The organism is Streptomyces hundungensis, assembly GCF_003627815.1.
Taxonomy (GTDB): domain Bacteria; phylum Actinomycetota; class Actinomycetes; order Streptomycetales; family Streptomycetaceae; genus Streptomyces; species Streptomyces hundungensis_A.
The window spans coordinates 170,325-283,351 of sequence record NZ_CP032698.1 but is presented as its reverse complement, the minus strand read 5'-3'; the positions used below and the strand labels follow the sequence as shown (position 1 = coordinate 283,351).

At 69.6% G+C, this 113,027-nt stretch carries 100 protein-coding genes and 14 pseudogenes (2 of these 114 cut by a window edge); 54 read left to right on the top strand and 60 right to left on the bottom strand.

The genetic code is table 11. The features are described 5' to 3' along the window. Both DWB77_RS01405 and DWB77_RS01400 read left to right on the top strand, forming a co-directional pair. A protein-coding gene (locus DWB77_RS01405; RefSeq protein ID WP_216826810.1) for a hypothetical protein crosses the window boundary here: on the top strand, nt 1-493 show its 3' portion. 347 nt of this gene lie to the left of the window's left edge; 493 of the gene's 840 nt are visible here — the last part of the coding sequence; its start codon lies off the left edge, out of view; the stop codon is at nt 491-493. 36 nt (nt 494-529) lie between these two features. Further along, entirely contained in the window at nt 530-1,120 is a 591-nt protein-coding gene (locus DWB77_RS01400) for an alpha/beta hydrolase (RefSeq protein ID WP_120719514.1), read from the top strand. A 168-nt stretch (nt 1,121-1,288) separates the two neighbouring features. Here DWB77_RS01400 and DWB77_RS01395 read toward each other — a convergent pair whose 3' ends face one another. Together DWB77_RS01395 and DWB77_RS01390 are read right to left on the bottom strand one after the other, a co-directional pair. After that, the gene (locus tag DWB77_RS01395) at nt 1,289-2,119 is read right to left on the bottom strand and encodes an alpha/beta fold hydrolase (RefSeq protein WP_120719513.1); all 831 of its coding nucleotides are present in this window, start codon (nt 2,117-2,119) and stop codon (nt 1,289-1,291) included. A gap of 417 nt (nt 2,120-2,536) precedes the next feature. Beyond that, nucleotides 2,537-3,136 carry a TetR/AcrR family transcriptional regulator gene (locus DWB77_RS01390; RefSeq protein WP_120719512.1) on the bottom strand — a complete coding sequence of 200 codons (600 nt, stop codon included), beginning with the start codon at nt 3,134-3,136 and terminating at the stop codon, nt 2,537-2,539. Between the two features lie 97 nt (nt 3,137-3,233). Here DWB77_RS01390 and DWB77_RS01385 point away from each other — a divergent pair, with 97 nt between their 5' ends. Beyond that, entirely contained in the window at nt 3,234-4,724 is a 1,491-nt protein-coding gene (locus DWB77_RS01385; RefSeq protein ID WP_120719511.1) for a carboxylesterase/lipase family protein, read from the top strand. A 417-nt stretch (nt 4,725-5,141) separates the two neighbouring features. Here the strand turns inward: DWB77_RS01385 and DWB77_RS01380 are convergent, their stop codons facing one another. From DWB77_RS01380 to DWB77_RS01360, 5 genes are all read right to left on the bottom strand, one after another. Continuing rightward, the gene (locus tag DWB77_RS01380; RefSeq protein ID WP_120719510.1) at nt 5,142-5,303 is read right to left on the bottom strand and encodes a hydrophobic protein; all 162 of its coding nucleotides are present in this window, start codon (nt 5,301-5,303) and stop codon (nt 5,142-5,144) included. Nucleotides 5,304-5,546: 243 nt separating this feature from the next. Further along, nucleotides 5,547-5,906: a hypothetical protein gene (locus tag DWB77_RS01375; RefSeq protein WP_120719509.1), complete on the bottom strand. Its 360-nt coding sequence runs from the start codon at nt 5,904-5,906 to the stop codon at nt 5,547-5,549. 371 nt (nt 5,907-6,277) lie between these two features. Further along, the gene (locus tag DWB77_RS01370) at nt 6,278-7,387 is read right to left on the bottom strand and encodes a YncE family protein (RefSeq protein WP_162952326.1); all 1,110 of its coding nucleotides are present in this window, start codon (nt 7,385-7,387) and stop codon (nt 6,278-6,280) included. A gap of 235 nt (nt 7,388-7,622) precedes the next feature. Next, nucleotides 7,623-8,510 (bottom strand): NAD-dependent protein deacetylase, encoded by an 888-nt coding sequence (locus tag DWB77_RS01365; RefSeq protein WP_120719507.1) that lies wholly within the window; start codon nt 8,508-8,510, stop codon nt 7,623-7,625. A gap of 234 nt (nt 8,511-8,744) precedes the next feature. Next, nucleotides 8,745-9,959, bottom strand: coding sequence for a thiopeptide-type bacteriocin biosynthesis protein (locus DWB77_RS01360; protein ID WP_120719506.1), 1,215 nt, complete (start codon nt 9,957-9,959; stop codon nt 8,745-8,747). Between the two features lie 41 nt (nt 9,960-10,000). On the opposite strand from DWB77_RS01360, the gene DWB77_RS01355 reads away from it, so the two are divergent. Continuing rightward, nucleotides 10,001-11,392, top strand: a complete 1,392-nt coding sequence (locus DWB77_RS01355) for a hypothetical protein (protein ID WP_120719505.1) — start codon at nt 10,001-10,003, stop codon at nt 11,390-11,392. Then, on the top strand, nt 11,383-12,324 hold the full coding sequence (locus tag DWB77_RS01350) for a helix-turn-helix transcriptional regulator (RefSeq protein ID WP_162952323.1): 942 nt from the start codon (nt 11,383-11,385) through the stop codon (nt 12,322-12,324). Before DWB77_RS01355 ends, DWB77_RS01350 begins: the two co-directional genes overlap by 10 nt. A 174-nt stretch (nt 12,325-12,498) precedes the next feature. Here DWB77_RS01350 and DWB77_RS01345 read toward each other — a convergent pair whose 3' ends face one another. Beyond that, nucleotides 12,499-14,082, bottom strand: coding sequence for a hypothetical protein (locus tag DWB77_RS01345; RefSeq protein ID WP_120719503.1), 1,584 nt, complete (start codon nt 14,080-14,082; stop codon nt 12,499-12,501). A 916-nt stretch (nt 14,083-14,998) separates the two neighbouring features. Here DWB77_RS01345 and DWB77_RS01335 point away from each other — a divergent pair. After that, entirely contained in the window at nt 14,999-15,592 is a 594-nt protein-coding gene (locus tag DWB77_RS01335) for a DUF4291 domain-containing protein (RefSeq protein WP_120719502.1), read from the top strand. Between the two features lie 306 nt (nt 15,593-15,898). Here the strand turns inward: DWB77_RS01335 and DWB77_RS01330 are convergent, their stop codons facing one another. Both DWB77_RS01330 and DWB77_RS01325 read right to left on the bottom strand, forming a co-directional pair. After that, the gene (locus tag DWB77_RS01330; protein ID WP_120719501.1) at nt 15,899-16,843 is read right to left on the bottom strand and encodes an aminoglycoside phosphotransferase family protein; all 945 of its coding nucleotides are present in this window, start codon (nt 16,841-16,843) and stop codon (nt 15,899-15,901) included. A 428-nt stretch (nt 16,844-17,271) separates the two neighbouring features. Continuing rightward, on the bottom strand, nt 17,272-17,628 hold the full coding sequence (locus tag DWB77_RS01325) for a MerR family transcriptional regulator (RefSeq protein WP_120719500.1): 357 nt from the start codon (nt 17,626-17,628) through the stop codon (nt 17,272-17,274). A 90-nt stretch (nt 17,629-17,718) separates the two neighbouring features. On the opposite strand from DWB77_RS01325, the gene DWB77_RS01320 reads away from it, so the two are divergent. Further along, entirely contained in the window at nt 17,719-18,186 is a 468-nt protein-coding gene (locus tag DWB77_RS01320) for a hypothetical protein (RefSeq protein WP_174248502.1), read from the top strand. Between the two features lie 177 nt (nt 18,187-18,363). On the opposite strand, the gene DWB77_RS01310 is transcribed toward DWB77_RS01320, so the two are convergent. Together DWB77_RS01310 and DWB77_RS01305 are read right to left on the bottom strand one after the other, a co-directional pair. Continuing rightward, nucleotides 18,364-18,795, bottom strand: coding sequence for a VOC family protein (locus DWB77_RS01310; RefSeq protein ID WP_120719499.1), 432 nt, complete (start codon nt 18,793-18,795; stop codon nt 18,364-18,366). Between the two features lie 585 nt (nt 18,796-19,380). Further along, nucleotides 19,381-19,881, bottom strand: coding sequence for a hypothetical protein (locus DWB77_RS01305; protein ID WP_246033340.1), 501 nt, complete (start codon nt 19,879-19,881; stop codon nt 19,381-19,383). Here DWB77_RS01305 and DWB77_RS38600 point away from each other — a divergent pair. Next, nucleotides 19,874-20,149: a hypothetical protein gene (locus DWB77_RS38600; RefSeq protein WP_246033339.1), complete on the top strand. Its 276-nt coding sequence runs from the start codon at nt 19,874-19,876 to the stop codon at nt 20,147-20,149. The genes DWB77_RS01305 and DWB77_RS38600 overlap by 8 nt on opposite strands. A 403-nt stretch (nt 20,150-20,552) precedes the next feature. Here DWB77_RS38600 and DWB77_RS01300 read toward each other — a convergent pair whose 3' ends face one another. Further along, nucleotides 20,553-20,987 carry a hypothetical protein gene (locus DWB77_RS01300; protein ID WP_120719497.1) on the bottom strand — a complete coding sequence of 145 codons (435 nt, stop codon included), beginning with the start codon at nt 20,985-20,987 and terminating at the stop codon, nt 20,553-20,555. 61 nt (nt 20,988-21,048) lie between these two features. After that, nucleotides 21,049-21,951, bottom strand: a complete 903-nt coding sequence (locus DWB77_RS01295; protein WP_162952322.1) for a hypothetical protein — start codon at nt 21,949-21,951, stop codon at nt 21,049-21,051. A gap of 1,621 nt (nt 21,952-23,572) precedes the next feature. Between DWB77_RS01295 and DWB77_RS01285 the strand changes: the two genes are divergently transcribed. The 5 genes from DWB77_RS01285 to DWB77_RS01265 all read left to right on the top strand — a co-directional run bounded on the left by DWB77_RS01285 (nt 23,573) and on the right by DWB77_RS01265 (nt 31,084). Beyond that, on the top strand, nt 23,573-24,358 hold the full coding sequence (locus tag DWB77_RS01285) for a hypothetical protein (RefSeq protein ID WP_162952321.1): 786 nt from the start codon (nt 23,573-23,575) through the stop codon (nt 24,356-24,358). Between the two features lie 539 nt (nt 24,359-24,897). Continuing rightward, nucleotides 24,898-26,868 carry an FAD/NAD(P)-binding protein gene (locus DWB77_RS01280; protein WP_120727229.1) on the top strand — a complete coding sequence of 657 codons (1,971 nt, stop codon included), beginning with the start codon at nt 24,898-24,900 and terminating at the stop codon, nt 26,866-26,868. Next, the gene (gene pcaB, locus DWB77_RS01275; protein ID WP_120719493.1) at nt 26,865-28,265 is read left to right on the top strand and encodes a 3-carboxy-cis,cis-muconate cycloisomerase; all 1,401 of its coding nucleotides are present in this window, start codon (nt 26,865-26,867) and stop codon (nt 28,263-28,265) included. Before DWB77_RS01280 ends, pcaB begins: the two co-directional genes overlap by 4 nt. Before the next feature lie 1,081 nt (nt 28,266-29,346). Next, entirely contained in the window at nt 29,347-30,336 is a 990-nt protein-coding gene (locus tag DWB77_RS01270; protein ID WP_120719492.1) for a hypothetical protein, read from the top strand. A gap of 226 nt (nt 30,337-30,562) precedes the next feature. Then, nucleotides 30,563-31,084, top strand: coding sequence for an STAS domain-containing protein (locus tag DWB77_RS01265; protein ID WP_120719491.1), 522 nt, complete (start codon nt 30,563-30,565; stop codon nt 31,082-31,084). Nucleotides 31,085-31,490: 406 nt separating this feature from the next. Here the strand turns inward: DWB77_RS01265 and DWB77_RS01260 are convergent, their stop codons facing one another. Together DWB77_RS01260 and DWB77_RS01255 are read right to left on the bottom strand one after the other, a co-directional pair. Next, entirely contained in the window at nt 31,491-32,696 is a 1,206-nt protein-coding gene (locus DWB77_RS01260; RefSeq protein ID WP_120719490.1) for a cytochrome P450 family protein, read from the bottom strand. 221 nt (nt 32,697-32,917) lie between these two features. After that, a complete protein-coding gene (locus tag DWB77_RS01255; RefSeq protein ID WP_120719489.1) occupies nt 32,918-33,784 on the bottom strand; it encodes an alpha/beta fold hydrolase in 867 nt (288 codons plus the stop codon). 108 nt (nt 33,785-33,892) lie between these two features. On the opposite strand from DWB77_RS01255, the gene DWB77_RS01250 reads away from it, so the two are divergent. Next, nucleotides 33,893-34,372 (top strand): CGNR zinc finger domain-containing protein, encoded by a 480-nt coding sequence (locus tag DWB77_RS01250; RefSeq protein ID WP_120719488.1) that lies wholly within the window; start codon nt 33,893-33,895, stop codon nt 34,370-34,372. Nucleotides 34,373-34,936: 564 nt separating this feature from the next. Next, nucleotides 34,937-36,258, top strand: a pseudogene (locus DWB77_RS01245) (TrkA C-terminal domain-containing protein); the annotation flags it as partial. On the opposite strand, the gene DWB77_RS38595 reads toward DWB77_RS01245, so the two are convergent. Both DWB77_RS38595 and DWB77_RS01240 read right to left on the bottom strand, forming a co-directional pair. Then, nucleotides 36,258-37,328 carry a hypothetical protein gene (locus DWB77_RS38595; RefSeq protein WP_246033338.1) on the bottom strand — a complete coding sequence of 357 codons (1,071 nt, stop codon included), beginning with the start codon at nt 37,326-37,328 and terminating at the stop codon, nt 36,258-36,260. The pseudogene DWB77_RS01245 and the gene DWB77_RS38595 sit on opposite strands and share 1 nt — an antisense overlap. Before the next feature lie 257 nt (nt 37,329-37,585). Next, nucleotides 37,586-37,849, bottom strand: a complete 264-nt coding sequence (locus DWB77_RS01240; RefSeq protein ID WP_162952320.1) for a hypothetical protein — start codon at nt 37,847-37,849, stop codon at nt 37,586-37,588. Nucleotides 37,850-38,183: 334 nt separating this feature from the next. On the opposite strand from DWB77_RS01240, the gene DWB77_RS01235 reads away from it, so the two are divergent. The 3 genes and pseudogenes from DWB77_RS01235 to DWB77_RS01230 all read left to right on the top strand — a co-directional run bounded on the left by DWB77_RS01235 (nt 38,184) and on the right by DWB77_RS01230 (nt 41,403). Next, a complete protein-coding gene (locus tag DWB77_RS01235; protein ID WP_120719486.1) occupies nt 38,184-38,624 on the top strand; it encodes a hypothetical protein in 441 nt (146 codons plus the stop codon). Between the two features lie 179 nt (nt 38,625-38,803). Further along, nucleotides 38,804-38,997, top strand: a pseudogene (locus tag DWB77_RS38590) (DNA primase); the annotation flags it as partial. A 450-nt stretch (nt 38,998-39,447) separates the two neighbouring features. Next, a complete protein-coding gene (locus tag DWB77_RS01230; RefSeq protein ID WP_120719485.1) occupies nt 39,448-41,403 on the top strand; it encodes an APC family permease in 1,956 nt (651 codons plus the stop codon). A 220-nt stretch (nt 41,404-41,623) separates the two neighbouring features. Here DWB77_RS01230 and DWB77_RS37450 read toward each other — a convergent pair whose 3' ends face one another. The 3 genes and pseudogenes from DWB77_RS37450 to DWB77_RS01220 all read right to left on the bottom strand — a co-directional run bounded on the left by DWB77_RS37450 (nt 41,624) and on the right by DWB77_RS01220 (nt 42,937). Continuing rightward, the gene (locus tag DWB77_RS37450; protein WP_162952319.1) at nt 41,624-41,773 is read right to left on the bottom strand and encodes a hypothetical protein; all 150 of its coding nucleotides are present in this window, start codon (nt 41,771-41,773) and stop codon (nt 41,624-41,626) included. Between the two features lie 5 nt (nt 41,774-41,778). Further along, nucleotides 41,779-42,319: pseudogene (locus DWB77_RS38585) on the bottom strand (carbonic anhydrase). A gap of 42 nt (nt 42,320-42,361) precedes the next feature. Further along, nucleotides 42,362-42,937, bottom strand: a complete 576-nt coding sequence (locus DWB77_RS01220) for an anti-sigma factor (protein WP_246033337.1) — start codon at nt 42,935-42,937, stop codon at nt 42,362-42,364. Between the two features lie 227 nt (nt 42,938-43,164). On the opposite strand from DWB77_RS01220, the pseudogene DWB77_RS01215 reads away from it, so the two are divergent. The 4 genes and pseudogenes from DWB77_RS01215 to DWB77_RS01205 all read left to right on the top strand — a co-directional run. Further along, nucleotides 43,165-43,947 (top strand): annotated as a pseudogene (locus tag DWB77_RS01215) (molybdopterin-binding oxidoreductase); the annotation flags it as partial. Between the two features lie 371 nt (nt 43,948-44,318). Then, entirely contained in the window at nt 44,319-44,990 is a 672-nt protein-coding gene (locus tag DWB77_RS38580) for an MFS transporter (RefSeq protein ID WP_246033336.1), read from the top strand. Nucleotides 44,991-44,996: 6 nt separating this feature from the next. Further along, nucleotides 44,997-45,323 (top strand): hypothetical protein, encoded by a 327-nt coding sequence (locus DWB77_RS38575; protein WP_246033335.1) that lies wholly within the window; start codon nt 44,997-44,999, stop codon nt 45,321-45,323. Between the two features lie 91 nt (nt 45,324-45,414). Further along, nucleotides 45,415-45,993 (top strand): annotated as a pseudogene (locus DWB77_RS01205) (hydrolase); the annotation flags it as partial. A gap of 285 nt (nt 45,994-46,278) precedes the next feature. Here the strand turns inward: DWB77_RS01205 and DWB77_RS01200 are convergent. Together DWB77_RS01200 and DWB77_RS01195 are read right to left on the bottom strand one after the other, a co-directional pair. After that, nucleotides 46,279-46,677 (bottom strand): nuclear transport factor 2 family protein, encoded by a 399-nt coding sequence (locus DWB77_RS01200; RefSeq protein ID WP_120719482.1) that lies wholly within the window; start codon nt 46,675-46,677, stop codon nt 46,279-46,281. Nucleotides 46,678-46,698: 21 nt separating this feature from the next. Then, nucleotides 46,699-47,712 (bottom strand): NADPH:quinone reductase, encoded by a 1,014-nt coding sequence (locus DWB77_RS01195; protein ID WP_120719481.1) that lies wholly within the window; start codon nt 47,710-47,712, stop codon nt 46,699-46,701. A gap of 242 nt (nt 47,713-47,954) precedes the next feature. On the opposite strand from DWB77_RS01195, the gene DWB77_RS39415 reads away from it, so the two are divergent. Then, nucleotides 47,955-48,275: a DUF6228 family protein gene (locus DWB77_RS39415; RefSeq protein ID WP_342777900.1), complete on the top strand. Its 321-nt coding sequence runs from the start codon at nt 47,955-47,957 to the stop codon at nt 48,273-48,275. Next, entirely contained in the window at nt 48,236-48,418 is a 183-nt protein-coding gene (locus DWB77_RS38570; protein ID WP_246033799.1) for a DUF6228 family protein, read from the top strand. The genes DWB77_RS39415 and DWB77_RS38570 overlap by 40 nt, the downstream gene beginning before the upstream one ends. A 476-nt stretch (nt 48,419-48,894) precedes the next feature. Here DWB77_RS38570 and DWB77_RS01185 read toward each other — a convergent pair whose 3' ends face one another. After that, complete coding sequence (locus DWB77_RS01185) at nt 48,895-50,109, bottom strand: IS110 family transposase (protein WP_120719316.1); 1,215 nt, start codon at nt 50,107-50,109, stop codon at nt 48,895-48,897. Nucleotides 50,110-50,386: 277 nt separating this feature from the next. Here DWB77_RS01185 and DWB77_RS01180 point away from each other — a divergent pair, with 277 nt between their 5' ends. From DWB77_RS01180 to DWB77_RS01160, 5 genes are all read left to right on the top strand, one after another. Further along, nucleotides 50,387-50,584, top strand: coding sequence for a hypothetical protein (locus DWB77_RS01180; protein ID WP_120719480.1), 198 nt, complete (start codon nt 50,387-50,389; stop codon nt 50,582-50,584). Between the two features lie 34 nt (nt 50,585-50,618). Then, the gene (locus tag DWB77_RS01175) at nt 50,619-50,957 is read left to right on the top strand and encodes a PadR family transcriptional regulator (protein ID WP_120719479.1); all 339 of its coding nucleotides are present in this window, start codon (nt 50,619-50,621) and stop codon (nt 50,955-50,957) included. Next, the gene (locus DWB77_RS01170) at nt 50,954-51,856 is read left to right on the top strand and encodes a hypothetical protein (RefSeq protein WP_120719478.1); all 903 of its coding nucleotides are present in this window, start codon (nt 50,954-50,956) and stop codon (nt 51,854-51,856) included. Before DWB77_RS01175 ends, DWB77_RS01170 begins: the two co-directional genes overlap by 4 nt. 113 nt (nt 51,857-51,969) lie before the next feature. Then, entirely contained in the window at nt 51,970-53,220 is a 1,251-nt protein-coding gene (locus DWB77_RS01165) for an acyltransferase family protein (protein ID WP_246033334.1), read from the top strand. 60 nt (nt 53,221-53,280) lie between these two features. Next, a protein-coding gene (locus DWB77_RS01160; protein ID WP_428985093.1) for an IS5 family transposase occupies nt 53,281-54,212 on the top strand; the annotation gives its coding sequence in 2 pieces (ribosomal slippage) (nt 53,281-53,658 and nt 53,661-54,212; 930 coding nt in all). Nucleotides 54,213-54,227: 15 nt separating this feature from the next. Here the strand turns inward: DWB77_RS01160 and DWB77_RS01155 are convergent. Beyond that, the gene (locus DWB77_RS01155) at nt 54,228-54,590 is read right to left on the bottom strand and encodes a hypothetical protein (protein ID WP_246033332.1); all 363 of its coding nucleotides are present in this window, start codon (nt 54,588-54,590) and stop codon (nt 54,228-54,230) included. Nucleotides 54,591-54,804: 214 nt separating this feature from the next. Next, the gene (locus tag DWB77_RS01150; protein ID WP_120719477.1) at nt 54,805-55,296 is read right to left on the bottom strand and encodes a MarR family winged helix-turn-helix transcriptional regulator; all 492 of its coding nucleotides are present in this window, start codon (nt 55,294-55,296) and stop codon (nt 54,805-54,807) included. A 62-nt stretch (nt 55,297-55,358) separates the two neighbouring features. Here DWB77_RS01150 and DWB77_RS01145 point away from each other — a divergent pair, with 62 nt between their 5' ends. The 4 genes from DWB77_RS01145 to DWB77_RS01130 all read left to right on the top strand — a co-directional run bounded on the left by DWB77_RS01145 (nt 55,359) and on the right by DWB77_RS01130 (nt 60,096). Next, nucleotides 55,359-56,597: a multidrug effflux MFS transporter gene (locus tag DWB77_RS01145; RefSeq protein WP_342778028.1), complete on the top strand. Its 1,239-nt coding sequence runs from the start codon at nt 55,359-55,361 to the stop codon at nt 56,595-56,597. Between the two features lie 81 nt (nt 56,598-56,678). After that, the gene (locus DWB77_RS01140) at nt 56,679-57,665 is read left to right on the top strand and encodes a hypothetical protein (protein WP_120719475.1); all 987 of its coding nucleotides are present in this window, start codon (nt 56,679-56,681) and stop codon (nt 57,663-57,665) included. Between the two features lie 116 nt (nt 57,666-57,781). Beyond that, on the top strand, nt 57,782-58,912 hold the full coding sequence (locus DWB77_RS01135; RefSeq protein ID WP_120719474.1) for an alcohol dehydrogenase catalytic domain-containing protein: 1,131 nt from the start codon (nt 57,782-57,784) through the stop codon (nt 58,910-58,912). A 350-nt stretch (nt 58,913-59,262) separates the two neighbouring features. Then, nucleotides 59,263-60,096, top strand: coding sequence for an alpha/beta fold hydrolase (locus tag DWB77_RS01130; RefSeq protein WP_120719473.1), 834 nt, complete (start codon nt 59,263-59,265; stop codon nt 60,094-60,096). Between the two features lie 271 nt (nt 60,097-60,367). Here DWB77_RS01130 and DWB77_RS01125 read toward each other — a convergent pair whose 3' ends face one another. From DWB77_RS01125 to DWB77_RS37445, 5 genes are all read right to left on the bottom strand, one after another. Continuing rightward, nucleotides 60,368-60,817 carry a DUF6010 family protein gene (locus tag DWB77_RS01125; protein WP_120719472.1) on the bottom strand — a complete coding sequence of 150 codons (450 nt, stop codon included), beginning with the start codon at nt 60,815-60,817 and terminating at the stop codon, nt 60,368-60,370. Next, a complete protein-coding gene (locus tag DWB77_RS01120; protein WP_342777899.1) occupies nt 60,814-61,110 on the bottom strand; it encodes a DUF3817 domain-containing protein in 297 nt (98 codons plus the stop codon). The genes DWB77_RS01125 and DWB77_RS01120 overlap by 4 nt, the downstream gene beginning before the upstream one ends. Nucleotides 61,111-61,112: 2 nt before the next feature. Then, on the bottom strand, nt 61,113-61,577 hold the full coding sequence (locus DWB77_RS01115; protein WP_120719470.1) for a DUF2269 family protein: 465 nt from the start codon (nt 61,575-61,577) through the stop codon (nt 61,113-61,115). Beyond that, complete coding sequence (locus DWB77_RS01110) at nt 61,574-61,936, bottom strand: hypothetical protein (protein ID WP_120719469.1); 363 nt, start codon at nt 61,934-61,936, stop codon at nt 61,574-61,576. The genes DWB77_RS01115 and DWB77_RS01110 overlap by 4 nt, the downstream gene beginning before the upstream one ends. Before the next feature lie 307 nt (nt 61,937-62,243). Beyond that, nucleotides 62,244-62,384: a hypothetical protein gene (locus DWB77_RS37445; RefSeq protein ID WP_162952317.1), complete on the bottom strand. Its 141-nt coding sequence runs from the start codon at nt 62,382-62,384 to the stop codon at nt 62,244-62,246. A 229-nt stretch (nt 62,385-62,613) separates the two neighbouring features. On the opposite strand from DWB77_RS37445, the gene DWB77_RS01105 reads away from it, so the two are divergent. The 3 genes and pseudogenes from DWB77_RS01105 to DWB77_RS01095 all read left to right on the top strand — a co-directional run. Beyond that, complete coding sequence (locus tag DWB77_RS01105; protein ID WP_120719468.1) at nt 62,614-63,552, top strand: GlxA family transcriptional regulator; 939 nt, start codon at nt 62,614-62,616, stop codon at nt 63,550-63,552. Between the two features lie 216 nt (nt 63,553-63,768). After that, a complete protein-coding gene (locus DWB77_RS01100) occupies nt 63,769-63,954 on the top strand; it encodes a hypothetical protein (protein ID WP_120719467.1) in 186 nt (61 codons plus the stop codon). 131 nt (nt 63,955-64,085) lie between these two features. Continuing rightward, nucleotides 64,086-64,178: pseudogene (locus DWB77_RS01095) on the top strand (transposase family protein); the annotation flags it as partial. A 20-nt stretch (nt 64,179-64,198) separates the two neighbouring features. Here DWB77_RS01095 and DWB77_RS01090 read toward each other — a convergent pair. Beyond that, entirely contained in the window at nt 64,199-65,533 is a 1,335-nt protein-coding gene (locus tag DWB77_RS01090) for an alpha/beta hydrolase (protein WP_120719466.1), read from the bottom strand. Between the two features lie 68 nt (nt 65,534-65,601). Between DWB77_RS01090 and DWB77_RS01085 the strand changes: the two genes are divergently transcribed. Both DWB77_RS01085 and DWB77_RS38560 read left to right on the top strand, forming a co-directional pair. Then, a complete protein-coding gene (locus DWB77_RS01085) occupies nt 65,602-66,219 on the top strand; it encodes a TetR/AcrR family transcriptional regulator (protein WP_120719465.1) in 618 nt (205 codons plus the stop codon). 153 nt (nt 66,220-66,372) lie between these two features. Next, nucleotides 66,373-66,648, top strand: coding sequence for a hypothetical protein (locus DWB77_RS38560; protein ID WP_428985092.1), 276 nt, complete (start codon nt 66,373-66,375; stop codon nt 66,646-66,648). Between the two features lie 252 nt (nt 66,649-66,900). Here the strand turns inward: DWB77_RS38560 and DWB77_RS01070 are convergent, their stop codons facing one another. After that, nucleotides 66,901-67,278 (bottom strand): MmcQ/YjbR family DNA-binding protein, encoded by a 378-nt coding sequence (locus DWB77_RS01070; protein WP_120719464.1) that lies wholly within the window; start codon nt 67,276-67,278, stop codon nt 66,901-66,903. A 513-nt stretch (nt 67,279-67,791) separates the two neighbouring features. Here DWB77_RS01070 and DWB77_RS01065 point away from each other — a divergent pair. Together DWB77_RS01065 and DWB77_RS01060 are read left to right on the top strand one after the other, a co-directional pair. Then, entirely contained in the window at nt 67,792-68,226 is a 435-nt protein-coding gene (locus DWB77_RS01065; protein ID WP_216826809.1) for a ribonuclease domain-containing protein, read from the top strand. A 162-nt stretch (nt 68,227-68,388) separates the two neighbouring features. Beyond that, nucleotides 68,389-69,444 (top strand): annotated as a pseudogene (locus DWB77_RS01060) (cation:proton antiporter); the annotation flags it as partial. A gap of 93 nt (nt 69,445-69,537) precedes the next feature. Here the strand turns inward: DWB77_RS01060 and DWB77_RS01055 are convergent. After that, complete coding sequence (locus DWB77_RS01055) at nt 69,538-71,148, bottom strand: alpha/beta hydrolase (protein WP_120719461.1); 1,611 nt, start codon at nt 71,146-71,148, stop codon at nt 69,538-69,540. A gap of 441 nt (nt 71,149-71,589) precedes the next feature. Further along, entirely contained in the window at nt 71,590-72,327 is a 738-nt protein-coding gene (locus DWB77_RS01045) for a hypothetical protein (RefSeq protein WP_120719459.1), read from the bottom strand. A gap of 888 nt (nt 72,328-73,215) precedes the next feature. Between DWB77_RS01045 and DWB77_RS01030 the strand changes: the two genes are divergently transcribed. Then, nucleotides 73,216-74,367 (top strand): S1 family peptidase, encoded by a 1,152-nt coding sequence (locus tag DWB77_RS01030; protein WP_120719457.1) that lies wholly within the window; start codon nt 73,216-73,218, stop codon nt 74,365-74,367. A 163-nt stretch (nt 74,368-74,530) separates the two neighbouring features. After that, entirely contained in the window at nt 74,531-75,550 is a 1,020-nt protein-coding gene (locus DWB77_RS01025; RefSeq protein WP_120719456.1) for a helix-turn-helix domain-containing protein, read from the top strand. Nucleotides 75,551-75,559: 9 nt separating this feature from the next. On the opposite strand, the gene DWB77_RS01020 is transcribed toward DWB77_RS01025, so the two are convergent. Continuing rightward, entirely contained in the window at nt 75,560-76,258 is a 699-nt protein-coding gene (locus tag DWB77_RS01020; RefSeq protein WP_120719455.1) for an alpha/beta fold hydrolase, read from the bottom strand. Nucleotides 76,259-76,531: 273 nt separating this feature from the next. Further along, nucleotides 76,532-77,134: a CGNR zinc finger domain-containing protein gene (locus DWB77_RS01015; RefSeq protein ID WP_428985091.1), complete on the bottom strand. Its 603-nt coding sequence runs from the start codon at nt 77,132-77,134 to the stop codon at nt 76,532-76,534. A gap of 82 nt (nt 77,135-77,216) precedes the next feature. Between DWB77_RS01015 and DWB77_RS01010 the strand changes: the two genes are divergently transcribed. Further along, entirely contained in the window at nt 77,217-78,011 is a 795-nt protein-coding gene (locus DWB77_RS01010) for an MBL fold metallo-hydrolase (RefSeq protein WP_120719453.1), read from the top strand. A 112-nt stretch (nt 78,012-78,123) separates the two neighbouring features. Here the strand turns inward: DWB77_RS01010 and DWB77_RS01005 are convergent, their stop codons facing one another. Next, nucleotides 78,124-78,579, bottom strand: coding sequence for an Lrp/AsnC family transcriptional regulator (locus DWB77_RS01005; RefSeq protein ID WP_120719452.1), 456 nt, complete (start codon nt 78,577-78,579; stop codon nt 78,124-78,126). A gap of 106 nt (nt 78,580-78,685) precedes the next feature. On the opposite strand from DWB77_RS01005, the gene DWB77_RS01000 reads away from it, so the two are divergent. Beyond that, nucleotides 78,686-79,252, top strand: a complete 567-nt coding sequence (locus DWB77_RS01000; RefSeq protein WP_246033330.1) for an RBBP9/YdeN family alpha/beta hydrolase — start codon at nt 78,686-78,688, stop codon at nt 79,250-79,252. A gap of 184 nt (nt 79,253-79,436) precedes the next feature. Here the strand turns inward: DWB77_RS01000 and DWB77_RS00995 are convergent, their stop codons facing one another. The 10 genes from DWB77_RS00995 to DWB77_RS00945 all read right to left on the bottom strand — a co-directional run bounded on the left by DWB77_RS00995 (nt 79,437) and on the right by DWB77_RS00945 (nt 95,613). Continuing rightward, nucleotides 79,437-79,859 carry a MarR family winged helix-turn-helix transcriptional regulator gene (locus tag DWB77_RS00995; protein ID WP_120719450.1) on the bottom strand — a complete coding sequence of 141 codons (423 nt, stop codon included), beginning with the start codon at nt 79,857-79,859 and terminating at the stop codon, nt 79,437-79,439. Between the two features lie 5 nt (nt 79,860-79,864). Further along, nucleotides 79,865-80,284 (bottom strand): SRPBCC family protein, encoded by a 420-nt coding sequence (locus DWB77_RS00990; protein WP_120719449.1) that lies wholly within the window; start codon nt 80,282-80,284, stop codon nt 79,865-79,867. A 1,280-nt stretch (nt 80,285-81,564) separates the two neighbouring features. Next, entirely contained in the window at nt 81,565-81,852 is a 288-nt protein-coding gene (locus DWB77_RS37440; RefSeq protein ID WP_162952316.1) for a hypothetical protein, read from the bottom strand. Between the two features lie 239 nt (nt 81,853-82,091). After that, nucleotides 82,092-82,445: a DUF6114 domain-containing protein gene (locus DWB77_RS00975; protein WP_281279968.1), complete on the bottom strand. Its 354-nt coding sequence runs from the start codon at nt 82,443-82,445 to the stop codon at nt 82,092-82,094. Then, on the bottom strand, nt 82,436-83,134 hold the full coding sequence (locus DWB77_RS00970) for a DUF6230 family protein (protein ID WP_162952315.1): 699 nt from the start codon (nt 83,132-83,134) through the stop codon (nt 82,436-82,438). The genes DWB77_RS00975 and DWB77_RS00970 overlap by 10 nt, the downstream gene beginning before the upstream one ends. Before the next feature lie 72 nt (nt 83,135-83,206). Next, nucleotides 83,207-84,538 (bottom strand): aldehyde dehydrogenase family protein, encoded by a 1,332-nt coding sequence (locus DWB77_RS00965; protein ID WP_120719445.1) that lies wholly within the window; start codon nt 84,536-84,538, stop codon nt 83,207-83,209. Between the two features lie 36 nt (nt 84,539-84,574). After that, nucleotides 84,575-85,474: a hypothetical protein gene (locus DWB77_RS00960; RefSeq protein ID WP_120719444.1), complete on the bottom strand. Its 900-nt coding sequence runs from the start codon at nt 85,472-85,474 to the stop codon at nt 84,575-84,577. Beyond that, on the bottom strand, nt 85,462-87,087 hold the full coding sequence (locus DWB77_RS00955; protein ID WP_120719443.1) for a PfaD family polyunsaturated fatty acid/polyketide biosynthesis protein: 1,626 nt from the start codon (nt 87,085-87,087) through the stop codon (nt 85,462-85,464). Before DWB77_RS00955 ends, DWB77_RS00960 begins: the two co-directional genes overlap by 13 nt. Further along, the gene (locus DWB77_RS00950; RefSeq protein WP_120719442.1) at nt 87,084-89,438 is read right to left on the bottom strand and encodes a 3-hydroxyacyl-ACP dehydratase; all 2,355 of its coding nucleotides are present in this window, start codon (nt 89,436-89,438) and stop codon (nt 87,084-87,086) included. The genes DWB77_RS00955 and DWB77_RS00950 overlap by 4 nt, the downstream gene beginning before the upstream one ends. A 55-nt stretch (nt 89,439-89,493) precedes the next feature. Further along, on the bottom strand, nt 89,494-95,613 hold the full coding sequence (locus DWB77_RS00945) for a type I polyketide synthase (RefSeq protein ID WP_120719441.1): 6,120 nt from the start codon (nt 95,611-95,613) through the stop codon (nt 89,494-89,496). Between the two features lie 645 nt (nt 95,614-96,258). Here DWB77_RS00945 and DWB77_RS00940 point away from each other — a divergent pair. The 3 genes and pseudogenes from DWB77_RS00940 (at nt 96,259) to DWB77_RS00930 (ending at nt 99,976) form a co-directional block, all read left to right on the top strand. Next, a complete protein-coding gene (locus DWB77_RS00940; protein ID WP_246033328.1) occupies nt 96,259-98,763 on the top strand; it encodes a DnaB-like helicase C-terminal domain-containing protein in 2,505 nt (834 codons plus the stop codon). Beyond that, nucleotides 98,763-99,335, top strand: coding sequence for a hypothetical protein (locus tag DWB77_RS00935; RefSeq protein ID WP_120719440.1), 573 nt, complete (start codon nt 98,763-98,765; stop codon nt 99,333-99,335). Before DWB77_RS00940 ends, DWB77_RS00935 begins: the two co-directional genes overlap by 1 nt. A gap of 135 nt (nt 99,336-99,470) precedes the next feature. Beyond that, a pseudogene (locus DWB77_RS00930) lies at nt 99,471-99,976 on the top strand (HD domain-containing protein). Between the two features lie 118 nt (nt 99,977-100,094). Here the strand turns inward: DWB77_RS00930 and DWB77_RS00925 are convergent. From DWB77_RS00925 to DWB77_RS00905, 5 genes and pseudogenes are all read right to left on the bottom strand, one after another. Then, nucleotides 100,095-101,189 (bottom strand): annotated as a pseudogene (locus tag DWB77_RS00925) (protein kinase domain-containing protein); the annotation flags it as partial. Nucleotides 101,190-101,344: 155 nt separating this feature from the next. After that, nucleotides 101,345-101,623, bottom strand: a complete 279-nt coding sequence (locus DWB77_RS00920) for a hypothetical protein (RefSeq protein WP_246033327.1) — start codon at nt 101,621-101,623, stop codon at nt 101,345-101,347. Between the two features lie 267 nt (nt 101,624-101,890). After that, nucleotides 101,891-102,309, bottom strand: a pseudogene (locus tag DWB77_RS00915) (NUDIX domain-containing protein). A 52-nt stretch (nt 102,310-102,361) separates the two neighbouring features. Continuing rightward, nucleotides 102,362-102,882, bottom strand: a pseudogene (locus DWB77_RS38555) (XRE family transcriptional regulator); the annotation flags it as partial. Nucleotides 102,883-103,199: 317 nt separating this feature from the next. Further along, nucleotides 103,200-103,709 (bottom strand): ArsI/CadI family heavy metal resistance metalloenzyme, encoded by a 510-nt coding sequence (locus DWB77_RS00905; RefSeq protein WP_120719437.1) that lies wholly within the window; start codon nt 103,707-103,709, stop codon nt 103,200-103,202. A gap of 90 nt (nt 103,710-103,799) precedes the next feature. Here DWB77_RS00905 and DWB77_RS00900 point away from each other — a divergent pair, with 90 nt between their 5' ends. From DWB77_RS00900 to DWB77_RS00885, 4 genes are read left to right on the top strand one after another with little or no spacing between them, the layout of a single operon-like run. After that, nucleotides 103,800-104,192: an ArsR/SmtB family transcription factor gene (locus tag DWB77_RS00900; RefSeq protein WP_120719436.1), complete on the top strand. Its 393-nt coding sequence runs from the start codon at nt 103,800-103,802 to the stop codon at nt 104,190-104,192. After that, complete coding sequence (locus tag DWB77_RS00895) at nt 104,189-104,971, top strand: aquaporin (RefSeq protein WP_120719435.1); 783 nt, start codon at nt 104,189-104,191, stop codon at nt 104,969-104,971. The genes DWB77_RS00900 and DWB77_RS00895 overlap by 4 nt, the downstream gene beginning before the upstream one ends. 4 nt (nt 104,972-104,975) lie before the next feature. Beyond that, nucleotides 104,976-105,395, top strand: a complete 420-nt coding sequence (locus DWB77_RS00890; RefSeq protein ID WP_216826808.1) for an arsenate reductase ArsC — start codon at nt 104,976-104,978, stop codon at nt 105,393-105,395. Then, a complete protein-coding gene (locus DWB77_RS00885) occupies nt 105,392-105,892 on the top strand; it encodes a GNAT family N-acetyltransferase (RefSeq protein WP_120719434.1) in 501 nt (166 codons plus the stop codon). The genes DWB77_RS00890 and DWB77_RS00885 overlap by 4 nt, the downstream gene beginning before the upstream one ends. Before the next feature lie 801 nt (nt 105,893-106,693). Here the strand turns inward: DWB77_RS00885 and DWB77_RS37435 are convergent. Beyond that, nucleotides 106,694-106,993, bottom strand: a complete 300-nt coding sequence (locus DWB77_RS37435) for a hypothetical protein (protein ID WP_162952314.1) — start codon at nt 106,991-106,993, stop codon at nt 106,694-106,696. A 337-nt stretch (nt 106,994-107,330) separates the two neighbouring features. On the opposite strand from DWB77_RS37435, the gene DWB77_RS00870 reads away from it, so the two are divergent. The 3 genes from DWB77_RS00870 (at nt 107,331) to DWB77_RS00860 (ending at nt 110,042) form a co-directional block, all read left to right on the top strand. Beyond that, on the top strand, nt 107,331-108,479 hold the full coding sequence (locus DWB77_RS00870) for an MFS transporter (RefSeq protein ID WP_246033326.1): 1,149 nt from the start codon (nt 107,331-107,333) through the stop codon (nt 108,477-108,479). Nucleotides 108,480-108,618: 139 nt separating this feature from the next. After that, nucleotides 108,619-109,185: an NAD-dependent epimerase gene (locus tag DWB77_RS00865; RefSeq protein ID WP_120719432.1), complete on the top strand. Its 567-nt coding sequence runs from the start codon at nt 108,619-108,621 to the stop codon at nt 109,183-109,185. 101 nt (nt 109,186-109,286) lie between these two features. Beyond that, entirely contained in the window at nt 109,287-110,042 is a 756-nt protein-coding gene (locus tag DWB77_RS00860) for an alpha/beta fold hydrolase (RefSeq protein ID WP_162952313.1), read from the top strand. A 105-nt stretch (nt 110,043-110,147) separates the two neighbouring features. Here DWB77_RS00860 and DWB77_RS38345 read toward each other — a convergent pair whose 3' ends face one another. The 6 genes and pseudogenes from DWB77_RS38345 to DWB77_RS00835 form a co-directional block, all read right to left on the bottom strand. Continuing rightward, nucleotides 110,148-110,483, bottom strand: coding sequence for a hypothetical protein (locus DWB77_RS38345; RefSeq protein WP_216826937.1), 336 nt, complete (start codon nt 110,481-110,483; stop codon nt 110,148-110,150). Beyond that, nucleotides 110,390-110,746, bottom strand: a complete 357-nt coding sequence (locus DWB77_RS39530; protein WP_428985182.1) for a LysR substrate-binding domain-containing protein — start codon at nt 110,744-110,746, stop codon at nt 110,390-110,392. The genes DWB77_RS38345 and DWB77_RS39530 overlap by 94 nt, the downstream gene beginning before the upstream one ends. Before the next feature lie 43 nt (nt 110,747-110,789). Further along, nucleotides 110,790-111,134: pseudogene (locus DWB77_RS38545) on the bottom strand (nucleotidyl transferase AbiEii/AbiGii toxin family protein); the annotation flags it as partial. Then, nucleotides 111,131-111,498: pseudogene (locus tag DWB77_RS00845) on the bottom strand (hypothetical protein). The pseudogenes DWB77_RS38545 and DWB77_RS00845, both read right to left, overlap by 4 nt. Nucleotides 111,499-111,664: 166 nt before the next feature. Beyond that, nucleotides 111,665-111,835: pseudogene (locus tag DWB77_RS38335) on the bottom strand (transposase); the annotation flags it as partial. An 858-nt stretch (nt 111,836-112,693) separates the two neighbouring features. Next, nucleotides 112,694-113,027, bottom strand: the end of a protein-coding gene (locus DWB77_RS00835) for an RICIN domain-containing protein (protein WP_162952312.1). It continues 1,415 nt past the right edge of the window; only the last 334 of its 1,749 coding nucleotides appear in the window; its start codon lies beyond the right edge, outside the window; its stop codon occupies nt 112,694-112,696.

Sequence of the window (113,027 nt, the reverse complement as noted above, 5' to 3'; positions counted from 1 at the left end):
CACTGGCTCAGCAGTAGTCTCTTCGTACGACAAGAAGCCGGGCATCAGGATCGGGGGCAAGCCGACCTTCAACGGTGGTAAGCGGGCCTACCGTCAGCCCCGCTTCAGCGCGGACGGCAAGAGGATCTACGCGCTGGGCAACGATGACAAGGTGTACTCCGCCGACCCCGCCTCTCCGGACCAGCTCACCGAGGAAGCGACCATGGACCCGGGCGCCTTCTTCGGCGGCCGAAGCGACCTGCTCTGGGACCTCGGCGCCGACGGCAAAGTCATCAAGCGGCCCTCGGCACTGATCCCCCGGCGAGGCGCCCAGGTGACCAGCCCCGACGGAAGCAAGACCCTGCTCTCCAACGGTGCTGGCTGGTTCGTGAAGACGAACGGGGCGCCGGGTGAACCCAAGCTCGCCTTCGAATCGTTCACCGACGACATGAATCAACCCGTCGGCAACGGCCCCGACCCCGGCAAGACCCTCGACCTGATCGGCTGGTACTGACGCGCCCCCATTTCATGTGGCTAGTAGTCTGCCGCCATGTCCGATCCCGTCCCGTTCGCCGTTCCCAGCCGCTTCGACGGAGACCGCGACCGTGTCGCGGTCGTGGTTCCAGGAGTTGGTTACTCGCCTGCCAGGCCGCTGTTGCACTTCGCTCGTAGCGTCCTGCTCCAGCACGGCTGGACGGTCCAGGAGTTGTGGTGGCAGATCCCCGACGGGTTCTCACAGTGCACCGTGAACGACCGGGTCGAATGGGTGGAGCGGGAGGTCACCGAGGCCGTCGATGCCGAAGGGGGCGCCTGTCGGCTGCTGATCGGCAAGTCCCTGGGCTCCCTCGCCTGCGGAATCGCAGCTGACAGGAACATTCCGGCGGCCTGGCTCACCCCGGTTCTGACCAGCGACCATGTCGCCGCAGCTCTTCAGCGGGCGACGGAGCCGACCCTTCTCATCGGTGGAAGCGCCGACAAGCTGTGGGATTCACGACTCACCGCGTCCCTGCGGCACGAGGTCCTGGAAGTGCCTTCGGCCGACCATGGTTTGGAACTCGCGGACGATGCCGCAGGATCCGTTGACGTTTTGCGGCAAGTCGTCTCTCGGTTGGACCACTTCATTGGCTCGCTCGGCCACTGAGGGCACTGAACAAGAAAGTCCCGATCTCCAGCCCCGGGCAGGCGAGCCGGGTTTGGCGGTCGGCTCCCTTGGGCCGCATGAGCACACGCTTCTGCTCACACGGCAGAGGTCACGTATTTCGGCTCATCATCCCCGCGCCACACGCGAGACGCGGGGCAGGCCACAAGATCAGGCGTGCGCGGTCCCGCTCCACAACTTACCGAGCGCGGTGTTGACGCGTTGCGGTTGCTGGACGTGCGGATAGTAGCCGGGCACGGTGAGGTGCTCGGCCCCGATGGCCTCGGCGATGTGCCTGGCGCAGGCGATCAGCGGCTCCCCGGCGTACTTCCGGTACTGCTCAGGCGCACCTTCCCAGTCACCGGAGATCATCAGCTTCGGAAAGCGGGCATCGGACAACGGGGTGAGCGGGATGTCCGCGTCCCAGCACGGGAGTTCGGTCATTGTGGAGGCCGCGGCACGCAGTCGCCACGCAGTGGCCTCAGGCGTGGCCATGCCAACGGACTCGGTGGCCGCCCGCAGGAACTCCTTCGCTGTGAGGCCGGCGGGTAGCGCCGCGGTTGCCGTGCGGGCCCGTGCCAGCGCCTGGGCGACGACGGGGTGGCGCTCGGCGGGCCGCAGCGCGCCGGGCTGGATGAGGGTGAGCGAGCGGATGAGGTCGGGGCGTTGCACGGCGGCGGCCAGCGCGCCGACGCCACCGTAGGCGTGCCCGACCAGATGCGCGCCGCTTCCCAGAAGCCCGATGATGTCCTCTGCGTCCACTGCCCAGTCGCTGCGTTCGACATCGGGGCTGCGCCCGTACCCTCGGCGGTCCATCAGCAGCAGCCGGTACCGGTCAGCCAACGGGCGCTGTGCCGCGAATCCGTAGCGATCGTCATCGCCCCAGGTGAGGATTCCGTGGACGAAGACGGCAGGTGGCCCTTCGACGTTGTCCTCACCCCAGACGGTGACGTGGACGGGATCGGCCCGCGCCGTGTGCCGTGCGCTGGACGAGTCAGTCATGCGTTGCCTCTTTCACTTGCGTTTCCCTCCCAGGCAGCCCAGTGAGCCGGGCAGACGCTTTACTCGTTGCGGGTTCCGGTGATCGGTGATCGGCGGCCGGCGGCCCCAGATGGTGCCGGAAGCCGCCGTCGGGTCGGCGTGCACCGCAGGTGGCGGAGGCGAGCTCCGGGCGGGCTATTCGTTCGGTTCGTACCGTGGCGCGTCAATCGCCCCCGGGCGCCCGTCGGCAGCCCCGGTTGGGTGGCCTTGTCCAACACGGTGCGCCCGTACGCGGCCACCGCGGTGACCTCCGCACATCGGCAGCGTCCGGGTCGGCGCTGTCTCGATCGGCGGCAATACGCTCGAGCGACGCGACCACCGTGCAGATCCCCCCAGGGCGCGGCATCCTGCCCCCACTTGCTCTTGTCTCCGGGACAGTCACGTACTCATGAACAGCCGGTCCAGATGCGCGTCGATCGCGTTGAGCGCGTCCTGGGGCCGGATTACGTCGAGTTCGATCAGGGGGGTGAAGCCGGTGAGGGCGAGGAGCAGGTTGGTCTCGGTGGCCGGGTCGCGGCCGGAGTCGATGTGTCCGTCGGCGATCGCCTGGCGGACCAACTGCTCGACGTGGGCCCGCCCCATGACGAGGCCGCGGTGTGCCTGCTCGTGCACGGCCTCGTCGTGCAGCGCCTCCAGGACGTAGGCGGCGCTCATCCGGCTGGTCGCCCGGGCGTCGGCATGCAGGGGGAGCATTTCCGCGAGCGTGAGTCGCAGTAGGTCTCGGGGGTGCGGACGGTCGCCGAGCTTTTCGAGCCCCTGGCGTATGCGCGTCGAGGTCTGCTCGGATGCGAAGTCCATGGCGAAGGAGAGCATGGCCGTCCGGGAGGCGAAATAGTGCTGCAACTGCCCGAGTGACATGCCCGCCTCCTGAGCCACCACGCGCATCGTCAGCTGGGTGACGCCGCGCTGCTCCACCACGCGCCACAGTGCGCGGGCGATCGCTTCGCGGCGTTCGCGGTGATCCACCTGTTTCGGCATTCGCAGGCCTCTCCCTCGTACTGCGGACCCACCCCAATACGATTGACATAATACACATGACTTGTAATCGTGGGTTCACCCTAGGGGAGGAATCGCGATGTCCGAACAGCCAAAGGTGCGGACCGCGGAAGGGGTGGTGCAGGGGCGACGGCGGAAGGGGCACGCGGTGTTCCGCGGCATCCCCTACGCCCAGCCCCCAGTCGGAGCGCTCCGCTTCGCCGCGCCCGCGCCGCCGCACCGATGGGAGGGGACGAGGCAGGCCGTCGAGTTCGGCCCGATGGTGCCGCTGTCCCTGCCGATCGACGTGCCCCGCCAGGGCACCGACTGGCTGACGCTCAACGTCGGCACTCCGGATCCCGGCGCAGCGGGACTGCCGGTGCTGGTGTGGATCCCCGTGGGCGGCTACCTCTCGGCGGCCTCGAGCGACCCGATGCTCGACCCGGCAGCGCTGGCCGCGGCGGGAGTCGTCGTGGTGACCATCAACTGCCGCGTGGGCGCGGAGGGATTCGCGTTCCTCGACGACGTGCCGCCCAACCGTGGATTCCTCGACCAGATCGCGGCGCTGGAGTGGGTGCAGCGCAACATAGCCTCCTTCGGAGGCGACCCATGCCAGGTCACCGTGGCGGGAGTGTCCGCCGGGGCTGGCTCGGTCGCCGCCCTGCTGACGATGAAGTCCGCACGCGGACTGTTCCGGCGGGCCATCGCCCACTCGGTGCCGGGGCTGCACAGCACCCCCGCGCTGGCACGGCAGGTCACCGCCGCGTTCGCGGACCGGCTCGGCGCGGCGGCCCCCACCGCCGAGGCCCTGCGCGACATCGACCCATGGCATCTGGCCGCCGAGCTCACCTCCTTCAACGCCGGGCTCCACGCGTACAGGGAGAGCTGGGGACGCCTCGCGCAGACCGGCACCGCGCTGTGCCCCGTCATCGACGGCGAGGTCCTCCCGGAAACGCCCTGGCCCGCGCTGACCGGCAGGCGCGCGAGCGGGACCGAACTGCTCGTCGGCCACACCCGGGACGAATTCCGGTACTTCAGCGTCATGAGCGGACGGTACGGGACCTTCACCGAGGAGGACGCCCACGCCGCCCTGGAACTGCACGCCCCGCAGCCGGACGGCGCGCGGGCCTACCGTGCCGCGTTTCCGCAGGCAGGCCCGGAGGAGTTGGTGGAGACGGTGTACTCCGACGCCCTCTTCCGCATGCCGTCACAGAAGCTGGCCGAGGCGAACGCCGTAGCCGGCGGCACCTCCTACCTGTTCGAGCTGCGCTGGGTCGCCCCGGCCCTCGGCGGCATTCTGGGCGCCTGCCACAGCCTCGACGTGCCCCTGGCGTTCGGCACGCTGGACAGTCCCGCCAGCGCCCAGCTCATCGGCGAGGAGCCCACCCCCGAGGCCGTCGCGCTCTCCCGTGAACTCCAGGACGCGTGGGTCCGCTTCGTCACAACCGGCGACGCGGGCTGGCCCGCCCACCGGCCCGGCGGGCACCTCACCCGCGTCCTGGATACCGAGTCGCAGACTCTGCCCTACCCCGAACAGGCATCCCGTCAGATCTGGGAAGGCCACTTCCCCGCGCCCTTCGATCTCTCGTAACGGCCAGGCTCGACCTCTACCGTTGCGGCGCCGCCACTCACCTGCCATCGGTGCAGCGAGAATTGGCGTACGGCCGGGCAGAACCCCGACCCCTTTGAGGACATGGCCCGGATCGAAGACGGCTGCCAAGAAGGCCACCGCGAAAGCGCCCGCGAAGAAATCGGCGGCCCCGCAAGTCACACAGCGCGTGAGCCGTGGAGAACCGGCTCATCCGGCCGGGTGGGCCGTGGCGCGGTCTCCTGGAGGCGCGGTTCCCGTTGCGCGGACACCGCGCCACGGCCACGTGAAGCCCGTACCCACGATCCGGAAGGTGATGAGCCGCACTCCCGACGCCGCTGCACATGCCAAACAGGTGGGTGCCCCGCGCTCCTTGCGCGGGGCACCCACCTTGGTTACTGATGCTGCGGCTGTGCCGGTTTACCAGCGATACCAGCGACCGCTTCCTCCCTTGGGGCGGGCGACGAACCCGATCAGCCAGACGACGAGCACGATGACCGCGACCCACCACAGGGCCTTCAACGCGAATCCCGCGCCGAAGAGGATCAGAGCCAGCAGAAGAACGAGAAGCAGGGGAACCATAGTTATCAACCTCCGAGCCATCGAGTGCCCCCATCGATCCGCCCGACACAGCGTCGACCTGCTTGTTTATAAAATTCTTAGCCGGGAAATCTCTTCGTTCCTGTCGGTGCCGCGCATAGCGCCGTCCTGGTCATGAAGGAGACAGCGAAGGCTCGCGCCTCCTGCGGCGAGGCCTGGCGACGCTCGAGCCTCTTCGTCGGCCACTCCTGCCGAAGGGACCGGCCAGTTCGTGGGGCGTGCCCGTTAAGCGTGCGGTGGCGCGGGCGGTTTGGCCGACGAGAGTCCCCCCGTGAGGCTGGACAGCACGTTCTGGAGGGTGCTCACCAGGTTCGTCACGACTGACAGCAGCCCACCGGTGCCTCCGTCAGCGGCGGGCGCGGACGGCGTGATCTGTGGTGCCGTCGGCGTCTCCGTCTTCGCCTGGGCGACCGGGTCCGCCACCGGACCTGTCGGGATCGCCGCCACAGGCGGCACCGTGGGCGGGGCCGGCGCCGTGATCGGCTGCGGGGTGTCGGCCCCGAGACGCGGGGTGGCGGCGGCCGAAGCGACCGGGGTGAGGGCAAGCGCTGCGGTCAGGGCGGCAGCGGTCCATGTGGCACGCATCTAGAGACTGTTCTCCGTTCGAGAGGGCGGTGATCAGGGGGACAGGCATGACGCCCTCAACCACACCGTGCGCCACGAACGCCACCTCGGCCATCGCTCCTACGCCGAATGCGCGGACCCGGCCGGTTCCACCGCCCCGTCCGGGCGTAAGGCTGTTCCGGGGGATGCCGGTGACAGGTGCTCGCCCCGACAGCGCCCATGGGGTCGGCACATACGGGAATGGGTGACGCGCACGGACTACCCGCGCCTGCTGGCATCAACGGCCGGTTGCGAGCACGAACCAAACCACGGGCCGAACCACGGCCCGAACCACGGGCCGAACCACGGACCAAACCACGGACCTCGACCCGAAGCGCGGTCGGGCGGCGCCGTCAGAAATGGACGATCTGGAGGAACGCCCCAGGATTCTCGGCATAGTTGACACCCGTGACGTACATCGTTTCGCCGTCTATCGTTTCGACGTCGGGGCCCAGGGTCAGCCCCGTCCCGTGCTCCATGGCCAGACCGGTGACTGTCTCGCGGGTGACGCGGGTGTTGGTCGCCGTCTTGTAGGACAGCACCTTCGCTTCGCTGCGTTGGTCGTCCTCGAGCACGTAGAACCTGCTGCCGTCAGGGCTGACGGCCGGGCTCAGCACCGGTTGGTAGTTCGACTGGAAGTCGATGGTGGTGAGCACCTGGTCGCTGTCGAGGTCGACCAGGACCGCGTGGCCGTCCGGCTTGCTCAGCGCGTACACGCGGCGGCCGTCGGGAGTGAGTGCGAGTTCGTCGACGAAGCCGGTCGCCGAGAGGGTGCGTACCAGCGTCGGGACGCCCGTCGAGGCGTCCAGGTGGATCAGCCCGGCGTCGCCGCTGACGTAGACGTCCTTGCCGTTGGGCCGGACGACGACGGCGCGCGGGCTCTCACCGGGCAGCGGCACCGTCGCGGTGAACGCCCGCCGCGCCGTGGAGAACACCAGCATCCGGGACGGTCCCGTGCTCTGGGCCCCGTTGTCCGGACCGGTCTGGTTCATATAGATGGAGGCCCCGTCCGGGCTGATGGCCATGCGCGTCAGGGATCCGGGGTTCGACCCCGCGGGCCGTGGCTGATCAGGAATGGGGAAGCTGGAACGCAGTGTGTTGGTGGCCGTGTCGAACACCTTCAGGGCCCCGATGGTGAGCAGGTAGATCTGTTTGCCCCCGGCGTTGAACAGCAGCGGCCCGGCCCAGCGGTCACTGCTCGTGGGGACATGGGCCGTGACGTTTCCGGTCCGGGTGTTGACCACGTCCAGCGATGTACCGACGTCGTCGATGGACGGGACGTACGCCCTGGTGCCGTCCGTGCTGATGAGCGGCGCCACCGCGTACTGGGACGACGGCAGACGTGTGACGCCCTCGGTGCCGGGGTGCGGGCGGCCCTCTGCCACGCCCGCGCCTGTGCCCACCAGGAGGCCGACGCACAACAGCATCAGCGCCCAACGGGCTCTGTCTGCAAGGGACTTCACGGCTACCCCCTCCGACGTCGCCGTCACACCGTCGCGATGGCGGGGCCAGGTTACGTCGGGAGTCCGTGGTTGGCCGGGCTGCGGCGGCGGCCAAGGCGGCAACCGGTCAATTGCGGGGGAGGGGGGCGGGGGGTCGGCAGGTGGCCGGCTCCCGCCGCCCTGTCGCCTCACTGCCCCGCCGCCCCGTCGATCGGCACACGGATGGGGCACCCCTCCGCGCGCCTGCTCGGCGGACTCACTTGTCGACCGTGACACCCAGCCGGTCCGCCACGGCGGTGAGGGTCGCGCCCAGGGGGAGGGCGACGCGCGTGACGGCGTACTGGTCGCCCCGGGTCGGATCCCGGTTGACGATCAGCACCGGCCGGTCGGCCTGGGCCGCCTGGCGGACGAATCGGAGACCGGACATCACCGTCAGGGAAGAGCCGAGGACCAGCAGCGCCGACGCCTCGCGGACCATCGCGCGGCAGCGTTCGACACGCTGCGGCGGCACGCTTTCACCGAAGAACACCACGTCCGGTTTGAGGATGCCGTCGCACACGGTGCAGGACAGCACCCGGAAGTCGCGGACCTGCTCGTCGGTGAGATCGGCGTCACCGTCCGGGTTGATGGCGGCTGCCGTCGGCTCGAAGCCCGCGTTGGCCTCCTCCAGCCTCCTTGCCAACGTGCGGCGCGGGCTGATCGCGCCGCAGGAAAGGCAGACGACCCGTTCGAGGCTGCCATGGAGCTCCACGACATCCTCGCTGCCCGCGGCCTGGTGCAGGCCGTCGACGTTCTGTGTGATCACTCCCGCGAGTAGACCGTGCCGGTCGAAGGCGGCCACGGCCCGGTGCCCACTGTTGGGGCGGGCCCCGCCGAAGGTGCGCCAGCCGAGGTGGCTGCGGGCCCAGTACCGGCGCCGGGCCTGAGCGCTCGCGGTGAAGTCCTGGTACGTCATAGGGGTGTGCCGGCTCAGGCTTCCGCCCTCGCCCCGGTAGTCCGGGATGCCCGACTCCGTCGAGAGCCCCGCCCCGCTGAGCACGAGTACGCCCCCGCTGCTCAGCGCGTCGGTGACCGGTCCCACGTCCGTGGTGCCGGGCGGGACCTCTCCGGTGGGGGTCCAGCTGAGAGTGGGACGCATGCGCATGCCTTCCAGGGTACGGAACGGGTCGGCGGGGACCGAGGCACCTGTGGCTCCACCGGAGTCGGCTGGTGGTCCTCGGCCGCCCTCGTGAGCGGCCCGGCGCGGGACCGGCGTCGTCTGTCCGGCGACCGCCCCGCATGAGCGGCCCGGCGCGGTGACCGGGTGCGCCTGTCCGCCCCCGAGCGCCCAGCGCGAAGATCCGGGGGCCGTCTGTTCCTCCGGAGCCCCACCCCCATGTCAGGGCTGCTGGGCCCGTCTGTCGAGGCGGGCCTGTACGGCATTGCGGACCAGGGCCAGAACCGTGTCCTCCGCCGCGGGCGGGATGCACACCGCCCGGTTGTAGTGCAGGTGCAGGACGGACGGCAGGGGAGTGGCCCGCCCCTCCTCGGCGCTGAGACCCCGGCCGAGACCCCGCAGTACGCGCCCGTACTCGACGAGGACTTCGGCGCGGACCGTCGAGGCCGCGGCCAGCCGGCCTGGACCGACGAGACGCACCAGCGTCGGGGCGGGGGCAGGGGCCGGGCCAGGGGCACCGGGCGCGAGCAAGTCGGTTGTCTCGTCCAGGAGTTGGTCCAGGATCCGCTGCCGCTTGCGGGAGGACGCGGTGTGCGGAACGCGCGGATACCGCGCCAGGAGCCAGGGGGCCCAGGGCTCGGGGCCGGCCATCGCGCGCAGGGCGTCCAGTTGGTTGACCGCGCCCAGGACGACCGGATCGCCGTGGAGCGAGCCGTCGCGCAGCGCCGAGAGCTGGGCCGACACCAGCTCGCTGTCGGCCTGGAACACCCGCTCGGCGAGTTCGAGTGCCTGCGGGCCGCCGTAGCGGGCCGTCTCCGGCCGGTACTCGTCCACGACCATGCGCCGCAGGAGCCCGGCCGCTCGCAGCCGGGCGGCCCAGGCGTGCAGACGCGGCGGCGCCTCGCGTGCCGGCGGCTCGGCACGGCCGTGGAACCGTAGTCGCAGATGAGGGTCCGGGTCGCCGTACCGAAGGAAGAACCAGCGGTCGACGCTGCCGCCCAGCCGCGCGAGCAGATCGGGCAGGTGGGCCGCGATCACCTCGTCGTGCCGTTCGTATGCCACGTACAGCTTGGCGTAGAGCCAGGGGCCGCCCACGAGGTGCGGCGGTTCGGCGGGCTGTGGCCGTCCCGGGCGGGACGTGGCGACCGGTGGCCGGGTGAGCAGAGGGAAGATCACCTCGCTGGTGTACGCGCCGGCCGGGCCGGTCAGCCAGCCGTCCCCCGGTTCGGGGCCCTGCGGGCCGGGCAGAAAGGGTGCTTCCTCCAGTGTGAGCGGCAGCCCCCGCGCCGCCTCCCGGCGGATCAGCTCCACGTGGGCCGGCCGGCTCGCATCGATCTCCACCCGCTGGTCGCCGGTACCGAGGAGCACGCGGCGCGGCAAGCCGGACCGCTCGGCCCAGGACGCGAACTCCGTTGCCCAGGAACGCGGTTCGGCCATGGCGGTTGGGCACAGGCGGTCATCGAGGCGCCAGCGGGCTCGTGGACGACGGGCAGTGGCTGGACACGGCGTCGGCAGCCGCGCTGGCCTTCGCCAGCCGCCGACTCGAATCGGTGCGGGTGTCCATGGTGCTCTCCGTCCCCGACGGCGAGGACGTGCCCGCCTGCGTCGCGGGCGCCCGGGAGCTGCGGCTGGGGCGGTTGCCCACGGCGACCGCGAGGTGCCTCCTCGATGAGTACGCACCCGGAGCAACCCCTTCGGTGCGCAAGCGCCTGCTGGCCGAGGCCCAGGGCAACCCCATGGCCCTGGCCGAACTCCCGTCCGCGCTCAGCGACGATCAGCTGACCGGGATCCAGGCACTGCCCGACCAACTGCCGCTCAGCGAAGGCGTACGGCAGATCTTCTGCGGCCGGGTCGCCGCATACGGATTCCCCCTGCTTCTCGCGGCGGCGGAACGCGACGGAGACCTCCCCACCCTCCTCAGCGCCGCCGGCGACGAGGACGGGGCCATGGACCAACTGACCGGCGCCGCCCGGGCAGGACTCATCACCCTGCACGGCCAACAGGTGCGCTTTCGCCACCCGTTGACACGTTCCGCCACCTACCAGAACGCCGCGCCGAGCCGTCGCCGTGCCGCCCATCGGGCCCTCGCCGACGCCCTGGACCCGGGCGACGACCGCCGCGTCTGGCACCTGGCCGCCTACGCCACCCGTCCCGACGACTCCCTCGCCCGCCTCCTGGCGAACCTCGCCGACCGCACCCGGCACACCGGCAGCGTGACGACCGCGGTCCGCGCGCTGCGCAGGGCCGCGACCCTCTCCTCCACTCCGGCCGGCACGGCCAGGTGGCTGGTGGAGGCCGCGGAATGCGCGTGGGCCGCGGCCGAACCGACCCAGGCCCGGGCGCTGCTCAAGGATGCCGAATCCCTGGTCCACGCACCGGAGTTACGGGCCCGGGTGGCCCGGGTGCGCGGAGCCATGCTGCACGCGGGCAGCGCGCTCAACCCCGCCTGCGACACCCTCATGGACAGCGCCCGGCTCGCGCGGTCCAAGGCGCCCCAACTGGCCGCGGAATCGCTGCTGTTGGCGGCACGAGCCGCCTGGGGCGCCAACGAACCGGCGAAGCTCACGGAGATAGCCGACCTGCTCGCCGACCTCGCATTGAAGGAAACCCCCGAAAGGTCCCAACTCGTCTACCAGTTACGCCGGATGGCAGGTGCTCCCGTGCCCACGAACGGGCCCGAGCAGCCGGGAGCGAAGAGCTGCCCCTCTGGCGACGAGAGGCCGACGAGCTCCTGCCTCGGACCACTCGTGTGGCCTCCCCTGTTCGTGCCGTACCTCCTGGGAGACGGCGAGGCCGGCCTCGAAGGGCAGCGGCGTACCTTCGAGTCCCTGCGCGCGGCGGGCGCCGTGGGAGCCATGCGGTGGGGCTGACCTCGTTCGTGGCCGCGCAGTTGGTCACCGGGCGGTGGGCCGACGCGGTCGCACTCGGCCAGCAAGGCCTCACCCTGGCCACCGATACCGGCCAGCTCACCGCCCGGTGCCACCTCCAGGCGCTGCTGGCGTACGTGGCCGCGGCTCAGGGTGACTCCGCCCGCTGCCGGGAGCTGGCGGAAGCGGCCCTGGCGGAGTCGGTCCCGCGCCGGGCCGCCTCCGCGGCGGCCCTGGCACGCTGGGCCCAGGGTGTGGACGCCCTCGGTGGCCGCCGACCGCGGCAGGCCGTCGGCCCGCTCAGTGAGGTCATCACCCGGGGCGGCACCGCCGAACACTTCATGCTGAGCGGGCTGGTGCTGCCCGACCTGGTCGAAGCGCTGGTCCGCGTGGGACAGACCGAGCGGGCGGCGGCGCCACTCGGGCAGTTCGAGGAACAGGCCGACCCGCTCAACGCCCCCTCGCTGCGCGCCGCATGGCACCGATGTCGGGCTCTGCTCGCCACGGCGCACGACGCCGACCGCCACTTCGCCGACGCCCTGGCCGCCCCCTGCACCTCCGGCTTCGAAACCGGCCGCGCACACCTGCTGTACGGACAGTGGCTGCGCCGCCACCGCCACGTCACCGCCGCCCGCCGCCACCTCCACCAAGCGGTGGAGCACTTTCTGACTGTGGGGGCGGAGCCGTGGACGGAACAGGCGAACATGGAGTTGCGCGCGGCCGGCGTACCCGACACCGAGCCGCCCGCGAACGGCCGAGGACTGACTCCGCGAGAACTCCAGATCGCCCGCTATGCGGCACAGGGCCTGACCAACAAGGACATCGGCTCACGCCTGTTCCTCAGTCCCCGCACGGTGGGCTATCACCTGTACAAGATCTACCCGAAGCTCAACATCACCTCGCGGCGCCAGATTGCGCATCTCGTACTGGCTTGAGGGGCCGCCGGCTCTCACACCTGGCACTGGCGTCGCGTACTGGCATGTCGCACTGGATTTCAATGGATTTCACTGGATTGAAGGGCCGGCACGCGCGACGGTTCACGGCCCTGTGACGGTCGGCGGCTCGCTCGTGACGATCGGGCGGGCCGTGACACGGTCCCATGGTTGTGGTCAGCCTGACGCGAGTTGTTCCGCTATCTCCTTGATCCAGCCGGTTGTCTTGGCCGGGTCGTTGAGGGTGTCTGCCCAGGTTTCCGGGTCGAGTTTGTGGTGGGCGGGGCCTGATTTGAGGGCGTTGAGGAGGGCTCGTGCGGAGTCCCTCATCTCGGCGGTTGTGCTGCCGGCGCCTGTGATGTCGGGGCCCGCTGCCAGGGCGTAGATCTCGCGCGCCATGGCCTGGCGCTCCCCCTTCGACACCTTCTGCCAGAACTTCAGGGCATGCTTCAGCGATTCGCTGCGGGATGAGGCCTCGGCCGGGGTCTCGTTCTCCGGCGCCCAGTGTTCGGGGTGGCGAGCCTCTTCGTAGCGTTTGGTGGCGGCGCGGAGCGCCTTGTAGAGGGTGACGCCGAGGACGAGGCCGGCCCCGGCCCCGGCGAGGCCCCATCCGACCGGGTTGCTCGCCAGCCCGGCTGTGCCCGCCGCGACCGCGGTGACGACGCCAGCGGCGGCCTTGGTGGATTCGCCCAGGGCGCCGCCGATGGTCTCCTTGCCGATCTTGGTGAGCTGCTTCTTCTTCGCGTACTCCTGCACCGAGTTCAGCTTTTCCACGTCTTTTTCTGCGCGCTGGAGGCTCTCGGCGGCGGCGCGGGCTTCGCCCGTTGCCTCCCAGGCGGCGTCGATGGCTTCGGATACGAGCTCCAGCCGTTCTTCGCCCTCGTGGTCCCAGTAGGCATCCAGCGCGACGTAGGCCTCGGCCGCGGCCCACTCGGCCTGCTCCCGTGACTGGTTCAACCGGGCCAGTGACTGCGCGTGGACAAGATGAGGATCTCCGAGCTCCTTCACCTTCCTGTACTTGCTGGCCGCTCCGCCGACGCGGAAGGCGGCCCGTATTCCCTTGATCGCGCCGACGGAGGCGCTGGCGATACCGCTCGCCTCGGACGCCACCGCGGCATCCGCCGCCTTGTGGAGCTTGGTCACCTCCTTGGCGATGCCGGCGCTGTAGCTTGCCGAACCGGCGGCTCCGATGACCGTGTCGGCCCCCTTGGTCTTGGCTTTCTTCTGCGCCGTGTGGTGGCCGGCCCCGGTCCTGTGCTTCTTGGCGTCCTTCATGTTCTTGTACGCGTCCATGCCATTGACCAGGGTGCCGGTGGCCTCCGTGAGGAGGTTCTCCGACGCGGCGGAGGTCCCCGAGGCGGCGACGGAGTGCTTGAGACCCTCGTTGGCCGCGGCGGCGGCCTGCTGGGTGAAGCCCGCGTTGGTAGGGGTCTGGACACCCTTGATGAAGGTGTCGATGGGATCGAGACTCTTTTTGAACCTGTCCAGAAGCCCGGCGATCTCGTCGCGATAGCTCTTCTTCGCGCCGGCGGACACGCCTCCGGCCTTCGGCACCTCCCCCTTCCCCTTCTCCTTCCCTTTGTCCATGCCCCGGGCGCGCTGCACCGCGGCAGTCGCGGCCCGATTGCCGGCACTGGACTGCATCCGCAGGAAGGCGTGCTCCAGCGAGTTTCCGGACAGACTCCCTTCCCCGCGCTGCCGGGCCGACGTAAGGGCAGCCGCAGCCTGTGGAGCCGGGGTGCGGTGAACTGGGGTACTCATGGACGTTGCCTCTCCTGGCTGCGGAACCGGGGGAGGTGAAGATAGCCGGGCGCGGCCAACAGACGGGGTGCATCGGGGAAACTCTTCGACGACGCCTCACGGTTCGGGCGCCCCCGCCACATGAAACCTCGCACCATCCCCCAGCCCGGCCCCGGTCGGCGGGGCACCCCCTGCGCCCCTTGCCCGGGCGGACGGCGCCAAGCCCTTGGCCAGGCGGGCTGGTTGGGTGTGGCAGGCATCCTCCTTGTGGGTTTGCCGGACCCTCACTGCGGACCGAGCCCGACCGGCGAGCCACGGTGATCCGGTCACGGCGCCGCGCGTGCCGTACCCAGATGCGCCGCAGCCGGACGCTGCTTCAGCTTCAGCTGCCGGTGCTGTCCTGCGCCAGCGGCAGTGCCGCACAGGCGGGGACTGCCGATGGGCGCGGTGGTGGGCTTGGCCGTTCGGACGATGGCCAAGTGCATTTCGTCGGCGACGGCATGGGTCGCGGTGAGTTCGATGTCGGTGAGGCCGGCCGAAGCAAGGCTTCGCGGTATTCGGCGAAGGAGGGGGCGCCGACGATGCAGCCCACGTAGTTCCAGCGTTCGTCCCGCTGCGGCGGGATGAGGGTGTCGCCGGCGGCAACGTCCGAGATGCCGATCCGTCCGCCCGGCGCCAGGACGCGAAACATCTCGGCGAAGACGGGGGCCTGTCGGAGGACAGGTTGATGACGCACTTGGCCGTCCGACCCATCCCCAGGAGATCCAGAAACGAGCCCAGGCATTCATCGCGGAACTCTTGCCCGCGCAGCACGGAGCCCCTGTCACTACTGGACGACCCGCGGTACGAGCAGCGCAGTAGCGGGCAGGCCCAGCCGGCCACATCCGGCCTGATAATTCGCTGGCGCGATGCACAGCCAACCTCGACCCTGGTCACCGTGTCAGAACCCAAGCATCAGATCCGCGCCCTCTACACGGCTTCCACGGTGACCGTCTATCAGGCCTACGCTGCGGAAATCGGCCGACCAGCCGCAGAAGTCGGTCGCTTTCCGGCGGCCTGGAAGAGGGACCGCATGACGTGGATCAAACCGTCGTTCCTCTGGATGATGTACCGCTGTGGATGGGCAACCAAGGAAGGCCAAGAGATCGTCCTCGCGATCGAGATCACCCGAGAGGGCTTCGAATGGGCCCTGAAAAACGCCTGCCTGTCCCACTACGAACGCGGGCTGCACCCCGACTGTGCGGCTTGGAAGCGCCAGTTGAAGCGAGCCCCGGCCCGAGTGCAGTGGGATCCCGAACGCGATCTACACCTACAGCCGCTTCCGCACCGCTCTCTTCAACTCGGCCTCGCCGGCGAGGCCGCGGAGCGCTACGCGGAGGAGTGGATCGTCTCGATCAACGACGTCACCGCACTCGCGCATGCGACCCATGCTCATGTGAGGGACGGGGCGCTGGATGCCGCCCGGCAGCTCCTTCCCGCCGAACGCCCCTACCCGTCGGCCGACACGCTTCTGACCCACCTGAGTCGCTGAGCCGATCCCGCCCCTGGGATCACAAACTTCCTGCTTAGCGAGCCCAGAACCACGGTCAGTTGTGACGCATAGTTCACGATCCTCAGAACCTGAGCCAGAACCCTTCAAGTGGCAGCGTTTGTGCGCCGGTTCGGGCGGCGGTTCAGATGCTGCCGGCCTCAGGTGTTCGTGAGAAATGAGGGCGTTGTGGTCTTCGACGCGTCGCTTGTCTCCGGACTGCCCACATGGTTGTCCGGGTTCGGGAGGAGGCAGGCGCTGATCGCGTTCCTGCACTGGCCGAACTGGCCGGCCCCGTGACTGGAGGGGTCAGGAGCCCAGTAGTGCGTGGGCGATGGCTTTCTGCTCGGGCTCCAGTGTGACCGCGCCGTCCTCGATGTCCCAGAGGCAGTTCTGCAGGACGCGGCCGAGTGTCCATCCGGTGGCTCGGTCCCGGTCCAGACCGACCACTTCTGTCATGAGGTGGAAGCGATGGCGTATCGCCCGGGGCACGTCTGCGGTGCCAGTCATGTCGTCCCACCGGTTTCGCAGAGCGGGCAGCAGCTCGAAACCGGGGTCGCCCGCAAGCGGTTTGGGGTCGATGGCGAGCCAGGGGGCCCGTCCCGGGAACTGCAAGGACGGCAGAGGTGCGAGAACGTTGTCGTAGTGCAGATCCCAGTGCAGAAGCCGGTCGCCCGGCTCGTCAAGTAGTTCCCTCATCGCATCCGCGCAGGTAGCCAGGAGTCGTCGCTCTGAGGGGTCTGTCAGAGAGCGGGAGTATGTGGGGACGCGGTCGAGGATGTCCCGGGCGATGTCGGCCAAGAGCCGCAGGCCCGTGGGGGCTCGAACGGCGGCCAGTCGCTTCAGCAGCTCGGAAAGGTGCCGCAGTGCCGCAGTGCCGTCGGGCACCGTCGCGAGCGACCGGGCGGCATCGAGGCGTTCCAGAAGCATGGCCCCGGAGTCGGGGGCGGTGTTCAGTAGTCCGACCGCGTGGCGGGCGCCCCAGGCGCGCAGGGCGAGCGGCTCGCCTTGCGTTTCCTCGTCAACGGTCTGGAGCTTGAGTACAGCGGGCGACCTGTCTGCCTGGAGCACCGGCAGTACGAGTGCGACGGACCCGTGCGCTGCCGGCCCATCCAGCCGCAGACTCCAGCGGTCCAAGAACTCCTCGGCCAGACTCGGCAGGGCAGCGGTCCATGCCTGCCACGCATCACTCTTCTGCGAGGTGGCCAGGGCGGCCGGAACTTCGACCTGGGGCTGAGACCGGCTGAAGGCCATGACCCTCCTGAATCGATGGTGTTGGAACACCAGCGTGCCTGACGGTCGTCGCCATCCCGGCAACCAGGCCCCCGGGGAGTTGGCGCTCCTGTGCCCAGCCTGTCTTTTTTTGGTGGGCGGTGCCGGCCAGATGCACGTGGCTTGGCAGGACGGTCCCGGCCCCTGAGGGCCCTGTGCGAGGGGGAAAGGCTTCTTCCCCGTAGTAAGCCCGGTGGCCCTGGGCAAGCAGACGTCGCTCAGCGCTCAGTAATGCAGGGCGCGCGGCTGGACAGCCAAGCGAAGCTCCCGGCCGGCATTGGTGATCTTATTTGTGACCCGGGCCATGAGGAGCTTCGTCCCGTTGCGCAGCTGGCCAACTCGCCCACGGCGCAGGCAGGTTGAAGAAGGCTTTGAGAGAGATCGAGGCTGCTTGGCGACGCGTAGCTGGTTCAGCCGGCCGCCCGCAGCGGGCATCCGGTGCCAACACGGGCGTCGAGCTCGGCCCGCAGGGCGACAAGCTGCGCCATACGTGCATCGATAACCTTGATCTTCTCTTCGAACAGCGCGGACAGCGCCTCGGCGGTGTCGGGCGCGTTCCGCAGTTCCTGGCCGGTCTGTGCGATCTCGGCCAGCGAGAAGCCGAGCGTCTGTGCGGTGCGGACGTACTGGAGCCAGGGCACTGCCTCCGGCGGGAAGTCGCGGTAGCCGTTGGCCAGACGGCGCCCCGTGACGAGACCGATCTTCTCGTAGAAACGGATGGTGTCCCTGGTCAGTCCCGCTTGCGCGGCTAGCTCCCCGATACGCACGGCTCTCCCTGTACTGCGGACTTGACCTTGGACAGTACTCCACTGTTTACCGTCGTGGCGTCCGTGCAGGAGACCAGCAGGAGCGTTGCCATGTTCCGTCTTTTCGCCCCTTCCCACCCCGCATATCTCCGTGCCGTACGCACGAGTGCTTGGTACGACCTCGTGGTCACAGCCGGTTTCGCCACGCCGTGGACCTATGCCTTGGTGCACGACGCGCTGTCGAAGTTCGGTGACGCGCTCGGGCTGGGCGCCCTGCCCGTCCTCGACCCGATAGAGATCCTCTACGCGAATCTGATGGGTTCAGTGGTGGTCGTCTGGGCGCTGCTCCGGATCATCAACCCGCTGCCAGTGCACGGTCTGTTCGACGGCACCGCGCGCACGCTTTTCTCCGCGTGGCAGGGGTATGCGCTGGCACATGGTGCCCCGCGCTGGCTGTGGCTGTTCTTCGTTGCCGAGGTGGCGTTCGGCGTCGTCCAGCTCGTGCCGTGGTGGCGGGCTCGACGCACCGACCTCATGGGCCTCTCTGCCGTACAACCGCACGGCGACGCGGGCCGGTGATCCCCAGATGAGTCTCTTGGTCGAGAACGACTGCCGCCTTATGGGCGACGGTGTGCGCCAAGCGATGCACGGCGTTGCCCGCCCACACAACTTCGCTCTCACGGGATGACTCCCGCCGCATGCGCGACCTGAATGGTTCCCGAGAGGGCTCGCCCTCTCGGAGTCTCGGAGGAGGAATCAGGCGAGGCAGAACTCGTTGCCCTCGATGTCCTGCATCGTGATGCACGACTCGTTGACGCCATCGGCGCGCTGCGTGAGTACGTGTTTCGCGCCGAGTGCCATCAGCCGTGCGCATTCTGCCTCAAGCGTGGCCAGGCGCTCGTCACCCACGAGCCCGACGCCGGCCCGCACATCGAGATGCACCCGGTTCTTGGCGACCTTGCCCTCGGGCACCCGCTGGAAGAGCAGGCGCGGAGCCACATCCGTGGGATCAGTGCACGCGAAGTAGATCGCATCCTCGGGCGGTAGCGAGCGGAAGCACTCCTCCCACGTTGCGAAGCCCTCCGGGACCTCCGGCATGACGTACCCCAACACCTCACACCAGAAGGCGGCGAGGCGCACAGGGTCGGCGCAGTCGAAGGTCACTTGGAACTGTTTGATCGTTGACATTGGCGCACAATAACAGGGGCCTTGCTCATCTCCGCAGGTCAGGGAGCCCGCAGGTGGTTAGGAGGAGGGGCTGCTACCCGTTGTCGTGCCGTGCGGTCGCAGGGCTGAACCGGGGCCAGCGTCTCCCCAAAGGGGAACCCGGCCAGCCACCCCCGTGCTGTCGCAGACCAGTTACGGGATCATGTTCGGAGCCAGGTGATGAGAGCGGCGAGGATGACGTTGCCGAGGTGGGTGTAGGGGCGTTTCGCGTGCCGGGTGGCCTCGGCACGGAAGCCTTTGAGGCGGTTGATTTGTCGGCCAGGACACTGGCGGAGCGAGTGCGGGACCGGCCAACTCCGGTACGCGGTACGGAAATCCGCTCCAGCACCCGGTCGCGTTGGGGCCCGTCGCCGTAATGCCCGGGCGTCAGGACGAGGGCGTGAGGACGAGGGCGTGAGGCCGGCATCGCCCGTCCGCGGCGAGGCGGATTTTCGTGGTGGACCCGCCGCGGGAGCGTCCCAGGAACTTGCGGATCCGACTCCTTCCTCAGCCGGTCCACCAACTCCTGGCGTGCCAGGGTGGCGATGGCGCCGACGACGACCGGACTCAGGCGTCTGCGTCGAGCAGGTGCTCGTCGACCGTGTTGAACGACCAGGTTCCGGCGGTGCGGGTGAGGACCCAGATCAAATCGAAGCGCTCGGGCCAGGTCGCCGGGGCTCCGCTCTGTGGTGCGAGGGCTTCTACGATCGCGGGGATGCGGGAGTGCTCCCAGCAGATCAGCACGGGGCCGGGCGAGGCTGAGACTGCCGCCGCCAGGTCGGCTTCCTTCGACTCGGCGTAGTCGAGGTCGACGGCCAGACCGAGCCGCTTGGCCAGCGGGGTGACCGTCTGTCGCATCCGATGACCGCCGGCGTCCTGCCCCCGGTCGCTTGCGGCGTACACCTTGATGGGCCGCACGAGGCCGGGGGCCGGGCGGGGGTCGAACAGACGCGGCAGCGCGTTGGCGCGTGCCCAGCCCCGCTCGGTCAGGGAGTGACGGTCCCGTCTGCCGGTGTCGTCCTTGCCGGTCTCGTTGCCGACGGGCTTCTCGGCGTGGCGGATGATCATCACGACCAGGTCAACGGTGCTGCCACCCCCACCGGTTGTCGCGCGCCGGGAGGAGCTCGCCGCCTGTGCCGACGGGGACTTCGACGCACTGCCGCCGCCCTTCGAGCCACAGCCCGCCAGCAGCAGCGAGATCACCCCCAGCCCCGCGATCGCTCCGCGGCGGCTGAGCGAACAAGGCTGTTCCGCGTACCTGTCCACGACGTCTCATGCCTCCCGCTCGGTGCTCACCCTCGTCTCGATGTGCGCCGGGGAGCACACCGAAGCGTAGGTGAGGGCCGCACGGCTGTCTGTACGGCCCTCGTGGCGGTGTCGGGTCAGCGGACCGGCAGCGCCCGCGTGTGCTCCCGGTGCACGGCCTGGAGGGAGCGCGGGTCGAGGCCGAGCAGGTTCAGGATGGGCGGCGCGATCTGCTTGGTCTCGACCTTCGCGGAGAGACGTACACCGCGGGGTGTCGGCGGTGGCGGTGGCAGAGAGTGCGAAGGTCGCGCTGAGGGCGGTGGCGAGGCGAACTGTACGGCGAGTCAGGAGAGTTCTCCCGGGCCGACAGACCCGGGCGTGGACGAAGCAGAGGCCATGCTCGAGGTGAGCCGTCGCCGCCCGCGCCGCCTTCAGTTGCCGGGTGAAGAAGGGGACCGGTGCCGGCACGGCTCCCGGGTGCCGGCACCGGTGGTTCAGGGCAGGTTGACGAACTTGTGGGACGCGATGTTGTGCCACATCTGCTCGCCCGAGCAGGACCCGCCCGAGCCGAACCGCCAGTCGTGGAGGTCCGGGAGCCCCGCCCCGTTGTAGATCCCGCGTCCGGCACCGCCGTAATTGCTGTTGCAGTACACCCAGACGTCGTCATTGAGGCCGGGGTAGCCCAGGTTCCACACCGATTCCGAGGTGTTTTTGCATGCCCCCCAGGCCGCCGCGTCGCTGGGCCAGGCGCCGCACTCGTTCTGGTACCAGGTACGGAAGTAGGTGTGGAATCGGCCATCCGGCGGGTTGGCGGCCGTTGCCGTCGTCGATGCCGGTGCGGTTTCGGTGGCGTTCGCCATGACCGGTGTGGCCATCACGGCCAGGACCGTCAGGGCCGCGCCGGCGCATGCGGTTCGCAGAGAAGTCACGTTGCTCCTTCATGGTGTGGGAGTGCGAGTGGGGTGATCTCGGACGCCGCAGGTTGCGGCGTCACCGATGTGCGTCCGCTGCGACGACCGAGCGGGCGCGGGGCAGTGCCGAGAGACGGAGGCGGAGCCATGTGCTGACCTCACCCCAGTACTGCTTCCTCAGCTCCGCGTCGTACTTCTGGTCCAGCCGGGCGGCTGCCGCCGCGAGGCCGGAACTCTGTGCGCAGTCGGCCTCGGCGACGGCCATGGCGACCTCGCGTGCCTGCGGCAGCGGATGGTCGGAAGGCGGCAGCGCGGCGCGGGCCGCGGCGGGATCCTTGAATGCGTACCCTGCGGTCCGCATGCATGCGGACCACCGATGTGTGCCGCTCAGGAACTCGCTGTCGGCGATGACCTTCGCGCCCCGCAGCGCCGGCAGCGAGTCCATGGTGACCCGCGCCTGGAACCAGGCCGGCAAGTCGCGGTAGAGGGACCGTTGGGCTTGCGACTCGCATCCCTGGGCACTGTGGGTGATTGCCATTCCGTCCGGCGTGCGCGCCGTCAGACCGTCCGGCCGGGGGCCGTTGGCCGCGACGATGGCCGGCCCTCGGCGCTCCTGGGGCAGGCTCTGGAAATAGCGTTCATTGGCGTCGTTGGTGCGGAGCTTCTCGCTCGCGCGGTCCAGGTCACTGCCGTAACCGTGCCGATGTGCCCAGGAGGTGTCGTCCACGACGTACGGGAACTGGCGCGCTTCGCGCACTGGTTGGCGAGGAACCGGCACATAGACGAAGCCCTTGTCCTTCATGCAGTCGCGCAGCAGCAGTTGTTCCGCCGAGTGCAGCAGGTCCTGCTCACCCTCCGTCGCCTCCCGCAATGGCTCGGCGGAGGAGGCGCGCGACGGCTGGACTTGACGTCGGTCACGGGCCTCGTTGTCACCTGCTCCGGCAGCTGCGATGGTGCCGCCCGTCGCGAGCAGAGCGGCCACACCCAATAACGCGAAGCCATTTCGCGTGCACCGACGACGGTCCGTGCCGGTCGCGCCCGTCGCACCGCCTTGAGGTATCGGCTCGGCCGGCCGAGCCGAGCCGTCGTCTTCCCCGGACTCGGACAACTCCTCCACCATCAACCTCCTTTCCTGTTCTGTGACGATCTCGGAAGATTCTTCCGTTGCTCCGGCGAGCGCGTTCCGCCGGACGCAATCCCAGATTCGGGACGGGGGGATTGTCCGTCCACCATTCGGGCCGAAGACGCAGCTCGGGCGCGGACAATGGGGGTTTGTCCGGCGGACGTGGAGCAGTGCGTCGGCGATGTCCGCAGAATCAAGCCACCCGGCGGGGCCACGTTGTCCCGGCAAGTGCTGGAGAGGTCGGTCCGGGTCTGATCTCCTGGGCATCGCACTGGACGAGGCGGGTGAGGGGACGGTGCCCGCGTGGAGACAGAGGAGTTCTCGAATGGGCAGGGCGGGACGTCTGCAAGGGGAGCCACGAGGTGAAACTCCCCAAGCGAATGCGTTGGCGGTTTTCCTGCGAACCATGACGGAAGGTCGTACGGTCCGAGAGCTGGCGCGGGCGTACGGGGCCGGGAAGACCAGTTGGAGCGAATACCGATCAGGGACAAAAATCATTCCCCTGGCTCTCTTGGAAAACGTGATAGCGCGCCGGGTGCGGGATGAAAGAAGTCGCACCGAACTGTGGCACCGAGCACGGCAGTTACACGCGGCGGCGTGTGCGGCGGAAGAGGGCAGAATCCTTGCGTCGGCCGACCGGGCACGCATGAGCGGGACCCAGGAACTGCTCCGCGAAGCGCAGCACGCCAACGCAGAACTCGCCCGCTCGGAGGAGGCTGTCCGTACCTTGCTCGGCCTGACGGTGAAATTGCAGCAGGAACTGGACGCGGTTATCCAGCAGCGGGACCGTGCGGCCGGCCGCACGCAATGGGAGGCGGCGGGGGAGCGGCCGGCCGTCCCCAGGGCTGCACGCGCTGATCACTCGTCCGCGCAGCCGCGGCCGACGGCCACGGTCCCCGCGCACGACGGGGCCCCTGCCGGGGGTGGCCCGACGGGGAAGGCGCTGGTCCTCTGGCAGCCACCGTCGAACATTCCGCGCCCTCGCGACGAGACGGTGGGCAGCACCGGCTCCGAGGTGGCTGTCCGGCAGCCGTGGTATCCGATCCCTCAATGCGTTGCGGTGCGGGAACTGTGCTCGACACGGCCCGGGCCACCGGGCGTCGGGGGAGTGGGCAGCGCCAGGCGCGCCCTGGTGCGGGGCGCTGCTTCCGGCCGCGGGGGACACGGGCCACGTGGACCACAGCGGCTGGTACACGTGCTGTTGCTGTCCGTCCTCATCCTGGTCTGCGGTGTGACGGCCACAGCGGTGGAACCCGGACAAGAGCCGCCCCCTCGTCCAACGGCCACGTCACCGACGGCCGTGCCGGGAACGATCGCGCGAGAATACGTGCCGGACGCCTCCGGCGGACCCCTGCCCTCGGCATCCACACCTCCTGCGCAGTCCCCCAGCCCCGTTGCCGGTGCGGCACCCCGCGTACTACAGGCCCCCGCCGTCCCCGGCCCCGAGGTCTCAGCCGCTGAGCCTCCTCGACGCGTGGAGGTGGCTGCCCCCGAAGGCAGCGGCGTCTACGCCATCGCCGCGGACGGTAAGGCGGTCATCCAGTGGAGCGGGACGGGTGCGCAGTGGTCAGCCATCGGCGGGCCCGCCAAGGACCTCTACGCCGGCCCGGCCGGAGTGTTCGCCACCGATCCGGAGACGGGCGAACTGCGGGGCTACGGCGGCGTGCCCGGCGAGTGGCAGACCGTCAGTGGCCGGGCCGCCGGCTTCGCCATCAGCGGTGCGAACCTGTACCGACTGGCGGAAGACCACAGCGGCGTCCACTGGTGGGACAAGCAGCGCGGCACTTGGAGAAACATCGGCGGGCCCGCAGGACGCCTCTACGGCGGCGGGGCGGGACTGTTCGCCACCGACCCTGTGGACGGCCGGATCTTCGCCTACAGCGGCAACGGCTCGACCTGGTCGTACGCCGGAGCCGCCGGATCCGAATTCGCCGTGACGAACCAGCATTTGTACGGACTCAACCCCGAACGCAGCGCCGTCTTCAGGTGGACGGGTGAAGCCGGAAAATGGAATCAGGTCGGTGGCCCGGCCACCACCATCTACGCGAGTTCGGCGGAGCTGTTCGCCACCAATGGCTCCGACAGCGGCATGTGGCGCTACCGCGACGGCACTTGGGCCCGGATCGGCGACGCCGGAGCGGGCTTTGGGGGGCGGGCCGAACGTGTCTACCGCCTCGACCGCGACCAGAGGGCGATCTGGGAGTGGGACGGCGCCGCCTGGAAACGAATCGGCGGCCCGGCCCGCTCACTCGTGGTCGCAAGCTGACCTGGTCGGCCGCTCCGCCGGGGCGGCGAGGGCGCCGGGTCCGTCGTCGGCGGGGCGCGGCTGCTGTTCAGCGGTAGGGCGACGGTACGTGAACTCGCCTTTGAGCAGGGGTAGTTGCCCAGCGAGCCGGACTCTGGGCGGCTGGGTTCGGGTCCGCCGCGCCAGGCGGGTGCTGCCGTCGGTGGCACCCTCGCGTGCGAGAGGTCCCCGTGCCGCCGGTATCTCGGGGGCCGGTGGGCCGAGTTGGCGCAGGCCGGCGCCTGACCGGTCCCGCACTCCGCGGGGGTGTCGGTGTCGGCTCCCACGGCATGACGATGATCACCTTCGGCGTCGAAGACTTGGCAAGGGGCGTGTCACGAAGGACTGTTTGCGATGCTCGTCCTCATGAATATGCCGACCGCCGCTGCGCGGCACTATCACGGGGTCCACGCCCAGGGGACGGGGCGCACCTCTCCGCGCGCCGATCAGTCCCACCCCACAGGGGAGAAGCCCGATGGGTCCGTTGCCGGGCCCGTCGGCGACGGAAGGGGATGATCATCATGCCCCCTCGCCCCTTTGAGATATGCATCGTCGGTGCCGGACCTCGAGGCCTGTCGGTGCTGGAGAGACTCTGCGCCAACGAGCGTGCCGCGCCCGCGCATTCGGCCGTCACCGTACGCCTGGTGGACCCGTACCCGGCCGGTGCCGGCTCGGTCTGGCGCACCGATCAGTCGCCCGACCTGCTGATGAACACCGTGGCCTCGCAGATCACGCTCTACACGGACCTCAGCTGCCGGATCGAGGGCCCGATAGAGCCGGGACCGACGCTCTACGAGTGGGCCCGGACCGTCGCGGAGGCGGACCGAAGTGGTGAACACGACCAGCCGGTCCTCGACGCGGTGAGCGGGCTCGGCCCCGACTCGTACCCCACGCGGGCGCTGTACGGGGAGTACTTGAAGGCCGCGTACCGGCGAGTGGTCGCCCGTGCTCCCGAACACGTCACCGTCGAGATCCATCGCTCCCGCGCGGTCGCCCTCTTCGACAGCCGGGAAAGTGCGGCAGGATCGCAGAGCATCAGGCTGGAGGACGGCAGTCGCATCGACGGCCTGGATGTGGTCGTCCTGGCGCAGGGTCATGTGCCGGCGCGCCCGACGCCCCGCCAGGAGCTCACCGGGCTCCTGGCTCGGGGTCACCGCCTGGCGTACTTCACCCCGGCGAACCCGGCCGACCTGGACCTCAGCTCGATCGAGCCCGGTGAGAACGTCCTGCTGCGCGGGCTCGGCCTCAACTTTTTCGATTTGATGGCCCTGTTGACGGCGGGCCGGGGCGGCAGCTTCGTACGGCCGGGGGGCAGGCTGGTCTACCGGCCCAGCGGCCGGGAGCCACGGTTATACGCGAGTTCGCGACGCGGAATTCCCCATCACGCTCGCGGGGGGAACGAGAAGGGTGCCTTCGGCCGTTACATGCCACGGCTCCTGACGGCCGAGCACATCGACAAAATGCGCCAAAGTGCCGACGGGCCACGGCAGTTCGGCTTCCTCGCCGATCTGTGGCCGCTGATCGCGCGGGAGGTGGAGAGCGTCTACTACGGGACTCTTCTCAGCTCCCGGGGGCGCGATGCGGAGCGGGAGGAGTTCGTCGCCTGCTATCTGGCCGATGCGTCCGAACTGCTGCCCGGCCTGCTCGACAGATACGGGATCGGCGCCGCCGACCGGTGGAACTGGCAGCGTCTCGCCCACCCCTACCGGGGAGTTGAGTTCGCCGACCGCGACGCCTTCCGGCGCTGGCTGCTCGACCACCTGGCGGAAGACGTCCGACAGGCCCGGGCGGGAAACCTCAGCAGTCCGCTCAAGGCCGCGCTTGACGTGCTGCGTGACCTGCGCAACGAAATCAGGCTCGCCGTCGACCACGGCGGCCTGGACGGGAACTCCCACCAGGTGGAACTGGACGCCTGGTACACCCCGCTCAACGCCTTCCTCTCGATCGGCCCGCCCATCTCGCGCATCGAGGAGATGGTGGCACTCATCGAAGCCGGAGTGCTCGAACTCACCGGGCCGGGCACCAGCGTTCGGATCGACGCCGAGCAGTCGGCCTTCGTGGCCACATCCTCGCTCGTACCCGGCGCGCCCGTGTCGGCCCGGGTGCTGATCGAGGCCCGGCTGCCCGAGCCCGACCTGCGCCGCACGGCCGACCCCCTGCTGCTGCACCTGCTCACCACGGGCCAGGCGACACCCCACCGCATCGCGTCCGGTGCGGGCCTGAGCCACGAGACCGGCGGCCTGGCCGTGACCGAGCGCCCCTACCGCCTGCTCGACGCCCAACGGGCCGCCCACCCGCGCCGGTTCGCTTACGGTGTCCCGACCGAGGGGGTGCACTGGGTGACCGCGGCCGGGACCCGGCCCGGGGTGGACTCGATGACATTGGCCGACGCCGACTCCATCGCCCGAGCCGTACTTGCCATCACTCCCGGACATCAGCTCCGGGATCCCGAGCCGTCGGCGACGGCCCGTCTTGCAGAGGTGATCGTATGAACACGCACGTTGACTCCGGACTGCTCTCGCCGGTCCGGGCCGGAACGCCGGTGGAGTCGGCGGTGGAGGACGGCGCCTGGCTCCAGGCCATGCTCGACGCCGAGGCGGCCCTGGCCCGGGCCCAGGCCCGCATCGGTACGCTCCCCGGGCCGGCGGCCGAGGCGATCACCCGCTCCGCCAGGGTCGAGCGCTTCGACGTCCGGGAGATCGCCCTGGCCTCGCGGGAGACGGCCAACCCGGTGGTGGGCCTGGTCGCGGCGCTCACCCGGGCGGTCGCGGCCGAAGAGCCGACAGCGGCCGAGTACGTACACCGCGGCTCGACGAGCCAGGACATCTTCGACACCGGCGCGATGCTGGTCGCCCAGCGGGCACTGCGCATCATCCGGGACGACCTGGACCGGACCGCCGCGGCCCTCGCCGAGCTGGCCGTCCGGCACCGGGGCACCGTGATGGCCGGGCGCACACTCGCGCTCCAGGCCGTGCCCACCACCTTCGGCCTCAAGGCGGCGGGCTGGAGGCAGCTGGTTCTGGACGCGGAACAGAGGATCACGCAGGTCCTGGACGGCGGCCTGCCCGTGTCGCTGGGGGGCGCGGCCGGGACCCTGGCCGGGTACGTCGAGTACGCACGGCTGGACGGTGCGGAATCCACCGATCCCGGGCAGTACCTGGACCGCCTGGTCGCGGCCTTCGCGTCGGAGACGGGCCTGGCGGGGCCCGTACTGCCCTGGCACACTCTGCGTACGCCCATGGCGGACCTGGCGGCGGCTCTGGCGTTCACGGCGGGGGCGCTGGGGAAGATCGCGATCGATGTGCAGTCGCTGACCAGGACCGAGGTCGCCGAAGTGGCCGAGCCGTTCGTGGCCGGACGCGGCAGTTCCTCCGCGATGCCGCACAAGCGCAACCCCGTACTGGCCACCCTGATCCGCAGCGCCGCACTCCAAGTGCCCGCGCTGGCCTCGGCGTTGACTCAGTGCATGCTGTCCGAGGACGAGCGCTCGGGCGGGGCCTGGCATGCGGAGTGGCAGCTGCTGCGCGAGTGCCTGCGGCTCACGGGTGGCGCCGCCCACACAGCGGTCGAGCTCGCCGAAGGGCTCGAGGTCCGGCCGGAGCAGATGCTCGCCAACCTCGGACTGACGGGGAGTCAGATCGTGTCGGAGCGCATCGTGGCCGTACTCGCCCCCAAGCTCGGCAAGGTGGTGGCCAAGCGGATCCTCGGCGAAGCCTCGGCGCTCGCCCAGCGAACCGGCCGCCCGCTGGCCGAGGTCCTGACCGGGACCCCCGAACTGACCGGCCTGGTAGGAGACGAGGAGCTCACCGCCCTCTGCGACCCGACGGCGTACACGGGCCTGGCGGGCGTGCTCGTCGACCGGGCGGTCAGCCGCTGTCCTGAGGACTGATGTGACCGTCACCGTTAGCTGGTCGCTGTCGCTGTCAGAGGCAGTTGGCGGCTTGGCCGCAGTTGTCCTTTTGCGGGGTTGACGTGCTCGTAGCCTTCCGGCTCCGAGCCGCAGTGGCGAGGGGGAGTCTGTGGGGGTGAGCCCCGGCCGGTGTCCTAGGGAGGGCACCGGCCGGGCCTCGTGCGCGGCAGAGCGCGGTTCGCTGGTGGACAAGGCTTCACCCGCTGGTGCGAACTGCTCAGGCTCCGGCGTCCTGCTGAAGCGGGCGGAGCGTGGGCCGCCCCAACATGGCGCCGTGCCGCAACCCGGGCAGCCGCTCCATGTCCGCGAGGCAGCCGGCTTGGCTTTCCTGTGCGGAGTGGGAGCAGCAGGGGAGCCGAGCGCGGAAGGGGACGTGGCGTGGTGCTGCTGCCGCCGGTGGAGCCAATGCTCGCGCGGGCCATCGACGTGGTTCGCGGGGCCACGCGTGCTGCGTGATCCGGCGTATGAGGAGAAGTGCGACGGCCACTGGGCGACTTCTTTCGCGCTGGCGGGGCGCGGCGGGCGTGTGCTGCCGGAGACGCGACGCCGCCCGCGACGCCGTCGGACGGACGCTCTCGAAGGCCTCACTGGAGCGCTGGCAAGGTGCAGTGCTCCAAAACGTGCGCCGCTTCGGCCAGTTGGAAGGGTGCGACGCCCGGACCGTGTAGGTGGCCGACTGTGGAGCGGACGCCGAGACAGGTGGCGAGCAGGACGACCGCCCTGGTCCGCATGGGCTCCTGTGCGGCGCAGGCGCACCTGCGCGTGCCACTGAAGGAGCTGATCGGCGGCGGAGACCGCGTACTCCCGTCGTTCAGCGGCGGTAGCTGTTCGCGAGAACACAGGACCGCCGCTGGCGGTTCCGTCCGACCAGGACGGTGTACACGACTGCCTGCCGGCGACTGCTGTGCGCAGGCGGGAGATGCCTCGGGGGACACCCATCAACGAACGTTATGAGTTCATAAGGAGGTATGGGCTGTTGTGGGAGAGATACCCCGGTCAGGGTGATCTTGTCCAATGATCAACACGTGGAACAGAGAACACAGTGCATCTGAGAAGAAGAGTGCTGGTCGTCGCGGCCGGTGCCATTGCGCCCGTCGCGCTGCTGGCCGCTCCCGCGGAGGCGGCCGACGGTACGTCGGCAGGGCTCGAGATGTCTGCCCGATCGCCAGCCGAATCCGGCAAGGTGCCCGGAGCGGACGGGGGCAGGAAGCAGGACGACAGAGCGGACGAGGACCAAGGCGTGACCGTCTCCTTGCGGGGGATTCCGGACGAGTTCGTCGCGGGTGGCCCGTGGCGGGAAGTGACGGTTGTCGTTGACGCCGAGCCGTCGGACACCGCTCGCGACGTGACGTTCATGCTCGTCGACGGTGGCTTGGAGCTGACGTCCGACCATGTCGATGTGCAAGTACGCGGGGCGAGCGGGTGGCGGGACGTGGACCCGACGATGCCGTCCAGCACTGCGCACTACGAACTGGAGGTGCCCAGCGGCACGCCGCAACTGACCATTCGGGTACGGTCCCACGACGATGCTCCGCTCCTGACCTTTGACCTGGGAGCCTCCGACGCCATCAGCCTTGACTCGCCCTGGTACGAATCGCGCATCGTCCGTCCCGTCGATCCCGTCGATCCCGTCGATCCCGGTGGTTCCGGTGGTTCCGGTGGCGGTGACCCCACGGATCCCGGTGGCGAGGGTCCCGGTGACCCTGGCGGTGAGAAGCCGACGGATCCAGGCGGTGGGGAGCCCACGGATCCTGGCGGTGGGGTCCCCACGGATCCAGGCGCTGGGGCTGGAACAGAGGGGCCGGGGGAGTCGATCGGGGGCGGCGCCGACGGGCCCGCTGCGGGGGATCATGAGCCGACGTCCGTCGCCGTCCCATCGGCAGCCGAGCAGGGAGCTGCCGCCGGCTCCCTCGGGAGGGCACCTGATGCACCCTCAGACGAGCTGGCGGAGACCGGACTCGGCAGCACGACGCGCTGGCAGCTCGGCCTCGGCGCGACTGCCGTAGTTCTGGGTGCCGGCCTGTGCCGGTACCGCAGACGCACGGGCTGACCCTGTGCCGGCGGCGGCCTGTCCATCCGCCGGCAGACCTCCCCGACGGGCCCCCGGACCCTCGCCGTGACCGGTTCGTGGCGGTAGCGCCCGCCACGAGCCGGTCACGGCCGGCACGGCGCGACACGTCGAAAGCCGAAACATTGGCCCGCCGCTTTCGGGTCCACCCCAACGGCCCGCGCCGAGTCGCTGACCGCCGACCACGCCATCACCAACGGAACTCAACATGCCTACACCGCCCCTCGGCCTGCATCTGGCCACTGTCAGTACCCCGGACATGGTCCGCATAGAGATCACCGGAAACCTCGACTACCAGACGGCGGACCTGCTTCTTGAGGAAGTCATCGCACAGCTCACTGCGCGCCCGGGCCTGTGCGACCTGCACCTGCATTGTGGGCAGCTCAGGTTCGTCGACTCCATGGGCCTGTCCGCCTTTCTGTTGATCCACCGTCGCGTGTCGGCGTCCGGGATCCTTCTGCACCTGGACGAACGTCCGCCGAGCCTCAACAGGCTCCTCAACATCACCGGCACCTTCGAACACCTCAGCACGCCCGCGTCCCCCGCCGTCCGGAACATCATGAAAACTGGCGCGATGGACGAACGCGCTGCCACGCATCCGCCGTCCGCCGAAGAAGCCTGCGCCGCTGAGGTGGCCTGTCGACGCTCCCCGCAGAACGGAAGTACCGCACTGCCGAACTCGCAGATACCGGAGGCGAGACCCACCCGCTCCCAGGACACCGCGCGGTAGCGCATACCCCCTCCTGAACCCAACGCACCGCACCGCGGAGCTTGTCTGGGCCCGGGCCCTCGGCACCACGGCACGGCGTGGCTGCTCTGCCTGGTCTCGCTCACGGCGTGGGCCCAGGGCACTCGCAGTCGGCTGTCAGATCCACACACGCTGGAAACAACCCATTCGCTGGACCCGTCGGCGCGACCGCCTGCCCGACACCTGTCGAGCCATCGCCTGCCTCGTGTCCGACCGTGTGATCGGCCTCTGATGTCGATTCGTGGTGTGTAGTCCAGGTACGGGCGTCGTCTTGTGGCTGGTGGCCGTCGGCCTTGATCGCGTAGCCGTACGCCGACAGTAAGTAGGCTGGGCGTTCCCCGAGTTCGTAGGCACTCTCCGCCGGCCGGTGGAATTGGCGGGTGGCGTGTTACCAGCGCACCGGCAGCTCTCGCAGGCTCCGCATGAGACTGGGGCGCCACTGTGGTGTGGTGTCGCCGTCGAAGGCCAGGTGGGGGAAGCGGTTCAGGAGGATTCGCAGGGCCAGGGTCGCTTCCAGTCGTGCGAGCGGTGCGCCCAGGCAGTGGTGCAGGCCGTGCCCGAAGGCGAGGTGGGCACGGGTCTGGGTCGGGTCGCGGCGGATGTCGAACCGGTCGGGGTTGGTGAAGCGCGCGGGGTCGCGGTTCGCGGCGGCGATGGAGAGCACGACACGAGCGCCCGCCGGTATGTGGGCGCCGCCGAGTGTGATCGGTTCGGCGGTGTAGCGGTAGGTGCCCGCTGGTGCGGGCGGTTCGAAGCGGAGCGTCTCCTCCACGGCGCCCTTGAGCAGCTCGGGGTCGCTGCGGAGGGCGGCGAGTTGCGCGGGGTGGCGGAGCAGCAGGTGGACGGCGTTGGCGATGAGGTTGACGGTGGTCTCGTGTCCTGCGACGAGCAGGAGGAAGGCCATTCCGAGCAGTTCCTCCGGGGTGAGCCGGTCGCCGCCGTCGCCGTCCTGGGTGCGGACGAGGGCGTGCAGTAGATCGCTGTCCGCGGCGTCCCGAACCCGCCGTTTCTGCTCCGCCAGCCCTGCGAGGTATGCGGCCATTTCCTGGCTGGCGCGGGCGGATTGCTCCGCGTCGTCGAGGGCGACGACCTTCGTGGACCAGGCCCGGAAGGCATCGCGGTCCGGGTCCGGTACGCCGAGCAGCTCGCAGATGATGGTGAGGGGCAACGGGTAGGCGTATGCGGCCACGAGGTCGGTACGACCGTCGTCGGCCACGGCGTCCAGAAGCGCACTGGCCGCCTCTTCGACGCGGGGCCGCAGTGCCTGGATGCGGCGGGCGGTGAACTCCCGGGCCACGAGCGTCCGCAGCCGGGTGTGATCGGGCGGGTCGACCTGGAGCATGTTGCGGCCCACGGAGTAGAGCCCGTCGTCCTCGAAGTCGGCAGAGTGCCGTACGTCGTTGCGCAGCCTGGGGTCGGCGAACGCGGCACGCACTTCCTCGTGCCCGATCACCAGCCATGACTCGTCCCCGGTGGGGAAGCGCGCGTGGTGCACGGGGCCGCGCGAGCGCAGTGAGTCGAAGGCGGAGTAGGGGTCGGCGGTGAAGTCGTCGGTGAGGTCGGCGAGTTGGACGGTTTCGCGCTGCGTGTGCATCGGCGGCTCCCGAGTGAAGTGGGGGCTATTCCCCGCTTGGTCTTCAGTCGGGACCGTAGCACGAAGTGGGGAGCGTTCCTCGTTTTGTTTCGAGCGCAGGCCCGCGAGTGTGTCCGAACGGGAACGGTGAGGCGCGGCGCCGATTCCGCGACCACTGCCCGCACCGAACCCGCCGAGGCCGAACCTGGAGCCTGCCCCCCCGGGATCACGCCGGACCGTCCTTATCCCAGCACCCTTCCGAGGAAGCCGCGCAGGTAACCCGCGACGACGTCCAGATGACTCTCCAGCAGGAAGTGGCCGCCATTGATCAGGTGTACCTCCGCGTCCTTGGCGTCGCGCGCGAAGGCCCGCGCGCCGGCCGGGCCGAAGATTTCGTCGTTGCGGCCCCAGACGGCGAGCACGGGGACCTCGCTGGTACGCAGGAATTCGTGCAGCAGCGGGTAGAGCGGGCGATTGTTCCGGTAGTCGCGGAACAGTGCCAACTGGACCTCGGCATTGCCCTCGCGGGAGACGAGAGCGAAGTCGTGCTCCCAGGTGTCCGGGCTGACCCGGCTCGGATCGGGCACGCCGTGCGTGTACTGCCAGCGGATGGCGTCGAGGCTCAGCGCGGCGCGGACGGCGGGTTCGGTGTCGGGACCGGGGTTCGCCCCGTAGGCCCAGACGTCGGTCCAGAACGACTCGACGAAGCCGTCCTCGTAACCGTTGCCGTTCTGGGTGACGAGGGCGGAGATCCGCTCGGGGTGCCGGAGCGCGAGGCGCCACCCGATGGGGGCACCGTAGTCCTGGACGTAGAGGGCGTAGCGGTCCAGGCCCAGTTGGTCGAGCAGCCCGGAGGCGAGTTCGGCGAGGGCGTCGAAGGTGTAGGCGAACTCTCCCGCGAGGGGGGCGTCGGAGTGGCCGAAGCCGAGGTGGTCCGGGGCGATGACGTGATAGTCGTCGGCCAGCAGCGGGATGAGTTCGCGGAACATGAACGAGCTGGTCGGGTAGCCGTGCAGCAGGACGATCGCCGGGGCGTCCGCGGGGCCTGCTTCCCGGTAGAAGATCTCATGGCCGTCGACCGTGGCGGTCCGGTGGTGTACCGAGCTCATTTCTAACCCCTCTGGACTATCTATGCGGTTAGTTCCTCGTCATGCAAGCACGGCGTAAGCTAACCTGTCAATTGACTTGATCCGGTTAGATGGGAGTGGCACCCGACAATGGACACGCTGCTGGACCTGCTCAACAGCAGGCCGCTTGTCGCCGGGGAGGAACAGGACGCGCTCGGCGACCCGGCCGGAGGCAGACGCTGGGCGCGGGAGCACGGCGGCGAAGGCAGCCTCGCGGAACTGGCACTGCTGCGCGACGCGCGGGACCTCCTGGGGGACGTCGTGCGCGGAGAACGTTCGCCCGCCGTTTTGAGCCCGCTGCTCGAAGGGGTCCACCAGGTCCCGGAGATCACTTCGGATGGTCTTCGGTGGATGGTGAAGACTCCCCCGCACGCCCGGTTGGCCGTCGAGGTGGTGCTCGCCTGGGCCGCCATCGAGGAGCACATGCCCGGCCGGCTCCGCCCCTGCGCCAACGACAAGTGCCAGTTGTTCCTGCTCGACCGCAGCCGTGCCAACCGTGCCCGCTGGTGCTCGATGGCTGTCTGCGGCAACCGCGAAAAAGCACGCCGCCACTACGAGCGCACCCGCTGACGCGTCCTCAACTCGCGCACACGGCCAGCGTCCTGACAACCACCTTTGCCCGAGCAAGAGCAAGAGCAAGAGCCAGGGTGAGGGGTCCGAATTCTCTGTGGTCAGGACCGGCCGACCTCGGCGCCCGGATGCTGAGCGGCGCGTTGTTGTCCCGCTCAGCCGGGCGAGGACCGCCCTGGCAGCGGTGACCGCGCATCGGCACGTTGGCCCGCTGGCGCCGCTTGAGAATCGTGACCGAACCGGGGGCCGGCCGCTCACCGATCGCACCCCTCGTACAAGACTGCACAGCCGTCACGTCGACCGGCCAGAGCGGCCCGAGGTGTGCGGGACCCGTCGCCGGATGCCCGCGGCGCGGGTCTGGGCCGAGACAGTGCAGCGGCGGCTGTCCGCCAGCTGGTAGCCGGTAGCCGGTAGCGACGAACGGTCCTGTGGGGCCCCCGCCCGGATGCCGCCGCTCCCGACCGCCGTTAATTTCGCCGTTATGCGCCGAATGATCTTAGAAACCCTCTATGCCCAGAAGGAATCAGCCGATCCGCGCCTCCGTCTGCTCGCCTCCCGGCTCGGCTGAGCCGCGATGGCATCCTCAGGGACCATCCGGAGCTGGCGCTCTTTCTCTGCCTCGCGCTCGGCTACCTCGTCGGCAAGCTGCGGGTTGGGCCCATCACGCTCGGCGGGATCTGCGGCACCCTGATCGTCTCGCTCCTCATGGGCGCCTGGGCGAAGGTCCAGGTCTCCGGTGACGTCAAGACCGTCTTCTTGGCCTTATTCATCTTCTCGCTCGGCTACCTTGCGGGGCCGCAGTTCTTCGCCAACCTCAACCGTGGCAGTCTGCGCTTCTTTACGCTCTGTCTGATCGAGCTGGTCTGTGTTCTCGGCATCGCCTTCGGCCTCGCGAAGGCCTTCGGGCTCGACGTCGGCACCGCCTCCGGCATCCTGGCCGGCGCCGCCACCGAGTCGGCGGTCGTGGGCACCGCCACCGAGGCCATCGGCAAGCTGGGCGGCCTCAGTGCGGCCCAGATCACCGAGTACCAGGGCCATGTGGCCACCGCGTACACCGTCTGTTATCTCTTCGGCCTCATCACCATCGTCATCTACACGAGTCAGATCATGCCGATGCTGCTGCGCATCAACCTGCGGGACGCGTCCCGGCAGTTGTGGACGAAGATGCGTGGCGGGGGCGGTGAGCGCGGCCTGGAGGCCGACGAGCGCGAAGCGCTGCCGGGCCTGGTGGGCCGCACCTATCTGGTGACGACGGCCGACGGCCGCACCATCGGGGACCTGGAGTCCTCGCTCGGCGGCCGGATCACCATCGAGGCGCTGCGGCGCGGCAGCCGTACCCCCACCCCGGACGCGGGGACCGTGCTGACCCTGTCCCATCTCGTGCTCGTGGTCGGCCGGCGGGCCAACACCATCGAGGCGGGCCGTGAGATCGGCCCCGAGTCGCCCGGTATCCCCGGCCTCGACTCGCCGCTCGCCACCACCCAGGTCGCGATGACCGAGAAGTCCGCCGACGGCAAGAGCCTCGATAAGCTCCAGCACGAGCACCCGGAGTTCATCCGGCAGGGCGTGTACGTCACCGACGTCCTGCGTAACGACCAGCATCTGCCGGCGACCCCGGACACCGTGGTGCGGCGGGGTGACGTGCTCACCCTCGCCGGGCCCGCTCCGGGCTCGACAAGCTCGTGGCGAAGATCGGCGCGGTGGTCAAGAACGACTCCACCGACTTCATCTATCTGGGTCTCGGCATCGTCTGCGGTTCCCTGCTCGGGCAGCTCGTGGTGCGCGCTGGTGACATCCCGCTCTCCCTCGGCACGGGCGGCGGCTGGTTGTTGGTATGCGCGGGTTCGGGTGCTGGGGAGCGGCTGATACGAGGTAGCAGCTTCGGTCAGCAGGAGGCCGAGCACGTGGCTGATGGTGGTGGTGGGAAGGCCACGCGGAGGATTCCGGCGAGAAGGCGCAGCACGGCGAGGAGTACGGCGACCAACCAGAGGATCACGCCGATGGGGCCCGCCCGGAAGGAGAGGGTGCCGAGGCTGATGAGCATGGTTGTGATGAGCAGGGCGGGAAGGGTCATGGCTGCCAGGCCGTAGGGCACGCTCCACCATCGGTGAAGTTCCCGCTTGATCGCGGGTCGCCGGTAGAGGTGGTGGCTGAGCCAGTTGCGTGCGTCGGCCATGGCGCGGGGGCGCAGGTGTGATTCGTCGACGAATGCCAACAGCAGGAGATAGCCATCGAGTTTGATGAAGGGGAGGAGGTTGAAGACGAACGTGAACACGTTGGCTGCGACCAGGCGCCAGCAGAATTCCTGGTGACCGCCGAAGTCGGCGGCGGCTGCGAGGGCGGCAACAGATGCCGCGGCGGCATTGACGGTGATGCCGGCGAGGGCAACCGTGGCGCGTTGTCGGCGCCCCAGGCGCCACGTGGCGCTGACGTCGCAGAAGAAGGCGGGGCAGACGCAGTAGAGGAGCATCACGCCCATCGCGCGGGGGCGCCCCCCGTGATAGGCGAGGGCGGTCGCGTGTCCCAGTTCGTGGAAGGCGTTCACGATCAGCATGGCCAGGGCGATGTGCCACCACATGTCCCAGGACGGTCTGAGCAGAGCCGCGCCGACGGCATGAAGGTGGGTCATGACGGCTATGGCTCCGGCGCTCAGAAGCAGCGCATAGCCGACCACTGCCGGCCACCGGCGAAGAAGCGCTGCAACGTGGCGGAGCGCGCCCGTCAGACGCTCGGGCCGGTACAGGACGAGCTGCGCGGTGGCCGGCTTGCGGAATCGGAAGGACCGAACCGCCGGTGCAGGTGTGAGATCGCTTTCCAGGAGGCCGAGTTGGGTGAAACGGAGCAACAAGGTGGTTGCCTGCTCCTCACCCAAGCAGATGGTCCAGCGTGCCAGTACCGCGTCGCGCGACTGGGTGCCGTCCAGTTCGCGCAGCAGGTCAGCGGCATCCTGCCCCATCCTCAGATACGCACCCTCAGGAAGGCTCACCACTACTCTGCCGGAGTCCGGTTGGGGGGTGATGTCAATACCCTGGCGCAGTGCCGGCCAGTCGGATGGTGCGGGCGTGAGTGGAGTCGTCATGGACGCCTTCGGCGAGGGGGGTTCCGGCAGGTGGGGCGAGCGGGGCGTACTGAACGCCCCCGTCGCTGAAGCCCGTGAGGGACGCCTCGGCGGCTCGGCGTCTGACGGCCGGCCGCCGAAGGCATGTGCGGGGATCAGTGGCCGCCGTTGTACCACTGGTAGGCGTTGTACCCGGCGGTGCCGAAGTGCTCGACGGCCTGGATGCCGTGGGTGGCCGCGCCTGACCAGTTGCCGTTGTAGCCGTCGGAGACGGCCTGCACGGTGTGTTGGGCGCCTTGGGAGAAGTTCGACCAGGCTTGCTGTCCCGGGCCGTCCATGGGCGTGGCCGCCAGCGCGTCCAGCGACTCCAGCAGTTCGATGTCCAGGTCGAGCGGGCTGGTCGTCATAGCTTCGTACACGTCGACACCTTCTTTGTCGTGATGGATGAGACGGCGCACCCCGGCACGGCAAGACCACCCTGAGATACGCGCATTGTCCGGCGGGCCTCGCGCAGAGACGGACCAAAGCCCTCTGCCGCGGGTTCGCGGACACAGAGAAGCAGATCCGTTAGCCCCACACACCGCAACGCCACGTGTGACGCGCCCTGTTTTGGCGATCCGCTTCTCACACCCGTTCCAAGTTTTCGATTACTCGGCGTGTTCATCCCGGTTGCTTAGCGTGAGTCCCTACAGTTCCCGCCGGGACGCCACCCGCGTCTTCCTGTCCTCTCCCCGCCCCGCGAAAGGCACATCCATGTCTGCTGTCAAGCGCGCCGCCGCCCTGTGCGTGGCCTCCCTCGCCGCCGCGTTCGTCATCGCCGCCCCCGCACATGCCGCGAGCCACCCCTCCTCCGGATGTGGGTCGAAGGTGGAGGACTACAGCGGGAACTTCACCGGCATCCTGCACGAGAAGGGCAAGGCAGACCGCCACATCACCGTCCGCTTCCTCGACGGCAACGCCGAGCAGGCGTACACCTACGACACCAAGACCCACAAGACCGCGAGCCTCGGCGGTAATTACCTGGTAGCCGACATCGACGGTTCCGCGGGTGTGGCTGTTCCGCTCTGGGACGGCCTCTTCGCCGGCGAGCCCCGTTGCAGCGACGACGGCGAAGTCGTCGCCATCCACGGTGGCGTCTCCTACGACGGCAAGTTCAAGAACGCCACGCCGCTCACCCTGATGAAGCGGCGATAACACTGCTGCACTCGGTTCCGCCCGACTCGCCAACGCGCCCCGGTTAGTGGCCGCTTGACCGGCGTGATCCGGAGGGACCGACCGGACCTTCTGTACGGGCGGCCATCACGCACTCGTGTGCTGCGGTGGCCACCCCGTCCTGGGCAGTGTCACGGGACGCATCGTCGTCTGCTCCGGCCGTCTGCTCCGGATACAAGCCGCGCGACAAGTGCGAGGGCCCGCGTCAAACTGCTCACCGGTGGTGACCGCTTCACCGCCCGTCGCACGCTCCAGAAATACTTCAGCTTCAGCCCCACGCACAAACTCTCGCTTGTGGGCAACCACTGCCGAAGTCGTCCCCGGCGGCCACGCCTTCTGGCGCGGCATCTGGCTCAGCGATCTGTTGATGCCCCGGACCAGCGCTCACGAATTCACACCCAGTCGAATCCGCCATGCCCTCAAACCCGTCAAGGCCCGCGGCGTCGCTCGGGATTGCACCGCCAGGCTATGCCCGTCCGAGGCCCTCACCGTGCTGGCCGGATTCGGCCTACCAACCGGCCCAGGACGCGCGCGCCCGCAGGTCGAATATGCGAGTTGCTCCCCGCGCCCGCGCGCTCGCCCTCGACGCCCCTTGGCCACGCGCGCGCCTGGGGCAAGACGAAGAGGTCGAGTGCCGTAGAGCACGTGCGAGAGCCCGATGTGAGGAAGACGACGCCCGATGGGCGGATCTTGACGCTTTCCTGATGCGCTCGCCTGAGCTCGGGAGATCCGGGCTGCATACGCTGGCTCGGCCGTACGAGGACGGCCGAGAATCCCCTTACCAGTGAGCGCTCAGGAGCACGTCATGGCCACCACGACCGAGATGCAGGGAAGCAGGCTCCGCGCGTGGATGCTGGAGGGGCTGTCCGACATGGGCAAGGGGCGGCCTTCCAGGCCCAAGGAAGCGGAGCCTGCGACCGGCCATGAGGGCCAGCCCTGGTACCGGGTGATGTGCCTGACCGGTGTCGACTACTTCTCGACCCTCGGCTATCAGCCCGGCATCGCAGCTTTGGCCGCCGGCCTGCTCTCGCCCATCGCGACGATCGTGCTCGTGATCGTCACCCTGGCGGGAGCGCTGCCTGTATACCGGCGGGTCTCGGAGGAGAGCCCGCACGGCGAGGGATCCATCGCGATGCTCTCCCGGCTGCTCTCCTTCTGGCAGGGCAAGCTCTTCGTCCTGACCCTGCTGGGTTTCGCGGCCACCGACTTCCTGATCACCATCACCCTGTCGGCGGCTGACGCCTCCACCCACCTCGTGGAGAACCCGCACCTGGAGTCTGCTCTGCACGACAAGCAGGTGCTCATCACCATGATCCTGGTGGCCCTGCTCGGCGCGGTGTTCTTGAAAGGCTTCCTGGAGGCGATCGGCGTCGCCGTTGTACTCGTGGCCGTCTACCTGGCGCTGAACGTAGTTGTCGTCGTCACCGGCCTGTGGCACGTGATCACCGAGGGCCATGTCGTCGCTGATTGGACGGCTGCCTTGGGTACGGAGCACGGCAACCCGCTGGCCATGATCGGCGTCGCGCTGGTCGTGTTCCCCAAGCTCGCGCTCGGCCTGTCGGGCTTCGAGACGGGCGTGGCGGTCATGCCGCACGTCAAGGGCTACGCACAGGACACGGAGGCGAACCCAGCGGGGCGCATCCGCGACACCAAGAAGCTCCTCACCACGGCCGCATTGATCATGAGCGTGTTCCTGATCCTCACGAGCTTCATCACCACCGTCCTCATCCCGCACCAGGAGTTCGAGCCCGGAGGCAGAGCCAACGGCCGCGCCCTCGCCTACCTGGCTCACGAGAACCTCGGCAGCGCCTTCGGCACGGTCTACGACGCCTCGACCATCTGCATCCTGTGGTTCGCCGGCGCCTCCGCCATGGCCGGACTGCTCAACCTGATGCCCCGCTACCTGCCCAAGTACGGCATGGCCCCGCACTGGGCCCGTGCCGTGCGCCCCATGGTCATCGTCTTTACCCTCATCGCCTTCCTGGTGACCTGGCTCTTCGACGCCAACGTCGACGCCCAGGGCGGCGCCTACGCCACCGGTGTCCTCGTCCTCATCTGTTCGGCCGCCATCGCCGTGACCATCGCCGCCCGCAAGGCCGAGCAGCGCGGCTGGACGATCGGCTTCGGGATCATCTCCGTCGTCTTCCTCTACACCACTGTCGTCAACGTCATCGAGCGCCCGGACGGTGTGAAGATCGGTGCCTGCTTCATCGCCGGCATCATGGTGATCTCTCTCCTCTCCCGCCTTGGCCGGGCTTTCGAGCTGCGCGTGACGCATGTCGAACTCGACCCGATGGCCGAGCGGCTCGTCCAGGACATCTCGCGTCGCACACCCCGGTTCATCGCCAACGAGCCGGACCAGCGAGATGTAGCCGAATACCGCGACAAGGTCGAGCAGATCCGCGCGGACAACGACGTCCCCACGACAGAGGACTTCATCTTCGTCGAGGTGACGATCACCGACCCCTCCGAGTTCGAGGCGGGGCTCACCGTCCGCGGCGAGGTACTCCACGACCGCTACCGCGTCCTCACCGTGGAGAGCTCCTCGGTGCCCAACGCCTTGGCGGCCCTCCTCCTCCACGCCCGCGACCTCACCGGCGCACGCCCGCACATCTACTTCGAGTGGACTGAGGGGAGCCCGTTCGCCAACTTCCTCCGCTTCTTCCTCTTCGGCCAGGGCGAGATCGCCCCGGTCACCCGCGAGGTCCTGCGCGAGGCAGAGCCCGACCGTGACCGCCGACCCCGCGTCCACGTCGGCTGAACCGAAGCCGTCCGGGCGGAGCCCGACAGGTCACGTCCTCCGCGTCCCGGCTACGCGCGAGCAGTTGCGCTCCGCTCGCCCCCGGGAGTGGCACCTTTCGGCGAAAACGACCTTCCACCGGAAGCCCGCTGACTTCGAGGGCTGCGCCCGGATCGTCGAGAGCCCAGCACGCCGACGGCGTACAGGGCGCGGACTTCTTGGCGAAGGCGACTTCGCCGACTCAGTGAGCGGATGCGCCGAACTCGGCGTGCTGCGTGCGCAGTTCGAACTCCAGGTCTTCGCCTGGTTCGTGCACGGGAGGCGGAAAGACGAGACGGTGAGCTTCCTCGCGGGCAAGGGCCATGAGGGCCCGGAATTCTTCGTTGGTCATCGCCATCACCTCCGTGCGACTTGAGCCGTATATGGGGCCTCGTATGGAATTCGTTGCAGGGCGCCGCGCAGATTGCTTTTTGCCGACGCCTCGATGCCGCGTGCGGGGATCAGGCGGTCCATACCGTCGGCCACGCGGTAGGACGGGTCGACGACGGCTGTGCTTCCGGCTGCGACCGCGTCCGCGAGAACTCGGGAACGGTCGGGCGGCAGGCTCACGCTGTGCCGTATGTGCTCGGCGATGAAGTCCTCGTGCTGGGTGTCCCCGCGGCACGTGAGGCCAGCACGCTGGGCGTTACCTTCTCGATGACGTCGCGCACGTAGCCGACCGCTGTGGTCCCCTCCTCCACGGCAGAGCGGGTGGCCGCGACGGCGCGGCAGCCCTCGTGCCCGAGTACCACGACCGAAGAGTACGGCGAACGGGTTCTGGCCGGGTGCAAGGTCCGTACGACGGGCGGCGTCCTGGTTGGGGTGGTGCGCCGAGCCGGCCACAAACCGCTGGTTCCCGCTCAGCAGCATCGCAGGAGCGGCCCTGGGGGGTTGGCATCTGCGCATGGGATGTGGGGCGCTGGCGTAGGCCATAGCCCGCTCAGACCCCGGGATAGAGGACGGTTTGCCGGGAGGAGCAGGAGCGTCGCAGGACCAGAACGCGAAGGCTTGGGAGCCTTCTTGTTCCGCGCCGCGCTTCATGCGCGGGGGAGGGGCATGAGGGCGAGGGGGTGGTGGTGGGCTGGGTGGAGCCGCCGGTCGGCTCGACGGTGGTGCCCATGGCGGTGGCATGGTCGAGGGGGCCGGACAGCAGGACCGCTTCGGTGGTTTGGGTGGCGCTGATCAGGCCGGCCGGCCGCATGGTGCCGGCGTCATCGAACCAGAGCTGACAGACCTTGCCCGCGGGGGGCCGGGAGAGACCGGTGGCGAGGAAGACGGCCCGATCGCGGTTGCGGGCGACGATGAGAGTGCCGGTGGCGTTGCCCTTGAGTTGCCCACATGAACTGGGTTCCCACCCTCGCGCGCCAGTGGGCTGTGGACCGAGCAGGAGGGACAGCGCTGACCGACACGATCGCGACGAGCTGATGAGCCGACGTACGGCTCGTCCTGGGGAAGGCAGTAGCGACGACCCGCGCCGGTAGCGGGATGAGCAGCGGCTCGCCGGCGCGGGCCTCACCCAACTCGGTGAAACGGGCGGCGAGCCTCGCCGGGTCGCACGTCGAGCAGCCCCAGCGTGAGGACGGACACCTGTCGTCCTGCGCCGATGCGGCAGCGGCAGCCGCCCGTTGACCTGGCGTCATGCATGCCTGAACGCTGGTTGCGCGCCGTCAGCCACCGGTGGGACGCGACTCGTTGGAGTGAGCGACCAATCCCGCTGCCCATCGGCTCCGAATAGGAGCCGTGATGAAACCTCTGAGCAAAGGCATTCGCCTTCCGCTCGCAGCCCTGTCCGGACTGCTCGCCGGCCTGGCCGCCCTGGCAGTCGCCGAGCTGGTCTCGGCCGCGGTGCGGCCGGAGTCCGGACCGGTGATCGCGGTGGGCGGTGCGGCCATCGACCGCACGCCGCCCGCATTGAAGGACTGGGCGATCCGTCACTTCGGGACCAGCGACAAACTCGTCCTCCAGCTCGGCATCCTCGCCGTCCTTGCGCTGCTGGCCCTCGCGCTCGGGGTGCTGGCGCTGCGCTTTCGCCGCATCGGTGCTGCCGGAGTGCTGCTGTTCGGTGTCGTGGGAGCGCTGGCAGCGACCAGCCGTCCCGACTCCACGAGCACGGCCGACGCGCTGCCGTCAGTGATCGGTTCGCTGGTGGGGGCGGCGCTGCTGTATCTGCTGATCGGCCGCCTCACCACGCCCCGTCACGCCGCGCCAGGCCCTGAGGACGCTCCCGATGGACGAGCTGCCACAGCGCCCGACGGCTGGGACCGGCGCGGGTTCGTCATCGCGGCGAGCGCCTCGGCCGCCGCGTCGGCCGGCGCGGGCCTGCTCGGCAGGTCGTTGAACGGCTCCCGGGGCGAAGGAGCGGTCGCCTCCCGCGGCAAGGTGCTGCTGCCGAGGCCCGTCTCCGCGGCTCGGCCGATCCCATCCGGTGCTGCCTTGCACGTCCCGGGCATCAGCCCGTTCCTCACCCCCAATGGTGATTTCTACCGGGTCGACACCGCCCTGGTGGTCCCCAAGGTCGACGCCACTTTAGACACACGAACCGACGTCGGCTTCGACCGCCGCGCTGCTCGACGAGGTGACGCAGGCGTGAGTGGCATAACCCGACGCGTCCGGAACCTGCGATGCTTCGCGGGCCTGTTGGGCGTGCTCGCCCGAGCTTCTGGGTGCTGATCGTCTCCCGGGTGGTGAGCTCCAGGTCCTGGAGCCATTTGCACGCCGAGACGTAGCCGCCGTGGCGCTCGTCCCGATCGGCCATGCCTTCGGGTGCCGCCCTCGCAGATGCATCGAGGAGTTGATCGGGTTCAGGATCGAACCGAAGATCATCGGTCGACGGCCATGAGATCTTCTACCGGGAATGCTGCTGGGCTTCGGCACCTCCGCCGCGTACCCCCGCCTCCATGTACCTGCTGCGCGCCGAGACCGAGCGCACCGGGATCAAGAGCCCGAGCGGCATCCTGGCTGCGCTGTCGGTGTCCAACCAGGTCATCTCCGTCTTCGGCCCGACCCTGGGCGGCGTACTCATCGGCCTCGGTGGCTGGCACCTCATCTTCGCGATCAACGTTCCGTTGTCCCTCGCCTGTCTCGTGCTCGGCGCGCTGCGGCTGCCCAAGCGCGTGAGGGCGGGCCACGAGAACGTTGCCCCGCCGTCGGCGGACGTGCCGGGCATGCTGCTGTTCGCGGGCTCGCTCACCGCGTTCATGCTGTTCCTTACGTCGCCGGGGCGCACGCACTGGTATCTGCCGGTGATCGGCGCCTTCGCGGGCGGGGTCTTCGTCCGCCGGGAGCTGGCCTGCGGCGGCCCGTTCATCGACCTGCGCGTACTGAGTGGCAACACCCCGCTGCTCGCGACGTACGCACGCCAACTCCTCGCCTATACGGTGTCGTACGCCTTCATGTACGGCTACAGCCAGTGGCTCCAGGAAGGTCGCGGCCTCGGCCCCGAACGGGCCGGACTCCTGCTGCTCCCGATGTCCCTGATGGCCATCGGCGTCACCGTCCTCACCGGGCACCACGCCCAGGTCCGGGGCAAGCTCTTCGTGGGTGGATCCGCCCAACTCATCGGCGTTTGAACCCTGTTGAGTCTCGGGGACGACGGCCCGACCTGGCTCCTCATCGTCCTCGGCGCGCTCTTCGGCATCCCGCAGGGCCTCATCGGCCTCGCCAACCAGAACGCCCTCTACGCCCAGGCCGACCCGGAACGCACGGGCGCCTCCGCCGGGCTGCTGCGGACGTTCACCTACCTGGGCGCACTGCTCGCCTCCGCCGCGAACGCCGCGTTCTTCAAGGGCGCTGCCGACACCGCCGGACTGCACGCACTGGCCTGGATGCTCGTCGTCGTGTCCGTGCTGCTGCTCGCGGTGGCGGCGGCCGACCGGTCACTGTCCCGAGTCGGTCAGGACTGACCCTCGTACCGCTCGGCACCCATCAACTCCCCCCACCCATCAACACACCCCCCACCCATCAACACCCCTCACCCGCAAGGAAGTTGACTGTGCCCTCAGCACCCTCGACCCCAAGACCGCCCTCGTCATCATCGACCTCCAGAACGGACTCATGGGGGCCACCGTCGCCCCGCACGCCATGTCCGATGTCGTGGACCGCAACGTGCGCCTCGCCGACGCCTTCCGGGGTGCTGGCCTGCCGGTCGTCCTCGTGCGCGTGACCTTCGCCGCCGACAACTCTGACGCCGTGCCCGGCCGCACCGGGACACCGAGCGGCGGCCGTGTCATGCCCGAGGGTTGGGACCAGATCACCGACGCGCTCGCCGGACATCCCGAGGACATCACCGTCACCAAGCGCAACTGGTCCGCGTTCTACGGCACCGACCTCGACCTGCACCTGCGCCGCCGAGGTGTCACGCAGATCGTCCTCACCGGCGTCGCCACCAGCATCGGTGTGGAGTCCACGGCCCGCGCCGCCCACGAGCACGGCTACCACGTCACCTTGGTCACCGACGCCATGACCGACCTCGACCCCGAGGGCCACCGCGGCAGCGTCGAGCGGATCTTCCCGCGCCTCGGGGAAACGGGCACGACCGACGACGTCCTGAAGCTGCTGGCCCCGACGCACTGAGCACCGCCCGGTCTCGGACGCCCCGTCGACCGCGACGCCCATTTCGCTTGTTCGGATAGGCCGACGGGAGTGTCTGCAACTGGCCGGTAAGGGCGTGTTGTTGCAGCAGATGACGAAGCGGCATGCCGGACAGGCCGTGGGCGGCGGTCCGCGCCCGATGGGCGACGCCCTGTCGGAACTGCCTGATGAATTGACCGGGCAACACACGCGGTGTGCGGGACGGCCACCGCTCGGGCCGTCCGTCCCCGCTGTCGAAGCCGCGACGATCGCCCCCCCAGGCCCTGGTCACATCACGACGTCAGTCTCCAAAGGGCCCGCGGTGATGCGGAGGGTACGGACGCGGGGCGGCTCTTCCTGGTCCAGGTAGAAGATGTGCATGAACGGGGCGTGCACCACCCGGTCCGGTGCGCTCTTCTTGGCCATTGTCGCCTCGCCGCGCAGCAGGTGGACGCCGTCGCTCGCGGCCCAGTACTCCAGGACTTCGTGGGTAATGATCAGTGGAGCGTCGATTTTGACGAAGAACGCCTTGATGGCCTCGATGCCGTGGAGGTGCTCGGTACCGAAGAACATGTCACTGGTCTCCGTCAGCGGCGCGAAGCCGTCGTCGAACTCCAGGGTGTCGATGGCGTTCATGAATTTCAGGACCCATGCGGGTGTGGCCGTCGCGTGTGCGGTGACTGTCATGGTGTGGGTCTCCTGATCAGGTCACGGGATATCGATCAATACCTTGCCGACCACGCCTCGTTCGAGCGCGACATGTGCTTCAGCCGTGCGCTCCAGCGTGAAGCGGTGCAGGGGTATCCCCGCCTCCTCACCCACACGCAACGCGCACTCGTCCACGGCTGCCGAGACGTCGGTGAGAGCCTGCTGCTTCGCGGCAGGCGGCACGGTGTAGACGAAGACGCTCTGCCAGCGCAGGTTGGCCGCCAACGAGGAGAGCACCGGAATGGAGAGCCGCTCGTCCTCGCCGCCCCCGTAGTACGCCACCACAGCTCCGCGGGCGGCCACGGAGATGTCGAGGGCGGAGTTGGTGCCCGGGGACACCTCCACGATGATGTCGACCCCTTCGGGGGCGAAGGCCAGGATCTCTGTGGTCGCGTCCTGCGAGCGGTAGTCGACCACGTGGTGGGCGCCTGCCGCTCTCGCCAGGGCGCCTTTGGCGGGACCGCTGACCGTGCTGATCACACGCGCTCCGGCCCAGCGGGCAAGCTGGATGGCCGCGTTGCCGACCGCTCCGGCGCCACCTGCCACCAGTACGGTCGCGCCCCGCAGGGTGCCGGGCGCGATACGCCCTGGTCCGCCGTCATGAACTGTCAGCGTGCGGTGGGCGGTCAGGGCCGGGATACCCAGGGCGGCGCCGAGTTCGAACGAGGCATGGTCGGGCAGGTCGACGGCGTGCCGGTCCGGCACGAGCGTGTACTGCTGTGCCGTTCCCCAGGGCCGCTCCCATGCGGCCTCCCAGATCCACACTCGCTTTCCGACCCGTGCCGGGTCGACCTGCGGACCGACAGCGTCGATGACTCCGGAGCCGTCCTGGTGGGGCACCTGCTCGATCACACCCGGCGGCAACGCACGTCTGCGGCTGCGCCAGTCGGTGGGGTTGACACCCGAGACGCGCATACGGACCCGAACTTCACCCGGGCCGGGTTCGGGCACGGGGCGCTCGACGAATTGGAGCACCTCGGGGCCGCCGGCGGTCATCCGGATGACGGACTTCATCTCTCACTCCTTCGCTCACCCCGCGGGCTGCCGCCCGGGGGAACGCGCGCCGCAGGGGACACTTCCCGAACCTCCGCCCAGACGTAGGTATTCCAGGCATTGCGCGGGTGTGGCCCTGGAATTCTGGGGCATGGATCCGGAGGGCGTCAGGGTCCGCCTCGCGGATCAGGTCGATGCAGGACGTTTCCCCGACGCGTACTCCGCGCGACGGTTGGGGCCTTGCGTGATCTACCGTTCAACCAATGAGCTCCCATGACGCCTACCTCGGTACGGCGTCCGCCGTAACTGTCCGCTGCCAGAACAACCGGTCCGTCAGTGTGCGGCTCTGCGATTCCTTCCGGCCCGACGAGGACCGTGTGCAGTACGCGATCGAAGCGTCCGCGCCGAGGCTGACCATGCGCGTCGACGAGGTGGTCGCCTGGAATTGGGGGCCGACCTGGCGCCCTTCGTGGAGGGACTGGCTGCCGACTTCCGCGGCTGGGACGGGTAGCGGGTCTGGCAGACCGACCACCGGGATCCCACGATCAGCGCGGTCCTCCGCTCCCGCGGACACGTCGGGCTGACCTGGACACTTCGCCCATGGAGAGGTCCGGCCGGTGGTTGGGAGGCATGCGTCACGACCTGGCTCGACGCCGGCGAGCGTATGTCGGGCCTCGCGGCCGATGTCCGACGCTTCCTCACACAGCAAAACGGCGGCCGTGGTTGATCTGCGGCTCGTCTGGACTCTCACCGGGCACGGGTGGGCGGACTGCGATGTAACGCCGACCGCCAAGCCGATGCCGACGTCACAGCGCCGTACATCATGGGCCGTGGTGCGGGACGGGTGTGCCAGTCCCGCAGCGTCGCATGAGCGACACTCGGCCACTTGTACGGCCACCCCGAGCGCACGGGGTGCCGCGGCCGAGGCCGTCGAGTCCTGCGATCGGGGCGCCATACGGGCGATCGGGTCGGGAGCTGCACGCACGTCGGCTTGGTCCAGGTGTCCAGGCGGCGGTCCGGCACATATCGGCGAGGAGGATCACACCGGGGAACCTGTCCCGGCCGATGACCGGCTCCCGACACGTCACCGCTACGGGGCCCTGGGCCCAGGGCGGTTGTCGAGGGAAGGGACGTCACAGTGGGGGGGTGTCTCTATGTCCTTCGTCAAGGATGTGGCGCCGGGTTTGGGGCTGTTTGGGGCGGTCATGCGGCGAGAGTGACGCTGGGGGTCCGGGATTCGTAGAAGGTTCCGTCGCGGAGCATGGCGAAGAGGACGCTGATGCGTTGGCGGGCGAGGCGGAGGAGCGCTTGGGTGTGGGTTTTGCCGCGGGCTCTTTGCCGGTCGTAGTAGCCGCGGGAGGCCGGGTCGGCGTTCATGCAGGCGAAGGCGGAGAGGAACATCGCGCGTTTGAGCTGCCGGTTTCCGCCTCGTGGTGCGTGTTCGCCGTGGATCGAGGTCCCTGACGACTTGGTCGTGGGAGCGAGGCCGGCGTAGGAGGCGAGGTGGGCGGCACTGGGGAAACCGGTGCCGTCGCCGACGGTGACCAGGATGACGGCGGCGGTCCTGACTCCGACTCCGGGCATCGAGGTCAGGACCGGGTGAAGAGGGTGAGCCTCCAGAAGGGTGCTGATCTGGGCTTCCAGTGCCCGGCGCTGGTCGTGAACCGCCGCGAGCGAGCGGGCCAGCGACGGGATGACCACGTCGAGGGTGCCGGTTCCCGGGACCACGACGGTCTGTTCGTCGAGGGCGTCGAAGACGTCGTCGACCAGCCGGGCCGCCATGCGGGGGGCCTTGGGACGGATCACCTCGACGAGTCTGCGGCGGCCGGCTTTCCGCAGGGCGTTCGGGGATCCGTATCGCTCGAGGAGCCAGGTGACGGCGGGGTGGTCCAGCCGCGGGCCCAGGACCCGCTCGAGGCTGGGGTGGAACTGGGTCAGCAGACCGCGTATCCGGTTCGAAGTGCGGGTGGCCTCGGCCGCGAGGTCCTGGTCGAAGCCGGTCAGCACCGTGAGCTCGGCGGTGATCTCGTCGGTCAGCTCCAGCGAACGCAAAGTGTGAGGCATCGTCCGGGCCGCGTCCGCGATCACCGCCGCGTCCTTCGCGTCGGTCTTCGCCTCGCCTGGATAGAGGTCGGCGATCCGCCGCATCGCGAGTCCGGGCAGGTAGGCGACCTCGCAGCCCGCGTCGCGGGCGACGGTCAGAGGCAGGGCGCCGATAGAGGCGGGCTGGTCCACGATCACTAGGACGGTGCCGAACTTGGCCTTGAGCTTGTCGAAGACGGCCCGCAGTTTCGGTTCGCTGTTGGGCATCGGCTTGTCGAAGACCTTCTTCCCGGCCGGGGTGAGCCCGTGGCCGTGGTGGGCGGTCTTGCCGACGTCCATCCCGAGGAAGACGCCCACGCCTTCGGTGTCTAACATCGCAACCTTCCCAGGTGATTGACCGTGCCGGCCTCGGCAATGGCACCGTGCTCGCGCATCCACGTTATGTAGACCTGCCGCCCACGTCTCTGCCCGGCATTGCGCCGGACCGGGCGGTGGCCGGGTCTCTCATCAGCGTCTCCGGCGGCACCTACCAGGCCCGGCGACACCACCCCCCAGGTCATCCGTTCGACAGAGGGGACACAGTCATACCGGACCCGGAGGCCAGCAGCCCCATTGCAGGACCGCGAAAAACATAACGGGGGAGGGAGGACTGATGCGGATGCCGCCAGTGGCCGACCGGGACGGAGATCAACGGGCCGGGCACGATGTCGCGCACACGATGTCCTTCGCGGCGTTCGCGCGAGCACCCGACCGGCGGCGTACCGAGGCGGGGCTGGTCCGCGAGGACGGTGACCAGCCGCGCCCGTCGCCCTCGATCCTCCCGCCATGGTTGAAGGCGGAGTATGGCTGACTTCATATGTCGGTGAGTGACATATAGTGGTGTCATGACTGATCGGGCCATGCAGGAACCGACCTTGCTTCTTCTCACCGCTCTCGCGGACCAGCCCCGCCATGGCTACGCCATCGCGCGGGAGGTGGAGGCCATCTCGGGTGGGAGGGTGAAGTTGCGGACCGGCACGTTGTACGGCGCGCTGGAGCGTCTCTTGCAACAGCGGATGATCGAGGTGCACAGCGAGGAAGTGGTGGACAGCCGGCTGCGGCGCACGTACACCCTGACCTCGTCCGGGCGCACGGCCCTGGCCGCCGAGGTAGAGCGGATCGCCGCCACCGCGCGCGAAGCCGCCCGTCGCCTCGGCGTGATCGGTGAGGCGGCCACCTCGTGAACCCTCTCCTGCTGCGTCTGTACCCGGCCGGCTTCCGCCGTGCCTTCGGCGATGAGATAGCCGAGTCGTATCGCGAGGCGACGGCGGGCGCCGGGCCGTGCGCCCGGTTCCGCGAGGCCGCCGACATCGCGGCACATGCGCTGCGGCTGCGCCTCGGGATCAACTCCGCGCATGCGGGAGGCGGCCTCATGGCGACCGCCGCGCCCTTCGCTCTGGCCGCCACGGCCGCGTACGCCGCGTTCAACCTCATTGGCGACGTGGGGGATTGGTACGTCATGTGGACCGTGGGAGCCGCGGGTGAGGCCGGTCCGCTTCTGACGCTCATGAAAGCGGGCTACCTGCTCACTCTGCTCGGCGCTGTGGTCGCGCTGGCCGGACGCTACGTCCCCGGCGTGCTGGCCGCGGTCACCGGGACGGTGACCAGTTCAGTGAGCTTCCTCAGTCCGATCTGGCCCACGCCGGCCGATGTGCGCTGGGAGTTCGCGGGCTTTCTCCTCGTGCCGGTCCTGTTCGCCGCGCTTCCGCTGGCCTGCCCGCCCGATCTGCGTCCGTCCCCGCGTGCGCGCCGAACGGCGGGAGTGTTCGCGCTCGCCGTGTGGGCCGTGCTCCTGGTGGCGGCCATCGTGGTGATCGATCCGCTGGGGATCGGACTGTTCGTCCCGTGGCGCTTCGGCGTCCCCATCGTCGCAGCCTTGGCGCTCGCCGGCCGTCAGGCCTTCACCGCGGTCCGTACCGTCGGTCAACTCGTCCTGGCCGCAACCCCGTTCATGGGCATCATGTGGTTCTCCGGGTGGGTGCACCCCGACGAACTCCTCTCCATCGTCGGCGCTCTCGCGATCACCGCCGTGGTTCTGCGGCTGCGGCGACGTGACGACACCGACCGGATCAACACCGCCTGAAACTGCGTGTGTTGGCGTCCCCGACATGCCCCACGCTCTCATTCTCCCCCTCACGTCCTCCCTCTCTCCGTGGCCGCGACTTCCTGCCCGGCCGCCCCGCGACAGGAGTCCCGATGCCCGCGCCCGTGTCGGCGTCCCCGCCCCTGCCCGATCCCCAACGCGGCAGCGGCATGCGCCGTTTTCCGCGCGCCGCGTGGCAGCGCCTGTCCCGTACGTCTTCGAGCGGGGCGGGGCGCCTCGCAGCCGTCGACGGGCTGCGGTTGCTCGCCGCGGCCGGGGTGGCGGCCTATCACTACGTGGGCACCCCCACCCCTCGTTTCTGGGGCGAGAACTACGACCTGCCCCAAGTCGCGCCGCTGCTGCACGCGGTCAGCGGCTACGGCTGGCTCGGCGTCGAGGCGTTCTTCCTGATCAGCGGGTTCGTCATCTGCATGAGTTGCTGGGACCGCACCCCTGCGCAGTTCGCCGTCTCACGGATCGCGCGGCTCTTCCCGCTGTACTGGGCCGTCGTTCTGCTCATCGTGGCGATGGGCGCCGTCACCGTGCTCGTCGGACAACGGTCGGGCGCGCCCACGGATCTGCGCACCACGCTCGGCAACCTCACGATGATCCCGCGTCCGCTGGGCGTGGAGTTCACCGCCGGCGTCGCCTGGACGCTCTGGGTGGAGGCCCGCTTCTATCTGCTGATGGCCGCCCTGCTGCTGATCGGACTGACCTACCGGCGCGTCGTGGCCTTCGGATTCCTGTGGCTGGTGCTGGCCTCCGTCGGCCGGGAGCTGCACTCCGCCGCCGTCGACGAGCTCCTGCTGACCCAGTACGCCGGGCTCTTCGTGACCGGGATCGCGCTCTACCTGATGCACCGCTTCGGATCCAACCTGCTGCTGTGGCTGCTGGGCGGCTTCGCCTGGTGCTACACCCTGACCGTCCTTCAGGATCGCGTCGCCGGCCACCCCACCTCCACCTGGGGGCCCAGCGCGGCCGTCCTCACCGGTTTTTTGCTACTGCTCCTCCTGGCCTGCGGGCCGCTGCGTCACCTCCAATGGCGCGTCCTCGTGTACGCGGGCGCCCTGACCTACCCCTTCTACCTGGTCCACCAGAGCCTCGGCATACCTCTCACCCGGGGCATCCTCAAATCCGTACCCGTACTCGGACTGCTCCCGTCGATCGCGGTCGGCCTCTCCTGCTCCCTCCTGCTGGCCGCCGTACTGAACCGTCAGATCGACCGGAGGTTCGGCCGCGTCGTCCGCCGCCGTCTCACCGCCGCCCTCGACCCGGCCCCCGTCGGGTCCGGCCGGCCGGGAAAGACCACCGGCGGAGCCACGTCGCCTCGGCCCGCCGCGGGGAGCGGAGTACGGGCAGGATGAGCTCTAGGAGCTGTCCGGTCGATCATGTGACTACTCCGCGCCTGTGTCGTTGATGTGGACATGGGGCGGGGCGATTTGACGGATGCCGAGTGGGAACGGCTGCGACCGTTCCTTCCGGTCAGCAACAGGCGTTGTGGCAGGTGGCGGGACCATCGGCAGGTGATCGACGGGATTCTGCACCGGGTGCGGACCGGCGTTCAGTGGCGTGACCTGCCCGAACGGTTCGGCCCGTGGAAGACGGTCTATGAACGCCACCGCATGTGGTCGGCCGACGGAACCTGGGAACGCCTGCTCCAGCAGGTCCAGGCCGAGGCCGATGCGGTCGGAGAGATCGACTGGGACATCTCGGTTGACTCCACCATCGTGCGGGCGCATCAGCACGCCGCTGGCGCCCGCACCGAACCACCGCCGGCTCCCGCCTCAAAGGGGGACGCAGCGGCAGAACACCAGGGCGAAACGCCGTGGCAGAGCCTCGTCGCCCGCCTGGTGGAGGTGGTGCAGGAGGTGAGGGCCTGGGCCGCTCGCGGGGCGGGTTCACCACCAAGCTCCACCTGAGCGCAGACGGCCGCTGCCGCCCGCTTTCCCTCATCGTCACACCGGGACAGCGGGCGGACTGCACGCAGTTCAAGCCCGTGTTGGAGAAGATCCGCGTCCCGCGGATCGGGTCGGGCAGGCCGCGCAGGAAGCCTGACAGCCTCGCGGCGGACAAGGGTTACAGCAACGGCCCGTGCCGCGAGTACCTGCGGCGCCGGGGCATCCGGCACACGATTCCGGAGAAGACCGACAGCCAGGCCGCCCGCCTGCGCAAAGGGTCATGCGGCGGACGGCCACCTGGCTTCGATGAAGAACGGTACAAGAAACGCAACACCGTCGAACGGGCGATCAACCGGCTCAAGCACGCCAGAGCCGTGGCCACCCGCTACGACAAGCGCGGCTACGTCTTCCTCGGAACCGCAACCGCAGCAGCCCTCGTCATCTGGCTCCGAACATGAGTGCCCGGGCGAGACCTACGGTGTGTTCCTGCCCTTGCCGTTCCCACCGGCGAGCTGGCCAACCATCATGACTACGAGGCCAACCAGGAGAATCACGCCACCGATCAGCGTCCCTGTCGGTCGCGTGCCGGAGTCGCTGATCACCAGTCCGAACACCAGCTGCCAGCACAGCGCGAAGGCCACCACGAGCTGCCCCCAGCCGTAGAGCTGGGGAGCACGGACATGGCGCCGGTTCATGGGGAGCACCCATCCACGGGAAACGGCAGCAATGCCGGAGGCTGCGATGAGCAACGCCATCAGCACAAGAGGTATGGCGAGGTACAGCTTCACGGTCGCTCCCTGCAGGGTCGGGCCCACGCCCGACGCCAGCGTGATCATGACACCCCTCGCATGGCAGGTCCATCCCCTTGAGGAGCTCTGTGATCGACCGGACAGCTCCTAGCCATTTGGCGCCCCAATTCGGCTGCCAGCCGGGCCACTTGGCCTGAGCTTGTCGATCGTCGGCCCGCTCCTCCCGTGACGTCAGCTCCGGGCAGACGCGTCGTGCGCCTGCCTGGAAGCAGGAGACCGCAGTCCGCCTGGCGCGCGGTGCCTAGGACGGCATGCGCAGGGCGTCGGGGTTGAGGTGCGCTACCAGGCGGTGCAGGAGCAGGTGGGCGGTGGCCTGTTCCGGGGGTGTCAGGACGGTGAGCGCCTCGGCGTTGACGTTCTCGACCACCGTCTGCGCGCGGGCAGCGAGCCGGGCGCCGGCCTCGGTGGGGTGCAGGCCGATCATGCGCCGGTTGGTGGGGTGAGGACGGCGTTCCAGGAGTCCCCGCTCGGTCAGGTCGGCGACCGCGCTGCCCATGGACTGCGCGGTCATGCCCGTGCGCCGGGCGGATTCGGCGCTGGTGACGCCCGGGCGATGGAGGGCGTGCTGAAGGGCGTTGTGCTGGGCGAGCGTGAGATCCAGCTCGCGCAGGGCTCGTTCGAGCCGGGCGCCGAGGGCGTGCCCGAGCTGCCAGACGAGGTAGCCGGTGGACGGCTCGGGGGCCGTTGCGGCGGCTTCGGCCGCGGAGGTGGAGGAACTGCCGGACGTATTCATGGGCGACACCACTTGTCAGTTAGCTTATAAAGCTCTAGCTTGTAAGCCAGCTTACAAGTTTGGTGGTTCCTCCGGTGTCCTCTCCCGTGCCCTTCCGCCGGCGTCAGGGTCCGCCCGTTCTGCTGCTCGGCCTGTTGTGCGCCATGGCTCCCATGGCGATCGATCTGTACGTCCCGGCCCTGCCTGTCATCGCGTCCTCGCTCGAGACGAGTCCGGCGGCGGTGGGGGTCACCTTGTCCGCGAATGTCGCCGGGCTGGCAGCGGGTCAATTGCTCCTGGGCTCGCTCTCCGACGTTCTGGGGCGTCGACGACCCCTCCTTGCCGGCCTGTTCGTCTTCGCCCTGGCCTCCCTGGGCTGTGCTCTGGCGACCTCGCTGGAGGTGCTGACCATTCTTCGGTTCCTCCAGGGCCTCGCAGGTGCGGCCGGACCGGTGCTGGGCCGGGCCATCGCCCGCGACCTGTACTCCGGCAGCCGACTCGCCCAGCTCTTCGGAACGCTCTCCCTGGTCATGGGGATCGCCCCGGTCTGCGCCCCCGTTCTTGGCGGCGGGCTGCTGCGCGTCTCCTCCTGGCACGGCCTGTTCGGCGCTCTTGCGCTGGTCGGTGCCGTACTGGCCTGGTGGTCGGTGCGCTCGATGCCGGAGACCTTGCCGCCCGAAGAGCGGACCAACACCGGCCCCTCCGACCTCTTCCGCGCCTACGGCCGCCTGCTGGGCAACCGCACCTTCCGGGCCTACACGCTGACCCTCGGCGCGCTCTTCGCCATACTCTTCGCCTACATCGCCGGTGCGTCCTTCGTCCTCCAGAGCCGCTACGACCTCACACCCACTGCGGCCAGTGCCGTCTTCGCCCTCGTCGCCGCATGCATGGTGGCGGGCGGGACGGCCACCGGCCGCCTGGCCCGCCGCACCACCCCCCAGCGCATCCTCTCCGTGGCGACCGTCGTCCTCGTCCTGGGCGGCACCGGGGTGCTGGCCGGGGCCTGGGCCGGGGCGCCGCTCGCGGTGTTCCTGATACCCCTGGTGGTGCAGATCGCCGCCTTCGGCTTCGCTGCGCCCTGCTGCACGACGCTGGCCATGTCCGGTCAGTCCGGTGCCAGCGGCTCGGCATCGGCACTCCTGGGAGCCACCCAGTTCGCCACCGGCGCCCTCGTCACCCCGCTGGTCGGCCTCGGGGACGCCGACCCGGCCCTGGCGATGGCCTGCGTCATGACCGGCGCGGCCGTCGTCACCGCGGTCGGCGCCCGCATCGCCCGGCGCGCGGCAGCACCGCAGCGCCGAATTCCCAGCCAGACCCGCTGAACAACCCCCGCCGTGCGGTACCCCCGCACCTCTCGCCTGCCCCGCCCAGTTTCCTTGCCTTCCGACACCTAGGAGCCCGTCATGGCCGTGGTGACCGAAACCCTCCGCCTGCTCGGCCAAGAGCAGCCCCTGCGCACGATCCGGCGCGACGAAGAGCTCCTGCTCGCCGAACCGGTCCCCGGACCAATGAAGTTGTGGACCGACCAGCCTCCGCTGGAGACCGTGCACTTTCCGCAGCAGTACGCGTCCCAGCCGTTCGCGCCGCCGCGGGGCCTCTACGAGAACGACCAACTGCGGGTCGAATGGCAGACCATGGACAACCGGCAGCCCTTCTATCACCGCAACTGCGATGTGGACGAGATGTCGTACCAGATCGCTGGCGAGCGCACCCTCATGACGGAACTGGGCACCGTCGAGCTACAGCCCGGCGACTTCTCCCGCATCTCCCGTGGCGTCGCGCACGACAACTACGGCCGCAAGGAGAGTCACCTGCTCTTCTACACACCCGCGCCCGTCACCGAAGAACACGCCGCCCACCGCGTCTCCCAGCCCCTCTTCCCGCCCTTCGACACCTGGCAGGCCGCAACCGTCACCGAAGTCACCACCCAGTGCCTGGGCACCCCGGGACACGACGTCGCCGCCCACCCCAGCGACGAACGCCTCCTGCTGGAACAAGTGCACAACGAGCCCGAACGTCTGACCGTGCTGCGCCCGGATCCGGCCCCGGCCACCACCGCGTGGCTCTACCGGGGCGAAGCCTTTCGGCTCGGCGTCGCCAGCCTGTCCGCCACCCCCGTCCAGCGGGCGTACACCCGCACCCTGGACGCCGACGAGATCCAGTACCAGATCAGCGGGCGGCGGATCCTGCTCACCCAGCGCGGCGCCCTCGAACTCTCCCCGGGGGACTGCGTGCGCATCCCTCTGGGCGTCGCCCACACCAGCATCGCCGAGGCACCGGCCCGCCACCTCACCCTGCTCTCCCACCGCCCGGTGCCCCGCGTCGCACCCGCCGCCCGCACCGCCGAACCCCTCACCTCTCGTCTGGTACGCGAACTCATCGCGCACTGACCCAGGACCACCACGTCACCCGAGGAACGGCAAGCGCGACCTTCCACGCCCGCGCCTCACATCCCTGCGACGCCGTGCCGTCGCACCGACCATCGACATACCGGGAGCCAGACCCCATGTCCACCATGCAGGCCGTCACCGCCCACGCCGGATCCGCCGAGATCCATCTGGAGACCCTTCCCATCCCCGAACTCGGAGCGCAGGACGTCCTGGTCCGCGTCGCCGCCGCCGGGCTCGCCCCGGGCATGCTGACCCTCCTGTCCCGTGGGGCCTTCCGTCACCTGCCCACCGTCCTGGGCCACGAGGCCGCCGGGACCATCACCACCGTCGGTTCCGAGGCACAGGCAAACGGCTGGGCACCAGGACAGCGGATCCGCGTCCATCCCCAGCTCAACTGCCGTACCTGCGCGGCCTGCACCACCGACCGCGACATGCTGTGCGCTCAGCAGGCCATGATCGGCCACGCCGCCTTCGGCCCCGCCCCCATGCCTCTGTACGAGCGCTACCACGACGGCGGCCTGGCCGAATACATCCGCGTACCCCATTGGCTGCTCGATCCGCTGCCCGACAACGTCTCCTTCGACCTGGGCGCCAAGGTCCACGACCTCGCCAACGCCCTGCGCGCACTGAAACTCGCCGCACTGCGCCCCGGCTCCACCCTGGTCGTCACCGCCGCCACCGGCACCATGGGCACCGCCACCATCAAGCTCGCCCCCTACTTCGGCATAGCCCGGCTGATCCTCGTCGGCCGCTCCCGCGCACGCCTGGACGCGGTCAGCCGGCTCGCCGGCGCCCTGCCCACCGACACCGTCGCCCTGGAAGAGCTGGACACCGACTGGACCACCGAGTCCGGCCTCACCACTCGGCTGCGCCACCTGCTGCCTCAGGGCGCCGACGCCGTTCTCGACTACACACCCGACGGCCCCACCACCTGGCAGGCGACCGCCGCCCTCGCCCCGGGCGCGACCATGGTCCACATGGGCGGAAACCCGACCCCCTGCCCGTTCCCCGCCCTCACCCTGATGACCAACTGCTGGCGTCTCGTGGGCACTCGCTCGTGCACCCGCTCAGACGTCCACGAGGTCCTGCGCCTGATGGAGACCGGTCTCCTCCAGGCCGAGAACCTGATCACCCACCGCTACCCGCTCACCGAAGTCCGGTCCGCCCTGCACATGTTGCAGACACGTACCGAGCCCATGTGGATGGCTGTCATCAATCCCTCTGAAGCGCCCCAGCAGAGGTCCTGACCTTCACCAGCTTGGAGCGCAGCCGACGGTGGGGTAGGCACCTGGCCGAACCACCCGAGGGGGCCAAGCTCCCTGCCCGGCCTCGACGGTGACAGGACTTGGCGTGTGCGACATTCCGTAAGGGGGGTCGGGGAGGACAGGGTGATCCGGAGTTCGCCTTCGCGGGGCGGGCTCTGGCGCTGTTCCTTTCCCCCTCCAACTGCCCAGGCAATAAGGGATGTTGAGGCGTACGTCAGGGGCGCGCGACGGGCGTGAGGAAGGGGGGAGGGCCGTCAATGACATTCGTGCAAGACGGGGCGTCAGCGACATTCGTACAAGACCGGCAGCCATCGCCCCCGCACCATCGCCCTATGAAGGACAACGACGCACAGCACGCGCAGCCGATGCATGTGGACCGTGACGGACCCCGGCACGCGCCACCGATGCTGCTCATCCACGGATCGGGGGCCTCGGGCGCCTCTTGGGAGCCGGTGGTCCCGGCCCTCGCGGCCCGCCACCATGTCGTTCGCGTGGACCTCCCCGGCTGCGGTCAGTCCCCGCCCGCCACGTCCTACGACGTCCCGGCGCAAGCGAGCCGCGTGGCGGCGCTGCTCGACGAACTCGGACTGCGGCACGTGACCGTGGTCGGCCATTCCAGCGGCGGATACGTCGCCACCGCGCTCGCCGAGCAGCGCCCCGACCTCGTGCGTTCACTGGCGATGGTCAGCACCGGTCCGCGTCTCGACGCCCTCCTGCCGCAGCCGGCCATCCTCCGCGCCATGCTGGCGCCCCCGCTGGGACCGTTGCTGTGGCGGCGACGCACGGACGCGCTGATCCGCAAAACGATCGGCGCCACGCTCGCCGGGCCTGCGCCCATCCCGCCCCGCATGGTCGCCGACCTGCGGAACACCACGTACCGCGTGGTCCGGGAGGTGCTGCGTAAGAACACCGAGTACTTCGTTGCGCGGTCCGTGCCCGAGCGGCTCGCGACCCTCCGACTTCCCGTGCTCGTCGTCTTCGGCGCTGCCGATCCCCGGTGGGCTCCCGCGTCGGCGCGCCAGTACGAGGTCGTGCCGGATGTGCGGATCGAGATGCTGGCGGGCGTCGGACACATGCCCATGCTGGAAGCACCCGGGCCGGTGGGCCGGCTGCTATTGGACTTCGCCTCCGCTCCGGCACCGCCTCCGCGTCTCGCTGCGGGGTGAGAAAGGCGGGTATCCGCAATTCTTCAGGTGTCCCATTCCTACGGCCTCCGTCGCGATCACGGTCTGTTGTCGGGCCTGATTCCCAACCCCGGCAGGTGTGACGGCTTGGGGTCAGTGGACCGAGGTGAGCCTGTAGTGACGCCAACTGCCTTGCAAGTAGGCGTAGTTGGGGAGGTGCCGGTCCGATCGGCGGGGATCGAGCAAGGTCCCGCCCCTTGACCAAGTCGTCAACGGCTCTCGATGTGACCGCGTAGGTGTCGGTGAGGGCCGATCATGAGGGGGCGGAAACGCGACCATGTGCCTGGTCTGCTGTCCGGCCAGGTCGCCCCGACCCGAACATGCGGCGGACGAGGGCGAGCGGGCGAGGACCTCCGCGGAAGCACCACAGGGCGATGACCGGATCACAGATGGCGCAGGCCAGGGACGAGTCGTGGTAGAACGGCAAAATCGGATGGCCCTTGATGTGGTGGGCGATGTCCCAGGCCGTGTGGAGCAGCCACCCGACGCCGATGAACGTCCATGAGTCCAGGCCGCGATGGGCGACGTACGCCATGAGTGCGACGTACGGAACCTCCCACGGGCCGAACCCACCTCCGCTCAGATAGGCCGCGCCGGCTCCACCCACCATGATCGCGTTGAAACGACGTCGGTGCGGCTCTTCGATCCGTGACATCAGCAAGCAATAGACGATGGCGACGATCACTGGTGACACGAGGTTCATGAGGGGATGGCTTCTTCCTCTTGAGGTCGGACCGAACCGCCACGGTCGAGCTGTCGCAGGAAGAGCAGTCCGCCGGCGCCCGGTACGAGGGCCGAGAACTTGGCCCTGGTCGAGGTCTGTTGGAGACGCCAGGCCCTGATCACAACAAATAGGTAGGCACAGCCGTGGATGGGTCCCAGCAGGGATGAGATGGGTTTGAGGTGGACGGTCAACACGTTGGTCAGCATCACGACCAGGGAGATCAACTCGGCGTGAGCCGCGGTGTGTAGATGCAGCGGAGACCGCGCGCGCATGGTCATGCCCCCGTCGTGGAGCCGGGACGGATGATCATCAAGACGGTGACGGTCGCCCAGAGGACGTTGAAAATGCCGGTCGCTATAGCCAGTTGATGAGAAGGCGTGGTGGTCGCAGGTGCTTCGGCCGGACTCACCTCGTCGGTCAGGGCGCGGTCCTGGCCGGGCAGCACCAGCAGGATCAGAACGCCGGCTGCCGCTGCCGTCAGCACGATCGAAGTGATCAGCCAGGCATCGCCGAGGACGCCGAGGCTGCTGGCGGTGGCGAAGCCGAAGACGGGGACCGCGATGCCGACCCCGGCGTACACCTTGCAGATGCGGTGCAGGATCCGCAGGGACGAACGGGTGCCGACCCGATCGCGGGAGGCGCGTCGCAGCGTCGCGGGGAACATGCTCGCGGCGACGGCGACGGGGCCGACGGTCAGAATGGCGGCCAGGACGTGCAAGGCCAGCAGGATCTTGGTCACGCCTGGCACTCCATGGTCGGCCGGCGCCCGCCACTCACTCCTGCGACCGGGAGGCGCCCGGCCCTGGAGGCGCCCGTGATCGTGTCAGCGTCCACGGCTGCGTACAAGGCCGAGTTGAGACGCACGGTCTTGGCGATGGCCTTGGTGGCCTTGGTGGCCTTGATGGCTTTGATGGCCTGCGCTTCGGTGAGCCGGCCGCCGTCGAAGTCGATGTCGATGTCGCTGGTGGGTCGGTCTGCATGGGTTCCGTATGTGACTGCGGTCAAGGTGCCCTCTTCCTGTCTGCGCAGGTGGAAGACGGCCTCGAACTTGTCGGCGGGGGAGGGGAGGGGCAGGGTGCAGGTTCCTTCAACGGACATGGTGGTGCTTTCTCCAGCGATGTGTTGGCTTGGGGGTGGGCGGGCTGTGCGCATGGGTGGGTGCGGCCGGGGCCGAGGGGGCTGGGGTGCGCGGAGGATGCGACGGCGACGGCGACGGCCAGGACGACCGAGCCTTCGTGGACGGTGGCTCCGGCCAAGTCCGGAGCTGCGTCGCCTGCTTCAAGAATGGGGTGGCCGGGTGGTCAGCACGCAGCGGAACGGCACCGAGATGGCCTTGTCCTTCTGTCCCTTGTCGGCGACTCACGCCTCCTGTCTCAAGGCCCGTCCGGGGTCCTGACGCCGCTGATCACCTCCAGGGGACCTGCGCCGAGGCCAGCTCTTCGACCACCGTGCCCGCCGTGGCCATGCCGTCGGCGGCCAGAGCCCCGTAGCGGGCAATGACATCGAGGGGATCGGGCCCTTCGAACAAGGTGATGTGGACGTGCATGGCGCGCGGTTCCTTCGGGGCAGGGGCAGGGATCGGGATCGGGATGTGCTGCGTTGTGGTGAAGTCAACCGTCCGCAGACCTGGTCGCCCAGTGGCAGAGGTGACAGCCTTCAACGGGAAATTGCCATACGGTTCCGCCGACGCCGAAGTGGCTGTCACATGGGCGTACGGGCATCCCAGCCCCGGTTCCTCGGAGTTCGCCGCAGTTTCGACCAGGTAGGTTCCCGCCATGCACACCGTCGCCGTCCTCGCGCTGGACCACGTGATTCCCTTCGACCTCTCCACCCCCATCGAAGTGTTCACCCGGACCCGCCTGCCCAGCGGCCGGCCCGGTTACCAGGTGCGGGTGTGCGCGGAGCGCGACGAGATCGACGCCGGCGCCTTCACGCTGCGCGCGCCGTGGAACCTCGATGGACTGAAGAACGCGGACACGATCATCGTGCCGGGGATCGCCGACCCCACGGCCCCGCTGCCCCCGGCCGTACGCGACGCCCTACAGACGGCTGCTGCGTCCGGGACGCGGATCGCCTCGCTGTGCGTGGGCACGTTTCCCCTCGCTGCCACCGGTCTTCTCGACGGGTTGCGGGTCACCACCCATTGGTGCGCGGCAGAACTGCTGGCCGCCCTCCACCCAGGCGTCACCGTCGACGCGGATGTGCTGTACGTCGACAACGGCCAGTTCCTCACTTCGGCAGGGGCAGCCGCGGGCATGGACCTGTGCCTGCACATGATTCGCCGCGACTACGGCTCGGTCGTCGCCGCCGATGCCGCACGTCTGTCCGTGATGCCTCTCGAACGCGAGGGTGGGCAGGCGCAGTTCATCGCCCACGATCATGTTCTGGCCCCCCAGGGTTCCGAGTTGGAGACTCTGCTGGCTTGGCTGCGGGAAAACCTGGCCCGCGATCTCACTCTGGGCGACATCGCCGCGCAGGGCGGAACCAGCACCCGCACCCTCATCCGACGTTTTCGCAACCAGACCGGCACCACTCCGCTCCAGTGGCTCCACCGGGCCCGCGTACGGCAGGCGCAGCACCTGCTGGAGACAACCGAGCACTCCATCGAGCGCATCGGTCACCAAGTTGGATTCGGCTCACCCACCACGTTTCGCGACCGCTTCAAGCGCACCACCGGTGTCAGCCCGCAAACCTACCGACGAACCTTCGGCTGACACCGGCTGACACCCGACTCGCGTTCATCCTCTGAACCCGGGGGCCGGAGGGGCGGTCGGGAGCGCTCGATAGGGAGAGGCATGTGGTGTCGCCGCGGTATCTCGGTTGCGGGGGAAGCGGTGACCTCCACCTGTCACCCCGTCAACTCGCTGGCGCTCGTTGCTGCTTAAGGCAAGTGGCGTCCTCACGGGCGTCGGCACCCGGCTGAGGGCGGCGTGCAGACCGAGGATGACCTGCGCCGTCTCCTGGCCGTTGCACGCGACCCTGTTTCCTGGGATTTCGTGTCCGCAGAGGAACGTTGGTTCCGACCGCGCACAGGCTATGAGGCGGCCCGCAGCGCGTTCGTCCGCTCGGCCCGCGCCTTCCTGGACGGGACCGGCGAGGCGACGACGGAGTTTTGAGGCTGCCCACCGATGCCGCACGGCTACCTGCGTTTCGTCACGGCGGGTTTCCTTCTGCCGCGCAACGGACGGGCCCCAACGGGCGGACTGTCTGCGAAGGTTGAGGCCGACCACGAAGACCCACGACCGCCAACTGGCCCCTGCGCCAACTCGGGCCGCTCTTCGGAGTGTCCAAGTCCACCGCCGATCGCGTCATCGAACACCTCGGCCCCGGGCTCGCGTTGGCCGAGGGGCTGCACCGTCGTCATTTGTGATCGCGCAGGAAGGTGGGGATCTCGTCGCGGGTCGGGTAGTTCGGCAGGGGTGCCGGCTTGTCCTGGAGGAACGCGTTGATGACGGCGGCGGCCTGATCGTTGTTGTGGTCCAGGCCGTTCCACATGTGGTGTCCGACCGCGGGCATGTACTGCGTGCGCTGGATGGCGGGGTCATGGGCAAGGACGGCGGTCTCCCATTGCCGGACCTGGGAGGAGCACTCGGCGATCATCAGCATGGCGGGGGTCCGGGACTGGCTCAGTTGTGAGGCGATGGAGGGTGAGTCCTTGACCGTCTGCTGGATGCGGAGGCTGGCGGCGGGGCTGAAGAAGAAGTTCTGGGGGGTGTCCTCGACGGGAATGCGGTGCGCGTCGCGCGCGCAGTATGCGCCTGCGGTGTCGCTGCCGAGGTCGGCGGCAGTGAAGGCGTTGTCGCCTTCGGCCTGCCCGATCAGCCCGGTGTCGGGGCTGAGGAGCCCGAGTCGCATGAGGCCGAATGCCACGGCGTACCGGGGAACGTGCGTCGATCGCGGCCCGGTCGGGGCCGGCGCGAGGTCGCGTGCGGATTTCCGGCCCTTGTGCCCGGTGACGTGTGCGGTGGGGCCGTCCATGGGGCCGGGCTCGGCGATGATCGCCCGGTGCAGGCGGGCAGCGACGCTCGGGTCTGCCAGGGCTCGGGTCAGCACGGTCCCGCCCGAGGAGAAGCCGAGGACGTCGACCTTGCCTTTGTCCAGGCGGTCGATGAAGGCGGCGAGGTCGCGAACCGGCCTGGAGATCGTGTACTGGCCCATGGGGAGCAGGTCGCTGCGTCCGCCGCCGGCCTGTTCGTAGGCGTAGACGTCGTAGCCCTGGCGGGCCAGGAGTTGCAGGAACCGGTGGTCGAGCACCGAGATGCCACGGACCGGTCCGCCGTTGAGGTACACGAGCGGGACTGGATGTCGGGGGCCGGGGTGCGCGGGCGGGTAGTGGTACACAGCCACCCGGCTGCCCGTGGTCAGGCTCCACTTCTGTGCGGTCACGAAGGGAAGGGCGGGCGGGTACCGCCGGGCCGTCGGCACGGTCGGGACGCAGACCGACGCCGTCAATGCTGCCGCGACAGCCACCGGCAGGAACGGCACGAGCCGCGCCCGCCACGTGCGGCGCCGACCGCGCCACATCGCGAGGACGGCCCCAACTCCGAGGGTTGTCAGCCATGCGGCGAGCCCCGAGCCCGCCCCGTCTGTGAGGGCGATCAGTGCGAGAAAGACGAAGACGAGCAGCGCGACCGCGGCGAGGGCCGGCAGCAAGCGGCCGGGGAAGCGGACGAGACGTATGGCGGATGGGGGCACAGCGGACCTCCGACAGTTTCAGAACGGCGTTTCAAAACGACGTTATCAGAGGGGGTAGGCTGCTGACCGTGGGTAGGCCCAGAACAAACGACGAGGCCGTCAAAGAGCGGCTTGTGGAGTGTGCGACCGAGATGCTCGCCACCCGTCCGCGGGAGTCCGTCACGGTCCGCGCCGTGGCCGCTGCCGCCGAGGCGTCGACGACGGCGGTGTACTCCCTGTTCGGCGGCAAGGACGGACTGATCGGTGCGGTGCGCGACAGGGCCGTCGCCGGCCTGTTCCAGGACCTGTCAGCGGAGCAGACCTCCGCGGACCCTCTCGCCGACCTCTACGCGCTTGCCGTCGCCTACCGGCGTTGGGGGCGCGGACACAGCCACCTGTACACGGTGCTGTTCGGGGGCGTGCAGTCCTTCCATCCGTCGGGGGAGGTCGGCACGAGTGACCCGATCCGTCCGCTCCTCGCGGCGATCGATCGCGCGTTGGCGGCGTCCGTCCTCGTCGGCGACGCAACGGCGATCGCCCTGTCGATCTGGGCCACCCTGCACGGGCTCGTGACACTTGAACTGGCCGGGGCCCTCGACGCCGCCACGGCCGAGACCGCATTCCGATCGGCAGTTCACGCCACGTTGCGCGGATGGGCGGCCCCGGCGGTGTTCCGCAGCCTGCGCGAAGCCGAACACGCTCCTTGACGGGATCAGGACCGGTGTCCGGGCCGGTACCCGGGCCCGCCCGTTCCTGGCCGGGGGGTCACGCGTCGGGGCGGGCCATGGAACCTACCCCTGGCGGACAGCGCACTGCTGGTCACGGCGGTGGTCACGGCGTACCGGCGTACGAACCTGACGATGCGGCAGCTCGCGCGGTCCTTCGGCATCTCCAGGTCCTCAGCCGACCGCAGCATCGAGCACCTCGGTCCGCTCAACGGCTGCTTTCAGCCTGTGCGCCGCCTTGCCAGGACAGGTCGTCGTCGTGGTCGGACGTTCCCGTCCGTACGACCGCGCACGACTGCAAGGCATGGGAGGGATCCGGCGCCAACGTCGGCATCGGGGCGGCGCTGGCGATCACCGGGGCGGATATCCGGGCACTCTGCTTGTGATGCCTCACCGCCGCCAGGCAGGTGAGCAACTCCCTGACTGGAAACTGGAACTGGAAACTGGAAACGGCAACACAACCGCTCGCGCGATGTGCCTCTGGACTCTCGGTGCGCGCGCCGGGACGGAACCGGCCCGCACGCGAGCCCGGCGTACCCGGGTGAGGCCGCCCACCCTCTCGTTCCGCCTGGGGGCGGGGGGAGAGGTGGCCCTTCGGCCCCACGCGGCGCCGGACCATCAACGAGAGGCCGTGAACTGGATCGTGACGGGGAGGGTGGAACGTCAGGCGGAGGCAGAATGGCGGCCGGGGCCGAGTTCCGGGTGGGCTTCGAGCAGGCGATCGGGGGCCGCCTGGCGCCAGGAGTCCTCCAGGATGTCGCGCAGCTCACCCAACCCCTCCAGCGCGGACAGCCGTACTCTCACCCATGCCGACCCCGCTTCGTGGGCCGGCACCCAGAACTTCTCCGGTTCCGCCGCGATCAGTTCGGCCCGTTCGTGACGGGGACAGCGCACGGCGAACGAGGTCTGCTCATCCGGCACGGTGATGAACATTTTCCCGGCCACCCGAAAGGTCGGCATGCTCCACGCCTCTTTCTCCACGGTCTCGGGAAGGGGCAGGGCCATGCGCCGGACATCGTGGGCGGTGGGTGTGTGCGTCATGAGACGTACGGTAATGAAGCGCCGACGCGCGACACACGCAGGGTGAGTACTTCGGGCCGGGAAGTCCACACGGCCGTGCTGGGCGGCTACTTGGCGAGTGCTCCGCCTCCCGCGGACTCCGGCGCGGTTCCTGACCCGGACAGCGTCACCCGCGCCAGGACGGCGAGGGCGCACCGCCACCGGGGCCCCTGATCGCGCTGCGCGAACCTTTCGCACCGACCAGGGTCGGAGTGCTCGTGGTGGGTGGCGACGCGCCCATCAGGGGCTGCGTGGCTGGCGTGGACCTCCGTGCGGGCGGCATCTCATGGGGGGCTGATGGGGTATCGCCCTTCGTTCTCGATCCCGGACGAGTCCCGGATCGCCGGTGCCGTGCTCGGATCGGCGGTGCCGTGCTCGACCTGGCGTTGTTCGGGGTTCCGCCAACTGGGCGCATTTCGGCAGCCGTTGGGGAAGAAGGTCGAACCGGCGCTAGGGAGGCGGCACACTCGTCACAAACCGACTGAAGGAGCATTTGTGACACTTACCAGTGCATGGCGGGCCGCCGCGGTCACTGCCTTCGCCGCCGTCGTCGTCTCCGGAGCGCTCACTCCCGCCGGCGCAGCGGCGCCGGACTCGATGCCGACCATTGAACACGCTGCTTCTGGGGTGGACTTGGCGGGCATGAGTGCTCCCATTCCGGACCGAGCGTGGCAGACGCTGAAAAGGATCGACGCCGGGCAGTGGCCGCCGGCGGACGGTTCAGGTACCAAGGGGGGCGCTACGTGGGCGAACCGCGAGGGGGTGCTGCCCCGTACTGATAGTTCGGGAAACCCGGTTCATTACCGGGCGTGGGACGTCAACCGCAAGCAGCCCGGTCACGCTCGGGACGCGGAGCGAATCGCCACGGGCAGCGACAACAGCGCCTGGTACAGCGGCGACGCGTTGCGTTCTTTCACGCGCATGCGCTGAAACCTGCCTGAGGGCGCCTGCGCTGGATCGCGGATCAGGTGACGAAGGCCCGGGCCAATGAACCGGCGCGGGCCGCTTTTTCCTCCACCCAATGTGACGTGGCGGTGGGCTGCGCGCCGGTGGCGGGCAGCCCAGGACCGCACGTGACGCCGGGCCCCTCCCAACGAACTCATCGACGCCCTCTCCAACCTGGGCCTGTCGATGCTGATCTTCCTGGCCGGATACGAGATCGAGTTCGCCGAGGTACGCGGGGACACGCTGCGCCGGGCCGTCGGCGGGTTGGTGCTCACGCTCGCCGTCGCGCTGGGAGTCGCATTCGCCCTGACCGGCGCTCAGGCCACCATGAGCTTCGTCATCGGCACGGCGCTCACCAGCACCGCGCTGGGGGCCGTCCTGCCCATGCTGCGCGAATCGGGTGTGCTGCACAGCCGGTTCGGCACCGTGGTCATGGCGTTCGGCGCGGTCGGCGAATTCGGCCCGATCATCGCCATGGCGCTGCTGCTCAGCGGGCGTGCGCCGGGCGCGGCCACCGCCGTCCTCGCCGCCTTCGCCGGGGTGACCGCCGGTGCCGTCTACTGGGCGATGCGCCCACGCCGACCGTGGTTCGCCCGCATCGTCGCCACCACACTGCACACCAGCGGCCAGTTCGCGGTCCGCCTGGTGATGCTGCTGCTCGCCGCCATGTTGGGGCTCTCCGTCGCGTTCGGACTCGACACCCTGCTCGGCGCCTTCGCCGCCGGACTGCTCACACGACTCATCCTGACCGGCGCAGCACCCGAGAGCACGGCGGACGTCCTCGGCAAGATCGAGGCGATGGGCTTCGGCTTCCTGGTCCCGGTCTTCTTCATCGTGACCGGCATCAACTTCGATCTCTACGCCCTGCTCGGAGGCGGCCGTCCCCTGCTCCTGCTCCCGGTCTTCCTACTCCTGTTCCTCCTCCTTCGCGACGCCCCGGCCTGGCTCCTCGCCCCCCCCCGCGACCTGGCCCGCCGCGAACGGACCTCACTGATGCTCTACTGCACCACCTGCCTGCCCCTCGTGGTCGCTATCACCACCATCGGCGTCGACGACGGCGTACTGGAAAAGGGCGAGGCCGCGGCCCTCGTCGGCGCTGCCATGCTCTCCATCCTGATCCTCCCGCCCCTTGCCCTCAAAGTTCTGCCCCCCCACCAGCCCCGGCCCACAGGTGGCGATGCGCAGACATCGGAATCCTGGTGACCGGGGTGGAGGCCTTGATGGCGGTGACCGGCAGGGGGGAGCTGCCTGCGGAGCCGACGCCGTCGTGAACTTGAGGTCAGGGCTCGCCGGCCGCTACCCCGCTTGCTTGACGCAGGTCCGGTCCGTGGCCGGCAGCTTGCCGGTGGCCAGGTACCGGTTGACCTGGTCGTCCACGCACGCGTTGCCGTAGCGCCCGAAGAGGGCGTGCCGGTTGGCGCCCGCGAGGGTGACCAGCCTGGAACTCGGCAGCTGCTTGCGAAGCTCGACGCTTCCCTTGTACGTCGTACGCGGGTCACCGGTGGCGGCGACGATCAGAGCCGGGGCATCGCGCCGCACCCGGGTGGGCTCTTCGCGAGGCGAGTCCCAGAAGGCGCAGGGGTTGATGTTGTTGGTGAGAGCGCCGAACAGCGGGTGCGCGGTGCGGTTGCGCTCGATGTCGCGCCAATAGAGCTCGGGATCCCGCGCGGCGGGCACGTCCCCGCAGATGACGGCGGACTGCGCGCCGGTGGGCTCGCCCTCACCGCGCAGCACGTACCGGAGCTCCGGGACGAGTGCCGGCGGCACGGTCGTCGGCCGTCCTTCACTGGCTTTGGCCAGTACGGAAACCAGCTCGCCGAACGACGCCCGCGCCGGGGTGGTGTCGTCCGCGAGGCCCGAGAGCAGCAGGAGCGGCACCTGGCTGTCGTCGATCCGGAAGGCGTTGGCGCCGGAGCCGATCGTCAGCGGACCGCGCGAGGCCGCCGCGACGATGCGATCGACGGTGGCGAGCACCTCGGTTCGGCTGTGGCCGAGGCCGTAACTGTCGTGGTGCCCCGCGGCCCAGGCGGCCCAGTCGGACAGCGCCTTCTCGTTCTCGCGCTCGGTGCCCTTCAGCAGTCGGGGGCGGTAGTCGCCCGGGTTGATCGCCCCGTCCAGCACCATCCGGTCGTAGCGGCCGGGGAACATCTGCGTGTAGACCGTGCCCAGGTAGGTGCCGTACGAGTAGCCGAGGAAGGAGATCTTCCGCTCGCCGAGCGTGCCGCGGATGACGTCCATGTCGCGGGCCGTGTTGCGGGTGGTGATGTACGGGAGCACCGCGGCATCGGTGGCCCGGCACTTGTCGGCCAGGCTCTTCTGAAGGGCGACCTGGCGGTCGAAGCCCGCCCGGTCGGCGCCGGCGGACAGCCAGGTCATACCGACGGGCAGTCCGCAGTCCAGCGCGGTGCTGCGCCCGATGAAGCGCGGGTCGAAGCCGACGATGTCGTAGCGCGCGCCTACCTCCTTCATCGACGTACGGGCCTGCGGCGGGGACTGGAGCGCGGGACCGCCCGGACCGCCGTTGTTGAGGAGGATCGCGCCGATGCGGTGACGTGTGTCGGCGGCCTTGAGCCGGGAGATCGCCACGGTGATCGTGCGCCCCCGGGGGCGCGCGTAGTCCAGGGGCACGGTGACGTCCGCGCACTGCACGCCTGCCTGATCCAGATCGCGACCCGTGGTGTCGTCGGGGCCCTTGATGCAACTGCCCCAGTCGAGGTGCTGGCGGTAGTACCGGTCCAGTCCGGCGCCGGAGTTGTTCGGGGCCGGGGTCTCGGCGGCCGTGGCGAGGACGGGGGAGAACGTGAGGCAGGCGGCGAGGGCGAGGCCCACGCCCAGGACGCGGCGTGCGGTGGGGCTGACAGTGATAACGGGGGCTTTTTGTGCATCGTCCGCTTCGTGTGATCGCATGCCCTGAGGCTAGGAATCCGCCCTGGTACGGCACATCGCCCAACGGGACGAGGACCGGGGTCCCGTCCACCCCTGGGCCGGGACCTGGGGCCCGGTCGGGCCTCCTCCTCCGGGAGGGGACGGTCGGCGGGCCGCGCGCGCTTGGGGGACCTTTCCTCCGCGCCGCCGAGCAGATCAACGAGCAGATCAACGAGCAGCGCACCGACCTCGCGCTGGGCCTCATCACCCGCGCCCTGGGCGACCGTCGCATCCAGGGCGTTCGGATCACCGTATGGGGGCTGCGATCAGACCGGTCGTGGGTTGAGGGCAGTGCCGGGAGGCAGTGATCACAGCGAAGGCCCCGCCCCGCCCCGCGCCGCGCCGTCTGAAGCCCCCTGGGCGAATGCCCCCGTGCTGCGACAGGACGGGCCGCGTCCCCGCGGTCTCGATCGGTGCCTCGTGCTACTTGTCGAGGACGCCGACCGCGTGGGCGATGACGAGCAGGGAGGTGATGAGGGCGGCGATGCTCTCCACGGCCATCAGGGCCTTGGCCCGGGTGGAGAGCGGCATGGTGTCGGTGGGGCTGAAGGCGGTGGAGTTGGTCACCGAGACGTACAGGTAGTCCATCAAAGTGGGGACCCAGTCGCTGGTGCGGGACGCGCCGTCGGCGACCTCCTCGACGGCGTCGTCGTTCTCGTCCTGGGAGAACCGGAAGTCCGCCAGCGGCAGTTCGGAGCGCTTCGCCTGGGTGCGCACCACCGGGCCGCCGCGGTCGAGCTCCCAGAACGCCAGGCCGAAGACGATGATGCCGGTGGCCCAGACCTGGAGCGCGGCGACCAGCAGGGGGCCGCCCTCCTGAGCCTTGTCGGTGACCAGGGCGTGCACCAGCAGGCCGAGCGAGACCAGGTTGCTGAGGCCGATCAAGGCGACCAGGCTCAGCGACACGATCCGGGAGAAGCGGTTCTGCCGGGTCATTCGGCGCGGATTGACCGCGATCAGCGGGATCAGCAGCAGCACTTCCAGCGCCGGCAGGATGAAGCGCGGGACGAACAGGAGTCGTTCCGGCAGGGCGAGGTAGAGCAGGATCGCGGCCAGTGTGGCGAGCACCGCGGGCAGCCGGGCCTCGCCGCGGCGCTCGTGGCGCGGGAGACGTTCGCGTGCCTTCACCCGGTGGTCGGGCGTCTTCCTGCCTGAGTCCATGGAACGTCTCCCCTGCGCATGCGGCTGTCACCAGCGGATTCCCCGGCCCGCGAGGTCCACTCTCCGAAGGAGTTGAGCATCCCGGGCACCCCGGGCACCCCGGGCACCCCGGACACCCCGGGCACCCCGGGCACCCCGGGCACCCCGGTCAGGCCGGACAAGGTCCCCGACTCCCTTGTCGGGCGCCGGTGGCCTGCTCCGTTGTGTCCGGTGTCCTGGGGCTGCCGAGTGGCCGGATCGTACCTCCACCGCGTGAGATCCGGCGGGATGCCGCTGGTGTCCCGCGGGCGTCGCCCCCTTGGTGTCGACGGGCGGCAGACTCTCGATCCTGAGGTTGATGGTGTAGCCGTACCGACCAACCGGCGTGTGTCGCGTCGCGCCAGGAGGTGGTGGCTTCGCCGGTGCGGCGGCGGGCCATGACGTCGGACATGGCGAGGTGAATCGTGGCTCCGGAGCGGGCGGGGAGCGTCTCGTATTCGCGGACCAAGCGGAGGTTCAGCATCAGTCAGCCGCAACGTCCACCGCTTCGAACCGCAACGCCCTTGCACATTGCGTGAGTTGGGTGCGAATAACGGCAAACGAGCGTCGGCAGGTGCCGAGTTCAGGCTGAGTCCGGGTCGGGCTCGGGAATGCGGGTCCGCCGAGCCGCATTTCCCGCGTAAACAGTTCGCCGCGGTTCTGTTAATTTTTGCCGCTCGCCGTGACCTTGTCATGGCCGCGTCCGCCTAGGAAAGTTCTCCTGCGGTTACGGATTCCCCACCCCCCACCCGTAGCCGCGCTTTCCCCACCCCCCACATACGCCGCCATGGCGGCTGCTCAAAAACAGGAGACATCGTGCTTCGTCTACGAGCGATTCTGGCATCCGGTGCGACAACGGCGGCGCTGGTCATGGTCGCTGGGGCCGTGCCGGCGCACGGCGCCTCAGGGGAGGCGTCCCCCACCCCCGGCGGGCAGTATCAGCAGGACATGGTGCACGCACTCGCCGGCTCGCTCGGCATCAGCGACGACGCCGCTGTGCGGAGGCTCGACTCCCAGGCCCATCAGCAGGCGGTACTCGCCGCACTGCGCGGTCCGGACGCCGACCCCCGCGGAGCCTGGTTCGACCGCGCCGGGAGACTCACCCTCAACGTGCCCGACGCCCAGGCGGCCCGACGTGTCGAGGCCGCCGGCCTCAAAGCCCGTATATCCGGGCACACTTCGAGCGAGCTGGACCGCGTCAAGGCCGAGCTGGACCGCGCTGCCGCCGCACACGGTCTGCCGGCCGGAGTGCGCGGCTGGGGTGTGGATCCCGCCGCGGACAAGGTCGTGGTCCAGGTGGGCGACAAGGTGACGGCCGCCGACCAGGCGTTCCTCAAGAAGGCCGAGTCCTTCGGGTCGGCCGTCGCCGTGCGAAGCGGCGGCGGCAAGGCTGTCTCGATGGCCACGACCATCTACCCCGGCAGCCGCATGGACTACGGCAACCACTACTGCTCGGTCGGCTTCGGCGCCCAGGACTCGTCCGGTCGTCAGGTCCTGGTCACCGCCGGCCATTGCGTCGAGACCTCGCCCGATCTGTACTTCAACGGCACGCACTTCGCCAAGGGCACCACCACCCGCTTCCACCACGGCCGGGACAGCGTCGACATGGGACTCGCGTCCGTCGACAACGGGACCGTGATCACTCCGCAGATCGGCACTTGGGGCAACGGCTCCAACGTCGCCGTCTCGGGCAGCCGAAGGGCGCCTGTTGGTTCCGACGTCTGCAAGTCCGGCGCCACCTCCCACTGGACCTGCGGTTCGATCCAGTCCTACAACTACTCGGTGACCTACACCGATCCGGGGCAGCCCGCCACGCTGGTGACTAATGTCGGGCTGAGCGATGTATGTGACCTCGGCGGTGACAGCGGAGGGCCCTGGGTCTCCGGTCACCAGGGCCAGGGCATGACCTCGGGCGGGCAGAACGACAACCAGTGTGACGGCGTCTACGGACAGGGCGTCTCCTACTTCGAGCCCCTCGACGACACCCTCCAGTACTACGGCCTGACCCTCAACACCGCCTGACCGGCGCACGTACGCGGCCCGTCGCGGCGACGCCTGCTCGGCCGCCGCCCCGGGCCGACGGCTCACCCGTACCCATCCGGCGGGTGAGCCACGAAAGCGGGGCCGCCGCACCCCCACGAGCGGCGGCCCCGCCGGACCCTCCACCTTGCCGCCGGGAGCACCCATGAACCACTTGGACCCACCGTCGGCGACGGGCCGCCCCGAGCCCGTGTCACAGCGTCCCGAAGGGAGTGCGTGCGCGGATCCGGCTGCCAGAATCACCTTCGGCGAGGCGCTGCACGAGGCGCTCAGGGCGGACGGCCTGTCGCTCCAGCGTCTGCACCACCATCTCGGCGAGCGCGGCATCTCGGTGAGCCCGGCGACGCTCAGCCACTGGCAGCGCGGGCGCAGCCAGCCCGAACGGGAGCAGTCGCTCCAAGCGGTGGCCGCGATCGAGGTCATCCTCGGCATGCCGCAGGGTGCTTTGCAGACCCTGCTCACCACCCGCCGCCCCCGCGGCAGGGCGCTGGCGCTGAGGAGCCCGGTGCCCGAGGCCCTGTCCCGCGTCCTGAGCCCGGGCGCGCCCCTTGAGGTGGCCCTCGGCCCCGACGCGTACCGCTTCAACGAGGGCCTGGTCACCCTGTCCGTACAGGAGACACTCTTCCTGGACGACCAGGGGTGCATCGCGCGCTACATGGTGAACCATGTCGTACGCGCCCTGTGCGACGGCGTCCGCCATCTGACGGCCCATCACAATTTTGATGACCCCGACACACCCTCGGTCCAGGTCACCGTCAACTGTGGTCGTCTGGAGGCGCTCCGCTTCCGCCAGGAGGTGCGTTCCGCGATCTTCGACGTCGGGTTCGGCCGGACCCTGCGACGCGGAGAGACCGCGATCATCGACTACACCCTCGACGTCGGGCCGCGCTGGCGGTCCTCCGACCATCACGAACGCACCCTGCCCGTACCCGTGCGGCACTATCTGCTGCACATCTTCTTCCACCCGAGACGCCTGCCGTCATCCGTGCACGGCTACTACCGGCAGAGCTCGGAACGCACGGCCGAGGACATCCGACCGCTTTCCCTGGACGCGTCCCACAGCGTGCACATCATGCCCGCGAAATGCCATGCAGGTCTCTACGGCATCGCCTGGAAGCGACACGCGCTGCCGGCCGCCGCGCCTTCGGGCCCACGCGGGGAATGAAACGTGCGGTCACGCGCCGACCGTGTCGAGGAGGATCTGCGCCAGTTCGCGCGGCTGGGAGAGCATCGGCCAGTGGCCGGTGTCCATCTCGATCAGCTGCCAGTGCTCGCCGGCCAGTAGCTCTGCCACGTCGTCGCTCGGCTCGGGGTCACCGAGCGTGCACTTGATGTAGGTCGCCGGGAGGTCACCGAGCGGGCGTTCCATCACGGCGGGTTCGGTCAGTGTGGCGCCCGGGTGCGGCGTCGAGCCGCGAACGATCCGTGCGACCTGCTCATCGGTGAGGCCGTGACCCTCGAAGTGGGATGCGGGGGCGACCGGCCAGAATCCCCCGTTCTCGGCGATCGACGCCCTCACCATCTCTCCGCCGTCCGGCCAGGCGGAGACGAATGTTTCGCCATGGGCCGGAACGCTGGAGTCGACGAAGACCACGCGTGCCAGCCGGTCGCCGATCCGCTCGGCGGCCTGACCGACGGGGATGCCCGCATAACTGTGACCCACCAGGACGACGTCGTGCAGATCCTGACGCTCGACCTCGTCGACGATGTCCTGAACGTGCGTCTGCTGCCCGGCCGGCACGCCTTGTTTCTCGGCGAGTCCGGACAGCGTCAGCGGGTGGACCCCGTGGCCGGCCGCTCTCAGCCGCGGTACCACCTCGTCCCACGCCCACGACCCGAGACGCGCACCTGCAACCAGCACGTAGTTCACCATGGCCGCACCCTAGCGAAGCGACCCAACAGCCGCCCCAGAAATACTTTCGATCCGGGGCCTATGGGCCGGAGGGCCTCTGCGGCGGTGCGGGCGGGGGAGTAAACGCGGTGAACGCGCGGGCGCTGCCCGTGACATGGCGGCTGGGGCGGCCGTCGGGATGGTTCGCGGCCCCGCGACCGCGAGAGCCGCGTTTCGTCCTGACGAAGCCGGGTTCGCGGGAACTTAATCCTGCCGGTCTGTGCAATGACCTGTTCGGTCGGTGATGGGACGTCGTCAATCCGTCGCGGTTCGGCGGGCGTACGCGCGGGCGGCGCGGGCGCGGTCGCCGCAGCGGGTGGAGCACCACTGGCGGCGGCCGTGCTTGAGCAGGAACCGGTTGCAGGGCGGGGAGGCGCAGGCGGTCAGGCGGGCGGCGTCGGGGCTGGTCAGCAGGTCGGCGGCGTCGGCGGCGATGACGGCCAGGGCGTGCTCGACGATCGCGGTGACGGGGTGGGGAGCGACGCGGCAGGGCCCGGTCTCCTCGTCCCACAGCAGAAGGGGCGCGGTGGGCACGCGGGTCATCGCGTCGTTGATCGCCGCGACGGCGGCGGGCGGCGGGGTCTGTCCGGCGACCTGGGAGGCCAGGAGCGACCTGACCTGTTCGCGCAACGAGCGCAGCCGTGACGCGCACACCTCCGCCAAGCCGGCGTCGGGCGGGGCGAGTTCGCGCCGCGCCAGCCACCGCTCGGCCTGCACCGGGGTGCTCAGGAGGTCCGCAGTGTGCCCGCCGGTCAGGGCGGGAGCACTGTTGGCCAGCGCCAGGGCGGGGTGCTCGTCCTCGCCGGGTGCCGTCGGCGGAGTGGCTTCATCCGTTACGAAGTCTTCCATGCTTCTCATGTTACGGGTTGCTTCCATCCGTGAGATGGGCCTACGGTCGACTCACGGTTAACACGCACTCTATCCGTGAGGAACCCTTCTCGTGTCTTCTCCGACGCTGCGCACCGTCCCGTTCCCCGTCCGCGTCTTTGGTGGCCCGACCGCGCTCTTCGAATACGGCGGCCTGCGCTTTCTCACCGACCCGACCTTCGACGGCCCCGGCGCGCACCCGTCACCGAACGTCCTGCTGACCAAGACGGCGTCGGCCGGTGGCAGCCAGGACGATCTCGGTCGCATCGACGTGGTCCTGCTCTCGCACGACGAGCACGCCGACAACCTCGACACCTCCGGCCGGGCGCTGCTCGCCGATGTCCCGCTGACGCTCACCACCCCCGGCGGCGGAGAGCGCCTCGGGGAGTCGGCCACCGGCCTCGTCGACTGGCAGTCGGTCGCGCTCGAGCGCCGGGACGGCGGCCCGGGCACGGTCACCGTTACGGGCGTCCCCGCCATCCACGGCCCCGGCAAGCGTGAGGACGTCGAGCCGATCACCGGCCAGGTCGTCGGATTCGTCCTGACCGGCGAGGGTCTGCCCACCGTCTACGTGAGCGGCGACAACGCCTCTCTCGACGCGGTCAGGGAGATCGCCGAGCGCTTCGCCCCGATCGACACGGCCCTGCTCTTCGCCGGAGCACCCCGTTTCCGCGAGATCTTCGACGGTGAGGTGCTCGTCCTGGACAGCGCCCAGGCCGCCCAGGCCGCGAAGATCCTGGACGCCGGACGCGTGGTCCCTGTCCACTACGACAGTTGGGCGCACTTCACCGAAGGGCGCGACGAGTTGGTCGCCGCCTTCGCCGCCGCCGGTCTCACCGACCGCGTCGACTTCGGTGTCCGCGGCTGACCCATTCCAGCCCGGTCGGCGGCGACCGCCACGGCTCCGCCCCCGTCGCCGCTTGCCCGTCCCGGACCGTGCCCTTGCCTGCAACGGCCCAGCGCCGCACCGGTGTTGAGGATCATGACGTTGTCGACGCGGCTTCGGTCAGCGGCTTTTGGGGGTAGACACGGAGCACGAGGGACGTGGTGACGGGGCCGTAACGGGCAAGTGCGTCGACGACTTCTTCGAGTCGTTCCGCCTGTGGGCAGTAGACGTCGAAGATGAGGCAGTCTTCGCCGGTGACTCTGAGGGTGGAGGCGATCTCGGGCGTCCTGGAGGCGAAGGTCAAGGCGTGGGGGAGCTGGGCGTGCGTGGTACGCAGGCGGATGGTCGCGTGGATGTTCAGCCCGAGGGCCACCGGGTCGACCACAGCCCGGTAGCCGGTGATGACGCCGTTCCTCTCCAGACGTTGGATGCGCGCGCTGGCCGCGGGTTGGGACAGTCCGACGCGGCGCCCCACCTCCGCACCGGTCAGCCGGCCGTCGGCCTGGAGCAGGGCGAGGATGTTCCGGTCTATCCGGTCGAGTGATTCCATCGTTGTCCGCACCGCTTTCTTTGAGATCACTTCCGTGGCCGCCGCTGCTCCGATGCATCCAACAGAGTGCGCACCAGGCGCCCCTGAGGATGGCAGGGGGTGACGAGTGAAACGGTGGTGGGAAGTGGTCGCGTACGTCGTCGTCCCGGGTATCGACGGCTCGGACGAACAGCACTGGCAGACCTTGTGGGAGCGGCAGTGGGGCACCTCGGCGGTGAGGATCTCCCCGGTCTCGTGGTCCGCCCCCGAGCTGGACGACTGGGTCGGGGCTGTTCAGGAGGCGTACGACGACGCTTCCCGGCGGGACAGCCACATTGTGCTGGTGGCCCACAGCCTGGGCTGTTGGGCTGTGTCCACCTGGCTGGACCGCAATCCCTCCAGCCCGGTGGGCGGCGCATTCCTCGTCGCACCGCCCGACCCGAGGGCTCCGGTGTTCCCGCGCCAGGTGGCCGCGACGTTCGTCGAGGTGTCGGCACGACCGTTGCCGTACCCGACCCTGGTGGTGGCCAGCGCCAATGACCCGTTCTGCACCTCCGAGGTGTCCGCCGGTTTGGCACTGCGGTGGGATGCGCGGTGGCATCTGGCGGGTGCGTACGGCCACCTCAACTCCGCCAGCGGACTGGGCTCTTGGCGGCGCGGCCGTGAACTCCTGGACACGCTGACCCGGGATTGATCAGCCACCATGGGGGACGCCCAGCGTCCGCGCGGTTCCTCTTCGAGCACGGAAGCCCGCCCGTTGATCAGAGCAATGGGCTGCTTCCCGTTGAAGGTCGCCGTGGAGTCATCGAACGGTGCCGGACTCGCCCCCAGCTCGACCTCCGGCCCCCGCCCCCTACTCCCGGCCAACGGTGCCCAGTTCAGGCATCGGGATGAGCCAGGCGGCCGAGCAGAGCAATCGCGTCGTCGAGAGGGACGGGCTCGAAGAACTGCGCGTCGACCCGTTCGACGGCGGCGATCGCACGAGGGGCCAGGTCGGCGCCAAGGCTGGTGACGCGCAGTCGCTTGGCGCGCGTGTCAGTGGGGTCGACCTCGCGTTCGACCAGACCCTTCTGTTCCAGGGTGCGCAGTACCTGGGAGGTCATCTTGACGTCGGTGCCCGCCTGGCGGGCGAGCGCCAGTTGGTTGGGGTGCTCGCCCTGGCTGTTCAGCCACCAGGCGCAGGCGAGGAGCACGAACTGCACGTGGGTCAGACCAAGAGGCGTCAGGGCTACGGCGATGCCGCGCTGCCATCGCAGGGTGGCGTGCCAGAGCAGGAGGCCAGGACTCTCCTCGGGCCGCAATGCCCTCAGCTCCGTGCCGCGAGGTCGACCAGCGCGGCCATGGTCTCGGGCCAGTCCGCGGTGATGCCCGGACCGATCTGAGGGCCGACCTCGTCCGCGCCGTCACCGGTGATCTCCATTCGGTACACCACCCGGGTGCGTCCCTCGTCGAGCGGGAGGAGGCGATGGGTGGTGCGCAGGACGAGATCGTCGAAGCGGGCCTCGTCGGTGAACAGTTCGCCCTCGCTGACTTCGGTGACACGCAGGGCCACCGGCTCGTCCCCGGGAGGGGTCATCGTGATCTCGGCGCCTTCGGCGAACGGGCCCCGGAACTCGATCTTCTCGATCTCGGCGTTCCACGCACCCCAGTTCTCCACGTCGGCCCAAAGCCGCCAGATCGCCTCGCGTGCGGCGCCGGTCTCGATGCCGTGCTCGTACACCCACATGGTGGTCTCCTTGGTTCGTTGATCCGCGATCCGGTGATCTATGCAGAGACTATCTATGCGGAGATCAACTGTCCAGTGGGGTCATTGATCCTGGGTCTCCGAGCGTGGTGCACGCCGGAAATACCGAAACCAGACGCATCGCTGGCACCAGTGGCGCCGACCGCTCGAGTGCGACCGGCGTCCTGGCCGCGTGTCAGCGAGGCGGACCCCGCCGGACGGCGCCGACCGCGGCCGAGTACGTCCGCGTGTGGCGCGAAGGGGCGTGTCGCGTGCGCCCGGCCTGCCCCACGGGGCCGATCGCCAGTGGAAGCACGGGCTGCGATTCCGGTTGCCCGCAAGGGTGTCTCCTGGCGTCTCGTTCCGGGCCAGGGGCGGCGCCACGGACAGGGCCGAACGATCCTTGCCGGGGCACCGTCCGGCCCGAGCGGACCGGGTGCCGGGCGCGCGACGGTGGCATCAGCTCGGCCCATACGTGAGGGATCATGGTGCGAGGAGCAACCGGTATGCACTGGAGGCGAGTCGACAGACCCGGGACCCGGGCCGATCGTGCTGGCGGAGGACGAGCGGCATGTGTTGGTCCAACTCCGGCTGCTGGCCGGTCTAATGGTGCCGGAGCCGGCCGACGAGAGCAGGCTCACCGAGACGCCCCAGCCACCGAACCCAACGACCGACGGCTTCGACGCTCCCTCCACCCTGGACAGCCTGCTGACCCTTGGCTGCAGCGTGATCCAAATGGCCACGGGCGCGCATCTGTTGGGAGGTCTCGCGGCGATCCTGCACGGTGCCGGTCGGCTCAGGGCCCCTGATTCGCTGTCCACCAAGGCGATGGGCACGATACGCAAGGCGCTGACGCCGGATTTCAACGCGATACAAGAGAGCGTCAAGCTCATGGCACCGCTCACGGAGAACAACCACGGGGGCCTCCGAGGTGCCCTGGCTCTTGCCGCCCACGACGTCACCGGTCTCGACCTCGCCGCGCTGAAGCACCAACTGTTCTCGCCGGGCGATCCACTGGCCGCGAGTCACCCCACGCTCGAACCAAACGCCCTGGACAAGGGCCTGGCCCGTATGAACCGCGATGTCCATCAGGTACGGCCACGAAGCGGAAGGACCCGGCGTGCCATCACGGTGAACCGTCCAGTGGACCCAGAGCCGAACTTGGCGCCCGGGCAGACGCTTGCTGGAGCTCAACCTGGATCTGGGGCCGCTGGGGCCTCTGCCTCCGCCCGGGGGCTGACGAAGTGCGCCCGGGCGGGCGCTACCGCAGTCGCCAAGGCCCGCTACGTACACGGTTCCTGTGCCGTCATGCCCACCCGCGCCCGTTCCAGCGAGACGGCCACCGCGGTGAGCCCCAGTCCGCGTGCTTCGACACGGTCCATGGCGAGGTAGGGGATCGGGACGGGCGGGACCGCGTTGGTGGGCAGGGACAGGGGGAGGAGGCCCAGAAGACGGCCGCGGAGAACCCCGGCGTGGAAGCGGACGCCACTGAGCAGCGCCCGGTCCGCGTGCACGCACACCTTCCCCTGATCGCCACCGCCGATGACCAGGCGTGGGCGCCGTACCTCCATGGATCGGGCTGTGCAGGATGCGGGAGCGCCGGGACGGTCCGGTAGCGGGAAGCACAACAAGCCCCGGGCGGTGAGGGATTCGCCGTACAGGGTGACGGTGGGGGCCGGGGCGTGGCGCGGTTGCGCGTGCGGGGACTGCGCCGCCGCCGGAATCAGGGGGGAGGTGAGTGAGAAGACGAGGTGGACGCCGAGGGTGAACGGCAGCCACCGGACGCCCCTCCGGTGGCCCGGGGCACGCGTCACGTTGCGTCGGGGTGCGCAGGAGCCGTCCGCCACGCGGCTGCCAGTGCGCCTCCCACCAGAGCGAGTGCCATACCGATGAGGAATCCGCCAAGGTTGGCGAACGGGTAGGACACCACGCCCAGTGCGATGGCCGCCCACCCACTGCGGGCGGCCCGGGTCGGCACGAGCCACATGTGTACGCCGCATACGGCCAGTCCGGCCGCCACCGCGAGGGCGAGCGCGCCATTGGAGCCCTGGAGGGCGAGGTAGGACGGCCGTCCGAGTGGGAAGGACGCCATTTCTCCCGCTGAGGCGAGCACGATGAGGGCGGCGCCCGACGGCCGCCCGGCCAAGCACCGTTTCAGAAGCACGGGTGGTCACCGCCCCGCACGGACATGCGTGCTCCGCGCAGGTCGAAGGAGCCCGCCGTCACGGACCACGAAGTGAGCCGCATCCCGTCGATGTCCAGGGTCTGGGCCTGCTGTCCGAAGGCCCCAGGTGTGCCGTGTACGCCGGGGACGGCGTCCAACTCCCCGGCGTCGCGGCCCAGTTCGGCGTGGCCGAAGCGCAGGTCGCCGTCGAGGTGGTCGAGGTCGAGGACCAGGTTACGGGCGATCACGGGTTCGGTGTCGCCCGACCGGATGGTGAGGGTGACGGACCCGAAGGGAGTGTGCGCCACCGAGGACTCGCACAGCTGGCTCATACTGGCGCTGTTGATGCCGGCGACAGCCACGGGGTGGTTCGAACCGGAGGCGTCCCGGGTGAACGCGGCGAACTGTACGGCGCCTTTGCCGTGGAGGTGCTCCGCGGACACCTGGAACGAGCTGCCCGCGACGGAGAAGGAGACCGGCAGGGCGACCGCGGTGGTGGTGCCGGCGACGGCTGCGGCCAGCACGGCGGCGACGGCCGCCACGAGAGCGAAGCGCCGCCAGTCCGTTCCCGACGTGCGCGGTAGGGGATCGGAGACGGGAGGCGCGTCATCGGGCTGGGGCTCGGCCGGGTAATCCGAAGCCGATGACGGGTTCCTCCCCGTGGTGCGTTCGAGGCGCGGGAAACGCATGGTGTCCTTTCCGAGTGCTGGGTGTCGCAGCTCCGTCACCGACAAGAGGTCGACTCGTCCCCAGCGGTGAGATCAGGGGAGCAGGCCGGGCCGGGGTGGCTGGTTCAGGTGAATGCGGTGGGCGGGCAAGCCGGCGAATTGGGGGACCAGTTGGGAGAGTCGTGTGCGGGTGAAGACGCTCAGGTGGCGTCCGGTGTGGCGGGCATGGTCCAGAACCTCTGCCCAGCGGGTGAAGCGCAGCACGAGGGCGACCGGCCCCAGCGGGATGTCCGGCCGTACGTCGTGCAGGTGGCCGGGGTCGGTGAGGATGACGGGGTCGGGTACGGGCGGCGCGCCGCCGGGACGGTTCCCTGCCGCGCGCGGGCGGGGAACGAGGGCCCGAGCCCCGGCCGCGACGGCGGTGTCCGTCCATTCCGTCAGGCGGATGTATTGACGTTCGTTCGCCAACGCTGTCGTCCCGGTGAAGGAGGCCGCCCGGTGGATGAAGTTCTCCAGGAAGTCCTCGGCGCGTGATGCGTGGACCACGATGAGCGGTGTGGCGGCGCAGCCGCGGCCGGCGCGGGTGAAGCAGCCCCGTACGGCTCCGCGTGCCGCCGCACGGGCGCTGCCGTCGTGCCGCAGCACGAGCATGCACGGTGGCCGTGGACGATCCGTCCCGACCGCGCCCGGCGGGCAGCACAACGAGGCCAATGCGTCGGCGTGTTCGGCGAGGACGGCGCGCAGTCCTGCGTCGCGGATGCCGTCCGCTGCCTCGCCGCGTACGACCACCTGCCACGCGCCGGGCGGCAGGCCCGCGTCTCGGGCCAGGGCCGACACCGTCAGGGCCGTCGGTGCGCTGCGCGCACTCACCTCGGTGACCACCGCGCCGCCTCTCAGCAGGGCGGGCAGCGCGCCTTCGAACAGGGAGGCCAGAGGGCGGGCGTCGTCTCCGTAGGAGACGGTCACCGCTGGAGTGACGTCGAGGCGGTCCGGGACGTGTACGCGGTGGGGCAAGCGGCTCCATCTGTGCAGCGCCGCTCCGAAACCGCCCGTGCCGTGACGCAGTACTCGGTCGGCGTCCCAGCACTCCTCCGCCGCGTCTGCCGCGCCGAGTCCCGTGCTGTGGCCCAACGCTCCTTCAAGTACGTGCCTCCGTAGGGAGACCTCCGCACGTAGGCGGGTGATCGCGGCGCCCCTGGCTTCGGCTCCGGCCGCCAGCCAGGTTTGGTGCGCCTCGCGCGCCCGGGCGACGGCCTCGCGGGCGTCGGCAGCGGAGCATGTCGGCGGCGGTGGCGCAGGACGGCTCGACATGCCGCTGTGCATGGGGGCGGCGTCGTGGGACGCGGTCGGCAAGGTGGCCGCGGCGAGGGCGCGGGCCACGACGGGGCCGAGCAACTCCCTGTAGGTGTAGGGGCACGGACGCATGCTGGGCGGCTCCCTGGGGAGTGAGGTGTCGGCGGGTCATGGCCGGGTCGCTGCGCGGGGGGCCGCGGTCGCCACGGGGGCGGGTGGCGGGGAAAGCGCGTCGGCACATCTGGGGCCGTGGACGGAGGGCAGGACGATGCGGCGGCAGTGACCGGCCAGGGGCCCGCGCGGATGCAGCGTGAGACCGGCAGCGGCCGACCAGAGGAGCCCCCCGAACAGGACTCCGCATTCCGTGACCGCCAGATGAGCCGCGACGGCCAGGACCAGGCAGGGCCCGAGGATGATGACCACCATTCGCCGGACGCCCCGAAGGCCGGGCAACCGGACGCCCGGAGCCCAAGGAGCGGACCGGTCGCGGACATCGCCGGTGTGCGCCCACGCGTTCAGCCAGAGCAGTGCCGGGAGGAACACGAGCGCCATCAGCAGCAGCGAGGAGGCGATGGACGAGCGCAGCCAGGTCATCAACTCGTGTGCGCCTGGGGTCGGTTCACTGGAGAAGGACGGCTGTGGGGCAGGTGCCAGAAAGCGGTGGAGGCCGGAGCCGTCCCAACCATGGAGGAGCACGATGAACACGCCCACGTAGGCGCCGAGGAGCTGGAGGGATGCGGCCCACACCCGGTCGTCCCTCAGCAGGCGGTGGACGCACAGATAGCCGAGCGCGGTGCTCGCGGTGATGCCGGCACTGAACAGGGCCAGTCCCCAAGGCGGCAGCTCTTGGGCCGTGTACATGGTCTCCCAGCCGGGGAAGCGGATCGCCAGCCACATGCCCATGGGGGTGAAGAGCAGACCCATGAACAGCAGAACGGCGGTCAGACGGCCGGCGCGCACAGCCCGTTGCCGGATGGTGTCTCCGGTGGCGAGCCGCAGTTGTTCTGCACCGGCCAAGGCGCAACCCGCCCCGATCGCGTATGCCCAGAAGGCGTCTACCTGGACCACGGTCGCGATTCCTCCTGTGCGCCCGCGGGGCGCGGAACGCTGGGCGGAGAGTCGGAGGGCACGGAGGTGAGAGGGTCGGTCCCGGGCGGCCCGTAGGCGGTGCACCAGGACGGAAGGCGCACTCCGGCGAACCGCAGTTGTGCCAGACGGGCGTGGTAGGCCGCCCCGTCGAGGAGCCGCGAGGCGACGTCGGGGGCACGGCGATTGCCCGGGTCCTGCCACGCGGACCCTCGGACCCAGCTGTTGAACGCGCCCATCGCGGGACCGCACCAGATCTGGTAGTCGCCGACGCGGGCGGGCTCGCCGTCCGCCGCCCAGCGGGAGGACAGACCCAGATACCACCGGAACAGCAGAGCCATGCGCGCCTTGGGGTCACGGGTGGCGCGTTCCACCTCCTCGGGCCGGTGCTGCCGCAGATAGTCGGCGACATCGGCCCAGACCTCCGCCACCGGTCGGCGCAGGACCTGTTCCTCCAGCCGCAGGCGGTCGTGCGGCGCCAGATCGTCCAAGCCGTCGTGGGTGCGGTAGAGGCGGTACAGCCAGGCTGCTCGTCCGGCGAAGAGCGTGCCGCGCTTGAGTACTTGTACGTCCACGCCCATCTCGAACATGTCGGCCGAGGGTGCCATCGCGTAGTCGGTGACATCGGCCGACGCGAGCAGCTCCTTGGTCCGCGAGGACGTTCCGGCCTCGACGCAGGCTTGGTTGATGGACCCTGTGACCAGGTAGTCGGCGCCCAGCGCGAAGGCCGCGAACGCGGCCTGGGGAGTGCCGATGCCGCCGGCCGCCCCGACGGCGACCTCGCCGCCCGGGCGCCCTTCGCGGGCCTCACGGTCCCGCAGCGCCAGTACGAGGGGAAGCTGGGTGACGAGGGGACGCCGGTCGGTGTGACCGGCGGAGTCGGCCTCCACGGTGATGTCATCGGCCAGCGGCACGCGCCGAGCCAACTCCGCCTGGGTGGAGGTGAGAAGGCCGTCCCGGACGAGCTCGTCCACGAGTTCCGCCGGGGCCGGACGGAGAAAGAAGGCCGCCGTACTGGCCTGCGAGATTTTGCCGATGACGCGATGCGTGACCCGGACCGTGCCGTCGGGCCCCTCATGTAGCCCGGCGGCACGGTAGCGGACCAGGTCGATGGTGGGCTGGAGGAACGCGGACGCTTCGACACACGGCACACGGTGGTGCACATACAGGTCGACGCACCGGCGCTCGACGGCGGGTTCGGCAGGACTGTGGATGAGGTTGCAGGCCCAGGGCAGGTCGGCCAGTTCGTCCCGCAGCCTTCGGACCAACTCCTCGACGCGGGCGGCGGGCAGCCCCGCGGCCCCGAAGGACGCCAGATATCCGCCGCGGGCCATGGCCACGACCAGCTCCACGGAGGAGATGCCGCCCGCCATGGAACCCGCCATGTAGGGCGAGCGCACCGCATGGCGGTCAATGAACGCGGGCGAACCCAGGTGCCGGACATGCACCGGGGCCGCCACCGCCACCAGGCGCACGCCGGGGCCCGGCCGCTCGTCGGTGACTCCGGTGCGTCCCGCGGCCGTCACCACGTAGCAGGGCCGGTCGAGTGCGGTGAGGACGGAGCGGATGCCGGCGGGGTCGAAGCGCACGCTCATGCCGCCTCCCGCGCCGGGGAGCCGCCGGGAAGGTGCACGGCGATGTTGTCCACGGCGTAGATGCGCAGCCCGTCGCGCCAGACGCTGCCTTCGGCGGTCACCGTGACCCCGGTGTCCGTGCGGGTGACGTCGCGCAGGTGCACCTCGGCTTGCAGCATGCGGTTGTAGGGCTGGATCTGGCCGCGGTAGGTCCAGCGCAGCTCGGCGCCGAGCTGCGGCTCGGGCATCGTCGCGGTGGTGATCTTGGCGGCGCGCAGGCAGGCCCGCGTCATCTGGAGCAGCATCTCGACCCCGCACGAGCCGGGCATGACGGGGTCGTGCAGGAAGTGGTGGCCGAAGAACCAGTCGTCGGGGTCGATGGGCCTGTCGCAGAGCAGATAGCCCAGGCCGTACCGTCCGCCGTGCTCGACGAACGTGGTGGTGGCCGCATCAAGGAAGGCGAGCCGCCCCGAAGCGGCCGGGTGGTCGGCATCGGGCTCCAGGGGCCGCGCGTCGGGCCGGGCGGTCTGCTGCCGTAGCCAGGGCGGCACCAGGCGCCCGCCGTCCAAGCCCTGTTGCCGAGCGAGAACTGGCTGTGTCAAGAAGCCGTGGACGGCTTCCCCGGTGTAGAAGGTCTCGCCGGCCACGGCCAGCTCGTATCCGTACCGCTGGAGGACGGCACCCGGCAGCGGCGTATGAGCGAGCAGGATGGTGCGCTGGCGCACGGTGCGCCCCCGCAGATCCACGGCCCGCAGCAGCCGGGAGCAGCCGTCGAGGTTGCGTACGGTGAGGTCCTGATCCGGGAATTCGAGCGCGACCCCCAAGGCGGCCCCGACGAACGCGGCGGCTTGCAGGGAACTCTCCAGGTGGGCCAGGTGGGGGGTGGTGCCCGCGTTCTCCTCGACGTACCAGGGCGACGCCGGTACGTCGTACTCCGTGACGTAGGAGGACCCCACCGGGTAACTGCCGTGCGCGGCGGGCGAGTCCACCATGCGGTCGAGCATCAGCAGGTCGCCCCGAGGCAGCCGGGGGCGTACGGGGTGGACCGAACGGTGACGCGCACCGTGGGTGACCCGCAGGTCGCCGTCCGCGGCGTGCGCCATGTGCAGTTCGTGGGCGAACACCTGCTCGCCGTCCGCCGTGCGGCGGGGATTGGACTCGCCGGGGCCGAGAGGGGAGCCCGTCCGTTCCCTGAGCACGCAGCCCACGGCGTGCAGGCGGGCGAGCGTGGCACGGTCGTCGCTGAAGGACACGTCCGCGAGCACATGGGGGCGCGGGACGAGACCGATGGCGGTGACGTCGGCCACCAGCCTCAGGGGTCCCACCAAGCGCTCGGCATCGCACACTTCGACCTGGACAGGTTCCTCGGTCCAGGGAGTGGCAGACGGGTGGGGCAGGCACAGATGCATGCCCTGGTGCAGCGCGTGGACGTGCAGTGCCTGCCACGCCGCCGCCAGCAGGGTCGTCCAGTCGGGCCCGTCCGTGTCGCCGAGTGTCGTCGTGGCGCGCACTTGCCCCAAGAGGTGGCGCCCCGTGCCGGAGCCCGTCACGACGACGTCATCCACGTGGGCGAAGGCCGAGGCGGGGAGGGCGGACGCGTGCGGGTGGGCGAAGGGCTCTCCGAGGACGCCGACGAGGTCGCCGGTGGTGAGCCGGTCCAGGTCGGACCGGTGCAACCGGTCGCGGACGGCGCGGGCCAATGGCTTGAACTGGCCGGTGCGCGGCGGAGGTTGACTCCCGGGAGAAGCGGGGGAGGCGGGTGCGATGGCGTTGCCGTGGCTGGTTGCCTCGCCAACGACCAGACCCTGGTGGCGCACCTCCCAGCGCCGGGGGTCCGAGCCCTGTTGTGGCGGGAGCGCGGTGACCGCCAAGCCGTCGAAGGAAGGCGCCGTTGATGCCCGGTGCCATGTCAGTGTGGCGCGCACGGCACGGAGCGAAGCGCCCTCCTGCACCGCGGCGGTCTCCGCCGTGAGCGGAGCCGCGCCCGGCTGCACCACGGGGTCGGACTGCCGGGGTACGCGAGGCGGCCGGGGGAGCGGCGGGGGCGTACCGCTCGATTCCGCGGAAAGAGCTCTCCCACGTGCCGTGGGTGGCCTCGGGGCGGTGTCGGCGCCGGCCAGCACCCACTCCTGGAGGGCTCGATGTGCGCGGAGGGCAGCGGAGTGGGCGGCGCTCACGAAGGCCGCGAGTTCTTGTGCCACAGCGCCGACGCACACGTCCGATTCTTGTGCCCCAGCGCCGACGCGTACGCCCGAGGTGGCTCCCGGCGCCGCGGCGACCGGGTCGGGGGAGCGTCCGCCCGCGTGTTCCTCGGTGGTCTCGCACCACCAGGAGACGACGGGCAAAGACGTGTCGAAGGTCAGGTCGTCCATGAACTCTCGCCTGCTAGGAACGGTTCTGGGTCAGGGGAGACGGCCGGGGCCCGGGTCACACGGCAGCCGTTTCCGGCGCGGGCCATGCGGCCCGGCTGCCCAACTGCGGTGCGGCGACAATGGCCTTGATGGCGTGCCAGCGCTGAAGGACGTCGCCCTGTGGCCCGCATGCGGTGATCACGCAGCTCAGTTCCAGGGGCCCGCGCTCCAGGAGGTCGACGACGATCACGAACGGTTCGTCGTCCGGCAGCGGGGCGAAGAGCTGAACCCGTTCCACCGAGACGGGCAGACACCGGTGGCCGCACAGCCGCCGCCCCAGCAGGGCCGCTGCTTGCAGGAGCAGGTCGGCCAAGGCGGGGCTGTAGAGCGAGCCCGCGTATGCGCCGTGAGCCAGCGGCGGGTCGGGCATCCGGGCGGTGATCGTCAACCGGGTGTCGTCCTCCGTCAGGATCGTGCCGAGCCCCCGAAGCAGCGGTCCGTGGAAGAGGAGCCCGTCCTGGTACGCATCGCTCTCCCCGCTCCCGGGCGGTGGGCCCTGCGGTACGCCCAGAGCAGGGGGAGCGGTGTCGCCCGCCACGGCCCGGAACAGGCCCTCGTAGCGCGGCAACGGCCTGCGCACGCCGTCGTCGTGGAAGGACAGGTGCAGTTCGGCGGCGGCGGGGTCCCCGGGCTGTACCGCGATTCTTGCCCGGGGAGGTTCCGAGCCGTCCAGGACGAGGCCCTTGCGCACCCGGAAGTCACGCACCTCGGTCACGGCGTGGCCGGGACGCAGCCGCTCGGCCACGTTGATGCCCCATCCGACGGCCGCGGTCATGGGCAACACGGGCCGGCTGTCGATGCTGTGGTCGATCAGGACCGGCTCCTGTGCCAGCCCCGCCAAGTCGCGCAGCACGGAGACGTTCTGGGCAGGAAGGACGGGCGCCCAGAAGATGGAGCGGAGCGGGCCCAGGACACTCACCGTCCCGGCACTCGGCGCGGAGGTCAGCTCGTCGGTGAAGTACGTACATCCCTGCTCGCGGGTCAGCAGCCCCACGCCGAGCTGGGTGAACAGGGCCTGCGCCTCGGCGGACGCCATGCCGCCCTGCCAGGGCCCCCAGGCCATGGCGCTGACCGAGCACGCGGGATGCGTCGCCTGCCAGGCGCAGGCGAACCGGTTCAGGGCCTCGTTGGCCATCGCGTAGTCCGTTTGACGGCCGTTGCCGTAGATGCCGGAGATGGAGGTGAAGACCACGAGATGACGCAGGTTGTCGGCGGGGAGGGCGGCCAGCACGTTCAGCAGCCCGGTGACCTTGGTGTCCACCACGTGTGCGACGTCTTGAGGTGTCTTCAAAGGCAGTGGCTTGTCGGCGAGCACACCCGCACCATGGATCACCCCGGTCACGCGGGTGGCGTACGGTGCGAGCGCCGTCGCGACGGCTCGCGGGTCGGCCACGTCGGCCGCTACGTAAATGGCTTCGGCGCCCTCGGCGTGCAGGGCCGCCAACGTGGCCCGGATCTCCGCCTGTTGACGGACGCGGTTCACTTCGGCGTCCAGTTCGTCGCGCACGGCGGGGGCATCGATGTTCCGGCCCTCGGCCGCGGCGTGCGCCCGGCAGGCCGAGGTGAGGGAGGCGGGGTCGTCGATTCCGACGGCCCAGCCGGGGAGTTCCCGCAAAGGGGTACGGCCCAGCAAGACGAATCCGCAGGCCCGCTCGGCCGCGAGGGCGCCGCAACACCAGGCGGTGATGCCTCGGGCGCCACCGGTGACCACCAGCAGGTCCCTGGTCGAGGGTGCGGTGTCCGCCGAGGTCGCGGGCGCGTCGGGTGTCACGGGCGTCACCGTGGGGGTCGCGCGTCGCTTTCCGTCCCAGGCGACCTCGGACATGCTGACGGCGTCAGTCGTCTCCGTGACGAAGCGCGCGGCAGCGGCGGCGGGATCGAGCTCGGGGGCGACGTCCACGGCACGGCAGAACAGACTCGGTTCTTCGACGCCGACGGCTTTGACCAGCCCGCCCAAGCCGCCGAGGAGGGCAGTGGTTCCGTCGCCGCCGCTGCCACTGAGCCCGAGCGCCCCGTCCATGTGGGTCAGGGCCATGAAAGCAGCACGATGTCCGGTCCTCGCGGTGTCCTTGAGAGCCGGTGTCACGTGCTTGGCGACGAGCACCGCATGGCTCAGCCGCGCGACCGTCTCTCCGGTTTCCGTGCTCGGCGTGCCACGGCCGGCGGGCAGGACGCACAGATCCAGCCTGTCCGTCGAGGCCAATACGTCCGCGATCCCCGACCGCAGGGTGTCCTCCTGCCAGTCTTCGAGGGCTGTGTGTCCTTCGATCGCGGCACCGGGCAGGGCCAGCCGCCGGACGTTCCATCCTCGCGCGGCCAGAGCCATGGACACCGCCTCGGCCAGCGCGCTGGCGTCGTCCACCACCAGGGCCGTGGGAAGGGGTCCGTAGGCGTCCGCCAGCGCGTCCACCTCGGGCAGGGGGCGCAGGGTCAGGTGCCCCCGGCCGATCGGCACGGGCGGCGGCCCCTCGTCGGGGCGGACGGCCGAACTGGTGGCGATCTCCACAAGAAGCAGGGCGAGTTCACGCACCGTACGGGCCTGGGCGAACCGGTAGATCTCCTCGCGCGGCAGGAAGGGGTAGCGCCGCCATGCCTCGGAGGCGATCTCGACCTGCTTCAGCGAGTCGATGCCCAAGTCGGTCTGGATGTCGAGGTCCGGCGCGACCATCTCGACGGTGTACCCCGTCTTCTCCGCGACCAGCTCACGCAAAATCCGCTCGGCCTGCACCGCGTCCACGGTCGCAAGGGCGAGTTCCGACGGCCTGTCCGGGTCGGTGGTCTCCGAACTCTCGGCATCCAGCCGCGTCGCACGGCCGGGACCGTCCGCTTCGACGTCGCGCGCCGTTTCGGTGAGCCTGGGTGACGACTGACGGGGAAGGGACACCAGGTGATCCGCGGGCGCGGCGAGCGGCTCCCTACCTTCGGCGTCGCCTCCGCTGCTGTGCGCTGCGTCGTCGGTGCCCGTGCCACCGGGCCGTGCCGTCACGGGATCGCCACTACCCCGCCCCAGCCGGACCAGTTCGAGCATCACGTCCTGGGCGTGGATGTGGGCGCGGCTCAGCGCAAGGCTGTGCTCCTTGACCGCCTCCACCTGGGCGAGCAGTGCGGGATGCGTCTCCTGTCCCGCGTCGTTGGCCACGAGATCCGTCAGGGTGCGCGCCGTATGGAGCTGCCCCTCCAAATACTGTGCGTGCAGGCCGAGTTGCTCGGTCGCGGCACCTGTCCAGGCGTCGAGTCCCGACGCGGCAGTGTCCGCCGTGACCGGCGGCTCCTGCGTCGGAAGTACGGCGGGCGTGCACTGGTACGCACGGTTCAGGGTGCTCTCGTACGACGGCCGGCATGCTTCGACCGCGAAGGAGGGCCCCTCAAGGAGCCGTGCCACGGGGGAGGCGGCGGCGCGTGGCGCTGGGACAGGTGCCTGGTAGCGGTTGATGTCTCCGATCTCCAGACCCAGCACCGCCAGGCGCACGGCGGCGTACGTCAGGGTCGCCGCGCCGTCGGTGTTGGCGCCGCCGTCCGTGGCGATGGTCTCGACCCCGGGGTCCCGCACGGTGCGCGACACCAGCCGGCTCAGTACCTGTCCCGGCCCGAACTCGACGAAGACGCGGAACCCGTCGGCGTACAGCTCCCGCACCCGGCCGGCGAAGTCCACCGGCCGGAGCATGTGTTCGCTCAGTGTGCGGCAGTTGGCCACGGGATCGTGACCGTACGAGGAGCCCGGAGAGCCGGTGAGCACCCGTGTGGCCGGGGGCAGTACTCCCACTGCGCCGACTGCCTCGGCGAAGAGATCAGCGGCGTGCTTGACCAGGGGGGTGTGGAACGCCCCGGCGACCGGTAGCCGATGCGTGACCACCTGCCGGGCACGGCAGTCCGCGGCCAGCGCGTCCACGGCAGCGCAAGGACCGCCCACGACGATCTCGTCCGGTGCGTTGAGGTTGCACAGGCTCAACTTCGGGTAGATCAGGGCGAGTTCGTCCCAGACCTCGCGGGACGCGCGGAGCGCCAGCATGGCTCCACTGTCATAGCCGTCCGCCTGGGCAGGGGGCTCCATGGCCTGTCCCCGTTTGCGGGTCAGAGCCAGACAGTCGTCGTCGCTGAGACTCCCGGCCGCCCACAGTGCGGTCAGTTCGCCGCAACTGTGCCCCAGCAGGCCGTGCGGGGCGAACCCCAGCCCGGACAGGTACTGGTACTGGCCCATGGAGAGCGCCCCGATGGCCGCCTGCGCGTATGAGGTACGACGCAGCCGGGCCGTGGCCCGCGGGTCCCGCTGTCCGGAGACGGGGAAGACCACTTCGGCGAGGGTCTCCCCGTCCGCCTCGTCCTCCTTCGGCGGCCACAGGGCGTTGGCCCGGTCGAATACGGCGCGAACCGGCGGGACGCACAGGAGGGCCCGGAGGCCCATGCCGGGATACTGGCTGCCCTGTCCGGCGAAGAGGGCCGCCACTTTGGTACCGGGTGCAACGCCCGCCCGCCGGTAGGTCATCCGGCCGGGAAGCTCCCAGTCGTCCGCCGCGGGATCGGCTTCCAGACGGGTGATCGCCTGTGCTACCAGGGATGCCAGCTCCGACTCGTCGGCGGCCACTGCTCCCAGCCGGACGTGATCGGCGGGGACGGGACCCCCCGGCTGCGGCGCGCGGCCTTCACGCAGAAGCGTGACCAGGGCTTCGACATCGCGGGCGTGCCACACGGCGGCCGAAGGTGCTGAGTGCCATACGTGCGTCGGAACACCGGAGGAGGCATGTTCCTCCAGGACCGCGTGAAAGTTCACTCCGCCGAAACCGAACGCCGAGACGGCCCCGCGGCGTACGGGCCGGTGGGGCTCCCGCACCCAGGGCCGTGCCTGCCCGTTGACGTACAGGGCGTTTTGATCGGCCGCTTCGTTCACCGTGTCGACGTTGATCGTCGGCGGCAGCACCTTGTGGTGCAGGGCCAGCGCGGTCTTGATGAGCCCCGCCGCACCAGCCGCCGCCTTCGTGTGGCCGATCTGCGATTTCACACTGCCCACAGCGGCACGATGGGCAGGGCCGGCCGGCCCCAGCAGAGCACTGAGCGCCCCGAGTTCCACCGCGTCACCCACCGCCGTGCCGGTCCCGTGCGCCTCGATGAGCTGCACGGAGCCCACCGGCAGTTCGGCATCCTCGTATGCACGCCGCAGGGCCGCCAGTTGGCCGTCCCCGCTGGGTCCGTAGATGCTCGGAGTCCGGCCGTCGCTGGAACTGCCGAGGCCGCGCAGCACGGCGTAGATCCGGTCACCGTCGCGCTCGGCGTCGGCGAGGCGTTTCAGGGCCAGCATGCCGATTCCCTCGCCGATCAGGGTGCCGTCGGCCGCTGTGTCGAAGGGGCGGACGGTGCCACTGGGGGAGAGGGCCGGCGTCTTGCTGAAGCACATGAAAGCGGTGACGGAATTGTCCGCGTCACATCCACCGGTGATCATGAGATCGGCCCGGTGCTCGACCAATTCGCTGACGGCCATGCGCAGCGCTGCCAGTGAACTGGCGCACGCGGCATCGACCGTGCAGTTCGCCGCGCCGAATCCGAAGCGGTTGGCGATGCGCCCGGCCACCACGTTGGCGAGCGTCCCGGGGAAGCTGTCCTCGGTCCACGCCGGGGACGCCGCCTTGAACCGTGCGGTGATCTCCTCGGCGTCCCGCTCGGACAGGCCACAACTGAGCGCCGCCTCCCGCACCACGGGGGCGTACAGGCGCGAACCGAGCGGGAACATCGTGGTGTTCTGGCCGCACACCCCGAGGATGACGCCCGTACGGGCCGGGTCGTACCACCCTGATTCCCCACAGCGGGCATCGGCGAGCACATCACGAGCCACCTGGAGGCTGAGCAGTTGCACCAGGCCGATGGAGTCCAGAGTCGATGGCGGCATCGCGAACTCGGCGGGGTCGAAAACCGTCGGTGGCAGAAAACCTCCACGACGTGCGTAGGTCTTGTCCACGGCGAACATGTCGGGGTCGTAATGGTCGTCGACCCGCCAGCTTTTCTCCGGCACATCGGTAATGCAGTCACGACCGGCCACCACATTGCGCCAGAACTCTCTGACGTCATGCGCCTGCGGAAACATTCCGGCTACACCCGTGATGGCGATCGGGTTCCTGGCAAGCCGGAACGCCTCTGTGCGCGACATATTTTCCCATCCGTGAGGTCAACGGAAGTCGGTTCATAGAATTAACACCAGGCCGGAATTGCGGTGAAACGCAGGGCGGCGCTGGAAGCAGTCCACAATGTCATGCCGACGCGTTCTCTCCTCACGCTTCGCATTCGAGCGCAACGTCATTGACGGCGCATTTCATGCGCCAGATACCAGCTCCGCGCAGGGGACGGTCGAGATGCCGGATCAGGCGAATACGCTAATTCGGGTGAGATGTGCGAGAGTCGCCGGGCGCCGCGGTCCGTGCCGAGGCAGGACCACGCGTCCGTGGCGGAGGAGGCTCGCGGCAGCGGCTGGAGGACGGGTGCCGATTCCCGTCGACGCTTCGGCATGTGCGTCACTCCTCGCCGGTTCCTGGCGGGCGGCCTGCACGCGATGCGCGAGGGGTGGTGCGGGAGAGCGGGTGGGGCCAGTCGGTCGGTCACAAGGACCACCGCCCTCGCCTCGGTACGGGAGACACCAGCGCTACTCGGCAGCACCGCAGTTGTCCTTGCGCCGGCCACTCGAACGCCCCAGAAACGCCGCCGAACTAGTGAGTGGCGCCGAGAAGTTAGTGACTCGTGCGCAGATAATGGTGGAACTCGGTATCGTGAGCAGTAGTTCAGGGTCCAGGGAGGGTGAATGAGCCAGCCGTACGACGAGGCTGTGATGAATGCGACCGAAGCCCGCCGGGAGCTCTTCGCTCTGGTGAGGCGCGCCGAGAAGGACGGGCTCACCACCGAGATCCACAAGCACGGCGAGCGCGTCGTGCTGGCCCCGCTCGACCGGTTCCCGGCGGCGCGGAAGGCCGATGCGTTCCCCTCCCATGCGCTGAGTGCGGCGCAGAAGGACTTCGGCGAGCTGCTCACGCTGGCAGCCCAGGGAGAGCCGCAGGTGCTGAGGCGAAGCAGCACCCCCGTTGCGGTACTGCTCCCCGTCGGCAGCCCGTCAGGTGCTCTCTCACCCGAGACGACCGCGCGCCGCGGTGACGCGGTGCTCGCAGGAGGCGCGGTGAACGGTGACGACGAACAAGAGGGTGAGAGCGCCCCGCGCCGGCTCGCCACGCTCGGCGACGCCATCGGTGCCGTGCTGGCGGCCGGACCGGCGACGGGCCCGACGTTCGGGTTGCCCGGCCTCGATGCCGCGACCGGCGGTCTGCAACCCGGCCGCCTGACGCTGGTGGCTGCCGCCCCGAACGTCGGCGGAAGTCTGCTGGGCCTGGCAGCCGCGCGGCAGACCGCGCTCGTCGACGACCACCGCGTTCTGTACGCGGCGTCGGGCCCGAACCAGGGCGACATCATGCGCCGGATCCTCTCCGCGCAGACCGGGGGCGATTATCCGCGACTGAAGCAGGGCCGACTCACTCCGCACGAGCAGCAGGTGGCTCAGGAGCTCGTCCACGCGCCGCTGTTGATCGACGACGGCAGCGAGTTGACCGCCGAAGCCATCGCGGAGACCGCGCCTTACGTCCAGGACCTCGCCCTGGTCGTGGTCGACCGGCTCCAGGCCACGGACAACGCCCGGCTCCCGCTCTCCGGCGCCCGTCTGCGTGACGCCTCGCAGGTGCTGGCTGCTCTGGCCCGCGCCCTGCACGTGCCGGTCCTCGCCATCGTGGACAGCGCCGATCCCGCCCTCCTGCGGCTTCTGGACGCCGATATCCTCCTGACGCTCGCACCGACCGAGGACTCGACCAGGGTTCAGGTCACCATCGCGGAACGCGATTTCGGCACGATCGCCTCGGCCTGCCTCGAGCCCGACCTGCTGCACGCCCGCTTCCTCGACGTCGGCACCGGCCCCGCCCGACCCACGGGCAGTGAGGAGCCCGGGCAGGGAAGCGTGGGTAGCGCCGTGGAGCGCGAACTGGCCGCAGCGGCCCTGCCCTACACCTCCGGTGCCCAGCGGGGGCTCGCGTCCGCGCTGACCCATGAACTGGCCGCGCTGCGCACCACTCTGGCCGGCGGCGACCAAGCAGCCCTCGACGAACTCACTCCGTCCCTGCTCCAGGCATCCACCGCTCCGGCTCCGCTGCCGGAGACGGCCGAAGGGCGCCGCCTGGCCGCAGCCCTTCGTGCCTACGCCGAGGCCGCCATCCCGCCCGCCGAAGCCGCCAAAGAAGGCGAGCGCGCGACGGCACCCGAAGCGGCCGACGACGGGGAGGAGCAACTCCAGCCGGGCGATGAGGAAGACGAACCGGAAGGCGCACCGTTCCCCGCCCTGAAGCTCCTCAAGGAAGCGGTCGCCCGCTCGAAGATGCACCCGATCAAGGTCATTCGTACCGAGGAGCGGGAGAGCGGGCCGTGGCCGCTGATCAGCGAGCACATGGACGGCGAGCCGCGCTGGGTGCACCCCGATGTCACCAGCAGGCGCGTCCCGTACGACAGGCCGAACCGCAAGCGGGTCCGGCGCGACCAGCTCGACGTCCCGGACACGTTCGGCGATGGTGTGCTGTGCCTGATCGACCGTAACGGCAGCTATCCGTCGGCCTGTTCGGCCGTTCCCCTGGCCCCCAACAAACTGCTGCACACCGGCCCCCTCGAAGAGTTCGACAAGGCCGGGGCCGGCATCTACCTGATCGACGTCCCGCAGTGGACCCGCACGGACATGCCGCACCCCCTCGGTCGCATCATCGACCGGCCCGACGATGAGGGCCGCGTGTGGGTGACCACCCCCCACATCAAGCAGCTGGTCAGGCTCGTGCGCGACGGCCACCTGTCCACGATGCCGGCCATCCACGACTCCTGGACCGGCAAGGCCAACGAGTCGCTGTTCAAGCCCTTCTACGAAGCCGCCCGCGCCGCACGTACGGAACTCATCCAGGTCGGCGGCGACCCCTACAGGGCGTACAAGACACGGCTGTCGATCGCATTGCGTCTGCTGTGGCCCAAGCGCCAGGAGCAGAAGTCCCCGTTCTGGCGGCCGGACTGGCGCATGAGCATGGTTGCCGAGGCCTCCGTACGGCACTGGACCGTCGCGTTCAAGGCTGTCCAGGAAGGCCACCGGCTCATCGCCCTGCGCAACGTGGACGCGGCTGTCTTCTGGACCCCGCCCGGCACCGCCCCGGACACCTACCGGATCGGGACGGGTTTCGGCGAGGTCAAGGCCAAGTTCATCCAGCCCGGCCAGATGATCCCCGAAGGTGACGACTGATGGCCGGCCCCACCGGTCACGGCCCGTCGCTCGGCGCGGCCCTCAACAACCTCCTGCGCGCCCGCGTCACACCACGTCACCGACTGTCGTCCTACAACGCCCAGCACTGGCACGCCCAACTCAGCCAGCTCACCGGCACGCACCGCGGCTACCGCGCCCTGGAAGACGCCGGCCTCGAGGTGACGGCCAAGACTCTCATCACCTGGCTGTCCGACCCCGAGTACAACGTCCGCCGCGGCTACCGCGATCTCATCCACACCGCCTACGAGAACGTGGCGATCGTTCCGGCCGACCCGATCCCCAACCCCGTCAAGGACGGCCAGTACGAGATCAGCGGTTACGTCACCACCGGCACCGACCGGCGTAACCGCGGAACCCCCGATGCCGCCCCACTGCGGATCGACGGAAGCCGCGGCAACTGGACGGCAATCGAGGGTCTTTGGATGTCCGGCGAGCTCACCGACGACACTCTCGAAGACCACTTCATCGACGACGTCATCGTCGAAGACATCGGCGAAGGCACCGACGGCTGGGACTTCGACGGCAGCACCTACTCCGTCGAACTCAGGTGACTCAGCCCTCCATTGAGGGACACATGCCGACCGCTCGACCACCACCCACTCCATGGAACCCGGCTCCGGCTCCGGTGCCGGAGCCGCTGCCAGGGAATGCTGCCGACGCGGCGAAAGACCCGTGAAGGGGTGCAAATGATCTCTGTTGACGAAGTCGATGCTCTGGCGGCCAAGGCGCATGCCGCGCAGGAAAACAGGATCGGCGTGCCCTACGTCGAGCACGTTCGGTCCGTGGCCGCAGGGCTCGCCCCGTTCGGCGACGAACTCGTCATGGCGGGCCTGTTGCACGACATCCTGGAAGACACCGACTGGACCGCTGAGCGTCTGCGTGAGGCCGGCGTTCCTGCCCGCGTCGTCGAGATCGTCGAAGCGGTGACCAACCAGCCCGGGGTGGCGTAACCGAGAAGATACGACGCATCACAGCAGACCCCGAGGCAACCCTCGTCAAGGTCGCCGACAACGCACACAACTCCCTCCTCGACCGCGCCGCGCGACTGCCCGCCGACAAGCGGGAGCGTCTGGACGCGAAGTACCGCTCCGCGCGTGCCGTCCTGTGGGCCGCGGCGGATCGAGACGACATCGCGGCCATCATCCGTATCGTCAACCCGTCGCTACTCGTGGACTTGAGCGTCCACGGCTGAGGGTGCGCACGTGCTGGGCGCCCCCCTGTCACCGTCCTTGGCTGAGGACGCTCGCGACGATGCCCAGCACGACGAGGACTGTCGCGAGCACAACCATCCGTAGGCGAGGGCGAGTTGACGGGACCGGTGCCGTCCGGTTGGCGGGTGGCTGAGGGCCGGCCTGGTTGGGTGACCGGTGCGGGGCGGGTGAGGGAGCGAGGCTGGTCGGGGCGTACGGGTCAGGCGCAGGTCCCGGGGCGGACTGCGACGGATCCAGGACGGTAGGTGTGTGGGCCGGCAAGGATTCGGGTGAGGGTGCGGGTGTCACACGGGACGGCGACGGTGCGAAGTCCAGCAGCTGGCTTGCATTACGCCCTAGTTGCTCCAGCACCAGGGCGGGAAGCCAAGGTCGCGCCGCCTGCCCGCCGGTGCGCGTGGTGATGTCCTGGAGGCTGGGGCGCAAGGACGGATCCTTGTGCAGACACGCCCGCACAAGACCGAGTAGAGAATCCGGCACCCCATCGAGATCCGGCGCTTCCTCGGCGACGCGGAACATCAGCGCGTGCAGCCCGCTGTCGAGGGTGCCGAAAGGCGAGCGCCCCGTGGCGGCGTAGGCGAGGACCGAGCCCAGGCAGAACACGTCGGAGGCGGGGGTGAGTTTGAGACCGCGTACCTGCTCGGGGGACATGAAGCCGGGGGACCCGATCACCGCGCCGGTGCGCGTCAGCGGGCCTTCGGCGACAGTCCCAAGAGCCCGGGCGATGCCGAAGTCGATGACGCGAGGGCCGTCGACCGTGAGAAGGACGTTGGACGGCTTGAGGTCGCGGTGGATCAACCCGGCCGCATGGATGTCGGTCAACGCGCGTGCCAGGCCGTCCCCGAGGGAGCACACGGACGCCTCCGGCAGCGGACCGAAGTCCCGGGCCACCACATCGTGCAGAGACGGACCGGCCACGTACTGGGTTGCCACCCATGGCACCCGCGCCTCGGTGTCGGCATCGAGCACGGCGGCCGTCCAAGCCCCGCCCACGCGCCGGGCGGCGGCCACCTCGTAGGCGAAGCGCTTGCGGAAGTCGGGCTGCGCCGCGTACTCGGCCTGTACGACCTTCACCGCAACGGTACGTCCGACATCGGAGCGACCGAGATAGACCAAACCCATGCCACCTGCCCCGAGGCGGGCGATGAGCCGGTAGGAGCCTATGTGCGCGGGGTCCTCGGCGATCAGCGGTTCCACGGGAAGAACATAGCCCAACCCCCGGGCAGGTGAGGCCAGGTCGAGCCACGGGGGCTCACGCTCGCGGTCAGATCCTCGCGCCCCGACGGCAGCCGTCCTCCACCGCGCCCGGCGGGGCTCTGGATTTACGGTCGGGTTCGGGAGCCGAAGCTCAGTCAGTGTTCAGGACTGCCCATGCCTCGGGACGTTGCTTCGTCGCCGATGCCACGGAGCACTTCGGCGAGCCACACGAATCCGTACCCCACGACGCGGTCGGGGTCGGACAACATGTCTTCCAGATGGTTCCACGACTCGGAGATCATTCCGATGGTGAGTTCTCGCGGCTCGTTGTAGATCTCGTAAGCCTGATCCGAGGGCACGGACCAGAATGCCTCTTTGTTGATCTCCAGCGTCTGTTCGCCGGCGCGCATCTTTTCCGTGAGTAGATCGAACACTGATTGGAGTTTGTCCACTGGGATTTCAACCATCAGGAAAGGCTCCCGTTACATACGACTCGATGGAGTTCCGTTGTTGCGGAGTTGGTCCGGGGTAGCTGTCGTGGACAAGAACCCGCGTGGCGCTCGCCAGCACATAGTACGTGTGCTACGCGAAGCATTCGACCTGCCTTTTCGCAGGTCAAGCGCAGTTTGGGGGTCCGGCGAAGAGCGTGGGCGTCCGTGGTTGTACGGGGTTGTTGCCGTCACCACCGGCCGTCAGGCCCTTCAGCCCAGGTATGGCTTCTCGCGCTGTTCCAAGAAGTATCGGAGACTGAGTCGTTGGGTGTGGTCATCGGCAACTGTTCGATCTCTTCAGGCGGTCCAGACCGTAGTTCGGTGGATTCGTCTGAGATTTCCAGCTGGCCGCCGGTGATGCGGGCTGTGAAGCAGACGTTGAACTGGCGGCGCACCTCGCCGTCGGCGTAAGCGATGACTTGTTACGGATCGGTGTAGGTGGCGACCAAACCGGTGATCTCGACGTCGAGGCCGGTCTCTTCCCTGACTTCACGGACGGCCGTGCCGGGCAGGGAGTCGGTGAGGTCCATGCCGCCGCCGGGCAACGACCACAGCTCGTTGTCGCGACGGGGCTAGAGCAGGACGCGCCCGTGGCCGTCGGTGACGACGGCGGAGGCGGCGGCGACCATGCTGTTCGGCTTGGGCGCGTTCGGGTCGTCGTAGTACTCGGTGCGGGCACCGTCAGCCTTCCTCTCGTACGGGGGTTGCTGCCGTCCCTACGGCGTCGAAGCTCTCGGCGTAGATGTCGAGCATGCGGCCCGTCTCGTGTCGGCGGAGATGCAATACGGGGGTGACGTACGCGTTGACGTGCCAGGGGGTGACGTACGCGTTGATGTGCCAAGTGCGGGCGTTAGCGAGTCGCTGGTCGTCGGCGCGGTAGGGGGAGTTGTAGAGCTTGGTGGCGTGGGTGCGGACGTCGATGCAGGGGTGTCGGCGGGCGGCTCGTAGTGCATGAGGGCGAGGTGGCGGCGGGGTTCGATGCTGTGGCCGAACGGCTCCTCCTTGCCCCGGGCTTGGACGTTGTCGTTGTCGGGGTCTCCGATCGCGATGCGGACGGTGCAGCCTTCGGCGGCGCGTTCGGTGGGGAGTGAGCTCAGCCGCAGGTACGCCTCGTGGAGGAAAACGACCGTGTAGACCAGGGTGTCGATCCGTTCCCGGGCAGGGGGCGCCAGGTCGGTGAAGGTCAAGACGGGGAGGTCGGCCCCCTCTGCTCGCGAAGCTGTTGGGCCACGCTCACATCGGCGTCCCGCCACCGTCTACGCCCACGTTCGACTCCGTCTTCACGCGCCGCCGGAGTCGACCGACCGGCGCTCGTTCTCCGGCAGCGCCACCATAGGCGGAGGAGCTGCCCGCAGACGTCCTGGTCCCGCCCTCGTGCGTGAAGCCGCGAGGCCCGCTGCCATCCGCGGCCCGACTCCGGGGTGTCTCGCCTGCGGAACCGCCGAGCGAGAAGCCGGGAAGCCGGGAAGTTTTCCACCGTCGTCTGGTGAGTTGAAGAGGTGGGCGCCCGCGGCGAGCTTCAGTTCTCGCACGCGCAGCCCGCGCCGGCTTTCGCCTCCGCGGGGGACTGGGCGGGGTCGAGGGCCTGCTCGTCGGGCGTGCGGCAGGCGGTGGTGCCGCAGCAGGCGTCCGGTGCGCCCGCCGCGCTCTTGCCCAGCGTGTCAACGTCGGCCTTCACGACGTACACCTCCCACGGCTCTTTGCCGGGGCCGGTGACCCAGGTCTTGTCCTGGAGGGCGTAGCAGCAGGAGGTGTCGTTCTCCTCGAAGGTGGCCAGGCCCGCGTCCTTGAGGCGGGCGGTGGCGGCGGCCACCTGCTCTGTGGTCCCGACCTCGACGCCGAGGTGGTCCAGGCGGGTGTCCTCGTCGGCCTCACCCTCGATGAGGACGAGCTTGAGCGGGGGCTCGGTGAGGGCGAAGTTCGCGTAGCCGGTGCGGCGCTTGGCCGGTTCGGCGTTGAAGAGCTTGGAGTAGAAGGCGATGGAACCTTCGAGGTCGGCAACGCGCAGGGCGAGCTGAACACGGGACATGGCGGTGATCTCCCTGATCCGAGGCCTATTTCGACATTCGTCGATACAGCGAGCTTGGCTCTCGGGATAGATGGCTGTCAACATAGACGCATGTCGAATCTTGAACTGCCAGTGCTCGGCCAGGACGAAGCGGCGGCGTGCTGCTCGCCAATGGTCAGCGAGCCCTTGGGCGAGGAAGCCGCCGCCGATCTGGCGAAGATGTTCAAGGCCTTGTCGGACCCCGTACGGTTGCGGCTGCTGTCGCTGATCGCCTCGTACGCGGGAGGCGAGGCCTGTGTCTGCGACCTGACCGGCCCCTTCGACGTGTCCCAGCCGACCATCTCCCACCACTTGAAGGTGCTGCGCGAGGCCGGCCTGGTCGGCTCCGAGCGCCGCGGGACATGGGTCTACTACTGGGTGCTGCCCGCCGCGCTGGCCAAACTGTCCTCCCTGCTGCAGGCTCCGGCTGCCACCGCCACCACCCCTGTGGCGAGTGCGAGATGACCGGAACAGCTCCGCTCGGGCGCCGGGCCGCGGTCGAGTTCGTGGGCACCGGCGCCCTGGTCGCGGTCGTCGTCGGCTCCGGCATTCAGGCGACCAAGCTGTCCCAGGACGTGGGCGTGCAGCTGCTGGCCAACTCGCTGGCCACCGTGTTCGGCCTCGGCGTGCTGATCACCCTGCTCGGCCCGGTCTCCGGGGCGCATCTCAACCCCGCCGTCACCCTGGCCGCCTGGTGGACCGGCCGACGCGACGGCGAGGGTCCGAACCTGTGCGAGGTCTTCGCCTACCTGCCTGCCCAAATCCTGGGTGCAATCGGCGGGGCGGTACTGGCGGATGCGATGTTCGCCGAGCCGCTGGTGCGCTGGTCCACCCACGACCGCTGGGCCCCGCATCTGTGGCTGGGCGAAGTCGTGGCGACCGCCGGACTCATCCTGCTGATCTTCGGCCTGGCCCGCGTCGGTCGGGCACACTTCGCCCCGGTCGCGGTCGCCTCCTACATCGGTGCCGCCTACTGGTTCACCTCCAGCACGTCGTTCGCCAACCCGGCCGTCACGGTCGGCCGTGCGTTCACCGACACCTTCGCCGGGATCGCCCCGGTCTCGACGCTGCCGTTCGTCGCCGCCCAACTCCTCGGGCTGGCGGTCGGTGTCGCCCTGGTCGCCGTGCTGTTCGGCCGCCCGGCCGTGGCTGCCGCCGAGGACGTCGTGGTCCCACACGGGGAACACCACCCGGCCGTCGCCGCCCGCCGAGCCCCGCCGCCGCTGTTCCTGCCCGAAGGATGACCCCGTGAGCTCTCCCGCTGTCCCGTCCGTGCTGTTCGTCTGCGTTCACAACGCCGGCCGTTCGCAGATGGCCGCCGCCTTCCTCACCCGCCTCGGCGGCGACCAGGTCGAGGTCCGCTCCGCCGGGTCCGCCCCGGCCGACACCGTGAACCCGGCCGTGGTCGAGGCGCTGGCCGAGGTCGGCATCGACATTTCCGCCGAGGTGCCGAAAGTGCTCACCGTCGAGGCGGTGAAGGCCTCCGACGTGGTGATCACGATGGGTTGCGGCGACGCATGCCCGTACTTCCCCGGCAAGCGGTATCTGGACTGGCAGCTGGACGACCCGGCCGGGCATGGCCTCGACGCCGTGCGGCCGATCCGGGACCAGATCGAGCGGCGCGTCCGCGGCCTGCTCGCCGAACTCGGCATCGAAGCCGCATCATGAACACCCCCGTGCCCATCGCGGCGATGCTGCCCGAGCACGCCGAACAGGTGCTGACGATCTACCAACACGGCATCGACGGCGGCGACGCCACCTTCGAGACCACCGCCCCCAGCTGGGAGGCGTTCGACGCCGCCCGGCTCACCGAGCACCGCCTGGTCGCCCTCGATGCCGCAGGCCGGGTGCTCGGCTGGGCAGCCGTCGTGCCGGTCTCCGACCGATGCGCCTACGCCGGCGTGGTCGAGCACTCCGTCTACGTGCACCCCGAGGCCCGCGGCCGTGGCCTCGGCCTCGCCCTGCTCCAGGCCCTGCTGGCCTCCACCGATGCCGCCGGCATCTGGACCGTCCAGTCCGGCATCTTCCCGGAGAACACCGCCAGCCTCGCTCTGCACGCCCGGGCCGGCTTCCGCGTGGTCGGCACCCGCGAACGCCTGGGCCGCCACCACGGACGCTGGCGCGACGTCGTCCTCGTCGAGCGCCGGAGCCCCACCGTCTCCTGAACGGACACAGGCCCGGGGCCGCCTCCAGCGAAGTGCCCCCCGGGCCCGGCTGATGAATGGCTCAACGCGATCGCCCACGGCCAGGGCGTCAGCCTCACCGCGGAGGCGACCGCCCGTTTCTATCAGCGCCCGGACATCGTCTATCGACCCGTTACGGGCGTCAGCCACAGCCGGATCGGTGTCGCCCGAGCCCACACCCAACCGGACGACGCCGTCGACGCCTTCGTCCTCAGCTGCCGTGCCGTATGCAGAGACGGCAGCCTCGTGGCCGGCCCAACCCTGAACAGCTGACCACACCCCGCGCTCCGGCATAGGCCGGGACACCAGCCGCCGTCTACCAGGACCACCGCGACTACGTCCGGAACAACACCGGAGGCGGCGCCACTCCGCGCGACAACGACAACCACGTCGTGGCCGCCAAGTCTTGGGGCCGCCACCGACCGCGCAGCTCCCCCTGTCGTCGAGTTTCGCGCGCGAGAACGGATGAGGGGGCATCGATAAGCGTTGTGTTATTGATCGGCTCACGAAGTCCGCGTTGATCCCTCGGTGGCGTCGGGGGACGCTGGTTCGTGTCGGGGACGGCTCGTGTCGCGGGTTCCTGACGCTCGACCAGTCCGTGACGCGCAGGAGTTGAACCGACGTGAGCGAGAGGCTCGACATGACGGTGACCTACGCGGTGCACAACGCGCTGCGCAGGAAAAGGGGGCACGGTGCCCGGGCCGTCGCTGTTCATCGTGCCGGTCTGCGGCGTGTGCTGCGTGTGGCCCCGGGCTGGGGGATGTTCCAGAGCGCCATGCACGCTCACCAAGCCGCTGAGGACAGGCGTTGTGGCCGCCGCTGCGGCAGGCCCTGGCAGGGCGGCGCTTCGATCTGACGCGCCTGGAGGCGATCGAGGCCGAACACGCCGCTCTCGTCCTCCTTGTCGCAGCGGTCGACGACGGATTGACCGACGTCCATATCGGGCCGGACCTCCTGCGGGAGCTCGCCGACTGTCTGGTCACGGGCCTGGACAAGCACCTCGACCACGAGGAGGAAACCGTCCTTCCGCTGGTTCAAGCCGTCTTGAGCCTGGAGCAGTCGGATCTCTTCGAACGCGCCCATGCCCGCTGGATCGAACCGTGTGCGGCGCGGTTCCTGCCCTGGCTCCTGGACGGCGCCGACGAGCGGACCGTCGTCTCGGTCTGCGCCAACTCCTGCCGAAGCACGCGCACCACGTGTACGTGCAGCGGTGGCGGCCTCAATACGAGGCGCTCGACCTGTGGGGGACCCGCGACACCGTCACCGTCCCCCAGCCGTGAGTCCCGCGTTACCCCGTTCCCGACTCACACCTTCTTCTCTCTCACCACACCCTCAAGGAGTTCCCTTGTCCACGGCCGAATCCGCTCGAAGATCTGCCGGCTCCGCACCGATGTCGGAGCCCAACTCTTCGGCTTCTCCCGTGCCCCTGCGCCGATGGCTCGCCCTGGTGGCCGTGGCCGTCGGCACCTTCGCCATGGTGACAGCCGAGCAGTTGCCGATGGGGCTGCTCACTCCCATCGGTGGTTCGTTGGACGTGTCCGAGGGGACCGCCGGACTGCTCGTCACCGTGCCGGGCCTCGTCGCGTCCGCCACCGCACCCCTGCTGCCCGTCCTCATCCGGCGGGCCGATCGACGCACCGTCCTGATCGCCCTCCTGGGTCTGATGGCCGCCGCCAACGCGCTTTCCGTGCTCACCTCCGACTTCACCGAGCTGCTCGTCTCGCGTTTCCTCATCGGCATCAGCATCGGCGGGTTCTGGGCGCTCGCGGCCGGTATCGCGGTGAGCATGGTGCCCACCGTGCATGTCGGCCGGGCCACCGCGCTCGTCTTCGGCGGTGCCACGGCTGCCAACGTGCTGGGCGTCCCGGCCGGGACGCTCATCGGGGAGTTCAGCAGTTGGCGGACCGCGTTCGCCACCGTCGGCGGCCTCGGCCTCTTCGTCGTCGTCGCGCTGCTCCTGCTTCTGCCGTCCCTGCCCGCATCCGCTCCCGTCCGGCTGAGCACACTCGCGGCCCAGTTCCGCAACCCTGCCGTCCGCACCGGAGTACTCACCACGTTTCTGCTGGTGGGAGGACACTTCGCGGCGTTCACCTTCGTCAGCCCCGCCCTGCGGGAGATCTCGGGCATCAGCCAGAGCATGGTGGGTCCGCTTCTCCTCGTGTTCGGCGTCGCCGGCATCCTGGGCAACTTCCTCGCCGGTGCGGTCGTGGGCCGCGACGTGCGGCGTGTGGTCATGATGATCGGCTGTTCGCTCGCCCTGATCCTGGCGCTCTTCCCCCTCCTGGGGACCAGCCCCGCGGGCGGGATCGTGCTGTTGATCGGCTGGGGCCTGGCCTTCGGCGGAGTCCCGGTGAGCGTCCAGACCTGGATCTTGCAGTCGGCGCCCCGCGAGGCCGAGGCCGCCACCGCTCTGAACACTTCGGTGTTCAATCTGGCCGTCGCCCTCGGTGCCCTGTTCGGCGGCCTCGCCGTCGACGCCGCCGGCCTCGATGTCGCGCTCTGGGGCGCGGCGGCGGTCGGCCTGATCACCACGATCACGGTCTGGCGCACCCGGGGCACGGCGGTCTGACGCCGTCACGTCCGGGTTCCCGTCGGCCGGCCCGCGTCCGCCGGGCCGGCCGACGGAACTTCCACCGATCTCTCCAAGGCCGAGACCACGGCATCGCTCGTCCGGAAATCGGCCGCCGACTACCACTGAGGAAGCCTCTATGAAGCCACAAGTCGCCGGTGTCCGCGCTGCCCAGGAGGACGTGGACGCCATCGTGGCACTGGTCGCCGAGTTCGAGCACGCCCAACAGAACGCTCTGCCCGACGCGTTCGTGGGACTCTTCCGGCACGATGCCTTCTGGTCGATCCCCTACGGCACCGCGCTGACGGGCATCGACGAGATCGGCGTCTTCGCGCGCCGGGTGCTGCCCGCCACGGTAGGACAGCAGTTGACCTCGTCCTTCGAGACGGAATACATCCAGTTCATCCGCCCGGACGTCGCCATGGTCCGGGTCCGGCACAGACCCGTGACCCGCGACGGCGAGTTGCTGGACAACCTGCTTTCCCGCCACCGCGAGGGGAGGGGCCGACGCGGGGGGTGCCGGGAGTCGAGCGAGGCCGGCCGTCGGTGGGTGTCGCTGGTGACGGCGTGTCCGGGTGTTGCCCCGGGCACCGCGCTCCACCTCATGACGAAGGCGGACGGCCGATGGCTCGTTGCCTTCGCGCAGAGCACCGCGCCCGTAGAGGTCGTAGAAACCCTCGAAGTCGACCTGCCCGCCGTGTGCTGACCCGACCACGCACGGTCATCCGCCGCCAGCCGCCACCAGCCCCGCCAACTACGAGAAGGGAACAGTCTGTTCGTATGTCACGAGATTTCACGGTCGCGGCAGTGGACATCCGCCTGCGCGGTGTCGACTCCTTGGGCGATGGGCCCCCGCTGCTCTTCCTCAACGGGGGTTTCTCCACACGGCGTCAGTGGAACCGGGTTATCGACCGCTTGGGCGGCAGATACCGGACCATCGCGTTCGACGACCGTGCGAGCGGCGGGTCGGGTCCTTCCGCGGACTTCTCGGTGCGTGACGCAATCGATGACGTGGACCGGGTGATCGAGGCAACGGTGCTGCGGCAGCCGATCCTGGTCGGCTGGTCCCACGGCGCGACGATCGCCGTGTGTTACGCGGCGGAGTACCCGGAGCTCGTCGGCGGCTTGGCCCTCATCGACGGCGCTTACCCGGTTTCGCTGCTCGACGAGGCCGGCAAGGACCGGGTACGCGCAGCCTTCCGCGGATCGGGCCGGCTCACGCGCGTCGTGGCCGGGCTCGGCGGCGCCCCCGGGCTGTCCCCCCAGCAGAGGGCGGAAGCCGTCATCGCGATAGACGAGGTGAACGGTGAACTCGCGGCCGATTTCGCGGCCTTGCGTTGTCCGACCACCTTCGTGGTCGGGGGCGGCGGCCACCCCGGGGCGTCCCAGGACCGAACGCGCATGCTGGGGGCAGCCGTACGGGCCGCGGCGGACAATGCCCAGGTGACGGTGTTCGCGACCGCGAATGGCCGTCCGGCGCGCGTCCTCGCCCGGGATGCCGACATTGTGGCCGCCGCGATCGACGAGGTCGCCCAGCGGTCGACGTGTCTGGCGGTCCGGTGACGGGGCACGGTGGCCGGCGACCGACGTACGGTCGCGGGCTCCGGCGCGCAGGGGAGCGGTCCGGACTGCTCTCCAGGCACTGCCCCCGAGCACCCGGGCGGCGTGTCAGAACTGGAACGTGCCGAGTTCGCGGACCGTGTCGGCGAGGGCGCGGATCGCGTCGTTCTCGGACTCGGTCCGCCAGACGAGGGCGTAGGACAGGGCCGCCAGTTCGGGGACGGGGACCCAGCTGATGTTCGGCATGCCCCAGTGCCGGGTCACGTGACTGGGGAAGCTGTGGATGGTCTCTCCCATCCCCACCTGGTTGATCATGTCTTCGGCGTTGGTCGTGGGTCGACCACGCTCGATCAGTCGCCCCCGCGGTGTGTTGAAGGGCAAGTAGCCGTTGACCCAGTAGTCGGGAAGGTCGGACGGCATGGCGTGCTGGAAGTCGGCGAACACATTTCCAGCCGTACCGAGCTGCGCTGTGCGAGCGGGTGTTCAGCGGTCACGGCGAGGATCCGGGGATCCCTCATCAGGGTCGGGCCGACGGTGAAGTCCGGCTCCTCGATGGGCGGCCAGAGGACCAGAACGTCGAACTCGCCACTGCGAAGCCGGGCGAACGGGTCGAGATACACCAACTGTCGTACCTCCAGCTCCCACTGGGGGTGCCGCGTCCGGAAAGCCTTCCAGTAGGCGTGGAGGTCGGCGACGTTGAACGGCATCATGCCGATACGGAGCCGGCCGGTGACCCCGCGTGCGGCGAGCCGGTCCGTGTTCGGTGACGGTGGGCGGGGCCCAGAACGCCTCCTTGAGAATGTCCACCTCGCATTCCTCGCCCGTCGTCGGGTCGGTGGCGATGAGGCGGCCGGACAGAGGGCCCGTCTCGATTTGCCGGACGGTCCAGCCGCGTTGTGTGAGTCCGGCGCTGACTGCTTCGACGATCTCGGCGATGGGGGCGGGGTTCTCGGTGGCCACGTCGAGGTCCTGACTGAGGCGCTCCACCAGGCCGTGGGCCTGGACGGCGTAGCCGCCGGTGATGACCAGGGGGTAGGGAGCGCCGATGTCCAGGACGTCGGCGAGGAGCCGGCGGTGCAGGTCGCTCAGGTTCATGCGGCCTGCACGGTACGGACGGCGGCCAGGTCGGGGAAGGCGGCTTCCCACACGTGCCGGATCGGGCGGCTGATCAAGGTCCGGAGCACCGGCCACTGGGCGATGAGCAGGTCCCGGTTGAGGAAGTCGACCAGATCCTGGCGCTGGCCCTCGGCCAGGACCGTCCGGTACAGGCCCATCCGCTGTTTTACGGGCCGGTCAGGTCGTAGGAGCGGCGCCCCGACCAGACGACGTGCAATGGCAGATCGACCATGCCGTGGGCAGGACCCTGTAGGTCTTCCAGGCGGGCAGGGAGCCGCCTCGCGTACTGCTCACACAGAAGCTCGAACGCGTTCGGCACCAGGAAGCGGGACACCTCAGCCATGGCCCCAGTATGGCTTGCTCGGCCTCTGCCGGAGCACCACGGACTTGGTGGCTCCCGGTAAGCGATATTGCACGCCTCGGACACCAACAGCGCGACCACCGAGGTCCACCAGGCGTACGCAAGGCATGGAGGACCAGCTCGGATCGCTCGGCCTGGGCTTAGGCTAGGTGCCGTTGCGGCTGTTGCCGCTGCCGCGGCCGGCCGGATCGTTCTTCTCATAGCCGAGATGCTCGGTCACCTCCGTCTCCAGGGCCCGCTCGAGCGGGGCCTTGGACAGCTGCTGCAGCAGCCCGCCTTCCCCGGCCAGCGGAGCACCCGTGGCATCGGCGGAGTCCATCAGCTGCTCGACCAGGGCATTCACCTGCTCAGCCAGGAGCTGCCCGGCCGGGACTGATCCGGTGGCCTGGGACGACGCCTCGGATATGAGGAGCTCAGTCACGCGATCTTGCCTTTCCGACCGGCGGGGCCACCCGGCCCCGTCAGAACCATCAGATCACGGACTTACACGATCTTTCGGACACGCCCACGGTGGCATCAACTGGGGCCACACGAGCGGCGGTGGAACGCTTCTCCGGCGTCGCGGAAGCGGGAGCGGCCGCCCATGCGTTGGCCGATGCCAGGAGAGCAGCGAGCAACGCGGTGGTGAGAGAACGGTTTCTGTACTTCATGAGTGCTCCTTGCGCGGCGAGATTTCCGAGGGTTCAGGTCGATGCCCCAGATGGCAACGCCCTGTAACCCGTGGAAGCGGCGGTAGGCGGTCGCCGCGATGGCTGAAGCCCGGGACGACGACGCACTGCAGGGCTTCCGTCGTCCTCTTCCGTGCCGGAACAGGACGACAGAAGCGGCACATGTTCTCACGGTCAGCACAGGCGCGCCGCGTGGTTACCCGCTGACTTCGGTTCGCGGACCCGGAAGGGCTTCGACTGCCGGTTTGCCCTCAAGACAACACCGTCAGTCGACCGGCGGGGGCTGGATGAAGACGACCGAGTCGGGAACCGCGCCGACGCGCGGCGGTCCTGAGCGGGGCGCCGGGTCAGTCGGCCGATCCTCGGGCGCAGCAGCGCCTGAGTCCGTCCCTGTGCTCGTTTCGTTCTCATCTGTCGGGTTGTCGTCACCCATGTCATTCCCGTTCTTTCATAGACAGCTTGAAGCCTCGGCCGGCTGACCTAAAGGCGGTGCTCAACAGTCCGGGGCACTACGCTCCGAGGATCCTCCAGAGCTGGTTGCGGTGGCCTTGCAGACCGTGGTGACACAGCTTGGCGCCGTTATCGGTGGAGGCGTTGGTGACGCTGATTGCTCCACCGCGGTAGTCGGACACGATGAAGTACTCGTCCTGGGCGACGGGGAGCAGACGCCATTTCTGGTGAGAGGCGTCCCTCCAGGTCCAGAGATTGATGTCGGGGGCGTTGCCGGGGTACGGGCCGTGGATCGACATGACGCGGGAAGGGGAGTAGACGGAGGTGAATTTGTGCAGGTCACCGCTGAGGCGGTCGAGTTCCCACCGCTGGTGTGATGCGTTGTACCAGCCC

Bases quoted from the DNA above. Each gene is read 5' to 3' on its own strand.
- DWB77_RS00885 (WP_120719434.1), top strand. From the start codon at position 105,392: ATGAACACCCCCGTGCCCATCGCGGCGATGCTGCCCGAGCACGCCGAA.
- DWB77_RS37445 (WP_162952317.1), bottom strand. From the start codon at position 62,384: ATGCACGTCCACATCACCTTGTTCGAAGGGCCCGATCCCCTCGATGTC.
- DWB77_RS01280 (WP_120727229.1), top strand. From the start codon at position 24,898: ATGCCCCCTCGCCCCTTTGAGATATGCATCGTCGGTGCCGGACCTCGA.
- DWB77_RS01185 (WP_120719316.1), bottom strand. From the start codon at position 50,109: ATGTTAGACACCGAAGGCGTGGGCGTCTTCCTCGGGATGGACGTCGGC.
- DWB77_RS01005 (WP_120719452.1), bottom strand. From the start codon at position 78,579: ATGGAATCACTCGACCGGATAGACCGGAACATCCTCGCCCTGCTCCAG.
- DWB77_RS00905 (WP_120719437.1), bottom strand. From the start codon at position 103,709: ATGTCCCGTGTTCAGCTCGCCCTGCGCGTTGCCGACCTCGAAGGTTCC.
- DWB77_RS01360 (WP_120719506.1), bottom strand. From the start codon at position 9,959: ATGGCCGAACCGCGTTCCTGGGCAACGGAGTTCGCGTCCTGGGCCGAG.
- DWB77_RS01020 (WP_120719455.1), bottom strand. From the start codon at position 76,258: ATGGTGAACTACGTGCTGGTTGCAGGTGCGCGTCTCGGGTCGTGGGCG.
- DWB77_RS00940 (WP_246033328.1), top strand. From the start codon at position 96,259: ATGAGCCAGCCGTACGACGAGGCTGTGATGAATGCGACCGAAGCCCGC.
- pcaB (WP_120719493.1), top strand. From the start codon at position 26,865: ATGAACACGCACGTTGACTCCGGACTGCTCTCGCCGGTCCGGGCCGGA.
- DWB77_RS01200 (WP_120719482.1), bottom strand. From the start codon at position 46,677: ATGACAGTCACCGCACACGCGACGGCCACACCCGCATGGGTCCTGAAA.
- DWB77_RS00965 (WP_120719445.1), bottom strand. From the start codon at position 84,538: ATGCGTCCGTGCCCCTACACCTACAGGGAGTTGCTCGGCCCCGTCGTG.
- DWB77_RS00865 (WP_120719432.1), top strand. From the start codon at position 108,619: ATGAAGCCACAAGTCGCCGGTGTCCGCGCTGCCCAGGAGGACGTGGAC.
- DWB77_RS01250 (WP_120719488.1), top strand. From the start codon at position 33,893: ATGGACACGCTGCTGGACCTGCTCAACAGCAGGCCGCTTGTCGCCGGG.
- DWB77_RS01365 (WP_120719507.1), bottom strand. From the start codon at position 8,510: ATGCGCATGCGTCCCACTCTCAGCTGGACCCCCACCGGAGAGGTCCCG.
- DWB77_RS01255 (WP_120719489.1), bottom strand. From the start codon at position 33,784: ATGAGCTCGGTACACCACCGGACCGCCACGGTCGACGGCCATGAGATC.
- DWB77_RS01320 (WP_174248502.1), top strand. From the start codon at position 17,719: ATGTTCCGTCTTTTCGCCCCTTCCCACCCCGCATATCTCCGTGCCGTA.
- DWB77_RS37450 (WP_162952319.1), bottom strand. From the start codon at position 41,773: ATGACCAACGAAGAATTCCGGGCCCTCATGGCCCTTGCCCGCGAGGAA.
- DWB77_RS01110 (WP_120719469.1), bottom strand. From the start codon at position 61,936: ATGTCCGTTGAAGGAACCTGCACCCTGCCCCTCCCCTCCCCCGCCGAC.
- DWB77_RS01045 (WP_120719459.1), bottom strand. From the start codon at position 72,327: ATGGACTCAGGCAGGAAGACGCCCGACCACCGGGTGAAGGCACGCGAA.
- DWB77_RS01400 (WP_120719514.1), top strand. From the start codon at position 530: ATGTCCGATCCCGTCCCGTTCGCCGTTCCCAGCCGCTTCGACGGAGAC.
- DWB77_RS01230 (WP_120719485.1), top strand. From the start codon at position 39,448: ATGGCCACCACGACCGAGATGCAGGGAAGCAGGCTCCGCGCGTGGATG.
- DWB77_RS01125 (WP_120719472.1), bottom strand. From the start codon at position 60,817: ATGAACCTCGTGTCACCAGTGATCGTCGCCATCGTCTATTGCTTGCTG.
- DWB77_RS01025 (WP_120719456.1), top strand. From the start codon at position 74,531: ATGAACCACTTGGACCCACCGTCGGCGACGGGCCGCCCCGAGCCCGTG.
- DWB77_RS01235 (WP_120719486.1), top strand. From the start codon at position 38,184: ATGTCTGCTGTCAAGCGCGCCGCCGCCCTGTGCGTGGCCTCCCTCGCC.
- DWB77_RS37440 (WP_162952316.1), bottom strand. From the start codon at position 81,852: ATGGAGGTACGGCGCCCACGCCTGGTCATCGGCGGTGGCGATCAGGGG.
- DWB77_RS01150 (WP_120719477.1), bottom strand. From the start codon at position 55,296: ATGAATACGTCCGGCAGTTCCTCCACCTCCGCGGCCGAAGCCGCCGCA.
- DWB77_RS00955 (WP_120719443.1), bottom strand. From the start codon at position 87,087: ATGAGCGTGCGCTTCGACCCCGCCGGCATCCGCTCCGTCCTCACCGCA.
- DWB77_RS01070 (WP_120719464.1), bottom strand. From the start codon at position 67,278: ATGACGCACACACCCACCGCCCACGATGTCCGGCGCATGGCCCTGCCC.
- DWB77_RS01310 (WP_120719499.1), bottom strand. From the start codon at position 18,795: ATGTCAACGATCAAACAGTTCCAAGTGACCTTCGACTGCGCCGACCCT.
- DWB77_RS01155 (WP_246033332.1), bottom strand. From the start codon at position 54,590: ATGATCACGCTGGCGTCGGGCGTGGGCCCGACCCTGCAGGGAGCGACC.
- DWB77_RS37435 (WP_162952314.1), bottom strand. From the start codon at position 106,993: ATGGGCGCGTTCGAAGAGATCCGACTGCTCCAGGCTCAAGACGGCTTG.
- DWB77_RS01195 (WP_120719481.1), bottom strand. From the start codon at position 47,712: ATGAAGTCCGTCATCCGGATGACCGCCGGCGGCCCCGAGGTGCTCCAA.
- DWB77_RS01305 (WP_246033340.1), bottom strand. From the start codon at position 19,881: ATGATCATCCGCCACGCCGAGAAGCCCGTCGGCAACGAGACCGGCAAG.
- DWB77_RS00990 (WP_120719449.1), bottom strand. From the start codon at position 80,284: ATGTGGGTGTACGAGCACGGCATCGAGACCGGCGCCGCACGCGAGGCG.
- DWB77_RS01120 (WP_342777899.1), bottom strand. From the start codon at position 61,110: ATGCGCGCGCGGTCTCCGCTGCATCTACACACCGCGGCTCACGCCGAG.
- DWB77_RS01015 (WP_428985091.1), bottom strand. From the start codon at position 77,134: ATGAGAAGCATGGAAGACTTCGTAACGGATGAAGCCACTCCGCCGACG.
- DWB77_RS39530 (WP_428985182.1), bottom strand. From the start codon at position 110,746: ATGCCGTTCAACGTCGCCGACCTCCACGCCTACTGGAAGGCTTTCCGG.
- DWB77_RS01390 (WP_120719512.1), bottom strand. From the start codon at position 3,136: ATGCCGAAACAGGTGGATCACCGCGAACGCCGCGAAGCGATCGCCCGC.
- DWB77_RS01180 (WP_120719480.1), top strand. From the start codon at position 50,387: ATGCGGATGCCGCCAGTGGCCGACCGGGACGGAGATCAACGGGCCGGG.
- DWB77_RS01135 (WP_120719474.1), top strand. From the start codon at position 57,782: ATGTCCACCATGCAGGCCGTCACCGCCCACGCCGGATCCGCCGAGATC.
- DWB77_RS01395 (WP_120719513.1), bottom strand. From the start codon at position 2,119: ATGACTGACTCGTCCAGCGCACGGCACACGGCGCGGGCCGATCCCGTC.
- DWB77_RS01385 (WP_120719511.1), top strand. From the start codon at position 3,234: ATGTCCGAACAGCCAAAGGTGCGGACCGCGGAAGGGGTGGTGCAGGGG.
- DWB77_RS01140 (WP_120719475.1), top strand. From the start codon at position 56,679: ATGGCCGTGGTGACCGAAACCCTCCGCCTGCTCGGCCAAGAGCAGCCC.
- DWB77_RS01030 (WP_120719457.1), top strand. From the start codon at position 73,216: ATGGTCGCTGGGGCCGTGCCGGCGCACGGCGCCTCAGGGGAGGCGTCC.
- DWB77_RS01375 (WP_120719509.1), bottom strand. From the start codon at position 5,906: ATGCGTGCCACATGGACCGCTGCCGCCCTGACCGCAGCGCTTGCCCTC.
- DWB77_RS01265 (WP_120719491.1), top strand. From the start codon at position 30,563: ATGCCTACACCGCCCCTCGGCCTGCATCTGGCCACTGTCAGTACCCCG.
- DWB77_RS00950 (WP_120719442.1), bottom strand. From the start codon at position 89,438: ATGGACGACCTGACCTTCGACACGTCTTTGCCCGTCGTCTCCTGGTGG.
- DWB77_RS00945 (WP_120719441.1), bottom strand. From the start codon at position 95,613: ATGTCGCGCACAGAGGCGTTCCGGCTTGCCAGGAACCCGATCGCCATC.
- DWB77_RS00935 (WP_120719440.1), top strand. From the start codon at position 98,763: ATGGCCGGCCCCACCGGTCACGGCCCGTCGCTCGGCGCGGCCCTCAAC.
- DWB77_RS01130 (WP_120719473.1), top strand. From the start codon at position 59,263: ATGAAGGACAACGACGCACAGCACGCGCAGCCGATGCATGTGGACCGT.
- DWB77_RS01330 (WP_120719501.1), bottom strand. From the start codon at position 16,843: ATGGCCTTCAGCCGGTCTCAGCCCCAGGTCGAAGTTCCGGCCGCCCTG.
- DWB77_RS01175 (WP_120719479.1), top strand. From the start codon at position 50,619: ATGACTGATCGGGCCATGCAGGAACCGACCTTGCTTCTTCTCACCGCT.
- DWB77_RS38560 (WP_428985092.1), top strand. From the start codon at position 66,373: ATGCGGCAGCTCGCGCGGTCCTTCGGCATCTCCAGGTCCTCAGCCGAC.
- DWB77_RS01260 (WP_120719490.1), bottom strand. From the start codon at position 32,696: ATGCACACGCAGCGCGAAACCGTCCAACTCGCCGACCTCACCGACGAC.
- DWB77_RS38580 (WP_246033336.1), top strand. From the start codon at position 44,319: ATGTACCTGCTGCGCGCCGAGACCGAGCGCACCGGGATCAAGAGCCCG.
- DWB77_RS01380 (WP_120719510.1), bottom strand. From the start codon at position 5,303: ATGGTTCCCCTGCTTCTCGTTCTTCTGCTGGCTCTGATCCTCTTCGGC.
- DWB77_RS01345 (WP_120719503.1), bottom strand. From the start codon at position 14,082: ATGAGTACCCCAGTTCACCGCACCCCGGCTCCACAGGCTGCGGCTGCC.
- DWB77_RS00970 (WP_162952315.1), bottom strand. From the start codon at position 83,134: ATGCGTTTCCCGCGCCTCGAACGCACCACGGGGAGGAACCCGTCATCG.
- DWB77_RS39415 (WP_342777900.1), top strand. From the start codon at position 47,955: ATGAGCTCCCATGACGCCTACCTCGGTACGGCGTCCGCCGTAACTGTC.
- DWB77_RS00895 (WP_120719435.1), top strand. From the start codon at position 104,189: ATGACCGGAACAGCTCCGCTCGGGCGCCGGGCCGCGGTCGAGTTCGTG.
- DWB77_RS01105 (WP_120719468.1), top strand. From the start codon at position 62,614: ATGCACACCGTCGCCGTCCTCGCGCTGGACCACGTGATTCCCTTCGAC.
- DWB77_RS38595 (WP_246033338.1), bottom strand. From the start codon at position 37,328: ATGGGGCAGGATGCCGCTGACCTGCTGCGCGAACTGGACGGCACCCAG.
- DWB77_RS38600 (WP_246033339.1), top strand. From the start codon at position 19,874: ATGATCATCACGACCAGGTCAACGGTGCTGCCACCCCCACCGGTTGTC.
- DWB77_RS01165 (WP_246033334.1), top strand. From the start codon at position 51,970: ATGCCCGCGCCCGTGTCGGCGTCCCCGCCCCTGCCCGATCCCCAACGC.
- DWB77_RS00900 (WP_120719436.1), top strand. From the start codon at position 103,800: ATGTCGAATCTTGAACTGCCAGTGCTCGGCCAGGACGAAGCGGCGGCG.
- DWB77_RS01055 (WP_120719461.1), bottom strand. From the start codon at position 71,148: ATGCGATCACACGAAGCGGACGATGCACAAAAAGCCCCCGTTATCACT.